This is a genomic window from Pseudoponticoccus marisrubri (assembly GCF_001482405.1).
GTDB lineage: Bacteria > Pseudomonadota > Alphaproteobacteria > Rhodobacterales > Rhodobacteraceae > Pseudoponticoccus > Pseudoponticoccus marisrubri.
Map to the genome: position 1 here is coordinate 166,911 of NZ_LPXO01000003.1, position 113,268 is coordinate 280,178.

Sequence of the window (113,268 nt, forward strand, 5' to 3'; positions counted from 1 at the left end):
GCTTGCCCGATTGCTCCGCATCGGGCGCGTAGGCGGCGCTCACCGACGCCTCGCGGGCCAGCGCGGGCAGCATGTCGGCAAAGCGCTCGGCCGTGGCCTGGGCCAGCCGCTCGGCCGCGGACCAGATCGCGTCGGGGTCGGGGGTCACGCCGCGCGTGTGCAGCATCTGGGCCAGCTCGGATTGCGAGGGGCCCGACAGCATCAGCGCGCGATAGGCCGGGTCCAGCGTGGTGTCCGCGACCAGCCGCTGCAACCCGTCCAGCCAGTCGCCATCGGGCGCGGCGTCCTTCGTGATCATCTCGAACAGGCTGTCGCGGGCCAGTTCGCGCGAGGCATCCCAGCGGTTGAACGGATCGGTGTCATGGGCCAGCAGGAAGGCGCGCTCGGCGCGGCTGGTCTCACGCTCCAGCACGATCGGCGCCGAGAAGCCGCGGTTGAGCGAGGGCACGGGCCGCGCGCCCAGCCCGGTGAACTCGAAGCGCTGCTCGGCCTCGGTCACCTCCAGCACGCGGGTCGGCACGACCTCGTCGCCATTGGGGCCCAGAAGCCCCACGGCCAGCGGGATCACCTGCGGCGCCTTGTCGGGCTGGCCGGGGGTGGGCGGCGTGTGCTGGCGCACGGTCAGGCTGTAGGTGCCATCTGTCCAGTCCTCGTCCACCTGCACGCGCGGGGTGCCGGCCTGGCTGTACCACCGCTTGAACTGCGACAGGTCGCGGCCGGTCGCCTCTTCGAAGACGCGCAGCCAGTCCTCGATCGTGGCAGCATCGCCGTCATGGCGGTCGAAATAGAGGTCCAGCGCCTTGGCATAGGCCTCGGCCCCGACCAGGGTGCGCAGCATGCCGATCACCTCGGCGCCTTTCTCGTAGACCGTCGCGGTGTAGAAATTGTTGATTTCCTGAAAGCTCTCGGGCCGCACCGGGTGGGCCAGCGGGCCCTGGTCCTCGGGGAACTGGCGGGCGCGCAGCATGATGACGTCGTCGATCCGCTTCACCGGGGCCGAGCGCATGTCGGCGGTGAATTGCTGGTCGCGGAACACCGTCAGGCCCTCTTTCAGGCAGAGCTGGAACCAGTCGCGGCAGGTGATCCGGTTGCCGGTCCAGTTGTGGAAATACTCATGCGCGATGATCGCCTCGATCCGTTCGAAATTGCCGTCGGTCGAGGTCTCGGGACTGGCCAGCACGCAGGAGGAGTTGAAGATGTTCAGCCCCTTGTTCTCCATCGCGCCCATGTTGAAATCATCGACCGCAACGATGTTGAACACGTCCAGATCGTATTCGCGGCCGTATTCCTCTTCGTCCCAGCGCATGGATTTCTTCAGCGCCTCCATGCCGAAGGCGCATTTGCCCTCGTCGCCCGGCCGGACCCAGATGTTCAGGTCCACGTCCTTGCCGGAGCGGGTGCGGAACCGGTCGGGATGCGCCACGAGATCGCCGGCCACCAGCGCGAACAGGTAGGCGGGCTTTCGCCAAGGGTCGTGCCACTCGGCAAAGCCCGCGCCGCGGTCGCCCGGGTTGCCATTGGACAGCAGCACCGGCAGGTCGCTCTCGATCCGCACGGTGAAGATCGCCATCACGTCGGGCCGGTCGGGGTAATAGGTGATCTTGCGGAAGCCCTCGGCCTCGCATTGCGTGCAATACATGCCGTTCGACATGTAGAGCCCCTCCAGCGCGGTATTGGCCTCGGGCGCGATCTCGACCTCGGCTTCCCACAGGAAGGGGCCGTCGGGCACGGCGCAGGTCAGCCCCTTGTCGGTGATCTCGGGCGTGACCTCGGTGCCGTCGATCGCGGCGCGGATCAGGCGCAGCTCTTCGCCATGCAGGAAGAAATCCTGTTTCGGCGCGCCGGGATTGGGCGCGAAATGGATGCGCGCCAGCACCCGCGTGGCCGTGGGCGACAGGCGGAAGGTCAGATGCACGTCCGCGATCTGCCAGCCGAAGGGCGTGTAATCCTTCAGGTAGACCGTTTCCGCGGCTGCCTGTGGGGCGGCGTCTTTCATCTGGAACCTCGCATGTGTTGATGGAACCCGGGGGCGCCCTAAAGTGTTATTCAGTCAAACGTAGTGCCGCAATGGCGGTACCGGAACAATTGCGAAAGGAAATTGCATGTCGGCTCCCGACACTGACACACCGACCCAAGAAGCCCGCCACCGCCCGGCGCTGGCCGGAATCAAGCTCTCGCTGGCCTTCGTGGCGGTCCTGTTCCTGGGCTGGATCGGCTGGACTTTCCTGACCACCGACGGCCCCGAGGGTGCCGAGGTGCAGGTCGAGCCGGGGGTCGGCACCGAGCCGGCCGACTGAGCCAAAGCACACCAGGTGAGACGCAAGGGCGGGCAGGATCATGTCCGCCCGTTTTGCATGCGACAGGTGGATGATGCCCAAGACCCGCCGCAAGGCCGACCTGCCGGTCAAGACCTGCGCCACCTGCGGGCGCCCGTTCACCTGGCGCAAGAAATGGGCCAAGGTCTGGGACGAGGTGCGCTACTGTTCCGAGCGCTGCCGGCGCGAACGCAAACCGGCCGGGCAGAGCGCCTAAACGCCCTGACGTTGCATCATCACTCGGCCGCTTTCAGCGGCAGCACCATCTGCGGATCGGTGTCGTCGTCTTCCCAGATGATCTCGGGCGCCTTGAGTTGCCGTGCCGCGCGGGTCAGCGCCCAGTCGCGGGCAACCCGGCTGCCGCGGCCCAGCGACATCTTGGCCAACAGCCGCGCGATCCACAGCACGTAGGTGGTGAACCAGACCCGGATCGCCAGCATCGAGGGCGTGAAGACCAACGTCAGCACCGTCGCGATGCCCAGCCCGAACACCACCGCCGTGGCAAGGTTCTTCCACCACAGTGCCGTGGGGCTGTCGACCGAGTAGCCGCCGCCGAAGAAATCGAGGCTGAGCCCGAACATCATCGGCGCAAGCCCGGCCATGGTGGTGATCGTGGTCAGCAGCACCGGGCGGATGCGGTCCTCGGCGGTGCGCACGATGGCCTCGATCCGCGGCATGTAGCGTGCGTAATCCTGGTAGGTGTCGATCAGCACGATATTGTTGTTCACCACGATCCCCGCCAGCGCGACGATCCCCGTGCCGGTCATGATGATGCTGAAATACTGGTCCATGACCAGCATCCCGATCAGAACCCCGGTGGTGGACAGCACCACCGCCAGCAGCACCAGCGCGGCGTTGTAGAACGAGTTGAACTGCGCCAGCAGGATGATGAACATCAGCCCCAGCGCCGCGCCGAAGGCCGAGGACAGGAAGGCCTGGCTCTCGGCCTGGTCCTCCTGATCGCCGGTCCATTCCCATTCGATCCCCGCCGGCAGGGGCTGGGTCTCCAGCCACTCGGTCAGATGGGCGATGCGTTCATTCGCGGTGATCGGTATGGTGACCAGCCGGCCATCGGCATGGGCCTCGCCCAGCAACGTGCTGTCGACCGCATCGGCCAACTGCACCACCTCGAACTCCGCCCCGTCCTTGCCGGTGAAGCGCTGGCCGCCCTGCGGCGGCACGCCATCTTCCAGCCGCCGCACGGTGCCGACCTCGGCGCCGGTGGCATCGCGCAGCTTGAACAGGTTGGTGCCCACATCCGCCTTGACGTCGAAATAGCGCTTCTGGTCGATCCGCTCGATCTGGGCCAGCTGCGGCACTGGGGTGCGGGTGATGAAGTTCGACATGGGCACCAGACCGCCCTCGGTGCGCAGTTTCAGGCTGTCCAGCGTGGACAGCACGCGGTCGTCCTCGGGCAGGCGCACGCGGATGTCGATCTCCTCGTCCGAGCTGTCGACCCGCATCGTGTCCAGCAGGATGCCACGGGTGACAAGCTGGACCATTGCGCCGATCACCGCCACGTCCGCGCCGTAGCGCCCGGCCTCCTCGACATCCACGTCGATCTGCCAGTCGATGCCGGGCAGGGGGCGCGTGTCCTCGATCAGGGTCAGCCCGGGGGTGGCCTCGTATTGCTGCCGCGCCACCGCCGTGGCGGCCAGCAGCTGGTCCCAGTCATCGCCCTTCAGGCGCAGATGCACGGGCTTGCCGCTGGAAGGCCCGCGCGCCTGGGCCAGGATCTCGACCTCGGTACCGGGGATCTGCTCCAGCCGGGCGGTCAGCGTGTCGATGATGTAATCGCCGTCCAGTTCCTCCAGCGGCACGTCTGTTTCGCGCGCATAGGCGGGGCGGTCCTCCCAGGGAATCGTCTCCAGCTGGACCTGTCCGATCGTGTCCTTGGGCGCCTGCGCGCCGCCGGTATTGTTGTTCAGCCCGCCCTCGCCGGCAAAGGCGAAGGCGTTGAGGATGCCGGGAAAGCCCAGCACCAGCTCCTCGGCCCGCTCGACCAGCGCATCCTTCTCGGCCAGGCTCAGGTTGCCGCGGGCGCGGATGTAGACGATGGCCTGTTCCGGCTCGCTCTCGACGAAGAACTCGACGCCGTTGTTGTTCTCGCCGAAATAGGTGAAGACGTTGATGACGAAGAAGATCACCGCGCCCACCGCGACCAGCGGCATGATCGGGTTGCCGGCGATCAGCTTGATGACCCAGCCGAAGGGGGTGCGCCGGCCACGCGTGCGGACCTTGCGCGGCGCGCGCCGGAGCGCCGCGGCATCCATCACCACCGACGAGATCACGGCAAAGAGCATGAAGACCACCACGCCCGGCAGCCGCCCGGCCCAGCCCGGCGCCACGGCGGGGAACAGGTAGTCGGGGTTCAGCACCATCATCGCGCCGATGAACAGCCCCAGAAGCGCCACCGGCACCAGCGCCGCGCGCAGCACCCACGGCAGCGCCTCGCGCAGCGCGTTGCCGGCGCGGCCCACATTGCGCGAGAAGCGCCCCGAGACGCCGCCCATCACCGGCAGGTAGACCAGCGCCACGACAAGGCTGGCCGACAGCACGAAGATCAGCGTCACCGGCAACATGCCCATGAACTCGCCCGCCACGCCGGGCCAGAACAGCATCGGCAGGAAGGCGCAGAGCGTCGTCGCGGTGGATGACACGACCGGCCAGAACATGCGATGCGCCGCCTCGACATAGGCATGCATCGGGCCGGTGCCCTCGGCGATGCGCTTGTCGGCATATTCCACGACCACGATCGCGCCGTCGACCAGCATGCCCACGGCCAGGATCAGGCCGAACATCACGATGTTCGAGATCGACACCCCCATCAGCCCCAGCAGGATGAAGCACAGCAGGAACGAGGTCGGGATGGCAAAACCCACCAGCAGGGCGGGGCGCAACCCGAGGCTGGCCAGCACGACGATCATCACCAGCGCGATGGCGGTCAGCACTGAACCTTCGAGCTGGCTGACCATGCTGGCGACCTGCCGGCTCTGGTCATTCGAGGTGCCCACGTCCAGCACCGCGCGCAGCTCCTCGGGCCAGGTCTCCCGCGCCTCGTCCAGCGCCACCTGCACCTGCTCGACCGTGTCGATGATGTTGAAGCCCTTGCGCTTGACCACCTGCAGCGCGACCGTGCGCTCGCCGTTGAAGCGTGCCGTGCCCTCGCGGTCCTCGAAGGTCAGGTGGATGCTGGCCAGATCGCCCAGCGTGACCACGCGCTCGCCATTCACCTTGACGGGCAGGTCGAACACGTCGCGGGCATCGTCGAAGCTGGACGGGATCTTGACGGCAAAGGCGCCCTGTTCGGTCTCGATCTCGCCGGCCGCGATCAGCTGGTTGTTGTTCTGGACCACGTTGATCAGCTCGCCGGCCGTGACGTTGTAGCTTTCCAGCCGCAGCGGGTCGATCACGACCTCCAGCATCTCGTTGCGATTGCCCGCGATGCCGGCTTCCAGCACCGAATCCAGCCCTTCCAGCCGGTCCTGCAGGTCCTTGGCGACGCGGTTCAGCGTACGCTCGGGCACCGGGCCCGACAGGTTCACGATCAGGATCGGGAATTCCGAAAAGTTGATCTCGTTGATGGAATACTTGTCGGCGCCCTCGGGAAACTCGGCCTCGGCATTGTTCATCCCGTCGCGCACATCGGCGATGATCTGCGACTTGTCCCAGCCGAACTCGAACTCCAGCGCCAGCCCGGCATAGCCCTCGGCCGCGGTGCCGGTCATGGTCTTGAGCCCGTCCAGGTCGGACAGCTCGGTCTCCATCGGCTTGATCAGCAGCGTCTCGGCATCGGCGGCCGAGATGCCGGGGAAATTGACCGACACGAACAGCGCCGGGATCTCGATATCCGGCTCGCCCTCCTTGGGCAGCGAGACATAGGCATAGGCGCCCACCACGAGGCTGAGCACGATGAAGGCCAGCACCATGCGGGCGCGTTCGGCGGCCCAGTCGATGATCCCGGTCATCGCACGATCTCCTCGAAGCTGGGCTGCACCGGCACGCCGTCGGTGACGTATTCCTGCCCCACGGTGATGATCTCGGCCGTGCTGGGCAGACCGGTGACCCAGACGCCCTCGCGCGTGTCGCGCACCAGCGTCACGGGGCGGAAGGCGGCGGTGCCTTCCTTGGTGATGGTGCGCACGCCCAATGCGCCCTCGTCGTTCAGTGTCAGGGTGGACTGCGCCAGCAGATGCGCCTCGGCACCCTCGGCCTCGATGGCGATTTCGGCGGTCTGCCCGTCGCGGATCGACAGGTCGGCATTGGGCACGGTGATCTCGACCAGGAAGGTGCGGGTCACCGGGTCGGCGCTGCGCGACACGAAGGTCACTTCGCCCACCACCTCGCGGCCCACCAGCCGCGCCCCGGCCCGCGCGCCCAGCTGCACCCGGGCCACGTCCTGCTCGGGCACGTAGCCCACGATCTTCACGGGGTCGAGCTGCATGACCGTGGCGCAGGCGCTGCCCGGCTGCAGCAGCGCGCCCAGCTCGGCCGTGTCGGTCTCCAGCAGCCCGCCGAAGGGGGCGAACATCTGCAGCCGCTCGATCTCCTTGCGGGCGCTGGCCACCCCGGCCTCCGAGGACTGGATCGCGGCGCGCGCGTTCTCCTCGCCCGAGCGGGCGGATTCGACGCCGGCCAGCGCGGTCTCCATCTGCGCCTCGGCCGAGAGCACCCCGGCGCGGGCGCTTTCCAGCTGGCTGCGGGCCGAGATCACCGCGGCGCGCGCGCCCTCGACCCGGCTCGAGGCGCTTTCCACCGCGGCGCGGGCGTTCTGGATCTGGCTGCGCGCCGATTGCACGCCGGCCAGCGCCGATTGCTGCTCGCTGCGCGCCGATTCGATGCCCGCCTGCGCGTTCTGGATCTGCGTCTCGGCGGTGCGCACTCCGGCCTGCGCGGTCTGCACCTGGCTGCGCGCGGCCTGCAGCCCGGCGGCGGCGTTCTCGATCTGGGTGCGCGCGGTCTGCACCCCGGCGCGGGCCGATTGCAGCTGGCTTTCAGCCGAGGCGATGCCGGTCGTGGCGTTGCGGATCTGGCTTTGCGCCGACTGGATGCCGGCGAGCGCATTGCTGATCTCGCTCTGCGCCGACTGCACCCCGGCGCGGGCATTGCGGATCTGGGTCTGCGCCGCCTGTACCCCGGCCTGTGCGTTGCGGATCTGGCTCTGGGCGCTGGTCACCCCGGCGCGGGCATTGCTGATCTCGCTCTCGGCCGAGCGCACGGCGGCGGTGGCCGACTGCACCTGCCCGCGCGCGGTCTCGACCCCGGCGCGGGCACCTTCCAGCCGGCCCTTCGCGGCCTCGATGCCGGATTCGGCGGCGCGGATCTGCGCCGTGGCGCTCTGCACGCCGGCCTTGGCGGTCTCGAAGGCGGCCTCGGCCGCGGCCAGCCGGGTCTGCGCGGCAAAGCCGTCCCGCGCCAGCTCGCGCGCGGCACGCAGGTTGATCTCGGCCTCGCGGACCCGCGATTCGGCCTCGGCCAGCCGGGCCTCGGCCTCGGGCAGGCGGGCCTCGGCCTCCAGCACCCCCGCCTCGGCCGAGGGCACCTGCGCCTCGGCCTCGCGCAGCCGCGCCTCGGCGGCGGGGACCTGGGCGCGCGCCTCCAGCAGGCGCGCCTCGGCCTCGGGCACGCGGGCGCTGGACTCTTCCAGCCTCGCCTCGGCTTCGGGGATGCGCGACAGGGCCTCTTCCAGCCGCGCCTCGGCTTCGGGCACGCGGGCGCGGGCCTCTTCCAGCCGCGCCTCGGCCTCGGGCACGCGGGCCTCGGCCTCTTCCAGCCTTGCCTCGGCCTCGGGTATGCGCGAGCGTGCCTCCTCCAGCCTTGCCTCGGCCTCGGGCACCTTGGCCTGCGCCTCCAGCAGCCGCGACTGCACCTCGGGCAGGCGGGCCTCGGCCTCCTTCAGCCGCGCCTCGGCCTCGGGGACCTTGGCGCGCGCCTCGGTCAGGCGGGCCTCGACCTCGGGGACGCGCGCCTCGGCCTCCTTCAGGCGGGCGGCCGCGGCGGGGATGCCGGCCTCGGCCTCGGCCAGCCGCGCCTCGGCCTCGGGGATGCGGGTCAGCGCCTCGGCATAGCTTGCCTCGGCGGCCGGCACCCCGGCCTCGGCCTCGGCCAGCGCGGCCTCGGCGGCGGGCACCTGCGCCTGCGCCTCGGCGATGCGCGCCTCCTCGGCGGGGATCTGCGCCTCGGCCTCGGCCAGCCGGGCGGCGGCCTCGGGCAGGCGCGAGCGGGATTCGGCCAGCCGGGCCAAGGCCTCCTGCAGGCTGACCTCGCGCGTGCCGGGGTCGATCTCGCACAGAAGATCGCCCGCCTCGACCAGCGCGCCCTTGCGCAGCGGCTCCGAGATCACCTTGCCGTCGGTCTCGGCGCGGACCTCGACCTCGCGCATGGGCGCCGTCTCGCCGCGCAGCACCACGGCGCTGTCGACCACCTGCGCCTCGGAGCGCATCGCCATGACGCGCACCGCGCCGGTCTCCTCGGCATCGGGATCGGGCACGGCGGCCTGTGCCGCGCCGGGCAGGGGGGCCGTCTCCTCGGTGCGCTCGGCGGCCTCGGGGGCCATCGCGCCGTCCGAGACCTCGGCATCGCCGAACAGCGCGGCGGGCGACACGGCGCGGGCGAAGTCCAGCATCCGGTCCCGCTCCATCACGAGCATGTAGAGGGTGAACGCCACGAGAAGGGCCGTCACGATGGAAAGAATGCGCATGCGCTCGCGTCCGATCTGTCTGTGGAGCGCCGGGGCGCCTGTTCAAAGGATATTCCGGCCGGGGTCGGCGGCAATGCCGTTTTGCGGGGTCCCGCAAGGCCTGAACCATTTGGTTCAGTTGTTAGGGCGCGACCCTTGACGCTTCAAGTGTCGCGGCGTCACATCGGGGCGGTTTCCGACCCGATTTCGCGGATTTGATGCAGGTGGCGCACATTTCGGCAGGAAAACCGCATCCGCCCGCCCACTTGGCACCGCCCGGCGGGCAGGCTAAGAGGGGCCGGACAAGCGACGCGCGACAGGGGGCCAGGGTGAGCAATCCCGACAGTTTCATCGAAGAGGTGACCGAAGAGGTCCGCCGCGACCGGCTTTACGCGCTGATGCGCCGCTACGGCTGGATCGCCGTGCTGGTCGTGCTGCTGATCGTCGGCGGCACCGCCTTCCGCGAGTACCGCAAGGCCTCGGAGATGGCGCAGGCGCAGGCCTTCGGGGATTCCATCCTTGCCGCGCTGGATGCGCCAACGGCCGAGGCGCGCATCGACGCGCTGCGCGCGGTCGCGCCCGAGGGGCCGGGCAGTGCCGCGGTGCTGCAGATGCTGATCGCCGCCGAGGAAGGCAGCGCGGGCGAGGACGGCGAGGCGGTCGAACGGCTGCAGGCCGTGGCCAATGACACCGAGGTGCCGGGGATCTACCGGCAGGTGGCCAGCTACAAGGCGCTGACCCGCGGCGCGGACATCCTGTCCGAGGACGAGCGTCGTGCCGGGCTCGAGGCGCTGGCCGTCCCGGGCCAGCCGCTGCGGCTTCTGGCCGAGGAACAGCTGGCGCTGATGGAGATCGAGGCGGGCGACACCGAGGCGGCAGTGATCCGCCTGCAGGCGCTGGCCGAGGATGCCGAGGCCACCACGGGCTTGCGCCGGCGCGCAAGGCAGTTGATTGTGGCACTGGGCGGCGAGCCGGCCGACGGCTGACACGCGCCGCCGTGCAAGACCGGCGGCAAGGCACGTAAAGAGGGCAGACACATGCTGCGCAACGCAACAGTCCTGGCAACGCTCGCGGCGCTCACGCTGGCGGGATGCAGCACGCGCCAGCCGGTGCTGCCCGGTGAACGGCTGAACGTCCGCGACGTGCTCCAGACCCGGGGCGGCGGCGAGGATGCGGTCGAGACGCAGAACACGTCGCGCCCCGCCGCGCTGGCGCCGCAGGTCTCCAATGCCGAGTGGACGCAGAGCCCCGTCTCGCCCTTCGTGCGGGTCGATCACGCCGCCCTGTCGGGCGCCCCGCAGCCGCTCTGGAGCGCGCCGATCGGCGCCGGCGACAGCAAGCGCAAGCGGCTGAACACCGACCCGGTGGTGGCCGGCGGGCGCATCTACACGATGGATGCAGATCACGTGGTGCGTGCCACCGCCCGCAACGGCGAGCCGGTCTGGACCCGGTCGCTGGTGCCGTTGCGCGACGAGGCGCGGCAGGCGCAGGGCGGCGGGCTGGCCCATGGCGAGGGGCGTCTCTACGCCGCCTCGGGCTTCGGCACGCTGACCGCGCTGGATCCGGCCACCGGCGCCGAGATCTGGACCCAGAAGCTGGGCAACACCGCCACCGGGGCGCCCTCGGTGCGCGACGGGGTGGTCTACGTGGTCTCGGGCGACCGCACCGCCTGGGCGATCGAGGCCGATACCGGCCGCGTGCGCTGGCAGATCGAGGGCGCGGCCGACACCAACAACGTGGCCGGCGGCCCGGCCCCCGCCATCGGCGAGGATCACGTTTTCTTCTCCTTCGGCACCGCCACGGTGCAGGCCGCCTTCCGGCAGGGCGGGCTGAAGACCTGGAACGCGGACATCCTCGGCCGCCGCAACGGCTTTGCCCTGTCGGTGGTAGACGACCTGACCGGCGATCCGCTGATCGCGGGCGACACGCTCTATGTCGGCAACCATTCGGGCCGCGTGGTGGCCTTCGCTTCTTATGACGGCGAGCGGAAATGGACCGCGCGCGAGGGCGCGCTGGGGCCGCTCTGGCCCACCGGGGACTCGGTCTATTTCGTCTCGGACCGCAACCAGCTGATCCGGCTGGATGCCGCCACCGGCGCGCGGATCTGGGCGGTGGACCTGCCGGGCTACGAGCCCTCGCGCCGCCCGCATCGCCGCCGCGACGCCGCCTATGCCAATCTCGGCCCCGTGCTGGCCGGCGGCCGGCTGATCGTGGCCAGCTCGGACGGGCAGATCCGCAGCTTCTCGCCCGAGGACGGGTCGCTGCTGGGATCGGTCGCGATCGAGGGTGGTGCCACGACCCGGCCCGTGGTGGCCGGCGGCACGCTCTACGTCGTCTCGACCCGCGGCGTGCTGCACGCCTATCGCTGAGGCCGGCGCGCCCCGGTCCGGGGTTTCGCCGGGCCGGGAAATGCGCTAAAGGCCCGCTCTGATCCGCGGAGCCAGAACACATGTCCTTTTCCCTCGCCATCGTCGGCCGCCCCAATGTGGGCAAGTCGACCCTGTTCAACCGTCTCGTGGGCCGCCGCCTGGCGCTGGTCGACGACCAGCCGGGCGTGACCCGCGACCTGCGCGAGGGCGAGGCGCGGCTGGGGGACCTGCGCTTTACCGTCGTGGACACCGCCGGGCTGGAGAACGAGACCGACGAGTCGTTGCCCGCCCGCATGCGCCGCCTGACCGAGCGCGCGGTGGACGAGGCCGATATCTGCCTGTTCATGATCGATGCGCGCGCCGGCATCCTGCCCGATGACCGCGTCTTTGCCGAGATCCTGCGCAAGCGCGCCGGCCACGTGATCCTGGCCGCCAACAAGGCCGAGGGATCGGCCGCCGATGCCGGGGTCTACGAGGCCTACGAGCTGGGGCTGGGCGAGCCCCTGCGCCTGTCGGCCGAGCATGGCGAGGGGCTGAACGAGCTCTATTCGGCGCTGCTACCCCTGTCGGAGGGGTTCGAGGCGCGCGCCGCCGCCGAGGCGCCCGAGACCTCCGTGGCACTGACCGAGGCCGAGCAGGAAGGCGCCGTCGCGCCCTCCGTGCCGCAGCCCACCCGCGACAAGCCGCTGCAGATCGCCGTGGTGGGCCGGCCCAATGCCGGCAAGTCGACGCTGGTCAACGCGATCCTGGGCGAGGACCGGCTGCTGACCGGCCCCGAGGCGGGCATCACCCGCGACGCGATCTCGGTCCAGATGGACTGGGAGGGCGTGCCGGTGCGCGTCTTCGACACGGCCGGCATGCGCAAGCGCGCCAAGGTGCAGGGCAAGCTGGAGAAGCTGTCGGTCTCGGACGGGATCCGCGCGGTGAAATTCGCCGAGGTGGTGATCCTGCTGCTGGATGCCGCGATCCCCTTCGAGGTGCAGGATCTCAAGATCGCCGACCTGGCCGAGCGCGAGGGCCGCGCCGTGGTCGTGGCGGTGAACAAGTGGGATATCGAGGATGAGAAGCAGGACAAGCTGCGCTGGCTGCGCGAGCAGTTCGAGCTGGTCCTGCCGCAGCTGCGCGGCGCGCCGCTCGTGACGATCTCGGCCCGCACGGGCAAGGGGCTCGACCGGTTGCAGAAGGCGGTGATGCAGGCGCATGACGTCTGGAACCGGCGCGTGACCACCGGCCAGCTGAACCGCTGGCTCGAGGGCATGATCGAGCGCCACCCGCCGCCCGCCCCGCAGGGCCGCCGCATCAAGCTGCGCTACATGACCCAGGCCAAGACGCGGCCGCCGGGCTTCGTGGTGATGTGCTCGCATCCCGACAAGCTGCCGGAAAGCTATGCGCGCTATCTGGTCAACGGGCTGCGCGAGGACTTCGACATGCCCGGCACCCCGATCCGGCTGACCATGCGCGGGCAGGGTGACCGCAACCCCTACAAGGGGCGCAAGAAGAAGAACGCGGGCGCGCTGAAGAAACATCTCGGCAAGAGCTGAGCGGGCGTCTGTCTTGCGGAGCGCGGCCCTGCGGGGCCGCGCGCAGATCTCTCGTCCGCGGCCCTTCGGCCGCCTCCTCGGAGCCGGTGGCGCCGTGACGCTCTTGCCGGTGCGGCATGCGGCTGGAGAGGCGGGACGCCGGCCCCGTGGCAGGCGTCACTCGGTATCGGTGCCGCGCAGACCGAGAATGGCGAGGATGCCCAGCAGGGCCAGCCCTTCGACCGCGGCGTTGAACGGTGCGGCATTGGCCACGATCACCGCGACCAGCGCCCAGATCACCGTGATCCCGTATTCCGGCGCCCGGTGCAGCCGGTACTGCACCGTGACCGCGATGGCCACGGCCAAGAGCAGCGCGACCAGCGCCGCCGGCGTGGCCGGCAGCACGCCGTAGCCGCCCAGCAGCAGCCCAACCGCCACGCACGAAGCCGCGGTCAGCCAGCCGGCATAGATCGCCACCGGCGCCTGCTGCAGCCAGCGGTCGGTATCGCCCACGCGGAACAGGCTGACCAGCGCAGCGCCCAGCATGATCCAGATCAGCACCGTCGCCGCCACGGGCGAGACCTGCGCCACCGGCAGCCACACCGCGCCCACGGCAAGGCTGAGGAAGAGCGGCGGGCGCATCGGCGCCCAGTCCACATCATCCATCCGGCGCAGCAGGCCGAAGCCGGTGCCCAGGATCAGCCAGGCATAGATCAGCCCCCAGATCGCGAAGGCATAGCCCGCCGGCTGCACCGGCGGGTTCTCCTGCGGCACCGGAAACTGGTCCGGTGCGAACCCGTTGAAGCCCGGCGCCAGCCAGGGCGAGCCGGCAAAGGCCAGCGCGGCGACAAGGCAGAGGAAGGCCCAGGCCCGGCTCATGCCAGCGCGCCTTGCGCCGTCAGCGTCGTCCGGCCGCCGAGATAGGGGTGCAGCACCGCCGGCAGCGTGACCGAGCCATCCGCCTGCTGGCCGTTCTCCAGCACCGCGATCAGCGCGCGCCCCACGGCTAGCCCCGAGCCGTTCAGCGTGTGCACGAAATCGGGCTTGCCGCCGCCCGCGGGCCGGTAGCGCGCGTTCATCCGCCGGGCCTGGAAATCGCCGCAGACCGAGACCGAGGAGATCTCGCGATAGGTGTCCTGCCCGGGCAGCCAGACCTCGATGTCATGCGTCTTGCGCGCGCCGAACCCCATGTCGCCGGTGCACAGCACCACCGTGCGATACGGCAGTTCCAGGGCCTCGAGGATGCCCTCGGCGCAGCGCGTCATGCGGTCATGCTCGGCCAGCGAGGCCTCAGGATGCGTGACCGAGACCATCTCGACCTTCTCGAACTGGTGCTGGCGCAGCATCCCGGCCGTGTCCTTGCCCGCGCTGCCCGCCTCGGAGCGGAAGCACTGGGTATGGGCCACGTAGCGCCGGGGCAGATAGCCCTCCTCGACGATCAGCCCGTTCACGATATTGGTCAGCGTCACCTCGGCCGTGGGCACCAGCCACCAGCCATTGGTGGTGCGATAGCTGTCCTCGCCGAACTTGGGCAGCTGCCCGGTGCCGTACATCATCTCCTCGCGCACCAGCACGGGGGTCCAGGTCTCGACCAGCCCGTTCTCTTCGACATGGGTGTCGATCATGAACTGGGCCAGCGCCCGGTGCAGCCGCGCCACCGCGCCCGAGAGCACCACGAAGCGCGACCCCGACAGCTTGGCGGCCAGCTCGAAATCCATCCCCGCGGCGACGCCGGGCAGGTCGTAATGCTCGCGCGGCGCGAAATCGAGCGCGCGCGGGCTGCCCCAGCGGCGCAGCTCGACATTGTCGGCCTCGTCCGCGCCCTCGGGCACGTCCTCCAGCGGCAGGTTGGGCAGCTCCATCAGCGCGTCGGCCAGCTCGGTATCCAGCGCCTTGGCGCGGTCCTGCATCGCGGCCACCTCGGCCTTCTTCTCGCCCACCAGCGCGCGCAGCCGTTCGAACTCGGCCTCGTTGCCGGCGGCCTTGGCGGCGCCCACCTCGCGGGCGGCCTTTTTCTGCTCGGCCTGCGCGGTCTCGGCGGTCTGGATCGCGGCGCGCCGCTCGGCATCGATGGACAGGATCCGCGACGAGGCATCCGTGATCCCGCGGCGGGCCAGCGCGGCGTCGAAGGCGGCCGGGTTTTCGCGGATGGCGCGGATGTCATGCATCGTCTTGGTCCTTCTGGGTCGTCGAGTCGGTCGGGTTATGCCCGATCTGGCCCAGAGAGGGTAGGGGCTTAGCGCGCCGCCGCGATCCGCGCCCGCACCCAGGGGTCGAGCGGTACGGCCAGCGCCTCGTCCTCGCGGATCGCCACGATCACCGCGACCACGCGCGCCGCGCCGTCCGTGCCGGTGACCACCGGCCCGCCCGACTGGCCCTTCTCGACCCGGCAGGCGATGCGCCAGAGCCCGGTCTCGGTCCGGCCCGAGCAATAGGGCGTCACGCTCAGCCGGTGCGGGCGCGAGCGGCGATAGCCCATGAGCGTGAGCGGCCCGGCCACGCTGCCGCTGCCCACGCGCATCGGCGGGGTGGAGAGCGCATCGCTCAGCGTGACCAGCGCGATGTCGTGGCGCAGATCGAAGCGCCCCTCGGTGAAGGCCTCGGGATGCACGTCGACCCCGTCCACGCGCGAGGCGCCGCCATGGCCCGCCCCGTCCCAGGCGGCGACAAAGACCATGTCGCCCACCGGTTTCAGATAGCCGTCCTGCGGCGCCACCACGCAATGCGCCGCCGTCAGCACCAGCTGCGGCGCGACCAGCGTCGCGGTGCAGCTCTCCAGCGTGCGGAACCCCGCGATGTTGAACTTGCCCACCGCCTCCTGCGCGCCCGCCATGCCGCCCAGCATCGCCAGTGCCAAAGCCAGTCCCCGCATCCGCCTGCTCCTGCCTCTCATGAAACCCAACCTAGAGCGCCGCCGCGGTGCGAGCCACCACCGGATGCGCAGAGAACGGGCCTCATTCCGGGTTGTCCGGATCCATGCCGCTGGAGCGCTGCCACGCGCGCCAGCGGGTGTAGAATTCCGCTGGGTCGAGAACTTCCTCCGTCCAATGTGATGGGCGGGTGCAGTTTGCGGGCAGTGTTACGGTCCCGTCGCCGAACATCTCCGGCACATGTCCTTCGAAATCTGGTAGACTGGTAAAATCGACGGACCTCACTCGGGCACCTCGGAGAGTAGCCCGAGTGAGGTCCGTCGAAACGTCGAACTGCGCCCCGAAGAGGCTCGCCCCCTGCAACTGCGCCCCCCGGAGATCCGCCCCCTGCAACTGCGCCCCCACGAGGACCGCCCCCTGCAACTGTGCCTCTACAAGGACCGCCCCCTGCAACTGTGCCTCTACGAGGACCGCCCCCTGCAACTGTGCCCGCATGAGGCGCGCCCCCTGCAACTGTGCCTCTACAAGGACCGCCCCCTGCAACTGTGCCTCTAAGAGGACCGCCCCCTGCAACTGCGCCCCGAAGAGGCTCGCCCCCTGCAACTGCGCCTCCCCGAGGGTCGCCCCGTCGAAATTGGCGTTCGAAAGCACGAGCCCTTGCAGATTGGCGCCTTGAAGGTCGACAGTGCCGGGTTCGAGGGTCACGCTTTTGATCTTCGGCAAGCGGCCAAGCGTCTGAACCGCCGCCTGCATGTCGGTGCGGACTGGCTCTAGTCGTTGAGCCCACATCTTGATCACCTTTACATCATTGGTGTCCGGCACAGGCTTCGGCGGAAACTGGCGGCTCAACTCGCGGACATAGACGCTCAGCAGGCGGGCGACGCGGGTGGCTTCCTTCGGGTTTTCCTCGACCAGCCCTTCCAGCCGGTCGATGGCGGCGATGCGGCGGATGATGTCGTCTTCCCAGATGTTTTCGTACGTCTTCCGGTTCTTCCGACTGTCACCCCTGGCCGTTTTCGTCACCTGCCGCATCGCGTGCAGGTCGGCCGCGGCCTCCGAGATCTTGGTGTTGAACAGCGACTCGCGTGCCAGCCTCAGCCGTGTCAGCGTGATGGGCAGGGCGATCACCGCGCCCAGCACCGTTGTCAGCGCCGCGATCTGGGCAAGGCGTATGCGGAAGGTCCAGACGCCATCCGAGGCGCTGCCGGTCACGCCGCTCAGCCAGCGCGATACGGGTGAGGGGTCCGGGGTGGGCATCGCTTGCCACAGCACATCGAAGATCAGACCCACCAGCCCGAAGAACAGCACCAGCATGATCCCGGACCAGAGCAGGCCGCCGATTAGCAGGACCGCTGAGGGCATCCCGGGCAGGCCCATGCTGCGGCGCAGCTTGTCCAGCCCCTCCGGCGGTTGACCGCGAGCGGTCCGGACCCCGGCCAGCAACAAAACGACCGCCCCCGCCAGCGCGGCCAGCACCATCAGGAAGGCCGCGCCGTTCCACAGCATCTCGCTCATGCCTCACTCCCTCGTGACCTTGCGCCACCCTAGGCGGGGGGCCGGGCAAGGGCAACGCGGGGGGCGTGGCGCGGCGTGCGCCGCGCCCGTGGCAGCCCGGTCCCGGCGGTTTTGTCCAATCCGGCGGAATCACCGTCCGAAACGTACGAAACGGGCAGGGCTGCGGCGGGTCGGCGCCTTGCATCCCGGCACGTCTCCACATAGGTTCCGCGCGACCATGTGCGGGGGTGCCCCGCGTCAGCCAAAGGAGCATCCCATGGAAGGCAATGCCATTGCCCAGTTCATTCCGCTGATCCTGATCTTCGTGATCATGTATTTCCTGCTGATACGACCCCAGCAGAAGAAGCTGAAGGATCACCAGAAAATGGTCGAGGGCATCCGCCGCGGCGACCAGGTGGTGACCCAGGGCGGCCTGATCGGCAAGGTGTCGAAGGTCAAGGAAGGCTCTGAAATCGAAGTGGAAATCGCCGAGGGCGTCAAGGTGCGCGTGGTCCGCTCGACCATCGCGCAGGTGCTGTCCAAGACCGAACCCGCCGAGGGCTGAGAGGCGACATGCTGCAGATCGAGAGCTGGAAGCGCGTACTGATCTGGGCGACCGTCGCCCTCGGTCTGCTGCTCGCCATGCCCAACGCGTTCTACTCGCGGGTGGAGACGCACAACGACGCCGTCAAGGCCATCGACCTTGGCGCCGACACCACGGAAAACCGTGACGCCGCAAGCACTTGGCCGGGTTTCCTGCCCTCGGGGCTGGTGAATCTCGGGCTCGACCTGCGCGGCGGCGCGCACCTGCTGGCCGAGGTGCAGGTCCAGGATGTCTATGCCGCGCGGATCGACGCGCTCTGGCCCGACGTGCGCGACGTGCTGCGTGACGCCCGCGCCGAGGTGGGCACGATCCGCCTGCAACCCTCGGCACCGGGCGAGCTGCGCGTGCGCATCTCGGAGCCCGAGGGCATGGACCGCGCGCTGGAGCTGGTGCGCGGGCTGGCGCGGCCCGTCGTCTCGCTGACCGGGGCAGGCGCCACCGACCTTGCCGTCAGCGGCGAGGAGGACGAGGTGGTCGTCACCCTGTCGGAGGCCGAGAAGACCGCCACCGACGAGCGGACCATCCAGCAAAGCCTTGAAATCATTCGCCGCCGGATCGACGAGGTCGGCACGCGCGAGCCCACGATCCAGCGCCAGGGCTTTGACAGGATCCTGATCCAGGTGCCGGGCATCGGCTCGGCGCAGGAGCTCAAGGACATCATCGGCACGACCGCGCAGCTGACCTTCCAGCCCGTGGTGGGCCGCTCCACCGATCCCGGCACCAGCCCGGGCGTCGGCAACGAACTGCTGCCCTCGCTGGACGAGGAGGGCGTGTTCTACACGCTCGAACAGGCGCCCGTCGTCACCGGCGAGGAGCTGGTCGATGCGCAGCCCGCCTTCGACCAGAACGGCCAGCCGGCGGTGAATTTCCGCTTCAACCCGGCCGGTGCGCGCAAGTTCGGAGATTACACGGCCGAGAATATCGGCTCGCCCTTCGCCATCGTGCTGGATGACGAGGTGATCAGCGCCCCGGTGATCCAGAGCCACATTCCCGGCGGCTCGGGCATCATCACCGGCAATTTCACCATCGAGGAATCCACCAACCTCGCCATCCTGCTGCGCGCCGGCGCCCTGCCGGCCGAGCTCGAATTCCTCGAAGAGCGCACCATCGGCCCCGAGCTGGGGCAGGACAGCATCGACGCGGGCAAGATCGCCACGATCGTGGCCTTCGTCGCGGTACTGGTCTTCATGGGGCTCAGCTATGGCCTGTTCGGCCTGTTCGCCAATATCGCGCTGATCCTGAACATCGCTCTGATCTTCGGCCTGCTCAGCCTGATCGGGGCGACGCTGACCCTGCCGGGCATCGCGGGCATCGTTCTGACCGTGGGCATGGCGGTGGACGCCAACGTGCTGGTCTTCGAGCGGATCCGCGAAGAGCTGCGCACCGCGCGCGGCCCGGCGCGCGCCATCGAGCTGGGCTACGAGAAGGCCCTGTCGGCCATTGTCGACGCCAACATCACCACCTTCATCACCGCCGTGATCCTCTACCTGATGGGGTCGGGCCCGGTGCGGGGCTTTGCGGTCACGCTGGGCTTCGGCATCCTGACCTCGGTCTTCACGGCGATCTTCGTCACGCGGCTGCTGATCGTGATGTGGTTCGAACGCCGCCGCCCCAAGACGCTGGAGGTGTGAGATGCGCCTGAGACTTGTACCGCAGGATACCAACTGGGACTTCTTCTCGCGGCCGCTGCTGTGGCTGGGCATTTCCGGCGTGCTCATGGTGGTCGCGCTGGTCAGCTTCTTCCTGCAGGGGCTGAACTACGGCATCGACTTCCGCGGCGGCACCACGATCCGCACCGAAAGCGCCGAGAGCGTGGATGTGGGCGCCTATCGCGACGCGCTGGCGGCGCTGGAGTTGGGCGACGTGGTGATCTCGGAAGTGTTTGACCCGAACTTCCGCGACGACCAGAACGTCGCCATGGTGCGCATCCAGGCGCAGGAGGGCGAAGAGGCCGTCTCCTCCGAGGTGATCGAGCAGGCGCGTGGCGCGTTGCAGCAGGTGTCGCCCGACATCAAGTTCGTCTCGGTGGAAAGCGTCGGGCCCAAGGTCTCGGGCGAGCTGATCCGCACCGCCTTCATTGCCGTGGCGCTCGCCATCGGGGCGGTGCTGGTCTATATCTGGCTGCGTTTCGAATGGCAGTTCGCGCTGGGGGCGGTGGCCGCGCTGGTGCATGACATCGTGCTGACCATCGGCATCTTCTCCGAGGCGCAGATCCGCTTTGACCTGGCCATCATCGCGGCCCTTCTGACCATCGTGGGCTATTCGCTGAACGACACGGTGGTGGTCTTCGACCGGGTGCGCGAGAACCTGATCAAGTACAAATCGAAGGACCTCAAGGAGGTGCTCAACATCTCGATCAACGAGACGCTGAGCCGGACCTTCATGACCTCGGTCACCACGCTGCTGGCGCTGATCGCGCTCTTCGTGCTGGGCGGCGACGTGATCCGCGGCTTCGTCTTCGCGATGATCTGGGGCGTGATCGTGGGCACCTATTCGTCGATCTTCGTGGCCTCGATCGTGCTGCTGCGCCTTGGCGTCAAGCGTGACTGGTCCAAGCCCACGGACACCACGGGCAACCAGTTCGGCGACGTGGATGCCTGACCTTGTCGGCCCGGCCCCGGAGGGGCTGGGCTGGCTGATCCTCGCGGCTTTTGCCGGCGGGCTGGTGCGCGGCTTTTCCGGCTTCGGCACCGCGCTGATCTTCCTGCCGGTGGCCGGGCAGATCCTGCCGCCCTTCCAGGCGATCCTCGTGCTGACCTTCATGGATGCGCTGGGGCCGCTGCCGAACCTGCGCCCGGCCTGGACCGTGGCGGCGCGCGACGACCTGAAACGGCTCTGCCTCGGCACGGTGCTGCTTCTGCCGGTCGGGTTGGCGCTTCTGGCGCTGGCCCCGCCCGGCGCCTTCCGCATCCTTGTCAGCGTCCTGGCTTTCGCCATGCTGGCGGCCCTGGCCGGCGGGCTGCGCTATCGCGGCACGGTGACGCGGGCCATGGTCACCGGGATCGGCGCCGCGGCGGGGGTCCTGGGCGGGATCGCGGGGCTGCCCGGCCCGGCGGTGATCCTGTTCTACATGGCCCGCCCGCTGCCGGCCGCCACGATCCGCGCCACGATCCTGCTCTTCCTGTTCGGCTTCGACCTGCTGCTGATGGGCTGGATGGGCGTGATGGGCCATATGGACGCGTCGATGGCGCTGCTGGGCCTTGGCCTTGGCGTGCCCTGCCTGCTGGGCAACAGGCTGGGCGCGCATCTCTTCGATCCCGCACGCGAGCGCGCCTATCGCGGCGTGGCCTATGGTCTCATCGCGCTGTCGGCCTTGTCGGGCCTGCCGGTTTGGGGCTAGGTATCGCGCATGCGACTGAACGAGATCACCTATACCGATGCTGTCCCGGTCGAGGGCTATGGCCCCGGCTTCTTCCGCGTCGGCGGCACTGTGCATGACGGGCCGCTGCTGCTCTGGGACAAGGGCCGTTCCGACTGGGGCGGGCTGCAGGATCACGCCACGCTGCTCAGCATGGCGGGCCATGTCGACGTGCTCTTCGTGGGCACGGGGGCCGAGATTGCGCATCTGCCCGCCGATCTGCGTACCGCGCTGGAAGAGGCGGGGCTGGGCGTCGAGACCATGAACTCGCCCGCGGCCTGCCGCACCTACAACGTGCTGCTTAGCGAGGGCCGGCGCGTGGCGCTGGCCGCGCTGCCGGTCTGAGGCGGGCGGCGGTGGATCGCGTGGCCGGGACCGGGCGCAGGGGGCGCCTGACAGGGCGCTTGCCCCGCGCGGGCCGGGGCTAGGGCGGCCGGCATGGACCTTGTGGCCAGCGACCTCACCGTAGCGCGCGGCGGCGTGCCGGTGCTGGAGGGGGTGGGCTTCACCCTGTCCCCCGGCCGGGCACTGGTGCTGCGCGGGCCGAACGGCTCGGGCAAGACGACGCTCTTGCGCACCGTGGCCGGGCTGCAGCCCCCTGTCGCGGGCGAGATCATCGGCGCGGGCGAGCGCATCGCCTATGCCGCCCATGCCGACGGGCTGAAGGCGATGCTGAGCGTGGTCGAGAACCTGTCCTTCTGGGCCGCGGTCTTTGGAACGCAAGGCATCGATGACGCCCTGTCGGCCTTCAACCTCGAAGAATTGGCCGGGCGCGCCGCGGGCACGCTGTCGGCGGGGCAGAAGCGGCGTCTGGGATTGGCACGGCTGATGGTGACGGGCCGACCGGTCTGGGTTCTGGACGAGCCCACCGTCTCGCTGGACGCGGCCTCTGTCGCGCTTTTTGCCGAGGCGGTGCGCGCGCATCTGGGGCAGGGCGGCGCGGCGCTGATGGCCACCCATATCGACCTGGGCCTGGCCGAGGCCGAAATCCTCGACGTGACGGGATTCCGCGCGAAGCCGCGCGCCCGCGCCGAAGACGAGGCCTTCCTGTGAGGGCGCTGCTGCTGCGCGATCTGGTGCTGGCCGTGCGCGCCGGCGGGGGCTTCGGGCTGGGCCTGGCCTTCTTCCTGATCGTGACCGTTCTGGTGCCCTTCGGCGTAGGCCCCGAGACGGGGCTTCTGACGCGGATCGCACCGGGCATCCTGTGGATCGGCGCGCTGCTGGCCTGCCTGCTGTCGCTGGACCGGATCCTCGCGCTGGACTGGGAGGATGGCTCGCTCGACCTTCTGGCCACCGCGCCGCTGCCGCTCGAGGCCATCGTCAGCGTCAAGGCACTGGCCCACTGGATCACCACCGGCCTGCCGCTGGTGCTGGCCGCGCCGGTGCTGGGCGTGCTGCTCAGCCTGCCGGGGCCGGGCTACCTCTGGGTCTTCGTCAGCCTCGCGCTCGGCACGCCGGCCCTGTCGGTGATCGGCACCTTCGGCGCGGCGCTGACCGTGGGGCTCAAGCGCGGCGGGCTGCTGATGTCGCTGCTGGTCCTGCCGCTCTACGTGCCGACGCTGATCTTCGGGGCCGAGGTCGCCCGGCGCGGCACCGAGGGGCTGTCCGTGCAGAGCCCGCTGCTGATGCTGGCGGGGATCAGTTTCGGCGTGATCGCGGCGTTGCCGTTCGCCTCGGCCGCGGTGCTGCGGGTCAACCTGCGCTAGGCTGCGGCGATCTTGCACGGCACGCAGATTTGAGGTGTAACCGGGCGCAAAGCACGGTATCGGAAACACATGTCGATCTGGGAATACGCCAATCCGGTCAAGTTCATCCGCACCGCGGATCGCGTGCTGCCCTGGCTGTCCGGGGCCGCGGTGATCTGCCTTGTCACCGGGCTGATCTGGGGCTTCTTCTTCACGCCGGACGATTTCCGGCAGGGCTCCACCGTCAAGATCATCTACCTGCATGTGCCGGCCGCGCTGATGGCGATCAATGCCTGGCTGATGATGCTGGTCGCCTCGCTGATCTGGATCGTGCGGCGCCACCATGTCAGTGCGCTGGCCGCCCGGGCTGCGGCGCCCATCGGCGCCACGATGACCGTGATCGCGCTGGCCACCGGCGCCATCTGGGGCCAGCCCATGTGGGGCACCTGGTGGGCCTGGGATCCGCGGCTGACCTCCTTCCTGATCCTGTTTCTGTTCTACCTGGGCTACATGGCCCTGTGGGAGGCGATCGAGAATGACGACACCGCCGCCGACCTGACCGCGATCCTCTGCCTTGTCGGTTCGGTCTTCGCGATCCTGTCGCGCTACGCGGTGAATTTCTGGAACCAGGGGCTGCACCAGGGCGCCTCGGTCATGCGGGCCGGCGCGTTGGCCGGCGATACCGAGGAACGGGTGAGCAATGTCTTCGCCATCCCGTTGTTCGTGTCGATCGCGGGGTTCGTGCTGCTTTTCGTGGCGCTGGTCTTTTTGCGCACCCAGACCGAGATACGCGCCCGCCGGGCCCGGGCCCTGCTGGCACGGGAGCGGGTGGCATGATGCCGGATCTTGGGAAATACGCCTTTGCCGTGCTCAGCTCCTACGCGGTGTCGCTGGGGCTGATCCTAGCACTGGTGGGGCTGAGCATCCGTCGCGCGCGCAAGGTCCGCGCCGAGCTGCGCCAGATCGAGGAGCGTCAGACCCGTGGCTAGGATCTCTCCGCTGATGGTATTGCCGCCGCTCATCTTCGCGGCCTTCGGCGTCATGGCCTATATGGGGCTGGGCCGCGAGGGCGCGGACGAGCTGGAATCCAAGTTCGAGGGCAAGCCGGCCCCCGCCATGACCGAGACCGCGCTGCCCGGCTATGACCCGATCACCCGGGCCGAGCTGGCCGCGGGCGAGGTGACCATCGTCAATTTCTGGGCCAGCTGGTGCCCGCCCTGCCGGGCCGAGCATCCCCGCCTGCTGGAAATGCGCGACGAGGGGCTGCGCGTGCTGGGCGTGAACTTCAAGGACAAGGAGGGGCAGGCCCGCCGCTACCTGGCCGATGACGGCAACCCGTTCCTGGCCGTGGCCTTCGACCCGGCCGGGCGCACCGCCATCGACTGGGGCGTGACCGGTCCGCCCGAGACCTTTATCCTGGATGGTGACGGCACGGTGCTGTTCAAGTTCGTGGGCCCGCTGGTGGGCTCGGATTACGAGCAGCGCTTCGTGCCCCGGCTGGAGGCGGCGCTGGCCGCCGAGGCGGCCGACGGGGAGTGATTTCCTGCGCGCCACTGCGCCCCCCGATACGGGACTCACGTTTTCGTGTATACTGGCCCGATCCGCCCGCCGATTTCGCGGGGCACGGACCGGGAGAGATACCATGAAACCGATTATCAATGCCTGTCTTGGACTGGCGGCCTTGGCCGCCCCTGCGCTGGCCGAACCCAGCCTCGAGCGCGGCCGCTACCTTGTCGAAGGGCCGGCCGGTTGCGGCAATTGCCATACGCCGATGGGCCCGGAGGGGCCGGTCATGGCGCAGAACCTCGCCGGTCGGTTCGTCGAGGAAAATCCGGCCTTTCGGGCCATCGCGCCCAATATCACGCCAGCGGCGCGCGTGGCGGATTGGAGCGATGCCGAACTGGCCCGCGCGATCCGCGAGGGGCTGCGCCCCGACGGCTCGCTGATCGGCCCGCCCATGCCCTACGCGATGTATCGTGGCCTGTCCGATGATGACGTGATGAGCATGGTGATGTACCTGCGGAGTGTGCCCGCGGTCGAGAACGACCCTGGCACGAGCCAGTACAACATTTCACTGCCGCCCGCCTATGGCCCGCCGATCGAGCATGTCGTCCATCCCGAACCGGGCGTGACCGAGACCTACGGCGCCTATCTGGCCGGGCCGGTCGCGCATTGCATGGAATGCCACACGCCCATGGGCCCCAAGGGCCCGATGCTGGAGACGCAGCTGGGCGCCGGCGGCTTCGAATTTCACGGGCCGTGGGGCACGTCGACCGCGCCGAACCTGACCAGCCACGCGGACGGGCTGGCCGGCTATTCGGATGCCGAGCTGGCCGCGATGATCACGAAAGGGGTGCGGCCGGACGGATCACGCATGTTGCCGCCGATGCCCTATGGCTATCTCGCCCGGATGACCGAGGACGATCTGGCGGCGCTGATCCTGTACCTGCGCAGCCTGCCACCCCTGCCGGATCCGGGCTGAGGTTTCAGAGTTCGCAGATCTGCGCGTGGGGCGTGGTCCGGCAATCGGCCGCGGTCTCGCCATTGCTGGCATAGGCGCCGACGACGGCGAGCAGCAGCAGGATGCCGGCCTGGATCAGGGTCAAAGTCTTCATGGTCCGCCTCTGGTTTTCTTGTTGATTGATAGCTGTGCCTGTAGCCCGGATTTTTAAACCATGTTCATGGGAATTTCATTGTGCATTCCCGCAGGCTGCATCCCGCCTGCGCAGCTTTGCGCAACCTGCTCGGCAAATTGGCAAAATTCTGCCGCTGGCGCGGGGAATAACGCGGGAGGCGCATCACATCGCAGCGAGGGGGAGTGGCGCAGGGAAAGCATGGCGGGCCGGGCCTTGGTCACGGGGAAGATGATCCCCGTCTAGCCTGCCGCCCGCGCCCGCGCAGGTCCGGAATACCGGACATCGCATGGCATCGGCGCAAAGAAAAACCGCCGGGGGCAGGGCCCCCGGCGGTCGTGTCAGTCTGGCGCCTGAAGGTGGATCAGGCGGCTTGTGCGAGGTTGCGCAGCACGTAATGCAGCACGCCGCCATGCTCGATATATTCCACCTCGATGGCGGTATCGATCCGGCATTTCAGCGTGATCTCCTTGGTGCTGCCATCGGCATAGGTGATCGTGCAGGGCGTGTCCTGGCCCGGCTTGACGTCGTCCAGCCCGGCAATGTCCACGCTCTCCTCGCCGGTCAGGCCCAGCGACTTGCGGGTGTCGCCGCCGGTGAACTCGAACGGGATCACGCCCATGCCCACGAGGTTGGAGCGGTGGATCCGCTCGAAGCTCTCGGCGATGACCGCCTTGACGCCCAGCAGCGCCGTACCCTTGGCTGCCCAGTCACGGCTGGAGCCCGCGCCGTACTGCTCGCCGCCGAAGATCACCAGCGGGGTGCCCTGCTCCTGGTAGGCCATGGCCGCGTCGTAGATCGAGGTCTGCTCACCGTCCGGGCCCTTGGTATAGCCGCCCTCGACGCCGTCCAGCATCTCGTTCTTGATGCGGATATTGGCGAAGGTGCCACGCATCATGACCTCGTGGTTGCCCCGGCGCGACCCGTAGGAGTTGAACTCGCGCTGCGGCACCTGGCGCTCGATCAGGTACTGCCCCGCCGGCGTGGTGTCCTTGAAGGAGCCGGCCGGAGAGATGTGGTCGGTGGTGATCATGTCGCCCAGCAGGGCCAGCACGCGCGCACCGGTGATGTTGCTGATCGAGCCCTTCTCCTGGCCCATGCCCTGGAAATAGGGCGGGTTCTGGATGTAGGTCGAGGTCGCCGGCCAGTCATAGGTTTCCTGCTGGGGAACCTCGACGCCCTGCCACTTCTCGTCGCCCTTGAACACGTCGGCATACTTGGACTGGAACGCCTCGCGCGTGACGGTGCGCTCGACCAGCTCGGCCACTTCCTGCTGGGTCGGCCAGATATCCTTGAGATAAACGTCGTTGCCGTTCTTGTCCTGGCCCAGCGGGTCGCGGGTGATGTCGACATTCATGTCGCCCACCAGCGCATAGGCCACGACCAGCGGCGGGGAGGCAAGGTAGTTGGCGCGCACGTCGGGGCTGATCCGGCCCTCGAAGTTGCGGTTGCCCGACAGGACCGAGGTGCCGATCAGGTCGTTGTCATTGATGCATTTCGAGATTTCCGGCGCCAGAGGGCCGGAATTGCCGATGCAGGTGGTGCAGCCATAGCCCACGAGGTTGAAGCCCACCGCGTCCAGATCGTCCTGCAGCTCGGCCGCCTCGAGATAGGCGGAGACGACCTGGCTGCCCGGGGCGAGCGAGGTCTTGACCCAGGGCTTGCGCGTCAGGCCCAGCTCGCGCGCCTTGCGCGCCACGAGACCCGCGCCGATCATGACGTAGGGGTTCGAGGTGTTGGTGCAGGAGGTGATCGAGGCGATCACGATCGAGCCGTCATGCAGCTGGTAGCCATGCTCGTCGGTCTTGACGAAGCCGCGCTTGTGACGGCCCTCGTCGCCGGGGATGTCCACCGGCTCGGGCGCGCCGCCTTCACCTTCCCAGCGCACCTCGGCGGCCGGGGTCACGTCCTGGCCCTCGCGCACGCCCTTGACGTATTCGCCGAAGGCCGCGGCCGCCTTGTCCAGCGCGATGTAGTCCTGCGGACGCTTGGGGCCCGAGATGGCGGGCACGATGGTGCCCATGTCGAGCTCGAGCGTGTCGGTATAGACCGGATCGTAATCCGCCCCGCGCCACATGCCGTTTTCCTTGGCATAGGCCTCGACCAGCGCGATGCGGTCCTCGTCGCGGCCGGTGTTGCGCAGGTAGCGCAGCGTCTCGTCGTCGATCGGGAAGAAGCCGCAGGTGGCGCCGTATTCGGGGGCCATGTTGGCGATGGTCGCCCGGTCGGCCAGCGGCAGCGAGTCCAGCCCGTCGCCGTAGAATTCCACGAACTTACCGACCACGCCCTTGGCGCGCAGCATCTCGACGACCTTCAGCACGAGGTCGGTGCCGGTGGTGCCCTCGACCATGGCGCCGGTCAGCTTGAAGCCGATCACCTCGGGGATCAGCATCGAGATCGGCTGGCCCAGCATGGCGGCCTCGGCCTCGATGCCGCCGACACCCCAGCCCAGCACGGCCGCGCCGTTGACCATGGTGGTGTGGCTGTCGGTGCCGACCAGCGTGTCGGGGTAGGCCACGGTCTCGCCCGACTGGTCGGTATCGGTCCAGACGGTCTGGGACAGGTATTCCAGGTTCACCTGGTGGCAGATGCCGGTGCCCGGCGGCACCACGCGGAAGTTGTTGAACGCGGTCTGGCCCCATTTCAGGAACGTGTAGCGCTCCATGTTGCGCTCATACTCGCGGTCCACGTTCATCTGGAAGGCGCGCGGGTTGCCGAACTCGTCGATCATGACCGAGTGGTCGATGACCAGGTCGACCGGGTTCAGCGGGTTGATCTTCTGCGCGTCGCCGCCCAGGGCCTTGATGCCGTCGCGCATCGCGGCCAGGTCGACCACGGCCGGAACGCCGGTGAAGTCCTGCATCAGCACGCGGGCCGGGCGGTAGGCCAGCTCGCGGTTCGCCTTGCCGCCATTGGCGGCCCATTCGGCAAAGGCCTTGATGTCGTCGGTGGTGACGGTCTTGCCGTCCTCGAAGCGCAGCATGTTCTCGAGCACGACCTTCAGCGCGGCGGGCAGTTTCGAGAAATCGCCGAGCCCGGCCGCCTCGGCGGCGGGGATCGAGTAATAGGCGACACTCTGGCCGCCGGCCTCAAGCGTCTTGCGCGTCTTGGCGCTGTCATGGCCTACGGTAATGGGCATGGTTACCTCCGATGGGGTGACGACGTGAATTGGGAGCTTGGCCGTGTCATGCCCGATGCGCCGGATCCGATCAAGGGGGGTGCGGCGTTTTTGTATACCATTGCACACATTAATTTCGCCGCGCGGCCCCGGGACACGCCGCACGGGCCGTGAAGACGTGTCACATTGTCTCGCAAATCATTGATTGGCGTCCGCGCCGGTGCTTGGGTAGACCGGCACCACCTTGTCGGAGACCATCCCCATGCGCAGGCTCATTCTCTGGACCGCGGCCATCTGGACCACGCTGGGCAGCGCGCTTGCCGCGCAGGACAACCCGGTGGTGGTCGAGCTCTTCACCTCGCAGGGCTGTTCCAGCTGCCCGCCGGCCGATGCGTTGCTGGCCGATCTGGCCGAGCGCGAGGATGTCATCACGCTGGCGCTGCATGTCGACTACTGGGATTACATCGGCTGGAAGGACCCGTTCGCCCGGCCGGAATTCACCCGGCGCCAGCGCGGCTATGCGCGCTCGGGCGGGTGGCGGCGGATCTACACGCCGCAGATGGTGATCAATGGCAGCGACGACGTGGTCGGCTCTCGCCCGATGAAGGTGGCCAAGCTGATCCAGGACCATTCCGGGCGCCCCGCCGAGGTGCGGCTGGAGATCCTGCGCACGGGCGGCGCGCTCGAGGTGCGGGCCGAGGCGCTCTCGGCCCTGCGGCCCTGCGACATCCACATCGTGCGCTACGATCCCGCGCAGCAGACCCGGATCCGCAAGGGCGAGAATGCCGGCCGCACGCTGACCTATACCAGCATCGTCGAGGACTGGGCGCTGGTCGACCGCTGGGACGGCACCGGCACCTACGAAGGGCGCTTTCCGCTGGATGGCGACGCACCGGTCGTGGTGATCGTGCAGGAGCCGCGCTTCGGTCACATCGTGGCGGCGGCCCGCTTGCGCTGACGCTTTTTCTGGCGCTTGGGTTTCCAGCGCCGATGCGTCCACATCCATTGGCCGGGATCGGCCTCGATGCGCGCCTCGAGCCGCAGCGTCGCCTCGCGCATCATCTCGACCGGGTCGCCATGGGCGATCGGCTCTTCCAGCACCACGTCGAACCCGTAGCGGTCGGCGCGCCGGATCCCGAAATAGGGGATCAACAGCGCCCCCGTCTTCAGCGCGATATCGGCGGGAGAGGTCACGGTGGGCGCCGGTTGGCCGAGGAAGTCGATCGGCACGCCCGAACTGTCGAACACGTCGAAGAGCATGGCCAGCACGCCGCCACCGCGCACGTGACGCAGCAGTGCCTTCAGCCCGCCGGGCCCCTGCACGAAGACCGGCTCGCCCACGTCGCGGTAGTTCTGCACGTAGCGCGCGTTGGAATAGGGGTTGGACATGGCGCGCAGCAGCCCGCCCACCTCGTAGCCGCGCGCGACGAGCGCACATCGCGCACAGACCGGGCTGCCGTAATGGCCCGAGAGCAGCACGACCGGGCGCCCCTCGGCGCGCGCGGCTTCGAAAGCGGCCAGGCCGGGCCCGCCGACCGGGTAGGCGGCGCCGCGGGCCAGCATCTCCTGCGGGTCGTAGTTCTCGATCAGCGCGCGGGCGAGGTTGTCGATGGCGGCCTCGGCGATGCGGCGCTTCTCGTCATCCGGGGTGCCGGGCCAGACATGGTCCAGATTACCCGCGACCCGGGCGTGATATCCCAGCGCCGGGGCAAAGACCCGCCGGAAGAGCCAGCTGGTCAGCCGCAGCCGCGTGCGCACCGGCAGAAGGCGCATGGTGGCCACGAAACCGCGCAGGCCGAGATCGGCCAGCCAGTCGCGCCAGCCCCCATGCGGCCGGTCGGTATCCGACGATTTGCGGTCCGTGGACATCCCGGCCCCCTTGCTTGCACTCGCTTCGTTCTAGGCAGGCGGCCGGGGTGTCGCAAGGGCTGCGGGCCGGGGGCAAGGCCCTTCGAAGGGCCTTGGAAACGCGATTTGCAAATCGCGTGGAAAGCGGCTTGCAAGCCGCTTGGATCAAGCCGCTTCGAAGCGGCTTGCCCCCGCGCTCACTCCGCCTCGTCGGGAGAGACCAGCTCGATCTCGCCCATGGCCACCAGGTCGCGGATCGCGGCGACCACGGCGCCCATCGCCTTATCGCCCGGTTTCGTCTTGACGCTGCCCTTGCCCTCGGCCTCTTCACGGATGCTGTCGGCCATGCGCCGCGACATGTTGGACAGAAGGAACTGCGCGGCCTTCCGGTCTTCGTCGCTCTGCGCGGCGGCGACGGCGGTGGCCAGCGTGTCCACGGGCACGTCTCGGGTGATCTTGGGCACGTCGATCGCGTTCAGCCGTTCGGGGATATTGGCGAAGGTGAAGATCGCGCGCCGGACCGCCTCGGCGAAATCCGCATCCTCGGCCTCGAGATTCTGCAACAGCTCCTCGCGCACGGCGGTGTTGGAATAGTTGAGAATCGCGCCCAGCCGTTCATCGGGGCCCGCCTTGAAGGCCTTGGGCGGCTCGGCATCGATCTGCGCGGCCAGGCTCAGCCCGATCCGGTCCACCGCGTCGGGGGTCACGCCGGTGGTCATGGACACCGCGTAGGAGATCCGCCGCGCCTTGTCGCCGGGCAGCCGGGCGAGCACCTGCGCGGCCTTGGTCACGTCGATCTTGGACATCATCACCGCCGCCACCTCGATGCTTTCGGAGAGCACCAGCTCTTGCAGCCGCTCGGGGGGCTGGGCGTTGATGCGTGTCCAGGGATCGCCGGTCTGGCGCACCCCGGCCTCCTTGCGCAGCCTCAGGGCCGTGCGGGCCGAAATCCGCCCGTCCAGCGCCGAGAGCGCGCCGGCCATGTCGCCCGGAAAGGAGAGCCCGACCGAGTCGAGCTCGTCGGTGAATTCCTGCACCACGCGGTTCAGCGTCTCGCGATCGACATAGCGCATGTTGCCCAGAAGCAGCGTCAGCTCGGCCTGCTGTTCCTCGGGCAGGGCCGAGAGCGGCACATCCGAGCCCTCGTTCAGAAGGAATTGCACGATGATCGCCGCCTTCGCCTTGCGCGACAGGGGCGGTCTGGGGGTCTGGGCCGTGGTGCCGGAGGGGGCGGCGAGGGCGGGCAGCTCGGACATGGGGCAACGCTCCGATGGGGTCGAGGCCCAGCCCTAGCGCGTCGAGGTTTCCGGCCCGTTAAGCCTGATCGGGAAATCGGCCGGGCGTGTCCGGAAATGCAAACGGGCGGCCCCGAGGAGCCGCCCGCGCACCGTGCCGACCGAGGGAAGGTCAGCCGGTGACCACTATGCAGTCATTCTTGTCCGGATCGTATTGAGTGCCTTCGGCGCAGGTCATGACCTGCTGATGTCCCGAACACTGCGCAATGGCGAGAACCGGAGACACCGCCAGAGCGGTCGCCGCCAGAAGCAACTTGATCGTCATGTTGGTGTGCCCTCCGAGTTGAACACCTGACATACTAGCACGCGGGTGGCCGTCGTCCAAATATTTCGCGACATCGCCTGTCGTCATTCGACATGTTGCGCGGATACTGCGCCGGGCACGGCCGTCCGTGGCAAGCCCTGCAGGGATCAGTAGCTGTAGGTCGTGCCGGTGGTGATCGCCTCGACCAGCGCGATCTCGGCCCAGCTGCCCTTGCCGCCGCGGGCGACGATCTCGTCATATTGCCGCTTGGCGCCGACAAAGTCGCCCACGGTCACCAGGCCCTGGCCCATGTAGCTGCGCGCCAGCAGGTTGTCGGGATTGGCGGCCAGCGCGGTTTCGTACCAGCCCATCGCGGCCTGCATGTCGCCGGCCTTGCGGGCGAGGAAGCCGCGATAGGTCAGCACCGCATCGGCGGTCTGGTCGGCGAAGGAAGACAGTACGACCCGCGCCGCGGCCGCATCACCGGCATGGGCGTATTCGCGCAGCGCCTCGATGCGCTCGCCCTCGTCGATCAGCGAGCTGGAGCTCTGGACGCAGGAGTCGGTGCCGCTGTCATAGACGAAGCCGTCTTCGCATTTCGGGGTCGAGGGGGCGCTGGTGGTGTCGCTGCCCGCCGCGAAGGCCGCGCCGGGCAGGAGAAGGGTCAGAAACAGGAACTTGCGCATGGGACACTCCGTGGGTTTGCATCTGACCGGTGAGCTAACGTTGCGGCAGGCGCCCGCCCATCACGTGTGCGTGACACCGCCCCGTTCAGGCCTCGCCGAAGACCCGCGCAAAGATCGTGTCCACATGCTTGGTGTGATAGCCCAGATCGAATTTCTCCTCGATCTGCTCGGGCGTCAGCGCGGCGGTCACCTCCGCATCGGCCAGCAGTTCGGTCTTGAAATCCTTGCCCTCTTCCCAGACCTTCATCGCGTTGCGCTGCACGAGGCGATAGGCATCCTCGCGGCTGACCCCGGCCTGGGTCAGCGCCAGCAGCACGCGCTGCGACATGACCAGCCCGCGGAACTTGTGCATGTTGGCCAGCATGGTCTCGGGATAGACCACGAGCTTGTCCACCACGCCGGTCAGACGCGCCAGCGCGAAATCCAGCGTCACGGTGGCGTCGGGGCCGATATTGCGCTCGACCGAGCTGTGGCTGATGTCACGCTCATGCCAGAGCGCCACGTTCTCCAGCGCCGGGATCACCATGCCGCGCACCAGCCGCGCCAGCCCGGTCAGGTTCTCGGTCAGCACCGGGTTGCGCTTGTGCGGCATGGCCGAGCTGCCCTTCTGCCCCTTGGAGAAGAACTCCTCGGCCTCCAGCACCTCGGTGCGCTGCATGTGACGGATCTCGGTGGCGATGTTCTCGACCGACGAGGCGATCACCCCCAGCGTGGCGAAGAAGGCGGCGTGGCGGTCGCGCGGGATCACCTGCGTGCTGATCGGCTCGGGCACGAGGCCCAGCTTGTCGCAGACATGTTCCTCGACCGAGGGGTCGATATTGGCGAAGGTGCCCACCGCGCCCGAGATGGCGCCGGTGGCGATCTCGGCCCGGGCATCGCGCATGCGGCTGAGGTTGCGGTCCATCTCGGCGTAGAAACGCGCGAAGGTCAGGCCCATGGTCGTGGGCTCGGCATGGATGCCGTGGCTGCGCCCGATGCGGACCGTGTCCTTGTGCTCGTAGGCGCGGCGCTTGAGCGCGGCCAGCAGCCCCTCGAGATCGGCGATCAGGATGTCGGCGGCGCGCACCAGCTGGACGTTGAAGGTCGTGTCCAGCACGTCCGAGCTGGTCATGCCCTGGTGCACGAAGCGCGCCTCGTCATTGCCGATGATCTCGGCAAGATGCGTCAGGAAGGCGATCACGTCATGCTTGGTCACGGCCTCGATCTCGTCGATGCGGGCCACGTCGAACTCGACATCGCGGGCCGTCCAGACGGCCTCGGCGTTCTCTTTCGGGATCACCCCCAGCGCAGCCTGCGCGTCGCAGGCATGGGCCTCGATCTCGTACCAGATGCGGAACTTGGTCTCGGGCGACCAGATGGCGACCATGTCGGGGCGGGAATAACGCGGGATCATCTGAAGTCCTTCCTATGCAGCGGCGCCGGTCGCGCCCCTCATAGAAAGGCCGGGCGGCATGTACAATCCATGCCGGTGTCGCAGAGGAAAACCGTTGGCCCGGGGACGCGCGCCGCCTAGGGTGGGGGGCGTTGCCCGTCACCCGATCGGAGGCCCCCATGCACGCGCGTCTGTCCCTGCCTGTCCTGCTGGCCCTGGCCGGCGCGCTGCCCGCCGCGGCCCAGCCCGAACGGGAATGGTCCTATGACCGCCATCTGGCGCAGGATATCTTCGAGACTGAGCTGGTGCTGAGCTACGGCGTGCCCGAGACCGACGCGGTGCAGGCCCGCGCCACCTGTGCCATCGGCGCGCAGGCGCCCTATGTCGCGCTGCGGCTGGCGATCGCCCCGGGACCGCGGGCCGAGGGTGCGGGCGTGCAGGTCACCATCCGGAATGCGCGCGGTGACAGCTATCTCTACCAGGCCGGGATCACGGGCGTCGGGGCCGAGGTCGGAATCACCGGCGTGGACCTGCCGCTGGCCACCGATGACCCGATCCTGGCGGAATTCACCGAGGCCGGGCCGCTCAGCTATGCCATCCCGGGCGCGGCCCCGGTGACGCTGCCGCTGGCCGGCATCGGCGACAAGGCGGCGCGGCTGGTCGAGGACTGCCGCGACATTGCCACGCTGACCCCCGATCCCCCCGCGCTGGACCCCGCCACCGCCGCCAGTGCGGCACTCTGCGACGTGGTGCAGAGCCTGCGTTCGGGCACCGGGGGCGCGCCGCAGCCGGTTCGCTTCACCAATGTCAGCGACGGCTACCGCGTGCTGCTCTGGGTGGATTTCGAGGGCAATCTCACCGAGTATGCCGCGCTTCAGGCTGGCCTGAGTTATGACGTGAACAGCTTTGTCGATCATGTCTGGCAGGTCACTGACGGGCCGGGCAATTGCGTGCAGGTCGTCACCTTGCAGCCAGGTGACAGCGCCGTCTCGCTCTCGGCGCCGCAACGGGTCTTCGAGCCGGAATGAGCGGGGCACGCCTTGACCTTGCGCCGCGTGAGCTGGCCGATTTCCTCGGGCAGTGGGCGCTGTCGCGCGAGATCCGCCATGATGACGGCAGCGCGGCGCGGTTCGACGGCTTGGCCGAATGGCGGCCCGAGGGGGACGGGGCGCTCTATGTCGAGCAGGGCACGCTGGAGATGCCGGGGCAGGGGCGCTTTGCCGCCGAGCGGCGCTATCGCTGGGCTGCCGACCTCGCGGTGTTCTTCGAGGATGGCCGCTATTTCCACCAGGTGCCGGCGCGGGGCGGCACGGACACGCATTGGTGCGACCCCGACCGCTACGAGGTGTCCTATGATTTCGCGGACTGGCCGCGCTGGCAGGCGCGGTGGCGGGTGCGTGGCCCGCGCAAGGGCTATGTCATGGTCTCGTCCTACCGGCCGGCGGCGCTATCTGGATGACGGGTGCTTCCGTCGCGGAACGGTATACGGTGGTATTCTGCTAACGTGTTGAAAGTGCGACATCTTTCAGCTTTACACCGGGCCCGCCGCGGGGCAGGTATGACAGCGACCAAGGGGAGTGCCCGATGCCGCCGATCCAGGACCACCCGCTGCGCTTCAAGCTGGCCAACGAGCTGCATGCGCGCCCGTTCCCGTCGCTGACCACGCCCTGCCGGGCGGTGTACCTGGCGATCAAGCAGCCGCATGACGCAGCCTCGCGCGACCGGAGCAAGGACCTCGCGCATCTGATCGACCTGCTGGACCGGCACGGGGCGCAGCATCCGCGGCCCGGCGCCACGCATTACTCGGGCGAGATCGGCCAGCATGTTCTGAAATGGGAACAGCATACCGAGTTCGTCACCTACACGGTGTTCCTGGGCGGGCTGGGCGAGCGGCCCTTCGACCCGTCGGATTTCGACGTCTTTCCGGATGACTGGCTGGCCGAGGCGCCGGGCGTGCGGGTGACCTCGGCGATGATCCGCGTGGTGCCGCGCGGCGAGGACGCGGAGATCGAGAAGACGGTCGAGAAATGGCTGGTGCCCGAAAGCCTTGCGGTCAGTGAGGTGATAGATGGCGACGCGGTGGTGGCGGGCGATTTTCGCATCGACCCGGCCGGGCACCAGCGCTTCTGCGTCTTTGCCCGCGACGGGGTGGGCGAGCGGCGCGTCGGCCGCATCGTGCAGCGGCTCTGCGAGATCGAGACCTACAAGGCCATGTCCATGCTGGGCTTTACCCGCGTGCGCGAGATCGGCCCGCGCATGGGCGAGATCGACACCGAGCTGACCGGGCTGATGCAGGCCATGACCGAGCTGGGCGGACGCGAGGAGGACACGCTGACCGCGCTGCTGGCGGTCTCGGCCGAGCTGGAGAGCCTGTCGGCGCGCACCGCCTTCCGCCTCGGCGCCACGGGCGCCTACGAGGCGATCGTCAGCCAGCGTATCTCGGTCCTGCGCGAGGAGCGGTTCCTCGGCCGGCAGACCTTCAGCGAGTTCATGATGCGGCGCTACGATCCGGCCATGCGCACGGTCAAGAGCGCCGAGGCGCGGCTGGAGAGCATGACCCGCCGCGCCACGCGCGCCGCCGACCTGCTGCGCACCCGGGTCGAGGTGGGGCGTTCGGCGCAGAACCAGCAATTGCTGGAAAGCATGAACCAGCGCGCCGAGTTGCAGCTGCGCCTGCAGAAGACGGTCGAGGGGCTGTCGGTGGTGGCGATCAGCTATTACGCGGTGTCGCTGGCGGGCTACCTGCTCTACCCGCTGGGCCAGGCGGTGGGGCTGTCCAAGGAGATGCTGACCGCGCTTGTCACCGTGCCGGTGGTCTTCGCGGTCTGGAAGATCGTCCGCCGGATCCGCGAGGAGATGGACAAGAGCGGCCCGGAGCTCTGAGCCCCGGCGGGCTGTCCCTGTCGGCGCAGGGCTGCGCCTGCGCAGGTCGGTTCGCGTTCAGGCCACGCAGGCCGTCAGGGGGCAGGCCCCCCGACACCCCCCGCGCGTGGTGCGCGATGCGCGCGAGATCACTCGGCGGGCTGAAGGGCCGCGGTGGTGCGGCGGCCCAGCACGGCCTGCAGCGCCAGCGCCCCGGCGGCCATGGCGATCAGCGCCAGCAGGGCAGCCAGCGACAGGCTGGCCACGCCGGACAGGCCCGCGCCCACCGTGCAGCCGCCGGCCAGCACCCCGCCCGTGCCCATCAGCACCGCACCCGCCATGTAGCGGCCGGTCTCGCGCGGCGCGGTGAAGCTCTGCCAGGCCAGGCGCCCTCCGGCCGCCGCCGACAGGAAGCTGCCGGCCAGCACACCGCCGATCAGCCCCACGCCGAACCCGGCGGGGATCGCGCTGGAGGCGAGGGTCCAGAAGAGCGTGTCGCTCCACGGCAGGGTGAAGGACAGGCTTTGCAGGGCGATGGGGTCGAAATCGTCGTAGAGGATCCAGCCCGTGCCGACCCAGCCCAAGGGCACCAGCGCGCCCAGCAGGGCCGCGCCCAGCAGCGTGATCGGGCGGGCGCCCGAGCGCGCGGCCACGGCCAGCGCGGCGATGGCAAGGAGCGCGGTCCAGGCCGCGGCGCCGCCGGGCAGGGCGGCGAGGCTGCTCATCTCGCCCAGCGGCAGCGTGGGGCCGGACAGGACGCTGCGCAGCGGCACCAGCACGCCCTTCATCGTGGCATGGGCGGTCACCGCGAAGACCAGCAGCACCATGAGGGCCCGCAGGTTGCCGGTGGCCGAGAGCACCGTCAGGCGCGAGACACAGCCCCGCGTCAGCACCATGCCCGCGCCGAAGAGCAGCCCGCCGATCACGATCGCCAGCACCGGCAGGTCGGGCGCATGCAGGCGATGGGTGTCGAACGCGATCCAGCCCGCGGCGATGGCGGACTGCGTGCCCAGCAGCGCCACGGCCAGCGCGGTCAGCCAGACACCGCCGGCGGCGCGCCGGTCCGCCCCGACCAGCGCGCGACGCAGGCAGAAGCCGGTCCGTTCGGCCAGCGCGCCGAAGAGCAGGCCGAGCAGCAGGGCGAAAAAGACCGCCGCCTGCGGGGCGGTGAGGGAGTCGAAGCCGAGGGAAGCGTACATGGCAATCTCCGCGCGCGTGGGATCCCGGGGATCTGGCGCAGGATCCCGGTGCTGGCAAGGGGTCGCTGGCGACCGGGGCGCCAGGCCGGGGGAACGCTGTTCTGCCGCAACCCGGCGGGACGAAACGCGGGTTCCCTTTGGCCGCGGTCAGGGCAAACGCAAGCGGGGGGCGCCGCAGCGCCCCCCGCAGGGTCGTCCCTTTCTGGTGCGCGGGCTCAGCGGCCGCGGATCCGCGGATCCAGCGCGTCGCGCAGCCCGTCGCCCAGGTAGTTGACCGACAGCACGGTGAGCGAGATCGCGATCCCGGGCAGCATGACGCGTTCGGGGAAGCGCTCCATCCGCTGCACCGCGTCGGCCAGCATCTTGCCCCAGGTCGGGAAATCCGACGGGAAGCCCACGCCGAGGAAGCTCAGCGCCGACTCGGTGATGATCGCGGTGGCCAGCCCCAGCGCGGCCGAGACCATGATGGGCGAGAGCACGTTGGGCAGCAGGTGGCGGCGGATGATCTTGCCGTCCTGCGTCCCGATCGAGCGCGCGGCGAGCACGAATTCCCGCTCCTTGATGGCCAGCACGTCGCCGCGCACGATGCGCGCCGTGGGCATCCACGAGGTGATGGCGATCACCGTCACGATCAGGATGAACATGCCGCCCTCGGGCCCGAAATTGGCGCGCAACGGTTGTCGGAACAGCGTCACCGCGACCAACAGCAAGGGCAGGATGGGCAGCGACAGGAACAGGTCGGTCATCCGCATCAGCGGGCCGTCCAGCCGCTTGAAATAACCGGCCGCCACGCCGATCGCCGTGCCGATCACGAGGCTGAGCACCATGGCCGCCCAGCCCACCGCCATCGAGGCGCGCCCGCCGGCCAACATCTGGGCGAGGTTGTCGCGGCCCAGCTGGTCCGAGCCCAGAGGCTTGGCCCAGCTGACCTTGGCATCGCCGTCCCAGAGCGCGGTGTAGATGGGGCGCATGTCCTTGTTGCGGATGTCGAGCTTCTGCGGGTCGACCGTCCAGATATAGGGGCCGATCAGCACCGCCAGCGTGATGAAGGCCAGGAAGCCCAGCCCGAACATCGCGCCCTTGTGCTTGGTGAACTGGTCCCAGACGTCGCGCCCGCGCGAGCGCGGCGGCTTGGACGGCTCGGTGTCCTGAAGCGCCTCGATGGCGGCGGGACCGGCCGTGCCGGCGACGATGGCATCGTCCTGCGGGCTGTCAGTCATAGCGGATCCTGGGGTCGAGAACGCCGTAGAGGATGTCGGCGATCAGGTTGAAGAGCACGATGAGCACCGCGAAGATGAAGGTCAGCGTCATCACCATGGGCAGGTCGTTGGCAAAGAGCGCGGTCAGCAGCAGCTGGCCGATCCCGTTCACCTTGAACACGTTCTCGGTGATGATGGCGCCGCCGAAGATGGCCGGCACCCCCAGCGCGATCACGGTGACCACCGGGATCATCGAGTTGCGCAGCACGTGGATGTTGACCACCACGGCCTCGGACAGGCCCTTGGCGCGGGCGGTGCGGACATAGTCCTGGCCCAGGTTGTCGAGCATCGAGGCGCGCATGTAGCGGCTCAGCTGGGCGGTGATCTGCAGCGCCAGCACCATGACCGGCATGATCATCTGCTGCAGCTGGATCTTGAAGCTGGCCCAGTCGTTCACGACATGGGTCGTGTCGTAGATCGAGGGGAACCAGCCCAGCTGGACCGAGAAGATCACGATCAGCAAAGGCCCGGTGAAGAAGGGCGGGATCGAAAAGCCGATCATCGTCACGAAGGTGCCGGCCTGGTCGAAGACCGAGTACTGGCGATAGGCGGAATAGATGCCGATGGGCAGGGCGATCAGGATGGCGACCACATAGGCCACGCCGACGACCCAGAGGGTCTGCGGAATGCGCTGGACGACGATGTCCATGACCGGCGAGCGGGTCTGCCACGAGATGACGCGCAGCTTGCCCTCTGAGAAGGAGGTGCCGAAGAGGTGGTCGAACAGCACCTGCGGTTCGATCCAGAAGACCTGGACCAGCCATTTCCAGTACTGGACGAGGGGCGGCTGACCGAGGCCGAGCGCCTCGCGCATCTTCTGCTTGACCTCGGCCGGAACCGTCAGCGGCACCTGCGCCATCGGGTCGCCGGGCGCCAGTTGCAGCAGCATGAAGACCACGAAGCTGATGAACAGAAGGGTCGGGATCGACAGGATGAGCCGTCGCGTGGCGTAGGTGAGCATCGAGGGTCCCGGGATCTGGGGTGGTATGGGGCAGGGCGGGTGAGGGCACCCACCCTGCGCATGGGTGTCGCGGGGCCGGTGTAACGGGGCGCTGGCGCCCCGTTACGTCCTCCGCGCGCTGGCGTGGATCACTCCTCGATCCGGTACCAGTCGGCCACGTTCCACAGCTCGCTGTCCCAGACGTTCAGGTCGACGCCGCCCAGCGTGTTGGAATGCGCCGAGAGACGGCCGCGATGCACCAGCGGGATCATCATGCCGCGCTCGAAGGCCATGCGCGACAGTTCCTTGCCGATGCGCGAGCGCTCTTCCATGTCGGCCGTGGCCGACAGTTCACGGTGCAGCGCGTCGTATTCCTCGTCGCAGAAGCGCGAGATGTTCTCGCCCTGCCACTGCGTCTCGGGGCGCGGGTTCTTGTCGCACAGCCCGTTGCCCAGGTAGGCCTGCGGGTCGGTGCCGTTGAAGGTGTTGGCGTACATCTCGACATCGGCATAGAACTTCTGGAACGTGTCCGGGCTGCCCGGGTCGCCACCGAAGAAGACCGAGGAGTCGACATTGCGCAGCTCGACCTCGAAGCCGATCGATTCCCACCATTCCTTGATCAGCGCCTGGAAGTCCTGGCGCACGGCGTTGGTCGAGGTCTGGTAGACGATCGACAGCGGCACGCCGTCCTTCTCGCGGATTCCGTCGCCATCGGTGTCGACGATGCCCGCATCGTCCAGCATCTGCGCGGCGCCTTCGAGATCCTGCACGTCACAGCCCTCGACCTCGATGGCGAAGGCGGCAGGCGCCGGCACCCAGGAGCAGGACACGCGACCGGCCTGGCCATAGCCGATCTCGACCAGAAGCGGCCGGTCGATCGCCATCGACATGGCCTTGTAGACCGCCGGATCGCCGAGGAACGGGTGCGGGCGCACGACCGACCGCTCGTCCGGGCCGAGTTCGGGGCTGGGATTGGTGTTGTTGAGCATGATGCGCTCGAGCAGCGGACCGAAGCCGGCCACCGGCACGCCCATGCCGCCCTCTTCCATCTCGGCGATGACGTCGGGGGCCAGCTGCAGGTTCCAGGCATAGTCGAACTCGCCCGTCTCCATCACCGCGCGGCCCGCGGCCGCCGCGTCACCGCCGCCCTTGAAGGTCACGGTGGCAAAGGCCGGCTTGTCGGGATGGCGGAAATTCTCGTTCGCGGCCATGGTGATCACGTCGTTCGGCTTGAACTCGGTGACGGTGAACGGGCCGGTGCCGATCGGGTTGAAGTTCTCCTCGGTGCAGGTCGAGGCATTGGCGCCGAGGCAGTTCTCGAACTGCGCCTTCTGCAGGATCGGGCTCTCGCCGCCCACGAAGGGACCGTAAGGGTTGGGCGTGGGGCCGTCGAAGGTGACGACGATGGTGCGCTCGTCAGGCGTCTCGACCGAGGTCACGCCCTCGAACTTGGTCACCTGCGCGCAGCCGCCCTCGGGATGGGTGCAGTATTCATAGGTGAACTTGACGTCCTCGGAGGTCAGCGGCGTGCCGTCGGACCACAGGATGCCCTCGGACAGGGTCCAGGTGATCTGGGTCAGCTCCTCGTTGACGCCGCCATTGTTGACGGTGGGCACCTCGTCCACCAGCCAGGGCACCAGCTCGCCCGAGGAATTGTAGCGCGCCAGCGGCTCGATGATCATCGAGGCGGATTCGACGTCCTTGGTGCCGCCGGACAGGAAGGGGTTCAGGATCGAGGGCGCCTGCCAGTAGATGATCTTGACGTCGCCATCCGAGCCGCGCTCGGCAAAGGCGGCGGGCGCCAGGGCGACGGATGCGGCGGCCCCCAGCAGCAGGGTCTTGAGTTTCATGTCATACTCCATGTTGGGCGGGCGGGCTTCGGCGGCCCGCGCCTTCGTGGTTGTGGTGGGAAGAGTCATGCACTGCCCGTACCACCATGCAACCGCTGGACCGGACAACCGTCAAAAAACACCTCCGCACGGCTCCATCGAAACGAGTTGCTGCGCAAAATGCAAGCATTGCCTAAAGGAAGGGCCCGGCGAGGCTTTACACCGCGCATCCTGCCGCCCTAGCCTTGCAGCCCAGACCGCAGGGGAGACCACAGCATGCTCGACGCCACCGATCCCGCACCCGTCGCCCGGATCGACCAGCTCAGGGTCGAGTTCCAGACCAAGGACGGCACCGTCGTGGGCGTCGAGGACGTGTCCTTCCAGATCGGCGCGGGCGAGACCGTCTGCGTGGTGGGCGAATCGGGATCGGGCAAATCGGTCTCGTCGCTGTCGCTGATGCGGCTGGTCGAGTTCGGCGGCGGCGAGATTGCCGGCGGCCGGCTGATCTTCGAGCGCAAGGAAGGCGACCAGGTCGACCTCGCGCAGACCGACCAGAACCTGATGCGCACCATCCGCGGCAACGAGATCGGCATGATCTTCCAGGAGCCGATGACCGCGCTCAACCCGGTCTTCACCGTGGGCCGGCAGCTGACCGAGGGGCTGCGCGTGCATCGCGGCATGTCGAAATCCGAGGCCGAGGCGCGGGCGCTGGAGCTGCTCAAGGAGGTGCGCATCCCCGAGCCGGAGCGGCGTCTGAAACAGTACCCGCACGAGCTGTCGGGCGGCATGCGCCAGCGCGTCGTGATCGCCATGGCGCTGGCCTGCAAGCCGCGCATGCTGATCGCGGACGAGCCGACCACAGCGCTGGACGTGACCATCCAGGCCGAGATCCTGGCCCTGATCGACCGTCTCAAGCGCGAGACCGGCACCGCGGTGATGTTCATCACCCATGACATGGCCGTGGTGGCGCAGATGGCCGACCGGGTCGTGGTCATGTTCCGCGGCAACAAGGTCGAGGAGGGCACGGTCGAGGAGATCTTCGAGAACCCGCAGCACCCCTATACCCAGGCGCTCTTGGCCGCGGTGCCCAAGCTGGGCGAGATGACCGGCAAGGACCTGCCCGAGCCGATGCGGCTGGTCGGCCGGCCCGACCAGAAGGTCGAGCCGATCCCCGGCACCAACGAGACGCTGCTGACGGTCGAGAACCTGACCACGCGATTCGAGGTCAAGGGCGGCTTCTTCCGCCGCACCGTCGCCAATGTGCACGCGGTCGAGGACGTCTCCTTCACCCTCAACAAGAGCCAGACGCTGAGCCTCGTGGGGGAATCGGGCTGCGGCAAGTCCACCGCGGGCCGCTCGATCCTGCGCCTGGTCGAGCCACTTTCCGGCCGGATCGAGCTGGACGGCGTCGACGTGATGAAGCTCACCCCCGCGCAGCTGCGCGACGAGCGGCGCGAGATGCAGATGATCTTCCAGGATCCCTTCGCCTCGCTCAACCCGCAATTGCAGCTGGCCGACCAGGTGGCCGAGCCGATCCACAACTACAAGGTCGAGACCGGCAGCGCCGTGATGGACCGGGTCGCCAATCTCTTCGACCGGGTGGAGCTGCCGCGCAGTTTCATGCGCCGCTACCCGCACGAGCTCTCGGGCGGTCAACGCCAGCGCATCGCCATCGCCCGCGCGCTCGCGCTCAACCCCAAGTTGATCGTGGCGGACGAGGCGGTCAGCGCGCTCGATGTCAGCGTGCAGGCGCAGGTGCTCAACCTGATGATGGAGCTGCAGGCCGAGCTGGGGCTGGGCTACCTCTTCATCAGCCATGACATGGCCGTGGTCGAACGGGTCAGCCACCGGGTCGGCGTGATGTATCTGGGGCGCATCGTCGAGATCGGCCCGCGCCGCTCGGTCTTCGAGGATCCACGCCACCCCTACACGCGCGCCCTCATGAAGGCGGTGCCGATCGCCGATCCGCATCGCCGCAAGACCGAGAAGGATCTCAACTTCAAGCCGATCCCCTCGCCGATCCACCCGATCGACTACACGGCCGAGCCCTCGCGCTACGAGGAGGTCGCGCCCGAGCATTTCGTGCTCACCACCGATAGCGGGTACTGAGGCGGGCCGTGGGGCAGGGCGCGCAGGCGGCACATCGCCCTGCGCCGCCGCGCGCCCTCTGCCTTGTCCTTCTGCTGGTCGCGACCCTGGCGGCCTGCGCCCGGCCGGTGCCGCTGCCGCCGCGCGCGCCCGACACGCTGCGCGTGGCCAGCCACAACGTGCATTTCATCCGCGCCACACGGGCCGAGGGGCCGTGGTCGCGCGCCGACTGGGAGGCACGCAAGCACGCGCTCGACGCCGTCTTCAAGGAGGCCGATGCCGATCTCGTCGCCTTCCAGGAGATGGTCAGCATCGGCCCGGACGAGAATCGCGACCTGAACCTCGCGCGCGACTGGCTCATGGCGCGCAATCCGGGCTACGGGCTGGCCGCGACCGGCGACTGGCGCCGCTTCCCGACGCGCCAGCCGATCTTCTACCGCACCGACCGGCTGGCGCTGCGCGACCAGGGCTGGTTCTTCTTCGACCCGCCCGAGATCGTCGACCGGGACAAGGCCCGCCCGGGATTCTGGATCTACTACGCCGCCTGGGCCGATTTCGCCGATCGCGACGGGACGGTCTTCCGGGTCTACAACGTGCATTTCCATTTCCGCGACGCCGCCAAGCGCCGGGCCGCCGCGCGCCGCCTGGCCGCGCATCTGGCCCCCGTGCTGCAGGCGGGGCGGCCCGTGCTGGTGCTGGGCGACATGAACGCGGCCGCGGCCTGGCGCACGGTGGCGCTGCTGCGCGCGGCGGGGCTGACCCTGTCCGAGCCCCGGGGCGCCACCTTCCACTTCAATCGCGGCCTCGACATCCTGCCCGCGATCGACCGCATGGGCCGGGCGGGCGGCATCGTGCTATCGGGCGGCCCCTGGACGCTGCGCGGCCGGCGCGCGGGGGACTGGCCCTCGGACCATTACCCGGTGGTTGCGGATATCGCCCTGCCATGAGACCCATGCCCATCCGCAATGGAATGAACAGGTGACCGATGGCCGAGCTGCTCTCTCCCCGTGCCCTGCTGGACCGGCTGGTCGGCTTTCCCACCGTCAGCCGCGACAGCAACTTGCCGCTGATCGATTGGGTGCAGGATTATCTCGACGGGCACGGCGTCGAGGTGCACCGCCATGTCAAGCCGGACGAGCCCGGCAAGGCCGCGCTCTTCGCCCATGCCGGGCCGCGCGCGCCCGGCGGCGTGGTGCTCTCCGGCCATAGCGACGTCGTGCCGGTGGACGGGCAGGACTGGTCCACCGACCCGTTCACCGTGACCGAGCGCGACGGCCGCCTCTACGGGCGCGGCACCACCGACATGAAAGGGTTCGACGCGCTGGCCATCTGGGCGCTGGTCGAGGCGCAGCGCCGTGGGGTGTCGCGCCCGCTGCAACTGGCGCTCTCCTATGACGAGGAGATCGGCTGCGCCGGCGCGCCGCCCCTGATCGAGGCCATGGCGGGCCTGCCCCGGGCCAGCGACGTGATCGTGGGCGAGCCCACGATGATGCGCGCGGTCTCCGGCCACAAGGGCGGGGTGAACTGGTGGGTGCATGTGCATGGCTACGAGGTGCATTCCTCGCTGCTCCATACCGGGGTCAGCGCCATCATGTGGGCGGCCAAGCTGGTCGACTGGGCCAATGCCCTCAATGACGAGCTGCAGGCTGCCCCGCCGCGCGGCATGGCCGGGCAGTTCGACCCGCCTTACACAAATGCGCATGTGGGCATGATCCGCGGCGGCACCGCGCATAACATCGCGGCCAGGGATTGCGAGCTGGGCTTCGGCTTCCGCGTGGTCCCGGGCGAGACGCTGGACCAGTGGCGCACGCTCTTCCGCCAGAAGACCGAGGAGTTGACCCGCCAGATGCAGAAGATCCGCCCAGAGGCCTGGATCGAGGTGACCGAGAAATTCGCCCTGCCGCCCTTCGCCCCCGAAGAGGAGAACAGCGCCGAGGCGCTGGTCCGCCGGCTGACCGGCGACAACAGCGACAATTTCGTCAGCTACGGCACCGAGGCCAGCCATTTCCAGGCCGCCGGCTACAAGACCGTGGTCTGCGGCCCGGGATCGATCGAGGTGGCCCACCAGCCCGATGAATACATCACCTGCGCGCAATTCGCCGAGGGCGAGGCCTTCATGCGCCGCCTGCTCGACGATCTCGCCTGAGCTTGCCGCAGACCGCCCGCCATCCCCAAGCCCACCACATCCCCGGATCAGATGTCCGGGGACCCGAAGGATCCCTCGAAACCAACACCCCACCACAACCGCCACACGCACCACATCCGGCGTAAGGCGCCACGTCCTCTTTCATCTTTCCAGAAATACTCGAAAATCCGACGCCTCCCACGCACCCGCCGCCGGGCCGCACCACCTCCCGCACCACACATCCCTTGACGGCGCGGTCGCGAATATGCGGCCATGGCCTATCGGGCCATCTGCCCGCCAGCGAGGGGACGCCCATGCCGATCCGCAACCGTATCGCCGAGTGGCAAGAGGAACTGACCGCCTGGCGCCATGACCTGCACCGTCATCCCGAGCTGCGCTGGGAAGAGACACGCACGGCCTCCCTCGTCGCCGAACGGCTGCGCGGCTTCGGCTGCGACGACGTGCAGGAGGGGATCGCCAGGACCGGCGTCGTGGCGGTGCTCAAGGGGCGCGGGCCGGGGCCGGTGCTGGGCTTTCGCGCCGACATGGACGCGCTGCCCATCACCGAGGCGACCGGGGTGGCCCATGCCTCGACCCGCCGGGGGCGGATGCATGCCTGCGGCCATGACGGGCATACCACGATGCTGCTGGCCGCGATGCGCTACCTGGCCGAGACGCGCGGCTTCGACGGCACGGTGGTGGCGCTGTTCCAGCCAGCCGAGGAAGGCGGCGGCGGCGCGCGGGCCATGGTCGAGGCCGGCGTGTTCGACCGCTACGGGGTCGAGGCGGTCTATGGCATGCACAACCTGCCGGGCCTGCCCGCCGGGCAGTTCGCCATCAGGCCGGGCACGATGATGGCGGCGGCGGATTTCTTCCGCCTGACCCTGCGCGGTGCGGGCGGCCACGCGGCCATGCCGCACCAGGCGGCAGATACCAACCTTGCCGCCGCCTCGCTGGTGGTGGCGTTGCAATCCATCGCGTCGCGCAGCATCGACGCGCAGCAGCCCGTCGTGGTCTCGGTCACCTCGATGCGCTCGGACAGCGACACCTACAACGTGCTGCCCGACAAGGTCGAGCTGAAGGGCACGGTGCGCTACATGGCGCCCGGGCTCGGTGCGCGGATCCATGCCCGGATGGAGGAGATCGCCGAGGGCGTGGCCCGGACCCATGGCGTCACCGCGCGGCTGCGCTACAAATCGGGCGTCGCGCCCACCGTCAACACCGCGCCCGAGGCCGAGGCCGCGGCGCGGGCCGCCGAGACGGTCAGTGACGCGGTCTCGCGCGAGGCCGTGCCGCTGATGGCGGGCGAGGATTTCTCGGACATGCTTGCGGTCCGGCCGGGGGCCTTTATGTTCCTCGGCAACGGGGACAGCGCCGAGCTGCACAACCCCGCCTATGATTTCAATGACGCGATCCTGCCCATCGGCGCCAGCTGGTTCGCCGCGCTGGCCGAAGGGGCCGGGCGCCCCGGTTGAGATCGCGTCGCAACAAGGAGAGACACATGCCCGTCAAGAATCGCTTTGCCGAGCTGCAGGACGAGATCACGGCCTGGCGCCGCGACATCCACGAGAACCCCGAGATCCTGTTCGAGACGCACCGCACCTCGGCGCTGGTGGCCGAGAAGCTGCGCGCATTCGGCTGCGACGAGGTGGTCGAGGGGATCGGCCGCACCGGCGTGGTGGGCGTCATCAAGGGGCGCGAGACCGGCTCGGGCAAGGTGGTCGGCCTGCGCGCCGACATGGATGCGCTGCCGATCAACGAGGCGACCGGGCTGGACTATGCCTCCAAGACGCCCGGCGCGATGCATGCCTGCGGCCATGACGGCCACACCGCCATGCTGCTGGGCGCGGCGAAATACCTGTCCGAGACGCGCAATTTCGACGGCACCGTGGTGGTGATCTTCCAGCCCGCCGAAGAGGGCGGCGGCGGCGGCAAGGTCATGTGCGATGACGGCATGATGGAGCGCTGGGGCATCCATGAGGTCTATGGCATGCACAATTGGCCGGGCCTGCCGGTGGGCAGCTTCGCGATCCGGCCCGGCGCCTTCTTTGCCGCCACGGACGAGCTGCAGATCACCATCAAGGGCAAGGGCGGCCACGCCGCCAAGCCGCAGGAGACGGTCGACCCGACGCTCTGCGCGGCGCAGATCGTCACCGCGCTGCAAACCATCGTCAGCCGCAATGCCGACCCGGTCAGCCAGATCGTGGTCTCGGTCACCTCCTTCGAGACCTCCAGCCACGCCTTCAACGTGATCCCGGCCCATGTGACGCTGCGCGGCACGGTGCGCACGCTGGCACCCGAGAACCGCGACCTGGCCGAGGAGCGCGTCACCGCCCTGTGCGAGAACATCGCCCGCGGCTTCGGCGCCTCGGCCGAGGTGGTCTACAAGCGCAACTACCCGGTCATGGTCAACCACGAGGACCAGACCGATTTCGCCGCCGACGTGGCGCGCTCGGTCGCGGGCGAATGTGCCGATGCGCCGCTGGTCATGGGGGGCGAGGATTTCGCCTACATGCTGGAAGAGCGCCCCGGCGCCTATATCCTGGTGGGCAATGGCGACACGGCGCGCGTCCATCACCCCGAGTACAATTTCAACGACGAGGCCATCCCGGCGGGCTGTTCCTGGTGGGCGGGCATCGCCGAGCAGCGCATGCCGCTGGGCTGACCGGCGGCGTGCGGGCAGGGGGTATTCCCTGCCCGCGGGCGCGCGCGTCGCTCAGCCCGCGCGGTTCGGGTCGCGCTTGCGCCGGCCCTTGCTCTGGGCGCCCTTGACCATGCGGGCAAAGCCCTTCTGCCGGGCGCGCGCCTCGGCCACGGTCTCGCTGTTGTAGAGATCCTCGCGCCGCAGCTTCTCCCAGCGGCGCAGCCGCTCGGGGTCGAGCGTGCCTTGGGCGATCGCCCCCTGCACGGCACAGCCCGGCTCTTCGGCATGGCGGCAATCCGAGAAGCGGCAGCGCGCGGCCAGTTCCGAGATATCCTCGAACACCTCGTCGATGCCCTCCTGCATCTCGGTCAGCTGCAGCTCGCGCATGCCCGGCGTGTCGATCAGCCAGCCGCCCGCGCGGGTCGGCACGAGGCTGCGGAAGGTCGTGGTGTGCCGCCCCTTGGCGTCATCGGCGCGGATGCCCTGCGTGGCCGCCGCCGCATCGCCGCTGAGCGCGTTGCGCAGCGTGGTCTTGCCCACGCCCGAGGAGCCCACCAGCGCCAGGGTCTGCCCGTCGCGGCACCACGGGTGCAGGCGGGCCACCTCTTCCGGGTCGGTGGCGTCCAGCGTCAGCGCGGTGACCAGCGGCGACAGGCGCGCAGCCTGCCGGCGAAAGCCCTCGGCCGTGTCGCTCTGGTCGGCCTTGGTCAGCACCACCAGCGGCAGGCAGTCCGCGGCCAGCGCCATGGCAAGGTAGCGCTCCAGCCGCGAGGGGTTGAAATCGGCGTTGCAGCTGGTGACGATGCCGAGCGTGTCCACGTTGGCGGCGATGCGCTGCACCCGGGCCTCGCGCCCCGCGGCGCGGCGGGCGAGCTCGGTCCGTGCGGCCAGCCGCGTGAGGGCGCGCCCGTCTTCGCACAGCACCCAGTCGCCCACCGCATAGGCGCCGGCGGGCTCGGTCGGGATGAGCGTGATCGCGCCGTCCGGGCCAAGCGCGCGCAGCCGGTCGCGCTGCACCTCGGTCAGGCGGGCAGGGGTGAGGGAGGCCGCGCCGGGATCCACCTGGCGGGCAAAGTGATCCGACCATCCCAGGTCGGAAAGCGTGGATTTGGTCAATGATCTGGTCCCGTAGTCATCACGATGGGGCCCGCTGCGGGGCGCAGCGGGGACGTGAGGCGCGGGCCGGTGCCGTCAGCTCAGAGCGGCGCGGCCCGAAGGCGGGTGACAAGCTCCATGATCATCCTCCGCAATCCGGGAAACTGGCCGCAGGATATGCCGGCAGGCGACCCTCCGCAAGCCCGCTGGCCTTCCGCCGGCCAAGTTGCTAAGGGCAGGCGGATCGCAGAACGGGCCGGGACGGGACATGCAGCGCGTCAACATCATGTGCATCAAGTGGGGCACCGCCTTCGGCCCCGAATATGTCAACCGGCTCTATTCCGGGGTGCGCCGGCACATGACCCGCCCGCTGCGCTTCATGTGCATGACCGACCGGGCCGAGGGGCTGCATCCCGAGATCGAGGTGCTGGACCTGCCGGTGGAACCCTTTGCCGAGCCGATGAACGCCGCGCTTGCGGTGGCCAACCGGCAGGGCGCGATGCGCAAGACCTCGCTCTTCCGCCCCGGGCTGGTGCCCGACCTGGAGGGGCCGGTGCTGGGCTTCGACCTGGACGTGGTGATCACGGGATCGCTGGATGCGATCCACGACCTGGCCCCCGGCACCGTCGCCATGCGCCATGACTGGACCGAGAAGCGCAAGGGCCGGCCCACCGGACATGGCTCGGTCTTCCGGTTCGACCCGGCGCAGCACGGCTTTCTGTATGACGATCTGGCCGCGAACCCCTATGCCGAGGTCGAGGCGGCGCGCGGCTCGGAGCAGCGCTATACCTCGCACAAGGCGCTGGAGCGCGGGGTTTTCACCTATATCCCGGGCGATTGGGTCGTGTCGTTCAAGTATGACTGCAACTCATTTCCGCTGAACTACCTGCGCGCGCCGCGCCTGCCCGACGATGCCCGCGTGGTCTGTTTCCACGGCCATCCCAAGATGGACGAGGCGATCGACGGCTATGCCGGCTCGGTCATCCGCCGCTCGCGGCCCTGCGACTGGCTGCGCGAGCATTGGATCGAGCGGGCGCGGGACGATCTTGGCGGCGACTGGGCCTGACCGGGGGCGTCGGATCCGTGGCGCGGGCGGGAGCGAGGGGCCGGCCCCTCGCGCTCCTCGGGATATTTTCGGACCAAAGAGGGGGCAGGCGCGTTCTGGGGCGATGATGCCCTGGGCGTGCCGAATTCCGCCGAGCCTGCGGGCCGGCCCGCTCTTGCCCCCGGAGGCCGGGTCACGGTAAGAGCGTTTGCGAACGAATAACAGGAAGGGCAGAGCCATGGCACGTCGCGTTGTGGTCACGGGGTTGGGACTTGTCACGCCGCTGGCCTGCGGGGTCGAGGAAACGTGGTCGCGGCTGCTGGACGGGCAGTCGGGCGCCGGCACGATCTCCAAGTTCGATGCCAGCCACCTGGCCACGACCTATGCCTGCGAGGTCCCCTATGGCGACGGGACGGACGGGACGTTCAACGCCGATCTCTACATGGACAAGAAGGAACAGCGGAAGGTCGACGAGTTCATCCGCTTCGGCATAGCCGCGGCCGAGCAGGCCGTGTCGGATGCCGGCTGGAAGCCCGAGTCGGAGGAGGACCGGCTGCGCACCGGTGTCATGGTCGGCTCCGGCATCGGCGGGCTGAACGCCATCGCCGAGACGGCCTACCTGATCCGCGACAAGGGCGCGCGGCGCGTGTCGCCCTTCTTCATCCCCGGCGCGCTGATCAACCTGATCTCGGGCAACATCTCGATCAAGTACGGCTTCAAGGGGCCGAACCACGCGGTGGTCACGGCCTGTTCGACCGGGGCGCATGCGATCGGTGACGCGGCGCGGCTGATCAAGTATGGCGATGCCGAGGTGATGATCGCCGGCGGTGCCGAGGCGGCCATCTCGGAGATCGGGATTGCCGGGTTCAACGCCTGCAAGGCGCTGTCGACCAAGCGCGGCGATGCGCCCGAGACCGCGAGCCGCCCCTATGATGCCGATCGCGACGGGTTCGTGATGGGCGAAGGCGCGGGCGTCGTGGTGCTGGAGGAATACGAACACGCAAGGGCGCGTGGCGCGAAGATCTATGCCGAGGTCTGCGGCTACGGCCTGTCGGGGGATGCCTATCACATCACCGCACCTTCCGAGGATGGCGAGGGCGGCGAGCGTTCGATGCGCGCGGCGCTGCGCGATGCCGGGCTGGAGCCGGCGGCGCTGGACTACATCAACGCGCATGGCACCTCGACCATGGCCGACGTGATCGAGCTGGGCGCGGTGGAGCGGATGCTGGGCGATGCGGCCGGCACGGTCACCATGTCCTCGACCAAATCCTCGACCGGGCACCTTCTGGGCGCGGCCGGCGCGATCGAGGCGATCTTCTCGATCCTCGCGATCCGCGACCAGGTGGCGCCGCCGACGATCAACCTCGACACCCCGGCGGTCGAGACCGCGATCGACCTGGCGCCCAATGCCAAGCGCGAACGCGCGATCTCCTATGCCCTGTCCAACTCCTTCGGGTTCGGCGGCACCAATGCCAGCGTGATCTTCGGGAAAACGGAGTAAGCTTTCATGTGGCGCAACATCGCCTCGAACGCGCTGACCTTCCTGGTCGTCGCGGTCTTTCTCTTGGGCGGCGTGCTGATCTGGGCGCAGAGCGAATACAGCGCCGAGGGGCCCTTGCCCCAGCCGATCTGCCTTGACGTGCCGCGCGGCACGAACATGGGTCGCGTGTCCGAGAACCTGGCCGAGCGCGGCGCGATCAAGAGCGCCGTGCTGTTCCGGCTGGGCGCGGATTACACCGACCGGACGCAGCAGCTGAAGGCGGGCAGCTATCTCGTGCCCGAGGGCGCCTCGATGTCCGAGATCACCGATATCGTGACCCGCGGCGGCGCCTCGACCTGCGGTACCGAGGTGGTCTATCGCATCGGCATCACTCGCGCGACCGTGCAGGTGCGCGAGATCGACCCCGCCACCGGCCGCTACGAGGAGCAGGCGAGCTTCGATCCGGCCGAGGGCGCGCCCGACATCTATGCCGAGGTGCGCGCTGCCGGCGACACCCGCTACCGCGTCGCGCTGGCCGAGGGCGTGACCAGCTGGCAGGTGATCGAGGAGCTCAAGCAGGTCGACATCCTCGAGGGCGAGGTGGACGTGCCCGAAGAGGGCTCGCTCGCGCCCGACAGCTACGAGATCACGCCGGGCGACACGCGCGCCGCGCTGATCACCCGCATGCAGGACGCGCAGGAGCTGCGCCTCGCGCGGGCCTGGGCCGAGCGGGCCGATGACCTGCCGCTGGAGACGCCGCAGGAGGCGCTGATCCTGGCCTCGATCATCGAGAAGGAGACCGGCGGCCCCGAGGAGCGCCCGCAGGTGGCCAGCGTCTTCGTCAACCGCCTGAACCGCGGCATGCGCCTGCAGACCGACCCCACGGTGATCTACGGCATCACGCAAGGAGAGGGGCCGCTGGGCCGCGGCCTGCGCCAGTCCGAGCTGCGCGCGCGGACCGAGTACAACACCTACGTGATCGACGGCCTGCCGCCCACGCCCATCGCCAACCCGGGCCGGGCGAGCATCGAGGCGGCGCTGAACCCGGCGGACACGGATTACATCTATTTCGTGGCGCGCACGCTTGATCCGTCGGACGGGCACAACTTTGCCACCACTTTGGATGAGCACAACCGCAACGTGGCCGCCTACCGCGCGCTGGAGCGGGCCCGCGACAACTGAGGCCCCTTTGGGCCGGCCCATCGCGGGCCGGCTTTTTCCGGGCCGCCCGTCCGACCACGTGACCCCGGGACATGAAAAAAGGTGCGCCGCCATTGGGCGGGGCACCTTGTCATCATCGTCGCGCGTGTCGTGACGGGCCACTAAAGGCCGGCCCGGATCCCGGTCTACCGGGCGGAGGGCCCGATCATCATGACCATCTGGCGGCCTTCCATCTTGGGCATGTTCTCGACCTTGCCGATTTCCTTGACGTCCTCGGCAATGCGCTGAAGCAGGTTGCGCCCCAGATCCTGGTGCGCCATCTCGCGGCCGCGGAAGCGCAGCGTCACCTTCACCTTGTCGCCGTTCTCGAGAAAGCGGAAGACGTTGCGCATTTTGACGTCATAGTCATGCGTGTCCGTGCCGGGACGGAACTTCACTTCCTTGACCTCGATGGTCTTCTGCTTCTTGCGGGCCTCGGATTCGCGCTTTTGCTGTTCGTACTTGAACTTGCCGTAATCCATGATCTTGCAGACCGGCGGATTGGCGTTCGGCGAAATCTCGACGAGGTCCAGTCCGGCCTGTTCGGCCAGCTCCATCGCGCGGGACGGGGGAACGACCCCGACATTCTCGCCCTCGGCTCCGATCAGGCGGATTTCGGGGGCGCGGATGCGGTCGTTGACTCGGGGGCCTGTGTCGCGCGTCGGGGGCGCGTTGTGCGGTCGGCGGGCTATTGGAGGACTCCTTTTCCAATGCGGATCAGGTCGGCAGGGTAAACACGCCGCAGACCTGTTTCAAGCGACAAATCGCCGGTGTTTTGCCGCGCTGCGGCGCTTTGGTCTTGCAGTGACCGGGTCAGAAGGTCACATCTCGGGCAGTGCGCGCGCGAACGGGTGTCGGGCGTTGGTGTTTTAACGGAGGGACTCTGACATGAGAAACCTGATCCTGGCGATCGTGGCGGCTGTCGTCGCCGTGGGCGGCTACCTTTGGTATTCCGGCCAGACGGCCGAGGATGCGGCCGAGCAGGCCGCGGTGACGGCGGACGAGGCGGCGGATGCGGCGCAGGAAGCGGCCGAGGATGCGGCGGAAAGCGCCTCTGACGCGGTGGACGCGACGGCCGATGCCGTGGCCGACGCGGTCGAGGCCGCCGACGAGGCGGTGAACGAGGCGGCCGAGAACGTGGCCGATGCCGTGGACGCGGCGACCGAAAGCGCCGAGGCGGCCGTTGATGCGGCTTCCGATGCGCTGGACGCGGCGGCGGCCGACGTGGCCGATGCGGCCGAGGCCGCGACCGATGCCGTGGACGCGACCGCCGATGCGGCCGCCGATGCCGCGGCGGACGCGGTCGAGGCTGCCAGCGCCGCGGCCGATGACGCCGCCGAAGCGGCGGATGCCGCTGTCGATGCCACCGTCGCCGGCGCTGCCGATCTGGCCGAGGACGCGCAGGAGCAGGCCGACGCGGCCGCCGCCGCGGCCGATGCGGCGGTCGAAGATGCCGTCGAGGCGGCCTCGGATCTTGCCGATGCCGGCGCCGATGCAGCCGCCGATGCGGTGACCGACGTGGCCGAAACCGCGCAGGATCTCGCCGATGCGGCCTCCGACGTGGCCGATGACGCGGTCGAGGCCACGGCCGAGGCGGCGGATGAGGCTGCCGAGGCGACCGAGCAGGCCGCGGACGCCACGGCAGAGGCCGCGGATGACGCGGTCGAGACGGCGACCGATACGGCCGAGGCCACCGCCGAGGCGGCGGACGAGGCGGTAGATACGGCGGCCGAAACCACCGAAGAGGCGGCCGAAGCCAATGCCGAGGCAGCGGATGAGGCGGTCGAGACAGCGACCGACACGGCCGAGGCGACCGTAGAAGCGGCGGAGGACGCGGTCGACAGCGCGGCAGAGACCACCGAGGAAGCGGCTGAAGCTACGGCAGAGGCGGCGGACGAAGCGGTCGACACCGCAGCCGAAACCACCGAGGAAGCGGCTGAGGCGACTGCGGAAGCGGCGGACGAGGCGGTCGACACCGCGGCAGAGACCACCGAGGAAGCGGCCGAGGCGACTGCGGAAGCGGCGGACGAGGCGGTCGACACCGCGGCCGAGACCACCGAAGACGCGGCCGAGGCGACCGAGGAAGCCGCGGAGAGCGCGGCCGATGCCACGGCGGATGCGGCCGAGACAGCGGCGGAGGCCACCGGCGAGGCGGCCACCGATATCGAGGAGCTGCTGACCGTCGAGGGTTTCGATTACGACCAAGTGGCCGAGTATATCGAGAACTCCGAGCTCAACCAGATCGCCAAAGCGGCCGCGCAATCGCTGCTGCAGCAGGTGCAGGACGACCCCGAGGCGCTGCAATCCACGCTGGAAAACCTGCGCGAGCAACTGGGTCTCTGACCCCGTTCGCCAGACGCAGCATCATGATGCCACGCCGGATCCCCGGCGTGGCGTTTTTTTTTGCACGATGACGGTGCCGCATGAAAAAGCCCCCGATCCGGGCCGCGGATCGGAGGCTCTGTCGACGAATGGTTCGCGGCTCAGTCCAGGAAGGCCTTCTCGACCACGTAATGCTTGGGATCGGAATTCGCGCCCTCCTCGAGCCCGTATTCCTCGAGCATCGCCTTCAGTTCGAGGTTGAAGGCCAGGTTGCCGCAGATCATCGCGCGGTCGGTCTCGGGCGAGAGCGGTGCGACGCCGAGATCCGCAAAGACCTCGCCCGAACGCATCAGGTCGGTGATCCGGCCCATCTTGGGGCTCTCCTCGCGCGTGGTCGTGGGGTAGTAGCGGATCTTGTCGGCAAACCCTTCGCCCATGAGCTCGGCCAGCATCTCGTCCTGCCGGATCTCCTCGATCAGCTGGGCGCCATAGGCCAGCTCGCCGACCTCGCGGCAGGTATGGGTGATGATGACCTCGTCGTAATCCTCGAAGGTCTGCGGCTCGCGCAGGAGGCTGGCAAAGGGGGCGAACCCGGTGCCGGTGGCAAAGAGCCACAACCGCTTGCCGGGCAGCAGCGCGTCATGCACCAGCGTGCCAACGGGCTTGGGGCGCAGGATGATCTGGTCGCCGGGCCGGATATGTTGCAGCTTCGAGGTGAGCGGGCCGTCCTGCACCTTGATCGAGTAGAATTCCAGCTCGTCATCCCAGGCCGGCGAGGCGATGGAATAGGCGCGCAGCAGCGGCTTCTGCTTGCCCGTCTTGGGGTCCGGGTCGCCCATCAGCCCGATCATGACGAACTCGCCAGAACGGAAGCGCAGGCTGGCCGGCCGCGTGCAGCGGAACGAGAACAGCCGGTCGGTCCAATGGGTCACCTGGGTGACGGTCTGGGCGTCGGGCACGGCCAGCTTGCGGGGGGCGCGGGCCTCGGTGGCGGTGGCGTCGGTCACGGGCGTCATCTCTGTCATGGTATCCTCTGCCGATGCGTCTAAACCGGCATCCCTTATCTAGCTTTGATCTGCATCAGGTGAAAGGCGACGCGGGCGCGCAGGCGCGCGCCGCCGCCCTTCGGGCGGCGCAAGGCGCTTGCAAGCGCCTTGAACGCGGGCGGCAGCCCGCGTCGAAGCGCCTTTGCAAGGCGCTTGGCCGCCCGGGATCAGGCGGTGCCGCGCAGGCGGGCCTGGTAGTCATGCGCGCGCCAATCGGCGCGGAAGACCCATTGATCCTCGGGCTGGCGGCTGGCCAGCGCCGCGTCGATCTCGACCTCGTCGAACCCGGCACGCCGCGCCATCGCGTATTGGTCGGCGATGACATGGCCGCGGGCACGCAGCCGGCCGCGATAGCCGCGCAGCCGCAGCAGTCGCGCCAGGGTGAAGCCGCGCCCGTCGGCGAAGCTGGGGAAGTCGATGCGGATCATCTCGACCGCCTCGTCCGGGGCCAGCGTGGCGGGGTCGGTATCCGAGGGCAGGTCCAGCGCCCGCGCGCCGTCGAAGCCCCCTGTCCAGTCGTCGGCGGCAAAGCCGGTATCGGTCACGATGACGCTCATGCGCGCTCTCCTTGTCTGACGGCGCGGCCCTCCACGAAATGGATGCCGCATTCTTCCTTGTCCTCGCCGCGCCAGCGCCCGGCGCGGGGATCTTCGCCCTCGGCCACGCGCGAGGTGCAGGGCTGGCAGCCGATCGAGGGGTAGCCGCGCGCCACCAGCGGGTGCCGGGGCAGGCGGTTCTCTTCCATGTAATGGCGCACGTCCTGAGGCCCCCAATGGGCCAGCGGGTTGACCTTGATCCGGCCCGTGGACTCCTCCAGCTCGAAGAAATCCAGCGTCGCCCGGCTGGCGCTCTGGTAGCGCTTGCGCCCGGTGATCCAGCCGTCGAAGCCCTGCAGGGCCCGTTCCAGCGGCACCGTCTTGCGCAGCGCGCAGCAGGCATCCTTGTCCGACAGGCGCAGCGCGCCATAGGGATCGCGCGCCTCGAGATCCCGCGCCTCGGTGCGGATGATCCGCACGTCGTCCAGCCGCAGCCGCTCGGCCACCTCCTGCTGGTAAGCCAGCGTCTCGGTAAAGAGCAGCCGCGTGTCGATGAAGATCACCGGCGTCGCCCGGTCGACCATCGCGACCAGATGCAGCAGCGCCACGGATTCGGCCCCGAAGGAGGAAACCATGGCGATGCGCCCGGCCTCGGGGTCGCGCAGCGCCCCCTCCAGCACGGCCGTGGCGCCGTGATGGCGGTAACGCGCGTTGAGCGTGGCCACGCGGGCCCGCAGCGCCGCCCGGTCCGGTTCGGCCGGGGCGGGCCCGGTGGCCTTGGTGGTCAGGGCAGGGGGCATGGCTCAGGCCGCCCGCGCGTTCTTGCCATCCGCCGCGCCGTAGAGTGCCTCCTTGAAGGGCGCCATGCCGAGCCGCCGGTAGCTTTCCAAGAAGCTTTCCTCGGGCGAGCTGCGATGCGCGAGATAGGCCTCGACCAGCCGCTCGATCGCGGGGATGATCTCCTCGGCCGAGAAGCCCGGCCCGGTGCGGTCGCCCAGGCTGGCCGTCTCGGTATGATCGCCGCCCAGCGTGATCTGGTAGTTCTCGACGCCGGCGCGGTCGAGCCCGAGAATGCCGATATGGCCCACATGGTGATGGCCGCAGGCATTGATGCAGCCCGAGATCTTGATCTTGAGTTCACCGATCTCGTGCTCGAGCTTCAGCTCGTCGAAACGCGTGGCGATCTGTTGCGCGATGGGGATCGAGCGGGCGGTGGCCAGCGCGCAGTAATCCATGCCCGGGCAGGCGATGATGTCCGAGATCAGCCCGATATTGGCGGTGGCCAGCCCGTTTGGCTTCAGGATCGCGTGGATCTCGGGCAGATCGGCCTTGCGGATATGCGGCAGGATCACGTTCTGCTCGTGGCTGATGCGCAGCTCGTCATGGCCGAAGCGCTCGGCGATATCGGCCAGCACACGCATCTGTGCGGCGGTGGCATCGCCCGGAGTCGCGCCATGCGCCTTGAGCGAGACCTGCACGATGGCATGGCCGGGCGCGCGATGCGCCGACAGGTTGGTATCGGCCCAGGAACGGAAGACCGGGTCGGCCGCGTAAGCGCGATCGAAGGCCTCGGTCGGTGCCTCCGTCAGGGCGGGCGGGGCAAAGGCTGCGCGGATCTCGTCGAACAGTGCGAGGTCGGTGCCGTCGAAAGCGGCGCGCGTCTCGGCAAAGCGGGCCTCCACCAGGCGGCGGATCTCGTCGATGCCATGCTCGTGCACGGTGATCTTGATGCGCGACTTGTACTTGTTGTCGCGCCGCCCCAGCAGGTTCCAGACCGAGACCACGGCCTCGACATAAGGCAGCAGGTCGGCCTGCGGCACGAACGCGGCGATCACCTTGCCGATCATGGGCGTGCGGCCAAGCCCGCCGCCCACCAGCACCTGGTAGCCGATCTCGCCGTCGCGCGTCACGATGCGCAGCGCAAGGTCATGTGCGGCGGTCACGGCGCGGTCGTTCGGAGCGCCGGTCACGGCGATCTTGAACTTGCGCGGCAGGAACTGGAACTCGGGATGGTCGGTCGACGATTGCCGCAGCAGCTCGGCCACGGGGCGCGGATCGGCGATCTCGTCCGCGGCGGCCCCGGCGAAGTGATCGGCGGTCACGTTGCGGATCGTGTTGCCCGAGGTCTGGATCGCGTGCATGCCCACCTCGGCCAGCGCATCCAGCATGTCGGGCACGTCACGCAGGGCGGGCCAGTTGAACTGGATGTTCTGGCGCGTGGTGAAATGGCCATAGCCCTTGTCCCAGCGCTCGGCCAGGTAGGCCAGCTGCCGCATCTGGGCGCTGTTCAGCGTGCCATAGGGGATGGCGACGCGCAGCATGTAGGCATGCAGCTGCAGGTAGAGGCCGTTCATAAGGCGCAGCGGCTTGAACTCGTCCTCGGTCAGGCTGCCGTCGATGCGGCGCTCGACCTGGGCGCGGAACTGGCGGTTGCGTTCGGCCACGAAGGCGGCGTCGAAATCGGTGTAGCGATACATGCGGGTCTGTCCTTCCAAATTCCATGCATGGAATTTGCAAATCTTGTCCTCAAAAGATTTGCGCGCTCCGGCTCAGAGGTCGGCCTGTTTGCCATGGGCGTAGTTCGAGGGGCCGGTGCGGCGGAACTCCTCGCGGAAATGCACCGGCTCGGGCCCGTCCGGCCCGGCATCCATGTCGGCCAGGTAGACCCCCACGACCTCGTCCTGCCGGCGCGAGGCCTCGACCAGCCGCAGCTGGGCATGCGCCTCGTCGGTCAGGATCTCGGCCTCCGACAGCTTGCGGCTCCACGCGTCGCGCGCGGTCAGGTAGACCACGTCGCCCTCCAAGAGCGCATTGGCGGTAACGACTTTCGGGGTGAAACGCCGGGGCATCACGAGACCTCCTGTTGGCGGACGGAAAGGGGCGCGCTCTGGCGCGGGGCTAGGCCGAGGATCATCAGGGTGGGACCGTCCGGCGCCGCCTCGGCCAGGTCCGAGGAGAGTGCGGAGAGCGTGGTCACCAGCGTGCTCTGCCCGGGCCGGCTGGCCTGCGAGATCACCGTGACGGGCGTGTCGGGCGCGGCGCCATGCATCAGCAGGCGGCCCTGCAGGAAATGTGCGGCGCGGCGGCCCATGTAGATCGCGGCGACCTCGCCGGGCCGGGCCAGGCTGCGCCAGTCGTGATCGGCGAAACCTTGCGTGTCATGCCCGGTGATCAGCCGCGTGGCCGCGTTGCGGCCGCGCCGGGTGAAGGACTGGCCCATCCCGGCCAGCGCCGCCGAGGCCGCGGTGATGCCGGGCACGATCTCGTAGGCGATCCCGGCCGCCTCGACGGCCTCGATCTCCTCGTCGAGCCGTCCGAACACCGTCGGGTCGCCGCCCTTGAGCCGCACCACATGGGCGCCCTGGGCCCCGTGTTCGACCATGGCCGCATGGATGTCGGCCTGCGCCGTCGACGGGCCGAAGCCCTCCTTGCCGACGTCGATCAGCAGCGCCTCGCGGCGCGCAAGTTCCAGGATCTCGGGCGTGACCAGCCGGTCATGGATCACCACGTCCGCCTCGTCCAGCGCCTTGCGCGCCTTTAGCGTCAGCAGTTCCGGATCGCCGGGCCCCGCGCCGACAAAGCTCACCCGGCCCGGCGATGTCTCCTGCGCCAGGTGGCGGGCCAGCAGCGCGTCCAGCGTGCGCTCGACCTCGGCCTCGCCGTCGGCCATGGCGCGCGGGCCGGCCGAGAAATAATAGTCGCGCCAGAAGGCACGGCGCGGGCGCCCGAAGGGCAGGGCCTCGGCCACCCGGCGGAACGCCTTGCCGATCCGCGCCAGCCGGCCCAGGTCGCGCGGCAGCCGCTCCTCGAGATCGGCCTTGATGGCGCGCGCCAGCACCGGCGCCGCACCCTCGGTGCCGATCGCCACGGTGACCGGGTCGCGGTCCACGATGGCCGGCGTGATGAACTGGCTGTCGGCGAGATTGTCCACGATATTGACCGGCACGCCCGCGGTCCGGGCCAGCCGGGAGACCTGCGCATCCAGCGCTTCGTCCTCGTCGGCGGCATAGGCCAGCGCGGCGCCCAGCAGGTCGCAGGCGCCCGGCGGACGCTCGGCCAGCACCAGCCGCCCCTGGGCAGCCCAGTCGCGGATCTCGGGTGCCGGATCGGGCGCAAAGACCGTGATGCGCGCCTCGGTCTTCAACAGCAGGCGCAGCTTGGCCAGCGCGGCCTCGCCACCGCCGGACAGGACGACGGCACGGTCCTGGAGGTTCACGAAGATCGGGAAATGCTGCATGGGCGGGGCGCTCCGGCTGGGTGTCAGTCCGCCAAGACATAGGAAATTTTCCCACCCCGGGGCTAGGTCCTTGCGGAAATAAGGAACACTGTTCTAATCTGCCGCAATGGATGGGGCGATGTTCCGATCTCCCGCAAAATTTGGAACGGCTGATGAAGATCGACGCGACCGACCGGAAAATCCTTGGTGAATTGCAGCGCGACGCGTCGCAATCGCTCGACGAGATCGCCCGCGCCGTGGGCTCCTCCAAGACGCCGGTGTGGAACCGCATCCGCAAGCTGCGCGAGGCCGGGGTGATCGGCGCGCAGACCGTGGTGCTGGATGCCGAGGCGCTGGGGTTCGAGGCCTGCTTCTTCGTGCTGATCCGCACCTCCGAGCACGAGGCCGAGTGGCAGCGCCGGTTCCTTGCCGCGCTGCAGGCCCGACCCGAGGTGCAGGAGGCGCACCGCCTGGCCGGCGATATCGACTACATCCTCAAGGTTCGCGTGCGCAACGCCCGCGCCTATGACGCCTTCTACCAGGCGCTGATCTCCGAGGTGAAGGTGCACAATGTCACCGCGCTGCTCTCGATGGAAGAGATCAAGGCCACCACCGCGCTGCCGCTCTAGCCTGCCCCGGCACCGCGGGCGTGAAAGGTGAAGCCCAGCAGGTTCATCAGCAGCTGCGCCGCCAGGATCGCAGTCGATCCGGTGGGATCGTAATCCGGCGCCACCTCGACAAGGTCGATGCCCACCACCTCGTGCGACTGCACGAGCGCCTGCAGCAGCTCCAGCACCTCGTAGTAAAGGAACCCGCCATGGGACGGCGTGCCCGTGCCCGGCGCGATCGAGGGGCAGAAGGCATCGATGTCGATGGTGATGTAGACCGGCGCGCCTGCCGGCACGCGGTCCGCCACCGCCGGCACGCCCAGCCGGCGCACCTGCCGCACCGACAGGATGTCCGAGCCGCGCGCCCGCGCATCCGCATAGCCCTCCCGCGCGGTCGAGCTGACATTGCGGATGCCCAGCTGCGTCATCCCGCTGACCCAGGGTTTCTCGGCGGCCCGCCGCATCGGGTTGCCATGGCCGCGCGTCACCCCGTGACGCTCGTCCACGAAATCGAGATGCGCATCGATCTGCACCAGGTGGAAGGGCGCGCGCCCCTCGAAGGCCTCGATGCAGGGGATGTTGACCGAGTGATCGCCTCCGATCACCACCGGCAGCGCCCCCGCCGCCAGCGCCGCCGCAACGCCCGCGCGGATATTGGCATGGCTGCGCAAAGTGTCGGTATGCACGACATCGGCATCGCCCATGTCCACCAGCCGCACCCCCTCGAGGTAGGTGACATCGTCCTCGTGGTCATAGGCGCCGGCATGGCCGAAGCTGAACAGGGTCGAGGCCTCGCGCACCCCGCGCGGCCCGAACCGCGCCCCGGCCCGCCATTGCGTGCCCGCGTCGAACGGTGCGCCCAGGATCGCCGCATCCGCCTGCAGCGCGGCCCAGTCCGGCTGGTAGGGCGCCCGCGCAAAGGTACAGATCCCCGTGAAGGGCAGATCCAGCCGCCCGCCCTCGTAGCCATGTCCCGCCATGCCGTTCTCCTGTCACCGCGTCCTGCGCGATCCTGCTTCCTCCGCCCGCCCGCGGGCAAGCCCCCGATCTTTCATCTTTCCACAAATACTCAGACCCGGCCCGCCACGGGACACAGCATTTGGGGCTTTCACCCCGCCGCGCCCCATGCGATAGGGACGTGCCAACCGTCCCCCTCCAAAGGAGCCGCCCCATGGAGATTCGCGAGGCACTCACTTTCGACGATGTCCTGCTCGTGCCCGCCGCGTCCAGTGTCCTGCCCAGCACCGCGGATACGCGCACGCGGGTCACCCGGGCCATCGCGCTGAACATCCCGCTGCTGTCCTCGGCCATGGACACGGTCACCGAAAGCCGCATGGCGATCACCATGGCACAGGCCGGCGGCATGGGGGTGATCCACAAGAACCTCGACACCGAGGACCAGGCCCGCGAGGTGCGCCGCGTCAAGCGCTTCGAAAGCGGTATCGTCTACAACCCCGTCACCCTGACCCCGGAGCAGACGCTGGCCGATGCCAAGGCGCTGACCCAGCGCTACGGCTTCACCGGCTTCCCGGTGGTGGATGAGGGCCACCGCGTCGTGGGCATCGTCACCAATCGCGACATGCGCTTCGCCGAGCGGGACGACACGCCGGTGCGGGTGATGATGACCTCCGAGAACCTCGCCATCCTGACCGAGCCGGCCGACCGCGAGGAGGCGATCAGCCTGATGAAGGCGCGCCGGATCGAGAAGCTGCTGGTCACCGACCGGACAGGCAAGCTGACCGGGCTGCTGACGCTCAAGGATACCGAGAAGGCGGTGCTGAACCCCACCGCCTGCAAGGACCATCTCGGCCGGCTGCGCGTGGCCGCGGCCACCAGCGTGGGCGACAGCGGCTTTGCCCGCAGCGAGGCGCTGGTCGATGCGCAGGTCGACGTGATCGTGGTCGATACCGCGCATGGCCATTCGCAGGGCGTGCTGGACGCGGTGCGCCGGATCAAGCAGCTCTCGAACGAGGTGCAGGTCATCGCCGGCAACGTGGCCACGGCCGAGGCGACACGCGCGCTGATCGATGCCGGCGCAGACGCGGTCAAGGTGGGGATCGGGCCGGGCTCGATCTGCACCACGCGCATGGTGGCCGGCGTCGGCATGCCGCAGTTGACCGCGGTGATGGATTGCGCCGCCGCCGCCGGTGACGTGCCGGTCATCGCCGATGGCGGGATCAAGTTCTCGGGCGATTTCGCCAAGGCCATCGCCGCCGGCGCCTCCTGCGCCATGGTGGGCAGCATGATCGCGGGCACCGATGAAAGCCCGGGCGAGGTGATCCTCTACCAGGGCCGCTCCTTCAAATCCTATCGCGGCATGGGCAGCCTCGGCGCCATGGCCCGCGGCTCGGCCGACCGCTACTTCCAGAAGGATGCCGCCAGCGACAAGCTGGTCCCCGAGGGGATCGAGGGCCAGGTCCCCTACAAGGGCCCCGCGGGCGTGGTCATCCACCAGCTGGTAGGCGGCCTGCGCGCCGCGATGGGCTATACCGGCTGCGCCACGGTCGAGGAGATGCGCAACAACTGCCGCTTCGTGAAGATCACCGGCGCAGGCCTCAAGGAAAGCCACGTCCACGACGTCCAGATCACCCGCGAGAGCCCGAACTACCGGATCGGATAGCACTCTATTTTTTCCAGGGATTTCTGGGTGCCTGTGAAATGACTCGCCTCGGCACCACGCCAAGACCGACCCATGAGTTGGATAGAACGAACCGAGAATTCGACAGTGTCCGGCGTCAGCGGTCCTGTGACATCCGAGTTGACTTTGTAACGGAGGGTTCCGGCTCATCGAAGCCACCAAGGCGTGGAGATGAGACAGAAAAACGGACCATCGAAGCTTACGAATGAGGCGATGGTAAAGGACATTCGCCGGCGCCCACGGAAGCACCATTCGTCCGAGAAGAAGGATCGCATCGCGCTTGAGGGGCTGAGTGGCGAAGACAGCCTTACCAAGCCCTGTCGGCGCGACGGGATCGAGAAGTGCCTCCATTGCGCTTGGTCCAAGGAGCTCCTCGAGGCCGGCAAGAAGCGGCTTGCCGGTGATACGTTCCGCCTGGCGACCGGCCCTGAGGTGAAAGGACTGCGTCATGAGGCAACAGCGCTGAAGGAAGCCGTGGCCGATCTCACCCTGGAGAAGCGCCTTCTTAAAAAAAGCATGCTCGGGGATGGGGGAGACGAGGAATGTGGTATCCGGCGTCAGAAAAGCTCTAGTTCACCCGGTAGGTAGAGCGGTCTCGCCTGCCGACGAAGCGTACAATCGACATGATCGGCGTGCCCCGCGCGACCTTCGACCGGCGGTGTGATCGCCATTTGTTTCTCGGAGACGCGCCATTGATGGTGTGGATGGCCCCGCCAGCGGCATCGCGCTGTGCCAAAGTCGGTCTGTGAAGCACGCACCTGAAGGGAGCCATCCATGGACCAACCTACCACCGTCGGCCTCGACCTGGCCAAAAATGTCTACCAGATTCGCGGATTGGACGCGGAGGACGCGATTCTCTGCCGCCGTCAATTGCGTCGGTCGCAGGTTCTGGTGTTCGTTAGGCAGCTTAGCCCTTGCCTTGTGGGTATGGAAGCCTGCACCGGCGCCATCACCGGGCGCGGGATCTGGCAGGCCTTGGCCATGAAGACCGACTTGTGCCGCCCGCTTGTGTGAAGCATTGCGTGAAGCGGGGTAAGACCGATGCCGCCGATGCCGAAGCCATCTACGAAGCGGTGACATGGCCGAGTTCAGGGTGGTCCGCGCCAACGGAATGAACGATCCGGGGGGGGGCGTTCAAAGGTACAGAACGCGCTTCGTACCGGTGACGTCGGCGGAGCGGCAGGCCGCCCTGCTCGACCACAAGGCACGGGACTTCCTCATCCGGCAGCGGACGCAGATCGTAGACACGATCCGCGCGCATTCAGGCGAGTTCGGGGTCGTCGTGGCGAAGGGCATCCACAACTTCGATCGCCGTCTCGAGGCCGCCTGCGACATGCCCGATGCAGCGCGCCCGGCACTGGAGATGCTGTCCGATCAACTGCGCGATACGCAGGCTCTGATCGAAGAGGTCACCGCACGGACCGGCGAAATGCAGAGCGAAGACGCGCTGGCACGCCGACTGGCAACGGAGCCTGAGGTGGGCACGATCTCCTCCGGCGCGTTTGCCGTCACTCCCCCGATGTGGCCGCTTTCCGCAGCGCGCGTGACTACGCGGCATGGTTCGTACCGACGCCGACAGCCTATTCCAGTGGCGGAAAAGAGGGGTTCGGGCGGATCTCCGAGGCGGGCAATCGATCTCTGCGAAGGTTGCTCTGCCTCGGCGCAATGGCCCGGATCAGCGCGCGGCGGGGACGTCGAGATGTTGCATCAGGCCAGGCGCTGGACTGACTCGACCAGATGCTTGTCCGCAAGCCCGTGAAGGTGGTCGCAATCTCGCTGGCCACGAACGATCCGGGCACTGATCGCCCGGGGCAGCAGCGACCGAACCGCCCCGGCCCAAACCGCAGGAGACCAGCCGCGCCGGTCCTGGACCGGTAGGCCCGAAGCTGGTGAGGCGCAGCGTGAGGTGATGGCACAGAGACGGCACCATGCGGAATAATGGGACACCCAGTTCGGACCGGAGCGCCTCCGAGCGCGCGCCATTGATCGGGACCCGACCGCCGGCTGACTTCATCAGGGCGCGCAGCTAAATGGTCGCTGCATCTCGGACGCCGTATACATGGCCGCGACCGACCATATGCCAAATCACACAAAGCTCTTGCCAAGGGGCCATCCACACACGGTCCGAGCGACAATGGCAACGCGGTTCAGATTGACCTGCTGATCAATAACGCGGGGATCGTGGTGGGTAGGCCCTTCCTCGAACATGGACACGCCGATATTGATCGAACCATTGCGATCAACACGGGAGCGCTAATGCATCTGACCCGCGCTGTACTGCCCGGCATGGTAGCGCATGGCCGGGGACACGTAGTCAATATTGCCTCGGCAACGGCGCTCGTTTCAAATCCGAACATGAGCGTCTACGCCGCCAGCAAGTGGGCGGTCATGGGCTGGTCGGATTCACTCCGACAAGAGTTGGAGCGGTCAGTCACCGGCGTCCGCGTCACAACCGTGCTGCCATATTACATCCACACCGGCATGTTCGACGGGTTGCGCTCGCGCGTCATTCCGATCCTCCAGCCCGAAGATGTCGCGCGCCGCATCCTTCGGGCGTTGAAGCGCGACGCGGTCTTCCTCCACATGCCGGGCATCGTGCGTCTTCTGCCGCTCTTGAGGGGCCTTTTGTCGACACGGGCGCTCGATTTCGTCCTCAACCGCATCTTCGGCGTGGCCAGCAGCATGGACACGTTCAAAGGGCGCGACGGCGCTGCGCAGGATCTGCGCGAACCCGGCGGCGGGCGGTCTTGAGGCGCCTCACACAAAAACGGTGTGGGTCGCCCTCGTATCGTCTTCGTTGGATCTCTCGGGGCGCAGATCGCCCGCGCATGATTGGACGCGTGCGTTCCGCAACATGTGCCCCAGATCACACTGCTGGAAAGCGCCCGCGCTTGGTCAACAGGCGCGAGGGCTGGGCGATCGTCCTCGCGCCAGTCTAATGAAGCAATGTCACCTGTGATGCGCTTTCGGCTACTGTCGGGAGGGAAAGGCGCTGGTCGGTACCTAGGCTCCGCTTTGCCCAACCGGCAGCCGGTTTCGTACCAGTTCCACGAACCATTCGACGCCCGGGACGAGCGCCGCGTCGTTGAAATCGTATTCGGGGCTGTGGAGCGGCGCGCTATCTCCGTTTCCGATGTTGAAGAACGCGCCCGGTGCGACCTTTAGAGCCTGGGCGAAATCCTCGGACGCGCCCATGCGCGGTGCATCGCCATCCACGTGCTCGGCGCCGAACACGGTCGCGGCGGCGTTCAAGCCGTGCTCGGTGGCGGCGGGGTCGTTGACCAGGGGCACGAATACGCGCTCATACTGGATCTCGACCTCGCAGCCATGCGCGGCGGCCAGGCCCTGGGCAACCTGGCGCAGGGCTGCCTCGAGCTGATGGCTGACATCGTCATTGAAGTGGCGGCAGTCGCCCTCGATGCGCGCCTCGCTCGCGATGGCGTTCTTGATGTTGTCGCCCTCGATTCCCGTGACCGAGACCACGGCGAGCTCTGCCGGGTCGATCCTGCGCGAGACGATCGTCTGCAATTCGCCGACAATCGCGCAGGCGCAAACGATCGCGTCCCGGCAATCCTGAGGGCGTGAAGCGTGGCCACCTCGGCCACGCACGACGATGCTGAACCCGTCCTCGGCCCCCATGAAAGCGCCCGGTCGCGTCTCGAACGACCCCACTGGCAGGCCCGGCTTGTTGTGCAGGCCATAGATCTCATCGAAGGCCAGCCGGGATCCCAGCCCGTCCCGGATCATGGCCTTCATGCCCTGTCCCCATTCCTCGGCGGGCTGGAAGACCAGCCGCACGGTCCCGTCGAACCCGCCCTCGCTGGCCAGGACCGCGGCGGTCCCCAGCAGGATCGTGGTGTGGCCATCATGGCCGCAGGCATGCATCAGCCCGGGCCTGGACGAGGCATAGGGCAGGTTCGTCGTCTCCTGCATCCGCAGACAGTCCATGTCCGCGCGCAGGGCGAGCGTGCGTCCGCCATCGCCCTTGCGCAGCGTTGCGACAATGCCGGTCCCGCCGATGCCGGTCTCGATCTCGTCGATACCGAAGGCGCGCAGACGCTCGACGACGAACCGGGCGGTCTCCTGTTCCTCGAAGCCGAATTCCGGGTGTCGATGCAGGTGGCGGCGCCAGTCGCGCATCGAAGCGGCCAACTCGGTCGGGGTCACGGTGTTGCCTTTCCTGTCTCTACCGCTGTCATTCGTAGACAGCTTCGTTGGATAGCGCAAAGGGCCAGAGCGCGCCTTGCGTGGGTCACGAGAGCCGCGTTCGAGGCGCGAGAGCGCAGGTTGCCCCGGTCAAGCAGGCAGCCATTCGTGCCGTGGCCGCCCGCACCGTCGCAGAGAACCGCGCCGGCGACCGAGGCTGTTTCACGGACACAGGTGTGGCCCGTGTGCGTGACGCGGGGCGCCGGGGCAGCCGTCATCCGGAGATCTCGATCCCGATCTTGCCGAGGTGGGATTTGTCGAGGAAGGCCTCCTGCGCGGCGCGCAACTCGCCAAGCGGGTGACGCTCGGCCAGGACGGGGCGGATCTCGCCGGCCTCGATATAGCCCACCAGGTCGGTGAAGACCCGCGGGTCCTGCCGGGTGCTTCCGATCAGCGCCAGGTCCTTGAGGTAGAGCGTCCGCAGGTCGAGCTCGACGATCGGGCCGGCGATGGCGCCCGAGGTCACGTAGCGGCCTTTCGGCACCAGCGCGTCCAGCAATGCGGGCCAGCGTGGCCCGCCGACGAGGTCCAGCACCACGTCGAAGGCATCCTCACGCAGCGGCGCGTTCCGGTCCAGCGTGACATCGGCGCCAAGCGCCTGCAGCGCCTCCATCTTGGCGGGGCTGGTGAGCGCGGTGACATGCGCGCCGCGACGTTTGGCCAGCTGCACCGCGGCCGAACCGACGCCGCCCGAGGCCCCGGTGATCAGCACGCGTTCGGCGCCTAGAGCCGCGCGCTGGATCATGCCCTCGGCGGTCGAGAAGGCGCAGGGGAAGGACGCAAGCTCGATATCCGACAGCGGGCTGTCCACCGTCACGGCGTTCACGGATTCGACGGTGGTGTACTCCGCGAAGGCCCCGTCGCGTTCGGAGCCGAAGGTCACCAGCGCATCCGCATCCGCGCCCTCAGGGCAATACATCGGCCGCACGAGGACGCGCTCGCCGATGCGTGCAGCGTCAACGCCCGCACCGACGGCCACGATCCGGCCGCAGCAATCGGCGCCCTGGATGCGCGGAAAGCTCAACGCTCCGGACCACGCGCCGTCGGCATCCGATGCGCCACCATATCCTTCCGTGGCGGCCGAGTTCGTGTCGCCCCGCACGGACTTGGAATACCAGCCGGTGCGGGTGTTCACGTCGGTATTGTTCACCGAGGAGGCGCCGACGCGGATCAGCACCTCGCCGGCACCGGGCTGCGGCACCGGCACATCCTCGCGCCATTCCAGCTTGTCGAGACCGCCATGCCCGGTGAGCAGGACGGCGTTCATGGTTGCGGGCAGGGTCATCTTGGCAGGCTCCAGTGTAGAATGATCGCTCTACTTGCGTAGGTAGAGGGATCGCTCTACATCGTCAAGCATGACGGAGATGATGCGCAGGATATCCGCCGGTCTGGAACAGGCCTTTGCCGCCCGGGGCTTTGCCGAGCCCTCGGTCGAGGATTTGCGCGACGCTGCCGGCGTCAGCCTGCGCACGCTCTACAAGTACACACCCTCGCGGGCCGACATGGTGCTGGCGGCGCTGGAGAACCGACACCAGCGCTACCTCTCGCATGTCTTCGACCGGCTGCCTGAGAACCCGGACGAGGCGACGGAGGCCGTTCTGGCCCGGGTCGGCACCTGGATGGCGACCGAGACCTCGCATGGCTGCCTGTTCCATGCCGCCGTGGCCGCCGATCCGAACAGCGCGCCCCTGCGCGCCCTTCTGGAACGCCACAAGGCCGAGGTCGCGTCCCGGGCGGCCGCGGCGACGGGGCTTGGTGCGGCCGAGACCGAATTGCTGGTGATCATCGAGGGCCTGACCCAGGCCTGGCCCCTGCGCGGCGATGCCGCGATCGAGGCCGCCAAGCGCCTGGCACAGGCGCTGCGGGCCGCGCTTGGGTAGCTGTCGCTGCAGATGAACGGGGCTTGTCAGGATCGATCGTCCCGACCTGCGCCGCAAGGACGTCACGCACAGCGCTACGCCACGATCTCTTTCAGCCAATCCAGAAAGACGGCCAGCCGCCGCAACCCCGAGGCGCGCGTGAGGTAGAGCGCGGTCATCTCGAGCGGCTCGGCGGTGACCTCGCCGGGGAAGAGCTCGACCAGCCGGCCCGCTTTCAGATCCTCGGCGACCATGAAGTCGGAGAAGCGCGCGATGCCGCAACCGGCGACCACCAGCCGCCGGACCGCCTCGCCGTTCGAGGCCTCGACCGCGGCGGGAACCTCGACGGGGCGGTCCATGCCGCGGAACTCCAGCCGGTTGATATGGGCAGGCGCCGAGAAGCGGACCTGTGCCAGCCGCGCGAGATCACCGGGCACCTCCGGCCATCCCTGCGCGTCGAGATAATGCGGGGCCGCGACAAGCTTCCATGGTGTCCGACCCAAAGGCCGTTTCAGCAGGTCACTGTCGTCCAACGGTCCAAAGCGAATGGCGACATCAGCATGGGCGCCGATCAGGTCGACCACGTCATCGGTCATGTCGAATCGCAGGCGGATCTCGGGATAGCGGGCGCGGAACGCGGGCAGGCGCGGCGCGATGGCGTGCAGCATGAAGGGCACCGGCGCGTTGACCCGCAAGGGGCCGCGCGGGGTGCGCCCGCTGGTGCCCAGCTCGGCAAGCGCCTCGGCCCGGGCGAGGATGTCGCGCGCGGTGTCCAGGAAATCGCGCCCCTCGGGCGTCATCTCGATCATCCGCGTCGTGCGGCGCAGAAGCGTCACGCCCAGCTGCTGTTCCAGCCGGCTCACAGTCCGGCTGAGGGTCGAGGGCGCGACCCCCAAGCGCCGGGACGCCTCGGCAAAGCCGTTATCCTCGACGATCGCGACAAAGGCCGCGAGGTCCCGGGTCTGAGGCAATTCGTGCATCTTGCGCAACGGCCCTTTCCACAATCTTCCATTCACGCAAAGGCTATGGCCTGCCATCTCTCCGGTCGAGACGAAAATTCCGATCCGGAGACCAGACCCATGCCCCTTGCCCTCTGGGCGCTGACCATCAGCGCCTTTGCCGTCGGGACGACCGAGTTCGTCATCGTCGGCCTCATCCCCACCATCGCCGCAGATCTCGGCGTCTCGCTGCCCTCTGCCGGGCTGCTTGTCAGCCTCTACGCGCTTGGCGTCACCATCGGCGCGCCGGTCCTGACCGCGCTGGCCGGCAAGCTGCCGCGCAAGACGCTGCTGCTTGCGCTGCTGACCCTGTTCATCGCCGGCAATGCCTTTGCCGCGGTCGCCCCGGGCTATGGCAGCCTGATCGCGGCGCGCTTCATCACCGGGCTTGCCCACGGGGTCTTCTTCGCCATCGCCTCGACCATCGCGACCGATCTGGTCGAGCGCGAGAAGGAGAGTTCGGCCATCGCGACGGTCTTCCTTGGCCTGACGGTCGCGCTTGTCACCGGGGTGCCCTTCGGCACCTGGATCGGCCAGACCTTCGGCTGGCAGTCGACCTTCCTTGGGGTTGTCGTCGTCGGCCTGATCGGCCTGATCGCAAGCGCCGTGCTGGTGCCCAGCACTCTGCGCCGCGGCGCGCCCCCGTCGCTGACGGCGCAGATGCAGGTCCTGACCTCGCCGCGGCTGCTGCTGGTCTACCTGATCACGGCGGTGGGCTATGGCGGCAACTTCATCGCCTTCACCTATCTCGCACCGATGCTGACGGATGTGACGGGCCTGTCAGCGGGTGCTGTCAGCCTCGTGATCCTGCTCTACGGCGCCTCGGTGGCGGCGGGCAACATCCTTGGCGGCAAGCTGGCCGACCGGATCGGCCCGGTGCCCGCGCTGACGCTTATCTTCGCGGGGCTCGCGGCCTCTCTCGCAGCCCTTGGTGTCGCGCTCGCCTCGCCGGTCGCAGCGATCGCCGTCGTGGCGGTCTGGGGTGGCTTTGCCTTCGCCAACGTGCCGCCGCTGCAGAGCTACACCGTCGCCATCGCACGCGAGGTCGCGCCCGGCGCGGTCGACGTGGCCTCGGGCCTCAATATCGGTGCGTTCAACCTCGGCATCGCTTTGGGCGCTTGGGCCGGTGGCCTCGTGGTCGATGGCATCGGCCTTGCCGCAACGCCCTTCATCGGCGCCGTGGTCGTCCTCGCCGGCATCGCGCTGGTCCGGCTGTCCGGCGGCCTGGCCAGGCGCAGTCCCCCGGTCGCCGCCGAGTGACCGCATCCGCTTCCTCGAACCGAACATGAAAGGAGACGCCTGATGACTCAGTTCATCCGCATCCCGCGCCGCGCGGCGTGGAACGATCCCGCCCGGACCGCCGTTCCGACCACCCAAATCGAAAAGGACACCCCGCAATGACGATCAAACCCATCGGCCCCGCCGCCATCCCGAATCTCGGCCTCGGCACGTTCAAGATGCCCGAAGGCGAGACGCGCGACATCGTCGCCGCCGCGCTTGCCGAGGGCTACCGGCATATCGACACCGCGCAGGCCTATGGCAACGAGGAAGAGGTCGGCGCCGGGATTCGCGCCGCGGACGTGCCCCGGGACCAGGTCTTCGTGACCACCAAGATCCTGCCCGAGCATTTCGCCGCCGGTGATTTCCGCGCCGCCGCAGAGCGCTCGCTGGCCGCGCTCGACACGGATTACATCGACCTGCTGCTGCTGCACTGGCCCTCGCGCACGATCCCGCTGTCCGAGACGCTGCCCGTGCTCGACGCGCTCATCGCCGAGGGCAAGGTGCGCTTCGGTGGCGTGTCGAACTTCACGATTGCGCAACTGAAAGAGAGCGAGAGCACCCTTGAAGCGCCGCTGGCCGCCAACCAGATCGAGCTTCACCCGTTCCTGGACCAGTCCAAGCTGCTCGCGCATATGGGCGCGCGCAACATCCCGTTCGAAGCCTATTCGCCGCTCGCCCAGGGCGCGGTGATGGACAACGAGACCCTGAAGGAGATCGCACACGCGCACGGCACCACGCCGGCCGCCATCTCGGTGGCCTGGCTGCTCGCCAAACCGCTTGGCGTCGCCATCCCCAAGACTGCCAAGACCTCGCGGCTGGCCGGCAACCTTGCCGCCGCCGAGATCAGCCTCACGGATGACGAGATCGCGCGCATCGACGCCCTCGCGCGCCCGGACGGGCGCATCGTCTCGCCCGACGGGCTGGCCCCCGACTGGGACTGACACACACGCCTGAAGACAAGGAGACACAGACATGTCGAAGATCCTCATTCTCTCCACCGCCCATGCCGCCCTCGGCGAGACGGGCAACAAGACCGGCGTCTGGCTCGAGGAGCTGGCCGCCCCCTATTACGCGCTGAAGGATGCCGGTCACGACATCACTGTTGCGACAATCGGTGGCGCGCCCATCCCCGTGGACCCGAACTCGGAACCGCAGGGCGACGGCGCCGATGCCCGTTTCAAGAAGGACGCGGCCGCCATGGCGCTGCTCGAGGCGCCCGCATCGCTCGCCGACCAAGACCCAGGCGATTTCGACGCGGTCTTCATCCCCGGTGGCCATGGCGCAGTCTGGGACCTCGCCTCTTCCGACGAGGTCGCGCAGTTCCTGTCGGCCGCCTGGGAGCAGGGCAAGGTGCTCGCCTCGGTCTGCCACGGCCCGGCCGCCTTCGTCGGCGTCGAGGTGGGTGGGGAACCGCTCGTGAAGGGACGCAAGGTCTCGGCCTTCACCGACAGCGAAGAGAAGGGCACCGGCCTCGACACCGTCGTCCCCTTCCTCCTGGAGACCCGCCTGCGCGCGCTTGGCGCCGACTTCCAACCGGGCCCCGACATGGAACCGAAAGCCGTCCAGGACGGCCGCCTCATCACCGGCCAGAACCCGATGTCCTCCGACAAGGTGGCCGAGTTGCTGATCGCTCAACTCGCCTGAGCCGCGCGCAGTGCCAGCCCGGCGGGGACCCCGCGGGGCTGGCGTGATCGGGCTGCATGACATGGTGTAAAGGCGTGTTGGATCTTGCAGACCTGCAGCGGTCCAACATGGGTCATCCGGCATAAAAGCTGGCACATTTTTTGATTAATAGCGAAACGTTTTCGTGGCACTCAGCGACGTTGCGAGAGCCGGTAACCCTGCCGCCAGCCATCCCCAGAAAAATGCGACGAGTTGTCAAGCGATGTGGCCATCTCGGCGATTGGCAACTGCGTCGGAATGTCGTTTCGAAGCTGCCGCCAACTTCTAAAAGCAGAAGGCGATACAACCGGAAGAAACTTGCAACCGAAACCGGGTTCTAAACGCGACGTTGTGGACGCCTTCGACGAGCCGTGCCGGCCCGGGCGGCATGGCCCGGGCCCGTGACGCTCAGTCGTAGCCCTGCATCAGCTCCTGCATCAGGCCGCGTTCCTCTTCGGTCAGGTCGGTCAGCGGGGTGCGGACGGGGCCGGTGTCGAAGCCGCGCAGGTTGACGCCGGCCTTGATGGCCGAGACGGCATAGCCGGTTCCGCGGTCGCGGATGCGGGCGAAGGGGTAGTAGAAATCGCGCAGCATCTGTTCGCAGGTGGCATCGTCGCCCGCCACGAAGGCCGCGTGGAATTTCAGCGCGGTTTTCGGCACGAAGTTGAACACGGCCGAGGAATAGGTGTCGACGCCCGCGCCGCGGAAGGCCTGGGCAAAGAGCTCATGCGTGGGCATGCCGCCGATATAGGCCAGCCGGTCGCCGTTCTGCACGGTGATGCGCTTGACCGTGTCGATATCGCCGGTGCCGTCCTTGAAGCCGATCAGGTTGGGGCAATCCTCGGCCAGCCGGCTCAGCGTCTCGGCGGTGACCACGGACTGGCCGCGATTGTAGACGATCACCCCCATGCGGGTGGACTGGCAGACGCGGCGGATATGCGCCTCGATCCCGGCCTGCGGCGCGCCGATCAGGTAATGCGGCAAAAGCAGGATGCCGTCGCCGCCCGCAGCCTCGATCCCCTGTGCCATGTCGATGGCCATGCGGGTGCCGTAGCCGCAGCCGGCGATGATCGGATCGTTCGGCTGGGCGGACTTGGCGGTGCGCACCACGGCGACCACCTCGTCCGGGGTGAGCGAGAACAGCTCGCCCGTGCCGCCGGCCACGATCAGCCCCGCCACCGGGGTCTGCGAGAGCCATTCCAGATGCGCCGAGAAGGCGGCCGCGTTGAAGCGGTCTTCGGCGTCGAAGGGCGTGACGGGAAAGGAGAGCAGGCCGGAGCGGATGATCTCGCGCAGGTCGGTGGGGGCGATCATGGGGGTGCCTCGTATCGGTCGGTCAGGATTCGTGGATCGGCTCGACGGTGAAGCCACCGCCTTGGTAGACGGCGTTCGGGTCGTCGCGGCCGGGTTTCTCCTGCGTTCGGTCCAGCTCGGCGCGGAAGCTCTCGGCATTGTCCTGCGGCTGCCAGCCCAGCCAGTCGACCTGGCCGTTGTCCCAGAAACTGCTGCTGTTGGCCGAGGCGCCGTAGATCACCGGGCAGCCCAGCCGCGGCACGTCGAAGACCCGCTCGATCAGGCGCACGAAATCGTCCTGCGACAGCCAGGTCGACAGCATGCGATGGTTCTTGGGGGCCGGAAAGCACGAGCCGATCCGCACGATCGCGGTCTCCTGTCCGAACTTGTCGTGATAGGCGCTGGCGATCGCCTCGCCAAAGACCTTGGACACGCCATACAGCCCGTCGGGCCGCGGCGGCACGGTGTTGTCGATGCGCTGGTCCTGCCTGTAGAAGCCGATCGCGTGGTTCGACGAGGCGAAGACGATGCGCGGGTGGCCGTGCTTGCGCGCTGCCTCGTAGAGGTTGAAGACCCCGTCGATATTGGCGTTGCGGATCACGTCCCATGTGCCCTCGACGCTCTTGCCGCCGAAATGCACGATGCCGTCGCAGCCCGCGACGATGTTCTCGACCGCTTCCTTGTCGCCCAGGTCGCAGGGCATGATCTCTTCGTTGGGGCCGGGGGCGCCCATGTCGCCCTGGTCCGACAGGCGGATCGTGTCGGCCATGTGGGCCAGCCGCGTGCGCATGACGCTGCCAAGGCCGCCGGCGGCGCCGGTGATGAGTAGACGCTTCATGAAATCGCTCCCAGTCGTGTGGTGGTGTCGGGAAAGGCCCGGTGGGCGAGGAAGTCCAGCAGCCGGCCCCGCGTGCCCGGGGCCTCGCCGTGATGGGCCAGTTCTGTCGCGTGGATCTCCAGCGCGCCCTGCGGGCCATAGGCGGCGCGCAGACGCTCCAGCGCCGGGCGGACCGCCTCGGGCGGGCAGAGCCGGTCCCCCAGGTTGACGCCCACGTAGTGCGGGCGTGGCGCGACCAACGCGGCCACGTCGCCGATCTCGGCCTGTTGCAGCAGGCCCGGCACGGTCAGGTAGAGCCCGTGGCGGTCATGCGCACCGTTGGCGATCATCGGACCCATGTCGGCGAGGATCGAGTGATGCGCCGCGGCGGCGAGGCGCTTGTCCAGCGCGGCCAGCCAGAAGGCCAGCGCGCCGCCCATGGAGACGCCGAACGCGGCGATGCGGGCAGCGTCGACCCTCGGATGCGCGGCCAGCCAGGACAGGGCCTGCTGCTGCTCGGCCAGCATCCGGCCGAAGAGCGGGCGGCCCTGCCAGAGCCCGGCCTTGGCCAGCGCGTCCAGCGGGCCCTCGGCCCGGCGGCTGCCGAAGCCCGGCATGTCGATGCACAGCACCGCCACGCCGCTCGCGGCCAGATCGGGGCCGATCGGCCCATCGGTCCAGCGCGCGCCGGCCATCATCTCGCGCCGGCCGAGGTCGAACTCGCCGCCATGCGCATGGCAGTAGAGCAGTGCCGGAAAGCCCCCGGGCGGCGGCGGGGTTTCGAGCCACAGCAGGCTGGCGGGCAGGGGGCCCAGCATCAGCTCCTGCACCGTGCCGGCCTCGACCCGGCGCTCGGCGCGCAGCGCGGCGGTCGGGGCCGGGCCTGGGACGGGCAGGGCCAGCCCCTTGCGCAGGCGGGTGGCGAGATCCATCAGCAATACCCCGTCGAGCCGTCGGGCCGGATGGGCAGCTTGCGCTCCCAATGCACGTAGCGGTCAGTCTGCAGGTAGTCCTCGTCGATCTCGACGCCCCAGCCGGGGCGGTCGGGGCGCAGCTGCAGGTGGCCGTCCACCGGCAGGTAGGGATCCTTGACATAGCGCGTGCCGCCATCGTCGGGCTGCATCCCGTCGCCGTTATAGGCCGCGCCATGCGGCAGGCGGTATTCAAGGATCTTGAAATTGGGGCAGGCGGCGGCGAAATGCAGGTTCACGGCGGTGGCCAGCGGCCCCATGGGGTTGTGCGGCGCCACGGGGACGTAGAACGCCTCGGCCAGCGCGGCGATCTTGCGCATCTCCAGCAGCCCGCCCACGACGCAGATGTCGGGCTGCACGATATCGGCGCCGCCGGCCTGCAGCAGGCGCAGGAACTCGAAGCGGGAATAGAGGCTCTCGCCCGTCGCCAGCGGCACCGAGAGCTGGGCTTTCAGCGCGCCCCAGGCCTCGATATTCTCGGGGCGCATAGGTTCCTCGTAGAACAGCGGATGGTGCGGGGCCAGCACGTTGCCCAGCTGCGCCGCCTGCCACGGCTCGAACAGCTTGGCATGCGCGTCATAGGCGAACTCGAACTCCGGGCAGATCGCGTGCAGCACCTCGACCCAGTCGCCCGTGGCCTTCAGCACGCGGCCCCAGGGCTCGGCATGGATGTCGGCGCGGAAGGGCGACAGTTTGAAGGCGGTGAAGCCATGGGCCTCGTGCTGGACCTTGCAGAAATCGCGCACCTCTTCCGGCTCGGGCGCGGAATAGACGCCCAGGTAGACCCGCACCCGGTCGCGCACGGAGCCGCCCAGCAGCTGGTAGACCGGCACGTCCAGCGCCTTGGCCGAGATGTCCCACAGCGCGTGGTCGATCGCCGAGATCGCCGCCAGCCCCAGCGCGCCGGGCGGAAAGCGCTGCAATTGCAGAAGCTTCAGCAGGATGCGCTCGATCCGGCGGGGATCCTCGTCAGCGATCTGGCCAAACAGATAATCGAGCAGCGGCGGCAGGGCGCGGTCGGGGCCGTGATTGTAGCACTCGCCCCAGCCGGTGATCCCGGCATCGGTGTCCAGCGCCACGATCACCCGCGGGCGGTCGCGGTCGCGGGTCATGTAGCTGCGCAGGCCGGTCAATCTCATCGGTGAAAATCCATCTGTCGTCTGCCCGTCGGGCGATAGGAGGCTCAGCCGCCGAAGCGCCATTGCGGCACGCCCTGCGCGCCGGTGCCGGTGATCGCGAACAGCCCGCCCGCCTGCGGCTGCGCCGCCAGGTCGGCGCCCGCGCCGATCGAGGTCAGGTACAGCGTCTTGAGGTCGGGGCCGCCGAACATCGGCTTGGAAGGGCGCTCGACCGGCACGTCGATGGTCATGTCCAGCTTGCCGTCGGGCGTGATGCGGTAGACCTGCCCGCCCGAGACGCCGGCCATCCAGTAGCACCCATCGGCATCCACCGTGCCGCCATCGGGGCGGCCCTTGACCGACCGGGTGTCGAAAAAGACCCGCTCGCCATGCGGGGTGCCGGTGTCGAGGTCGTAATCGGCGGCCCAGACCGTGCGCACCGCGGCGTTGGAATCCGAGTAGTACATGATCGTGCCGTCGGGCGAGAAGGCCTGCCCGTTGGTGGTGTAGATCCCGTCCTTCCACGGCGTGACGTTGAAATCTGTGTCCAGCCGGTAGAAGCGGCCCATCGGCTCGGGCTCCCCCCCATCCTTCATCGTGCCGGCCCAGAAGCGGCCGCGCGCATCGGTTGTGCCGTCGTTGAAGCGGTTCTCGGGCAGGTGCGCCTCGGGGTCTGACAACGGCTCACGCCTGCCGCTGTCCCAATCGTAGAGCCAAAAGCCCGACTTGCAGGCCAGCACCATGCCGCCGGTCTCGCGCAGGGCAAGGCATCCGACAGGCTCGCCGAATTCCTGTGAGGTGTTCTCTCCACTGGCGGGGTCGAAGCGGTGAAGCAGCCCGGCCGGGATGTCCAGCCACCACAATACGCCCGCGCGCTCGTCCCAGATGGCGCCTTCGCCGACCTGGCTGTGACTGTCCACAACGCATTGAATTTCGAGTGCCATGACATGTGTCTCCCGACCGGTGTGCATTCTGCCTCCCGCCTATGGGAGGGGCTGCACGCGGTCAAGTCATCATACGAATTTACGTACCTGTCATATTAATAGATTGACAGCTTGGCAACAGCAATGTCACGACTATGGGCACGGCCCCCGGAGGAGGGGGGACGCAACAGGGAGGAACACCATGTCATTCATGACGCGGATCATGCGTCCGGTCTCGGCGATGGCGGTCTGTGTGGCGCTTGCGCCCCTCGGCGCCTGGGCCTACGAGCAGGCGCCGATGCTGGACGACGCGGTCGCCGCGGGCGAGCTGCCCCCGGTGGACGAACGCCTGCCGGCCCAACCGGAAGTCATCACACCACTGGAAAGCGTGGGCAATTACGGCGGCACGATCCGCCGGGTGCTGGGCGGCTCGAACGACCACAACTCGATCCTGCGCTTCGTGGGGCCGCAGGGGCTGACGCGCTGGAAGCCGGATTTCTCGGGCGTGGTGCCCAACGTGGCCGAAAGCTGGACCACCAGCGAGGACGGCTCGGAATTCACCTTCAAGCTGCGCGAGGGGATGAAGTGGTCGGACGGCACGCCCTTCACCGCCGATGACATCATGTTCTTCGTCGAGGACCTGCTGCACAACGAGGAGTTCTATCCCAACGCGCCCGCGCGCTTCGTTGTCGACGGCGAGCCGATGACCGCCGAGAAGGTCGACGATCACACCGTGACGCTGAAATTCGCCGCGCCCTACGGCACCTTCCTGACCGAGCTGGCCACGCCCTTGGCACAGGAGCCGGTGCTCTGGGCCAAGCATTTCTGCCAGCAATACCACCCCAAGTACAACGAGAACGTGCAGGAGCTGGTGGACGCGACCGAGGCGGTCGAGGACTGGCCCAGCCTGTTCCGGCTGAACTGCGGCGAGGTCGAGGCACCCAACCGCTGGGGCAATCCCGACCGCCCGACGCTGGATCCGTGGGTCGTCACCGAGGATGCCTATACCGCCGGCGCAACGCAGGTGGTGATGGAGCGCAACCCCTATTTCTGGCAGGTCGACACCGAGGGCAACCAGCTGCCCTATGTCGACACGCTGGAGATGAGCGTGGCGCAGGACAACCAGACGCTGGTGCTCGAGGCGATCGCGGGCAATATCGACATGCAGCGCCGCCGGATCTCGAACCTCGCCAACAAGCCGGTCTTTGCCGAGAACGCCGAGAAGGCGAATATCGAGATCCTCGACATGATCAACTCGAACTCGAACAAGATGGCGATCCATTTCAACCACACGCACAAGGACCCGGTCATGCGTGAGGTGATCCGCAACAAGGACGTGCGCGTGGCGCTCAGCCTTGGCATCGACCGCGAGGAGATCATCGACATCGTCTATCTCGGCCAGGGCGAGCCGTGGCAGATCGGTCCGCGCCCGACCCATCCGCTCTACAACGAGCAGCTGGGCCGCCAGCACACCGAGTACGATCCCGACCGCGCCAACGAGTTGCTGGACGCTGCCGGGCTGAGCGAGCGCGACGACGAGGGCTATCGCCTTCTGCCCGACGGGCGCCGCTTCACCTTCAACGTCCAGTATACCGGCATCGAGGAGCCGGACTGGGGTGACGCGCTGGAAATCATCCGCGAGCAGTGGGAAGAGATCGGCGTCGAGCTGACCTCGAGCTCGGTCGAGCGGTCGATCTACTACAGCCGCGGCGAGGCCAACGAGCATGACTTCATGGTCTGGGGCGCACCCGGCGGGCTGGACCCGACGCTGAGCCCGCGCGACGTGCTGGCGGTGCATCCGCAGGCCAGCTGGTTCGCCATTCCCTGGACGCGCTGGTACCTGTCCGGCGGCGAGCAGGGCGAGGAGCCGACCGAGAGCATGAAGCAGCGGCTGGCGCTCTACGAGGACTTCAAGAAGGAGGCCGACCAGGACAAGGCGCTGGATATCTTCCGCCAGATCCACCAGATCGCCGCGGAGGAGTTCGAGATCATCGGCGTGACGCTGGCCCCGAACCTGGTGGGCGTGGTCAAGACCAACCTGCGCAACGTGCCGCGCGCGATGCCGTCCTCGTGGATGTATCCCGACCCGGCGCCGACCCTGCCGCAGACCTACTACTGGGAAGAGTGATCCCGGTTGTGCGGGGCGGCCTGTCCGCCCCGCGCCCGAACGCCGCGCCGCATGGCCCGGCGCAGGGGGACCCGGGTCGGCGCGCCGACCGGTCCCGCCCCTTCGACACACAGGGCTCAATCACATGATCTGGCGGTTCATCCTCAAGCGCATCCTCTGGATGGTGCCATTCCTCTTCGCGGTCTCGGTGGTGGCCTTCCTGCTGATCCAGGCCCCGCCCGGAGACTACCTGACCACCTACATCGCCAAGCTGGGCGAATCCAACGAGGTGCTGGATCAGGCCTCGGTCGAGAACCTGCGCGCGCGCTTCGGGCTCGATCAGCCGCTCTACGTCCAGTATTTCAAATGGGTGGGCAACCTCGTGCAGGGCGATTTCGGCATGTCCTTCGAATGGCGCCAGCCGGTCTCGGACCTTGTCTGGGGGCGCATGGCGCTGACGCTGATGCTGTCCTTCGCCACGCTGCTCTTCACCTGGGCGGTGGCCTTCCCGATCGGCGTCTACTCGGCCGTGCGCAAGTACTCGGTCGGCGACTACATCGCCACCACGATCGGCTTCATCGGGTTGGCCACGCCGAATTTCCTGCTGGCGCTGATCCTGATGTATGTGGGCGTGGTGCATTTCGGCAGCGACGTGGGCGGGCTCTTCTCGAACGAATATGCCAACGCGCCCTGGTCCTGGGGCAAATTCGTCGACCTGATGCAGCACCTGTGGCTGCCGGTGGTGGTGCTGGGCACCTCGGCCACGGCCAGCCTGATCCGCATCATGCGCGCCAACCTGCTGGACGAGTTGAACAAGCCCTATGTCGACACCGCCCGCGCCAAGGGCCTGTCCGAGTTCTGGCTGATCATGAAATACCCCGTCCGGGTGGCGCTGAACCCGTTCATCTCGACCATCGGCTGGGTGCTGCCCAACCTCGTCTCGGGCGCCGTGGTCACCGCCATCGTGCTGTCTCTGCCCACCGCCGGCCCGCTGATGCTGCAGGCGCTGCTGTCCCAGGACATGTACCTCGCCGGCGCCTTCGTGCTGCTGCTGTCCTCGCTGACCGTGATCGGCATGCTGATTTCCGACATCCTTCTCGTGCTGCTCGATCCGAGGGTCCGCTATGAGTAAAGCCACCGAGACCGACGCGCTGGACGACCCGCAGTCGCGCGAGTTGCCGGCGGATGCGCATTACCATGACGCGCCCGCGCTGGAGGCCGACGAGCGGCCCGACCGCGTCGCCATCGCCTCGCAATGGCAGCTGATCTGGTGGAGCTTCCGGCGCCACAAGCTGGCCATGGTGGGGCTCTGGGTGATCGGGCTGCTGTATTTCGTGGCGCTCTTCGCCGAGTTCATCGCGCCCAACGATCCCACCCAGCAGAACCGCCGCGCGGTCTATCACCCGCCGCAGATGGTGCGCTTTCTCGACATCCGCGAGGATGGCTGGTCGATCCGCCCCTTCGTCTACGAGATGGACCGCCAGCGCGATCCCGAGACGCTGGCCATCTCCTACGTGCCCTCGGGCGACAAGATTTACCTGCGGCTGTTCGGGCGCGGCGAGGAGTACAAGTTCTGGGGCCTGTGGGAGACCGACATCCACCTGCTGGCCACGGTCAAGCCGCGTGACAATTTCTTCATCTTCGGCGCCGACCGGCTGGGCCGGGACATGTTCAGCCGGGTGATGTACGGCACGCGGATCTCGATGTCGATCGGGCTGGTGGGCGTGGCGATCAGCCTGGTGCTGGGGATCACGCTGGGTGGGCTGTCGGGCTATTACGGGGGCCGCGTCGACGCGGTGATCCAGCGCCTGATCGAGTTCGTGCTGTCGCTGCCCACGATCCCGATCTGGCTGGCGCTGGCCGCGGCGCTGCCGCCCTCCTGGCCGATCTACCAGCAGTATTTCGTCATCACCCTGATCGTGTCGCTGGTCGGCTGGACCGAGCTGGGCCGGGTGGTGCGCGGGCGCTTCCTGGCGATGAAGAACGAGGATTTCGTGATCGCCGCCCGGCTCGACGGGGCCAGCGAACGGCGGATCATCTTCCGCCACATGCTGCCCTCGCTGACCAGCCACATCATCGCCTCGCTGACGCTGGCGATCCCGCTGATGATCCTGGCCGAGACCTCGCTGTCCTTCCTCGGGCTGGGCCTGCAGCCGCCGGCGATTTCCTGGGGGGTGCTGCTGAAGGAGGCGCAGAACATCCTGACCATCAGCCAGGCGCCGTGGCTGTTCATCCCCGGCGCCTTCGTGGTGGTGGCGGTGCTGGCCTTCAACTTCCTCGGAGACGGCATGCGCGACGCGGCCGATCCCTATGAGCACTGAGCGCGGACGGGCCGGGCGCCCGCAGACAGGAGAGCGCAGATGACCGACCATCCCATCCTGACCGTCGACCGGCTCAATGTGGGGTTCGCCTCGCGGCAGGGCGTCATGGACGTGCTGCACGGCGTCTCGTTCGAGCTGCATCGCGGCCGCACCACCTGCATCGTGGGCGAAAGCGGCTCGGGCAAATCGGTGACTGCGCGGACCATCCTGAACATGGTCCCGCGTCCCGGCATCATCAATGGCGGGCGCATCCTGTTCGACCCCGAGGGCACTGGCCGGCCCACCGTGCTGACCGATCTCGACCCGCGCGGCCGCGAGATCCGCGCCATCCGCGGCGGGCGCATCGGCATGATCTTCCAAGAGCCCATGTCCTCGCTCAGCCCGGTGCACACGATCGGCAACCAGATCGTCGAAGCGGTGCGCCTGCACCGCGACTGCTCCAAGGCCGAGGCGCGCGAGATCGCCCGCGACATGCTGGAACAGGTCGAGATCCCGCAGCCCGAGAAGGCGCTCGACAAATACGCTTTCGAGTATTCCGGCGGCATGCGGCAACGCGCGATGATCGCCATGGCGCTGTCCTGCCACCCGGATGTGCTGATCGCCGACGAGCCGACCACCGCGCTGGACGTGACCACGCAGGCCGAGATCCTCGACCTGATGCGCAAGCTGCAGGACGAGCTGCACATGGCGATCATGTTCATCACCCATGACATGGGCGTGGTGGCCGAGATCGCCGACCAGGTCGTGGTGATGGAGAAGGGCCACGTGGTCGAGCAGGGCGGGGTCGAGCAGATCTTCACCGCCCCCCGGCACCGCTATACCCGCAAGCTTCTGGGCGCGGTCAAACGGCTGGAAGAGCCCGCGACCGAGAAACGCCGCCCGGCCAAGGCGGCGGGCCCGGTGCTGAAGGTACAGGATCTCGCGCTGCATTTCGAGAAGCGCGAGGGCTTCCTGCAGCGCGTCACCGACACGGTGCGCGCGGTGGACGGCGTCTCCTTCACCCTGCACGAGGGCGAGGCGCTTGGCATCGTCGGCGAAAGCGGCTCGGGCAAGACCACCGTGGGGCGCTGCATCGCACGGGTCTACGACCCGCAGGGCGGCGTGATGGACTATCGCGGGCAGGACCTTATGGCGGCCGAGGGCGCGCGGCTGCGCGAGAGCCGCCGCGAGGTGCGGATGATCTTCCAGGACCCGTTCGCCTCGCTCAACCCGCGCATGACCGTCAAGCAGCTGATCGCCGAGCCGCTGATCGTGAACGGGCTGGCCAGCGGGCAGGCGCTCGAGGACCGGGTGGCGAAGCTGCTGACCGATGTGGGGCTCGATCCCGGCATGATGGAGCGCTACCCGCATGCCTTCTCGGGCGGGCAGCGCCAGCGCATCGTGGTGGCGCGCGCCATCGCGCTCGACCCCAAGGTGGTGATCGCGGACGAGCCGACCTCGGCGCTGGATGTCTCGATCCGCACGCAGGTGCTGGACCTTCTGCTCAAGCTGCAGGCCGATCTGGGGCTCAGCTTCATCTTCATCAGCCATGACATGGCGGTGATCCGCTATTTCTGCGACCGGGTAGCGGTGATGTTCCGCGGCCGGATCGTCGAGATCGGCGAGACAGAGCAGATCATCACCGACCCGCAGCACCCCTATACCAGGGCGCTGCTCTCCTCGGTGCCGATCGCCGATCCGACCCTGCGCGGCACGCGGACCCGCCACCGCTACCACCCGGAGACGGCATGAGGATCACCGGCGTCACCACCTACCTGATGCAGGCGGGCGCGCGGCCCGACCTGATGCGCGCCAAGGGGGCGGACGCGGATTTCCGCGGCTCGCGCAACTGGCTGTTCCTCGAGATCGAGACCGATGCGGGCGTGACGGGGGTGGGCGAATGCTCCGGCTGGCCCCGCGTGGTCGAGACCGCGGTGCAGGACCTGTCGCATGTGCTGATCGGGCAGGATCCGGCGCGGATCGACCGGCTCTGGGCGCAGTGCTACCGCGCGATCATGGGGCACGGGCTGACCGGCACGGTGGGCTCGGGCGCGCTGTCGGGGATCGAAATGGCGCTGTGGGACATCAAGGGCAAGGTGCTGGGCCAGCCGGTCTGGCAGCTGCTGGGCGGCGCGATCCGCGACCGCATCCCCTGCTACGGCCATGCCCATACCGAGGACGAGGCGCGCTGGCTGCAGGGGCTGGGCTATACCGCGCTCAAGACGCCCTTCACCGGGATCGTCGATCTCGACCGGGTGGCGCGGCTGCGCGACGCGGTGGGGCCCGAGTTGGACATCGCCGTCGATGCGCACGGGCCCTCCTGGATGACACCATCGGACGCGATCCTGGTGGGGCGCGAGCTGGAGGCGTTCGACCTGCTGTTCTACGAGGACCCGGTATCGCCCGAGAATCTCGACATGCTGGCGCGGGTGCGCGACGCGGTCGCCGTGCCGCTGGCCGCGGGCGAGCGGGTGGGCACGCTGCATGGCTGCCGGCCCCATATCGAGCGCGACCTGGTCGACGTGATCCAGCCCGATACCGGCCGCGCCGGCGGGATCACTCAGATGCGCAAGATCGCCGCCATGGCCGAGGCGCATGGCATCATGCTGGCGCCGCATTCGGGCTCGCTGGGGCCGGTGGCGGAGTTTGCCGCGCTGCACGTGATGGCCACCGTGCCGAACGCACTGCTGCTGGAGCGGATCGAGGATGACTGGCCGGGCCGCTACGAGGTGGTGACGCCGGTGCTCAAGATCGAGGGGGGCGCGCTGGCCCTGCCCATGGCGCCCGGGCTGGGCGTCGAACTGGTGCACGAGGCGATCGCCCGTTTTCCCGCGATCCGCAACGTGGCCAGCGGGCCGCCCGATGACGGCAAGGCCTACGTGCCGGGCACGGCGGAGGAGGCGGTGCATGTCCAGACCCGCCGGTCCCGGGCGCGGAGCCTGCGGCCATGAGCGGGCTGGCGGAAGGGATGCGGGAGGCGATGCAGGTGGCCGAGGGCTTCGCCGATCCGGACGCGGCGGCGGATTTCTGGGCGGTCGGGTCTGTCGATGCCGAGACCTGCAACCTGGTCTATCCCGGCGCCGATGGGGTGGACCGCGCGGCCCGTCTCTACCGGCGCGCCAAATTTCGTGAACGAAATTTGCAAATTCCGTCCACGGAATTTGTCCCGGCGGAGGGGGCGCTGCTGTTGTTCATCCATGGCGGCGGCTGGACCGGTGGCTCCATCGCGTTGAACGAAAGGGCGTGCCGGGCCCTGGCGGTGCAAAGCGGCGCGACGGTGATCAGCCTGTCCTACCGGCTTGCGCCGGCGCACCCGTTTCCCGCGGCGCTCGAGGACATACGCGCCGGGCTGCACTGGCTCCTGCGGGGGGGCGCCGGCGTCGCGGCCGGGCGGATCGCGCTCGCCGGCGCCTCGGCGGGGGGCAACCTGGCGCTGGCCACGGCCCTGTCTGCGCCGGAGGTGCCACTCGCCGCGCTGCTGCTGTTCTACCCGGTCACGGATGACGATTTCGACAGCGACAGCTACCGGCGCCATGCCGAGGGGTTCGGGCTGACGCGTGCGCGGATGCAGGCGCTCTTTGCGGCCTATGATCCCGGCGGGCGGCACCGACAGGATCCGCGCGTCGTGCCGCTGCGGGGCGACCTGTCGCGCCTGCCGCCCGTGGGCCTTTTCGCGGCCGAGCGCGACGTGCTCGCCGATGACAGTCGCAAGCTGGCCGCGGCGCTGGCCGCTGCCGGCGTGCCACATCACCTGCACGTGGAGCCGGGTGTGACCCACGGCTTCATCAATCGCGGCCGGCTGATTCCGGCGGCCGATGCCTGCCTGTCCCGCGCCGCGCGCTGGCTGGCGCAGACCCTTCAGACAGAGAGCGTTTCATGAAGATCGAGACCATCACCGCCACGCGCTTCACCCATAGCACCAACACGGTGCGCGACAGCGACGGCCACGGCCATCCCGGCCCCGAAAGCCAGACCACCAGCGCGCTTCTGACCATCACCTGCGAAGATGGCAGCGCCGGTCACGTGATCTGCCGCCCCGACGAGGTGCGCGAGGCGCTGCTGGAGCGCTATGTGCGGCCCAACCTGGTCGGGCAGGATCCGCTCTGCACCGAGGCGCTCTGGTACAAGGTCTACAAGTGGCAGCGGCTGTCGGGCGGGCAGCTGTCGGATCGCACGCTCAACGCCGTGGATCTCGCGCTCTGGGATCTCAAGGGCAAGCTCTGCGGCCAGCCGGTCTGGAAACTGCTGGGCGGCGCGCGGCCGAAGATCCTGGCCTATGGCTCGACCATGTGCGGCGACGATCTGGAAGACGGGCTGGCCACGCCCGCGGATTACGCCCGTTTCGCCGAATGGATGGTCAGGACCCGCGGCTACAAGGCGGTCAAGCTGCATGGCTGGATGCCGCCCATGCCCGGCGCGCCCGACCCGAAGAAGGATTACGCCGCCTGCGCCGCGGTGCGCGAAGCGGTCGGCCCCGACGTGCCGCTGATGCTGGACCCGCATCATTTCTATTCACGCACCGACACGCTCTGGCTGGCGCGCAAGCTGGCCACGCTGGACTTCCGCTGGATGGAGGAGCCGATGGAAGAGGCCTCCATGTCCTCCTACATCTGGCTGCGGCAGCGCTCGGACCTGCCGATCCTCGGGCCCGAGACCATGACCGGCAAGCACTGGACGCGCGCCGAATGGGTCAGACACGATGCCTGCGACATCGTGCGGGCGGGTGTGGCCGACATGGGCGGGATCACCCCCGCGATGAAGGCCGCGAACATGGCCGAGAGCTTTCACATGTCCTGCGAAATGCACGGCACCGGGGCGGGCAACCTCGCCGTGGCGCTGGCGATCCACAACACGAGCTTCTACGAGCGCGGGCTGCTGCACCCGTTCATCGATTATGACACGCCCAAGGCGTACCAGAACCGGATCGACGACGAGATGGATGCCGAGGGCTACGTGCATGGCCGCGACACGCCGGGGCTGGGGCAGGACCTGAACCTCGACTATATCGCCGCGCATGCGGTCTAGGGGCGCGCCACGCCGCGCCTGCCTTTCCCTTGTCGCGCCTCGCGCGACGCAACACCGGAGCCTCCATGACCGATCTGCGCATCGCCGATTGCCGCATCACGCCCATCGCCTTCTATGACCCGCCGTTGCTGAACAATGGCGGCTGCCACCAGCCCTTTGCCCTGCGCTCGGTCATCGAGGTGGAGACCGAGGACGGGGTGATCGGGCTGGGCGAGAGCTATGGCACGCGCAGCCTGATCGACGCGGTGGCGGCGCTGGCCCCCGATCTGCGCGGCATGGCAGTGACCGATCTCAACGGGCTCTGGGCGCGCGCGCGGACCCGGGTGCAGGGCGGCATGCCGGGTTACACGGGTGACGAGCGGCTGCTGCCGCGCGTGGTCTCGGCGGTCGAGGTCGCCATGTGGGACGCGCTCGGCAAGGCGACGGGGCAGCGCGTGGTCGATCTGCTGGGCGGGCAGGTGCGCGAGACGGTGCCCTTCTCGGCCTACCTCTTCTACAAGTTCGCCGGCCATGCCGGGCAGCCGGCGGATGACTGGGGCGAGGTGCTGAGCCCCGAGCGGCTGGTCGACGAGGCGCGGCGTTTCATCGAGACCCACGGCTTTCGCGCGATCAAGCTCAAGGCCGGGATCCTGCCGCCCGAGGAGGAGGTCGCCGGGCTGGAGGCGCTGCGCGCGGCCTTCCCCGAGGCGCCCCTGCGCATCGACCCCAATGGCGGCTGGCACGTGCACACCGCGCTGGACCTGCTGCCGCGGCTGGAGGGGCTGGTCGAGTATCTCGAGGATCCCACCGTGGGCATCGATGGCAACGCCGTGATCCAGGCCCGCACGGACGTGCCGCTGGCCACCAACATGTATGTCGTGGCGCAGTCCCACCTGCCGCCCAACATGGCGCAGGATGCCTTTCGCGTAATCCTGTCGGATCACCATTACTGGGGCGGGCTGAAGGCCAGCCGCGACCTGGCCGAGATCTGCCGGATCTGGGGGCTGGGCCTGTCGATGCATTCGAACTCGCATCTGGGCATCAGCCTTGCGGCAATGACGCATCTTGCAGCCGCCACGCCGAACCTGACCTATGATTGCGACACGCATTATCCTTGGCAGGTGGACGAGGTGGTCGAGGGCGGGCGCTTCGAATTCCGCGATGGCAGCCTCTCCGTGCCCGAGGGGCCGGGGCTGGGCGTGACGCTGGACCGCGACGCGCTGGCGCGGCTGCACCAGAACTACCTCGACTGCGGCTATACCCATCGCGACGACGAGAGCGAGATGCAGAAACATCAACCCGGCTGGCGCTTCCAGCGCCCGCGCTACTGAGAGGGGGACCCGAGGTGCAGGAAGTCATCGACCGGCCGCGGGTGATCCGCGTGCACCCGCAGGACAATGTGGCCATCGTGGTCAATGATGGCGGGTTGCGGGCGGGGGCGCGCATCCCGGACGGCCCGGTCCTGCCGGGCGCGGTGCCACAGGGCCACAAGCTGGCGCTGGTCGACCTTGCCGCGGGCGACCCGATCCGGCGCTACGGCGTGGTCATCGCACATGCAGCCCGCGACCTGCCCGCCGGCGCCTGGGTGAACGAGCACAACACCGTGCTGCCCGCGGCACCGGCGCTGGACGACCTGCCGCTGGCCACGGTCCGCGCGCCTCAAGCGCTGCCTGTCAGCGCCACGTTTCAGGGCTACCGCAATCCCGACGGCTCGGTCGGGACGCGCAACCTGCTGGCGGTGACGACCACGGTGCAATGCGTGGCGGGCGTGGTCGAGCACGCGGTGCGGCGCATCCGCGACGCGCTGCTGCCGCGCTATCCCAATGTCGACGGGGTGGTGGCGCTGGACCATGTCTATGGATGCGGCGTGGCGATCGACGCGCCCGACGCCGCCATCCCGATCCGCACGCTGGCCAATATCGCGCGCAACCCCAATTTCGGCGGCCGCGCTCTGGTGGTCAGCCTGGGCTGCGAAAAGCTGCAGCCCGCGCGGCTGGACCTGCCCGAGGCGGCACTGGTCACGCTGCAGGAGCAGGACGGGTTCGGCCCCATGCTCGACGCGATCCTGTCGGCGGCCGAGACGCAGCTAGAGGCGCTGAACGCACGGCGGCGCGAGACCTGCCCGGTCTCGGAGCTGGTGGTGGGGCTGCAATGCGGCGGCTCGGACGCGTTCTCGGGCGTGACGGCGAACCCGGCGCTGGGGCTGGCCGCCGACCGGATCGTGCGCGCCGGTGGCACGGTGCTGTTTTCCGAGAATACCGAGGTGCGCGACGGCATCGCCCAGCTGACCGCCCGGGCGGCGACCCCCGAGATCGCGCGCGAGATCATCCGCGAGCTGGATAGGTATGACGCCTATCTCGCCCGCGGCGGGGTGGACCGCTCGGCCAACACCACGCCGGGCAACAAGGCGGGCGGGCTGTCCAACATCGTCGAGAAGGCCATGGGCAGCATCGTCAAATCGGGCTCGGCCCCGATCGCGGGCGTGGTGCCGCTCGGGGCGCGGGCCGAGGGGCGGGGCCTGCTCTATGCCGCGACGCCCGCCAGCGACTTCATCTGCGGCACGCTGCAACTGGCGGCCGGCGCCACGGTGCATGTCTTCACCACCGGGCGCGGCACGCCCTACAGCCTCGAGGCGCTGCCCACGATCAAGGTCGCCACGCGCAGCGACCTTGCCCGGCGATGGCACGACCTGATGGACATCAATGCGGGAACGGTGGCGACGGGCGAGACATCGCTGGCGGAGATGGGCCGGCAGGTCTTCGATCACATCCTTGCCGTGGCCAGCGGCGCGCCCACATGGGGCGAGCGGCACCGGCTGCACAATGCGCTCGCGCTTTTCAATCCCGCCCCGGTCACCTAAGGCCGGGCGCGGCGGACAAGACCAAGAAGAAGGAGATCCGTGGTGGAGCCGACAAAGGTGAAGAGCGGCACGCTGGTGAACACCACCAGTGCGGCCCTGCGCAAACGCATCACCGACGGAGAATTCCCCGTGGGGGCGCGATTGCCCTCCGAGGTGCGGCTCTGCGAGGAATACGGAGTCAGCCGCACCGTGGTGCGCGAGGCCATCGCGGCGCTGCGCTCGGACGGGCTGGTGGAGCCGCGGCAGGGCTCGGGCGTCTTCGTGACCGCGCCCGAACCCGACGCGGCAGGGCTGCCCTTCACGGATGTGGATTACGACAAGATCTCATCGGTCATCGAGATGCTGGAGCTGCGCGCCGCGGTCGAGACGGAATGCGCGGCGCTGGCCGCGGTGCGCCGCTCGCCGGCCCAGGCCGAGCGGATCTCGGAATGCGCGCGCGACATCACCACCCGGGCGCGGGACGGCCAGTCCACGGCCGAGGCCGATCTGGACATGCACCTGGCCATTGCCGATGCCACCAACAATCCGCGCTTCCGCCAGTTCCTGACGATGCTGGGCGCCGGGGCGATCCCGCGCGCGGCGCTGCGCGCGCCGTCGCGGGCGCGCGTCTCGGACAGCTATATCCAGCTCATCGACGAGGAACACCGCCGCATCGTCGAGGCGATCATCGACCGGCAACCGGAAGAGGCCCGCGCCGCCATGCGCACCCATCTCGAAGGTGCGCAGAACCGCTATCGTGCGCTGTTGCGGCATGATGGCGAGGCATGACATGAGGGGGCGGCCACAGCAGGAGACCGCCCGCCCATGACCCCCGCCGCCCGCGTGCAGGCCGCCATCGAGATCGTCGAGACCATCCGCGCGGGCCAGCCGGCCGAGAAGGCGCTGACCAACTGGGCGCGCGGGGCGCGCTATGCCGGCTCCAAGGACCGCGCCGCGGTGCGCGACCACGTGTTCGACGTGGTGCGACGCTGGCGCAGCTCCGCCGCCCTGGGGGGCGGCGAGGGCGGGCGCGCCCGGCTGCTGGGCCTGCTGCGCGGGCAGGGGGTCGATCCCGACGGGCTCTTCACCGGCGCGTCGCACGCCCCGGCGCCGTTGACGCGCGAGGAACGCGCTGCCGGCAGCGCGCCGACCGGCGCCGAGGGCTGGGATCTGCCCGACTGGCTGGCCGACCGTTTCCGCGACAGCCTTGGCTCTGCCGCCGAAGAGACCGCGCTGGCGCTGCGCCACCGCGCCGATGTCTTTCTCAGGGTCAACCTGCTTCGCTCCGATCCTGCCAGCGCCCGCGCGCGGCTGAAGGAGGAGGGGATCACGACCGAGCCGCACCCGCTCTCCCCCACGGCCCTGCGCGTCACCAAGGGCGCCCGGGCCGTGGCCCGCAGCACGGCCTTTGCCGAGGGGCTGGTGGAGTTGCAGGACGTGGCCAGCCAGGCCGTCACCGATCTCTTGCCGCTGCGCCCGGGGCTGCGCGTGCTCGATTACTGCGCCGGCGGCGGGGGCAAGGCGCTGGCCATGGCCGCGCGCATGGGGGGCGGGCCGGTCGCGGTGCATGACGCCGATCCCGCCCGCATGTCCGACCTGCCGGCGCGCGCGGCACGCGCCGGGGCTCGGCTGAGCCCGGTGGCACGGCCCGAGCCGCCCTACGACCTGGTGCTCTGCGACGTGCCCTGTTCCGGCAGCGGCGCCTGGCGGCGCGCGCCCGAGGGCAAGTGGCGGCTGGACCCCGACGGGCTGGCCGGGCTGCTGCGAGTGCAGGCCGAGATCCTCGACACCTGCGCCGCCCTCGTGGGGCCCGGCGGCCGGCTGGCCTATGCCACCTGTTCCGTCCTGTCCCAGGAGAACGCGCAGCAGATCGACGGCTTCCGCAGCCGCCGCGCGGGGTGGCATGTCGAGGACCAACGCCAGTTCCTGCCCTCCGACGGCGGCGACGGGTTCTTCATCACTGTCTTGAAACGTGCGGACTAGGCGGTAGGATGCAACCTGAAGGTGATATTGGCATGGGTTAACCTGCAATTAAGGGGAAACCGGTGAAATACGGCCTGGCGACTCGCTAGCACACGGGGTTCGATTTGGTTTCTTCAGCGCATGGTGACCCCAGACGATGGCCGCGGCTGTCCCAGATGAGCGGGGCCTCGCTCCTGCTGGTGCTTGCCGTGGTCACGCTGATCGCCTCGCTGGTGGTTGAGGGGCATTCCATGCGCGTCGGCCTGCTGGCCGCAACCGGGGCCTTCGGCACCATGGCCGTGGGCTGGGCGCTTTATGAGATGGTGAGCCGCGGGCGCATCGCGCGCCGCACGGCGTTGCTGGGCGATCTCGTCGAGGATGACCCGGCGCTGTGCTTTCTCAGCGATGCCGACGGCGTGCTGCATTACGTCAATTGCGCCGCCCGGGCCCGCTTCTCGCCCGCGCCCAACGCCACGCTGGCCGACGTACTGCGCGACGTCTTTGCCAGCTCCGAGGGCGTGCTCTACCGGCTTTACACCAAGGCGCAGCTGCAAGGTTCGGCGCTGGAGGACATCACCAGCCATGCCGAAGGCTTCCGCGTCTTCGTGCGCGCCTTTTCGCCGGGGCTGGTCTTCTGGCGGCTCGAGCCCGAGACCCAGCGCCCCGGTGCGCGGCCCCGGGGCGACGTGCCGATCATCTCGCTGGGGCGGCATGGTGCGGTTCTATTTATGAACGCCGCCGCGCGCGAGTTGGTGGGCCAGCGCGCCAAGCGGCTGGAGGATGTCATCGCCGACCCGCCGCTGCGTTCGGGCGGGGTGCACCTGATGAACACGGCGCAAGGCACGCGGCGCGTGCTGGTCCAGACCGCCAATTCCGGCGCCGGGCGGGTCGAGGTCACCCTGTCGCCGATCGCCGACGAGACCGGCGGCAAGCTGTCGGTGGGCAGTTTCGACGAGCTGCCGGTGCCCTTGCTCAAGGTCGCGCCCGACGGCACGATCCTGCGCGCCAACCCCGAGGCGCGGCGCATGCTGGCGTTGGACCGCGGCGCCGGCGGCAACCTGGCCGAGTACATGGAGGGGCTGGGGCGCGCGCTCTCGGACTGGTTGCAGGAGGCCGCCAGCGGGCGCGGCCCGCACCGGTCGGAATTCCTGCGCCTGACCCGCGCCGACCAAGAGGTCTTCGTCCAGGTCACGCTGACCCGCATTGTCGAGGATGGCACGACCGCGCTCGTCGCCGTGCTGAACGACGCGACCGAGCTCAAGACGCTCGAGGCGCAGTTCGTGCAAAGCCAGAAGATGCAGGCGATCGGACAGCTGGCCGGCGGTGTCGCGCATGATTTCAACAACCTGCTGACTGCGATCTCGGGCCATTGCGACCTGCTGCTGCTGCGCCACGACCAGGGCGACCCGGACTACGGGGATCTCGTGCAGATCAATCAGAACGCGAACCGTGCCGCCGCGCTGGTCGGGCAGCTGCTGGCTTTCTCGCGCAAGCAGACCATGCAGCCCGAGGTGATGGACCTGCGCGATACGCTCTCGGACCTGACCCACCTGCTGAACCGGCTCGTGGGCGAGAAGGTGCGGCTGACGCTGCGCCATGACCCGGTCCTGCCACCGGTCCGCGGCGATCGCCGGCAGCTGGAGCAGGTGATGATGAACCTCGTGGTCAATGCGCGCGACGCCATGCCCGAGGGCGGCGAGATCGTGGTCGAGACCGAGCGCCGCGTCCTGCGCGAGGCGATGAAGCGCGACCGCGCCGTCGTCACGCCGGGCACCTATGTGGCGGTGCGGGTCAGCGACGAGGGCGTGGGCATCCCCTCGGACAAGCTGCAGAAAGTGTTCGAACCCTTCTTCACCACCAAGCGCACGGGCGAGGGTACGGGGCTGGGGCTGTCCACCGTCTACGGCATCGTCAAGCAGACCGGCGGCTTCATCTTCGTCGACAGCGTGGTCGGGCAGGGCACCTGTTTCACGCTGCTCTTCCCCGCGCATGAAGCCGCGGCAGAACTGGCCGCGCCCGAGGACCCTCCGCCCGCCGAAGAGCACCTGCCGCCCAGCGGCTCCGGCGTGGTGCTGCTGGTCGAGGACGAGGCGCCGGTGCGCGCCTTTGCCGCCCGCGCCCTGCGTCTGCGCGGCTACACGGTGATCGAGGCCGAGACGGCCGAGGACGCGCTGGACACGCTGGAGGATGACAAGCTGTCTGTCGATGTCTTCGTCACCGACGTGGTCATGCCCGGCATGGACGGGCCGACCTGGGTGCGCAAGGCGCGCGAGAAGCGGCCCGATACGCGGGTGGTCTTCGTCTCGGGCTATGCCGAGGACGCGTTCGGCGAGGGGTCCGAGACGATCCCGAACTCGGTCTTCCTGCCCAAGCCCTTCTCGCTGTCCGACCTGACCGAGACCGTGAACCGGCAATTGTCCTGACGCACTCGGCCCTTGCTGGCCGGTCTTCGCGTAGGGCGGCGCCTATTGCGCGCGCGCCCAGACCTCGAAATCCGCGGCGCATTTGCGGCGCAGCTTGGCCTCGGTCTCGGGCGACAGTTGCAGGTCACGCCCTGGCGAGACATTCTCGCGCGGCAGATCCAGTGTCAGCCCCAGCCGGTCCTCGAGAAACCCGATCAGGGCGGCCTGGTTCTCGTATTTGAACAGGTGGGTGACGGCGACGCCGTTGGGCCGCGGCTCGACGAATTTCGCCTGGCTGCCGACATTGGCATGGGGCGGACGTTCGCCGCGCGCATAGTCCAGGCAGAACGCGTCGAAATCCATGCCGCGGGTCGAGACCGGCTTGCCTTCGAGAAAACCGCGCTGGCGATAGCGATACCACGAGCCCAACCAACTGATCGGTTCGCGGATCACGGCCAGAAGCTCCATCTCGCCGCCGACCTTCTCGAACATCGGGCGGAAGAATCGGTTGTAGCGGTAGACGGGCGCGTGCTTGAGCTCGGGCGGGTCCGAGACGACCATCGAGGCGGCCGGGGCCAGCGCCCGCGCATAGGCCGATGTGCCGGTCTTCGGCACGGCCAGCATGACCAGCCTCTGCTTCCAGAATACCAGCATTTCATCCCCTTGAGGCCCGTCTCAACCTTCCTTTAACCATCCTGCGCCAAGCTGGGAAAGGAAAGATTTGACTTGAAATGTTCGCGGTTTGATCCCATACCTGAGGAGAACAAGAGGCGAACAAAAGCAGCGATTGCCGCGGCTCCGGCCGTGTGGAATAAGGACCGAAACGATGGCAACGGCAGATCTCCTGACGATGAGCAACAAGCGCGACGACAACAAGCAGAAGGCGCTGGACAGCGCGCTGGCGCAGATCGAACGCCAGTTCGGCAAGGGCTCGATCATGAAGCTCGGCGGCGAGAACGCGTTCAAGGATGTCGAGGCGACCTCGACCGGCTCGCTGGGTCTGGACATCGCGCTGGGGATCGGCGGCCTGCCCAAGGGCCGGATCATCGAGATCTACGGGCCGGAGAGCTCGGGCAAGACGACGCTGACCCTGCACGTGGTGGCCGAGGAGCAGAAGAAGGGCGGCGTCTGCGCCTTTGTCGATGCCGAACATGCGCTTGACCCGCAATACGCCAAGAAGCTGGGCGTGGACCTGGACGAGCTGCTGATCAGCCAGCCCGATACCGGGGAACAGGCGCTCGAGATCACCGACACGCTGGTGCGCTCGGGCGCGGTGAACCTCGTCGTGGTCGACTCGGTCGCGGCGCTGACGCCGAAAAGCGAGCTCGAGGGCGACATGGGCGATTCGAGTGTCGGCGTGCAGGCCCGCCTGATGAGCCAGGCCATGCGCAAGCTGACCGGTTCGATCAGCCGCAGCAACTGCATGGTGATCTTCATCAACCAGATCCGCATGAAGATCGGCGTCATGTTCGGCTCGCCCGAGACGACGACGGGCGGCAACGCGCTGAAATTCTACTCCTCCGTGCGGCTCGACATCCGCCGCATCGGCGCGATCAAGGACCGCGACGAGGTGGTGGGCAACGCGACCCGCGTGAAGGTGGTCAAGAACAAGGTGGCGCCGCCGTTCAAGCAGGTCGAGTTCGACATCATGTATGGCGAGGGCATCTCGAAGATGGGCGAGCTGCTGGACCTGGGCGTGAAGGCCGGCGTCGTGGACAAGGCCGGGTCCTGGTTCAGCTATGGCGACGAGCGGATCGGGCAGGGGCGCGAGAACGCCAAGACCTACCTGCGCGAGAACAGCCGCGTCGCGCTGGAGATCGAGGACAAGATCCGCGCCGCCCACGGGCTCGATTTCCACATGGCCGAGGATGACCCGGACGTGGTCGAGGACGACTGAGCCGTCCACACCGGCGGTCTCAGGACAGGGCGCTCCCGGCCGGGGGCGCCTTTTTCGTGTCGGGCGTGCCGCGCGGCCCGGACGGGCCGGCGCAGCTTATGGACACCCGGTGCGGGCGCAGATACATCTCGACGCCGACGCTCAGCCCGCAAAGAGGCCCGACACATGGCAAGCCTGAACGACATCCGGTCGACCTTCCTGAACTATTTCGAAAGACAGGGGCACGAGATCGTGTCCTCGAGCCCGCTCGTCCCGCGCAACGACCCGACGCTGATGTTCGTCAACTCGGGTATGGTGCAGTTCAAGAACCTGTTCACCGGGGTCGAGCGCCGCGACTACGTGCGCGCCACCACCGCGCAGAAATGCGTGCGCGCTGGCGGCAAGCACAATGACCTCGACAATGTGGGCTATACCGCGCGGCACCATACCTTCTTTGAAATGCTGGGGAATTTCAGCTTCGGCGATTATTTCAAGTCGGACGCGATTCCCTTTGCCTGGGAACTTGTGACCCGCGAATTCGGCATCGACCCCAAGCGGCTCTACACCACGGTCTATCACACCGATGACGAGGCCTTCGAGATCTGGAAGAAGGTGGGCGTCCCCGAGGACCGGATCATCCGCATCGCGACCAGCGACAATTTCTGGCAGATGGGCCCGACCGGCCCCTGCGGCCCCTGCACCGAAATCTTCTACGATCACGGCCCCGAGGTCTGGGGTGGCCCACCGGGCAGCCCCGAGGAGGATGGCGACCGGTTCATCGAGATCTGGAACGTGGTCTTCATGCAGAACGAGCAGTTCGAGGACGGCTCGATGAAGGCGCTCGACATGCAGAGCATCGACACAGGCATGGGGCTGGAGCGGATCGGCGCGCTGCTGCAGGGCAAGCACGACAATTACGACACCGACCTGATGCGCAGCCTGATCGAGGCCTCGGCCAATGCGACCAGCGTGGATCCCGACGGGCCGGGCAAGATGCATCACCGGGTGATCGCCGACCACCTGCGCTCGACCTCTTTCCTGATCGCCGACGGCGTGATGCCCTCGAATGACGGGCGCGGCTACGTGCTGCGCCGGATCATGCGGCGGGCCATGCGCCACGCACATCTGCTGGGCGCGGCCGATCCGCTGATGCACCGGCTGGTGCCCAGCCTCGTGCGCCAGATGGGCACGGCCTATCCCGAGTTGAACCGCGCGCAGGCGCTGATCGAGGAGACGCTGCAGAGCGAGGAGACCCGGTTCAAGCAGACGCTGGAGCGGGGGCTGCGGCTGCTTGATGACGAGCTGGGCGGCCTGCCCGAGGGCGCGGCGCTGCCGGGCCAGACGGCGTTCAAGCTCTATGACACCTACGGCTTCCCGCTGGACCTGACGCAGGATGCGCTGCGCGAGAAGGGGCGCGGCGTCGATGTCGAAGGGTTCGACGCGGCCATGGCCGAGCAGAAGGCGCGTGCCCGCGCGGCCTGGTCCGGCTCGGGCGAGGCGGCGGATGGCGCGGTCTGGTTCGACATCGCCGAGGCGCATGGCGCGACGGATTTCCTGGGCTACGACACCGAGACGGCCGAGGGGCAGATCCTGGCGCTGGTGCGCGACGGGGCGCAGGTTGATGCGCTGTCGTCTGGCGAGACCGGCTGGGTCGTGCTCAACCAGACGCCGTTTTATGCCGAGGCGGGCGGCCAGGTGGGCGACACCGGCTGGCTGCGCCGGTTGGAGAACGAGGATGAGGGCGCGACGGTCCGCGACACCCAGAAGATGGGTGGCGGGCGCGTCACGGCGCATCATGTGACCGTCGATCGCGGCAATCTGTCGGTGGGCGACGCGCTGGGGCTCGAGGTCGATCACGCGCGGCGCGGCGCGATCCGGGCCAACCACTCGGCCACGCACCTGCTGCACGAGGCGCTGCGCCAGGCGCTTGGCGATCACGTGGCGCAGCGCGGCTCGCTCAACGCGCCGGACCGTCTGCGCTTCGATTTCAGCCATTCCAAGGCCTTGAGCGCCGAAGAGATTGCAAAGGTCGAACAGGAGGTCAACGCCTTCATCCGCCAGAACAGCGCGGTGACGACCCGGATCATGACGCCGGATGATGCCCGTGCGATCGGCGCGCAGGCGTTGTTCGGCGAGAAATACGGTGAAGAGGTGCGCGTCGTCTCGATGGGCGTACAGCACGGGTCGGGCAAGGGCGCCGATGGCCAGACCTGGTCAATCGAGCTGTGTGGTGGGACCCATGTGGCGCAGACCGGCGATATCGGCACCTTCGCGCTGACCTCCGAGACCGCCTCCAGCGCCGGCGTTCGTCGGATCGAGGCGGTGACCGGGCAGGCGGCGCTGGATCTGTTGCGCAGTCGGGATGCCGCGCTTGGCCGGATCGAGGCGCTGCTCAAGGCCGGCGGCGATGGCGCGGTGGACCGCGTGGCCGCGCTTCTGGACGAGCGGCGCAAGATGGAGAGCGAGATCTCCAGCCTGCGGCGCGAACTGGCCATGGCCGGTGGCGGCGGGCAGGTCGCGGGCGGCGAGACACGCGAGATCGGCGGCGTGCGTTTCCTGGCGCAGGTGCTCTCGGGCGTGACGGGCAAGGATCTGCCGCCGCTGATCGACGAACACAAGGCGCGGCTGGGCTCGGGCGCGGTGCTGCTGATCGCCGATACCGGCGGCAAGGCGGCCGTGGCGGCCGGCGTGACCGAGGATGTGGTCGGCACCGTGTCTGCCGTGGACTTGGTCAAGGCCGCCGTGGCCGAGCTGGGCGGCAAGGGCGGCGGCGGCCGGCCCGACATGGCCCAGGGCGGCGGCAAGGATGCCAGCAATGCCGAGGCCGCGATCAAGGCGGCGGAAGCCGTGATGGGAGGATAAGATGCCGGCACTCTGGATTGCACATGTGAGCGTCACCGACGCCGAGGCCTACGGGAAATATGCCGAGCTGGCCGGACCGGCCATCGCCGCGCATGGCGGCCATTTCATCGCACGGGGCGGCCGCTTCGTGCAGCTCGAGGGCAAGGAGCGGCCGCGCAATGTCGTGGCGCGCTTCCCCTCGGTCGAGGCCGCGGTGGAGTGTTACAATTCCGACGCTTACCAGGCGGCGTTGAACCATGCCCGCGGCGCATCCGAGCGCGAGCTCATGGTGGTCGAAATCGACGAGTGATGCGCAGCCTGGCCGAGCTGCGGCAGAGCTTTGCCGGCCCGGGGCGCGTGACATGGATCGGGCTGCGGCCGGCGCGCAAGCAGCCGCCGGTCGCGGTCGAGAGCGCCGTGGTGGACGAGGACGGGCTGCAGGGCGATCACGGGCGGCCGGGCAAGCGCGCCGTCACGCTGATCCAGGCCGAGCACCTGCCGGTGGTCGCGTCGCTCTGCGGGCGCGAGATCGTGACGCCGGAAATGCTGCGCCGCAACATCGTCGTGGCGGGGCTGAACCTTTCGGCGCTGCGCGACACGCGGGTGCAGATCGGCGGCGTCATCCTGCACATCACCGGGCCCTGCGCGCCCTGTTCGCGCATGGAAGACGTGCTGGGCCCCGGCGGCTACACGGCGCTGCGCGGGCATGGCGGCTGGTGCGCGGGTGTCGAACGCCCCGGAGAGGTCGCGATCGGGGCCGAGGTCCGCCCGCTCTTCTGATCCGATAGGCGTCTTTTTGCCCGCCTTTTCCACGGGCTGGGCAAGCTATCGCCAGTGCCGATTTGCGCGCTTTGAGGGGGTCGGTGATTCGTGTCAGATTGGCACATCCGTTTCCCGCGGGGCGATGAATTTTTCGTCTCAGGGAAGTGTTTCCGGATCAGAAAAATTACCCCCCTGCCAGAATTGCCGGACCGTGGCAAATTTATGGCAGTCTCGGCATAGAATCCACGGTTTGCGGGGAAAAACGGGGGGTTCCGCGATTTTTGCCCGAACAAGTCCGGAATTCCTGTCGCGCCCTGCGGATCTTCTTGGCTACAGTTTGAACACCTTCAATTTCTTGGGAGAAAGATCATGAAAAAGGTTCTTGCAGGCGTGTTCCTCGCTGCCACGGCGCTGGCCGCTCCGGCCATGGCTTGGGAAAGCCAGGTCGTCGCGTGCTACGACAAGGTCTACGTGCCGCCGAAGTACAAGACCCACAAGAAGCTGGTCATGGCGGCCCACTACGAGTGGGAGCACAAGCATGGCCAGATGGTCAAAGTGTACTACCCGGCCGTGTACAAGGAGTACCGCCACAAGGAGCACGAGGGCTACTACGTCGCCCGCAAGGCACCTTGCAAGCACTAACCTCCTGATCTCGGAGAGAAAACGGAAGGCGCGGGGACTGCCACCCCGCGCCTTCTTCTTTGCGCCTGCAGCATGGTGCGGCGCTCAGGGCAGAGCGTGGTCGAAGACGATTCCGCCCTGAAGAATGCCGTCGATCCAGGCGCAGCGGTCGGCGCGCTGCTCCAGATGCGCCCAGGCATTCAGCGCGAAACGGTCGGGCGCGAGCATCAGCAGCATCGCGTTGATCGCGTCGCGCTTGACCGGTTGCGCAAGGTCCATGCGCGCGGCGATGGGCGCGCGGTCCTCGGGCGACAGCGCGTCGATCTGGAAGGCATAGGCGAGGTATTCGCTGGTCGCGACACAGTGTCGGAACGGGCAGGGCGTGCCGTCATAGAGCGCGTGGGTCATCTCGTGCAGCACGATGCTGTCGAACATCCGCTCTGCGGGCACATGGGCAAAGATCCCGTCGGGCCGGCGGGTGGTCGCGATGGCCGCGGGCGACAGCACCTCGATCCGGTCCGTCCCGCAATGGAACAGGCCAAGGCAGACCGGGTCCAGCCGGTCGAGGATGGTGATGCTGAGCCCGGTGTCGAGGCTGTGGCCGCAGGCGGCAAAGGTCTCGATCGCCGCACCCGCCGCGCGGCAGGTGCGCCCCGCAAGGCCGACATCCTGCGTGGTCACGCGGATGTCGATGCCGGGGCAGAGCGTCTCGGACGCGGTGCCGGGCAGGGCCCAGAGCAGCGCGGCGAGCGCCGGGGCGGCCCCGCCCGTCGATTTGCGTCGCGCGCTGCCCCCCCGGCCCATCGCCCGCTCAGCCGCCGCGCGACGCGCGCTTGCGCTCGTGCGGGTCGAGATGGCGCTTGCGCAGCCGGATCGCGCCGGGCGTGACCTCGACCAGCTCGTCATCGTTGATATAGGCGATCGCCTCTTCAAGGCTGAGCGTCATGGGCGTGGTCAGGCGCACCGCCTCGTCCGATCCCGAGGCGCGCACATTGGTCAGCTTCTTGCCCTTGAGCGGGTTCACCTCGAGATCGTTCTCGCGCGAATGTTCGCCGATGATCATGCCCTGGTAGACCGGGGCCTGCGCGCCGATCATCATCTTGCCGCGCTCTTCGAGGTTCCACAGCGCGTAGGCCACGGCCTCGCCCGACTCCATCGAGATCAGCACGCCCGCCCGCCGGCCAGGGATGTCGCCCTTGTGCGGGGTCCAGCCGTGGAAGACCCGGTTGAGCACGCCGGTGCCGCGCGTGTCGGTCAGGAACTCGCCGTGATAGCCGATCAGCCCGCGCGAGGGGACATGCGCGATGATCCTCGTCTTGCCGCTGCCGGCGGGGCGCATCTCGACCAGCTCGCCCTTGCGCGGGCCGGTCAGCTTCTCGATCACCGCGCCGGTATACTCATCATCCACGTCGATCGTGGCTTCCTCGACCGGCTCCAGCTGGACGCCGTCTTCTTCCTTCATGATGACCTGCGGGCGCGAGATCGACAGTTCGAACCCCTCGCGGCGCATGTTCTCGATCAGCACGCCCATCTGCAATTCGCCGCGCCCCGAGACCTCGAAGGCCTCGCCGCCGGGCGTGTCCTTGATGCGGATCGCGACGTTGGTTTCGGCCTCCTTGTAGAGCCGGTCACGGATCACGCGGGACTGCACCTTCTTGCCGTCGCGCCCCGCCAGCGGACTGTCATTGATGCCGAAGGTGACGGTGATGGTCGGCGGGTCGATGGGCTGCGCCTCGAGCGGCTCCTCGACGGCCAGCGCACAGACCGTGTCGGCCACGGTGGTCTTGGTCATGCCCGCGATCGAGACGATGTCGCCGGCCTCGGCCTCCTCGATGTCCTGCTGCTGCAAGCCGCGGAAGGCCTGGATCTTGGTCACGCGGAACTGCTCGATCTTCTGGCCGATGCGGCTGATCGACTGCACGGTCTGGCCGACCTTCAGCTTGCCGGATTCCACGCGCCCCGTCAGCATGCGCCCCACGAAGGGGTCGGCGCCGAGCGTGACGGCCAGCATGCGGAAATCATCGTCGCGCTTCTTCACCTGCTTGGGCTCGGGCACGTGGTTGATGATCAGGTTGAAGAGCGCGTCGAGGTTCTTGCGCGGCCCGTCCAGCTCGGCATCGCACCAGCCCGAGCGGCCCGAGGCGTAGAGATGCGGGAAATCCAGCTGGTCCTCGTCGGCATCGAGGTTGGAGAACAGGTCGAACACCTCGTCCAGCGCGCGGTCGGGCTCGGCATCGGGCTTGTCGACCTTGTTGAGCACCACGATCGGCCGCAGCCCCAGCGCCAGCGCCTTGGAGGTCACGAACTTGGTCTGCGGCATCGGGCCCTCTGCGGCATCCACCAGCAGCACCACGCCGTCCACCATGGACAGGATGCGTTCCACCTCGGCGCCGAAATCGGCGTGGCCGGGCGTGTCGACGATGTTGATGCGGGTGCCCTTCCACTCGACGCTGGTCGCCTTGGCGAGGATCGTGATGCCGCGTTCGCGTTCGAGATCGTTGCTGTCCATCGCCCGCTCGGCGACGGCCTGGTTGGCGCGAAAGGCGCCGGATTGCTTCAGCAACTCGTCCACCAGCGTCGTCTTGCCGTGGTCAACATGGGCGATGATCGCGACATTGCGCAATTCCATTGGGGTCTTCCTTCGATGCGGAGTTGCCGGCGCACTAGCCGTCTCTGCCGCAAAAGGCCAGACCTAAAGGCGTTCGGGACCTGTGTTGTCATGGCGCAACGCAAGGGCCGCGATCGGTGCCGTGGCGGAACCGGCGGCCCGGCGCCGAGCCCCGGGGGCCTGTGCGCAAGCTTTGGCCGAGCACGAGGCGATCACGTTTAACTGACTGACGACAAAGGGTTTGGCCTCTGGAACGTGGCGGCGGTTTGCATAGTTGGGGGGATGTCAGCGCGATGCAAACGACATCGCGGAACGCCTAGGAAAGGACAGAACAATGAAACGCAGCATGATCGCCCTGATCGCCGCATTCGGCACCACCGGTGTCGCCGCAACTGCCGGCACGCTCGAGATGCCCGCCACCGACCCCGCCCCGGTCGCGCCGGCCCCGGTCGCCACCGTGACCCCCACCAGCGACTGGACCGGCGTCTATGGCGGTCTCAGCTTCGGCAATCTCGAAGTGACCGCCCCGGCGCAGCGCGAGGACGAGCGCAGCTTTGGCGGCTTCGTCGGCTATGACTACGACTTCGGTGACTTCGTGGTCGGCGGCGAGTACGAATTCCAGGATGGCGGCGACCTGACCGTGCAGGGCGTCGATGTCGAGAACGTGCAGCGCCTCAAGCTGCGCGGCGGTTATGACTTCGGCGAGACGCTGGTCTATGCCACCGCCGGCGCGGCGCGCGTCGACACCTCGATCGGTGACAGCACCGGCCCGTTCGGCGGCGTGGGCGTCGAGTACCGCGTGACCGACCGCTTCAGCGTCGGTGGCGAGGCGCTGACCCACAGCTTTGATGACGTGGGCGGCACCGGTGTCGATGTCGATGCCAACACGTTCAACCTGCGCGGCACGCTGCGCTTCTGAACCTCACCCCCGTTTGCGTGAGGAGACGCCCGGTCGGATCGGCCGGGCGTTTTTCAATGCATGGTGCTGTCCGAGAAGAGGTTGATCACCAGGATCCCGGCCAGGATCAGCCCGATCCCCAGAAGCGCCGGCAGATCCAGCCTCTGCAGGAAGACCACGCGCCCGATCAGCGCGATGAAGACGATCCCCAGCCCCGACCAGATCGCATAGGCGATGCCCACCGGGAAATGCCGCAGCGCGATCGCCAGCAGGTAGAAGGCCGCGGCATAGGCCACCACGACCAATACCGACGGACCCAGTCGGGTGAATTGCTGGCTGGCCTGCAGCGCCGTGGTGCCAACGGTTTCGGCCAGAACGGCCAGCGCGAGAATGAGATAGGGCATCGGTGTCCTCGTCGGCAGGCAGGTGCGGCCTGCTTACCGCGCGCCGGGCACGGGCGCCAGCCATTCGGATTGCCGGGGCGCGCAACAGAAAGTGCTGTGCATTTTAGCGGGCCTTAAGAGAGTATAAGCGCTCCGTTCGTAGGGTGACGACGTTTCCAACCCTGCGGAGGTCCCATGAAACGCCCGATTCTCCTTGCCGTGCTGGCCTGTCTCGCCGCGCCCGCGGCCCATGCGATGGAGCTGCGCGCGGCGGCGCAATCCTATCTCGACAGCGCGATCCGCCCCTGGATGCAGGAGCCCGTCCTGATCGAGGCCATCCAGGCCCAGAATGCCGTCACCTCGGGCTATGACCAGGCGCGCGTCGACAGTCTCGACCAAGCCTGGCGGGCCGAGGTCGGCATGGCCAGCACCCCCACGATCGACGCGGTGTTGATGAACGCGGCCTCGGATTTCCTGCGCGCGCAGGTCGCTGCCGCCGGCGGCACCGTGACCGAGGTCTTCGTCATGGATGCGCAGGGCCTGAACGTTGCCGCCTCGGGCGTGACCTCCGATTACTGGCAGGGGGACGAGGCCAAGTTCAGCGAGACCTATCCCAAGGGCAGTGATGCCATCCATGTGAGCGAGGTGGAGTTCGACGAATCCAGCCAGAGCTACCAGGCGCAGATCTCCGTCTCGATCACCGACCCGGCCACGGGGGACGTGATCGGCGCCATGACCGTGGGCATCGATGCCGAGGCGCTGATGTAGGCCCGCCCGGTTTCGACAGGCAAGACACCGGTCCAAGGACAAGCAGACGAGGCAGACAATGTCGGACATGATCGAGATGGCGCGCTGGCGCAAGGTACTGGATTCCGTCTTCCTGCGATGCGCGGCGGTCATGGCGGTCACCACGATCGTGGTGGCCGCGGTGATGAGCCTGCAATCCTCGCGGCTGGTGAACCGCGTGGTGATGGACAATGTCGTGCAACAGGCCGCCGCGGCCACGCGTGCCGAGGCGCAGGCGCTGTTCAACCCGGTCCGCTTTAACGTGGCCGACAAGATCGAGGAAACGCTCGCCAATGCGCTGGAGGATGCCGGCGCTGCCGGCCGGGCCGGCCTTGTCGTGGGCGCCGACGGTGCGATCCTCGCGGCCACCGGTGACGACGTGCTGCGCTCGGTCCTGCTCGATCTCGCCCGCGACGCGCTGGCCGAGGGCACGGCCCAGGCCACGCCCGACGGCATGCTGCGCGTCGAACCGGTCCGGCAGGGCGCCGACGGCCCGGTCCTCGGCATGCTGGCCCTCGGCTGGTCGGCCGATGCCGCGCTGGCCGAGGTGGCCGCCGCCAAGCTCTCGATCCTCGCCTGGGCCTTCGGCATCTTTGCCCTGATGATGGGGCTGACAATCTGGGCGCTGCGCCGCTTTCTCGGAACGCCGCTGCAGCGTCTCGGCAGCGCGGTGCGCCGCGTCAGTGAAGGCGATTACGACAGCGAGATCTGCGTCTCGCGCCGCGCGGACGAGATTGGCGCCATCGGATCGGATCTCGAACGGCTCGTCGCCACCCTGCAGACGGCCCGCGCTGCCGAAACCGCCCGCGCGCAGGAGATGGAGGCGCAGGTCACGGTGGTCGACCTGCTGGGCAAGGCGCTCGACGTGCTGGCCGAGGGCGTGCTGACCGGCGATATCGACCAGCCCTTCCCGGCCGAGTACGAGACGCTGCGCAGCAATTACAACCGCGCGGTGACCGCCCTGCGACAGGCGATCGGCGAGGTGCGCGGCAATGCCGACAACATCCGCAACTCGGCCGAAGAGATCGCCCGCGCCTCCGACGACCTGTCCCGCCGGACCGAGACGCAGGCTGCCACGCTGGAGCAATCCGCCGCCGCGCTCGAGGAACTGCTCAACAGCGTGAACGCCTCGGCCACCAATGCCGACAGCGCCGACCAGGCCGTGCGCAATGCCCGCGAGATCGCGGCCCGCAACGGCGAGATCATGAAATCGGCGATCAACGCCATGGGCGAGATCGAGAAATCCTCGGACCAGATCGGCGAGATCATCACCGTGATCGACGATATCGCCTTCCAGACCAACCTCCTGGCCCTGAACGCCGGAGTAGAGGCCGCCCGCGCCGGTGAGTCCGGCAAGGGCTTTGCCGTGGTCGCCTCCGAGGTCCGCGGCCTGGCCCAGCGCAGCGCCGAGGCCGCACAGCAGATCAAGGACCTGATCACCGGCTCCGCCGACCAGATCCAGAAGGGCGTACGGCTGGTGGAGCGGGCCGGCGTCGCACTGGACGAGGTGGTCGACCAGGTCGCCGACATCTCGGGCATGGTCACGGATATCGCCAAGGGTGCCGGCGAGCAGGCGCAGGGGCTGAACGAGATCAACGTCGGTATTGCCAATCTCGATCGTGTCACGCAGCAGAACGCGGCCATGGTCGAGCAATCCACCGCCTCGGCCCATATGCTGCGCACCGATGCCACCCACCTGGGCGATCTCGTGAACGGCTTCCGGACCGAACGCGCACCCGAGGCCGGCTCACGTCACGCGGGCCGGGCCGCATGAGCTCCGCAGCGGTTCAGCCCAGCATCCGCATGCCGCGGTCCAGCCCGTCCAGCGTCATCGGCACCATCCGTTCCTCGAAGATCTCGCGGATCATGTGGATGGATTGCGTATATTGCCAATGCCGCTCGGGCACGGGGTTGATCCAGAGATGATCGGCCCATTGCGCCCGTGCACGTTGCAGCCAGACCTGCCCGGCCTCGGCGTTCCAGTGCTCGTTCGCCCCGCCGGGATAGGCGATCTCGTAGGGCGACATGGAGGCATCGCCCACGAAGATGCACTTGTAGTCCGCCCCATAGGTGTTCAGCACCTCCCAGGTGGGGGTCTGCGCATCCCAGCGGCGGCGATTGTCCCGCCACACGCCCTCGTACAGGCAGTTGTGGAAATAGTAGTGCTCGAGATGCTTAAACTCGGCGCGCGCGGCCGAGAACAGCTCTTCGACGATCTTGATGTAGGGGTCCATCGACCCGCCTGCATCAAGAAACAGCAGCACCTTCACCGCATTGTGCCGCTCGGGGCGGGTCTGCACGTCAAGATAGCCATGCTCGGCCGTCGCGCGGATCGTACCGTCCAGATCCAGCTCTTCCTCGGCGCCCTGGCGCACCCAGCGCCGCAACCGCTTGAGCGCGACTTTGATGTTGCGTGTGCCCAGCTCGACCGAGTCGTCGAGATTGCGGAATTCGCGCTTGTCCCAGACCTTGACCGCCCGCTGGTGACGGCTCTCGTCCTGACCGATACGCACCCCCTCGGGATTGTAGCCATAGGCGCCGAAGGGCGAGGTTCCGGCGGTGCCGATCCACTTGTTGCCGCCCTGGTGGCGCCCCTGTTGTTCCTTGAAACGCTCCTTGAGCGTGTCCATCAGCTTGTCAAAGCCGCCCATCGCCTCGATCTGCGCCTTCTCTTCGGGCGTCAGGTGTTTCTCGGCCTGCTTTCGCAGCCAGTCCGCCGGCAGGTCGAGCGCCTCGAGCACTGCCTCGGGCGGCAGCGCCTCGAGCCCCTTGAAACTGGCTGCGAAGGCCTGGTCATACCGGTCGAGATGGCGTTCATCCTTCACCATCGCGGCGCGGCCAAGAAAGTAGAAGGCCTCGACGTCATAGGTCGCAAGCCCGGCCTGCAACCCGTCCAGGAAGACAAGGTACTCGCGCAGGGTGACGGGCACGCCAGCCTGACGCAGGTTTTCGAAGAAAGGCACGAACATGGCCCATCTCTAGGGCATGCAGCGGGCCGGGAAAAGATGGCTCGGCAGAACCCAGTCCGATCTTCGCGTTTCAGCCCGGATGCCGGCGCGCGACATCGCGGGATGCGCCGGCATCGGACGAGGCCGCGCGAACGCGGCCAGGTCCGGTCAGGCGATGAGCTTTTCAACCGCGATCGTGACAATCAGCCCCAGCAGCGCGAAGGCGATGGCGTAGATCACCGCATATTGCGCGATGTCCAGCCGGTTGCCCTTGCGGCCCTTGGCCGTCCTGGCCCCGATGATGGCCCCGAGAATGGCCATAACGATGACGATCATAGCGCCCCTCTGCGACGTGCCGGGTTGAGCGAACCGATCTCGCGCAGCTTGGCGCGCACGGCCCAGTCGGAGCCGAACCCGTACCGTGCCCAGCCAAGGCTGTCCACCCGCACCTTGCGGCCCTCGGTGATGCGGCCGGCCAGTTCCAGCGCCTCGGCCCGCAGCATCATCAGCGTGGCCAGCAGGGCGGCGTTCTCGTGCCGCGCGGCGGTGTCCAGATGAGGGGTCAGCAAGTAGAGCGCATCCTCGGGCCGGCCCGAGCTGATCGCGTAGGCAGCCAGCTGCGAGGCGACATAGGCGCGGTGCAGGGCGGTGTCGGGGCGCGATCCGAAATAGCGCTGCGCCAGAACGAAATGATCCTGCGCGGCCTGCGGGTCGACCGATTGCAGCAGCCGGCCCATGGCGTAATGCGAGAAGGCCCGCCGGTGATCGCGCCAGCCCATGGCGCTGGCCACCTTCAGCGCTTCGGTCGCGGCATCGCGGCGCTGCGCGGGGTTCGCCCCGGGGCCCAGCGCGGTCTGCACCGCGTCGATCCAGACCCGCGGCGTCTTGCTCAGCCGCTGCGGCTGGCCGGACTGGCCGGCCGGGTTGATCCGCGCGAGGATCGCGGGCAGACGGTCGGCCACCTGGGCGCGGTTCATGCCGGTGCGCAGGCTGGGATCGTAGTAGATCCGCAGGATGAGCATGTCGTACCCGGTCAGCACCGTGTGCACGTTGTCGTCGTTGAAGACGCTGTCGGGCAGGCGGTAGAGGTCGTTCAGCGGGCCAAGCGCCTGGGCCAGTTCCTCGTGCAGGCAGTCGCGCACCTCTTGCGGGCTGGCATCGTTGGGCAGGAAGATGGCCAGCCGCTCGCGCGAGCGCAGCTGCGACCAGCTGGTCTTGCGCGACCGGCGCGAGGATTTGTACTCGGACAGAGACGAGACGTTGGGCACCACGAAACAGGCGGCCTGCGGCAGCGCGTTGCGGATCTCGGCGCGGGTCACGGCCTGGATGGTGATGTTGGCGCCGGCCTCGGCGGTCAGGCGGATGTCGATCCCGGCCTCGGTGCGCAGCCGGTGCACGAGGCGTTTGAGATCGGGGCCGAGCGAGGCGGGCGGCGCACCGGTGACGCGCAGCGAGATTGGCCCCTCGAACCGGGTCAGGATCGGCAGCGGTCGGCCCGATTCGAGGCTGAAGGCGAGGTCGAGGAAATCGCGCGCGATGTCGGAATTGGCGGCCACGGGCTGTTGCGGGCGCGGCACCGAGAAGGATTTCATCGGCGGCAGCGAGCTGGCGCTGTCGACCACGGCGGCGGCGCGCGTCGCGGTATCGCTGTGCGACACCGGCATGCAGGCGCCGAGCATCAGGTAAAGCGGGAGGAGGAAACGACGGGTCTGGCGCATCACGGTCTCTGGTACTTGATGAACGGGGTGACGACGCCGATCCGGTCATAGAGCCGGCGGGCATTGTCGTTGAACGTCTGAGTCAACCAGTAGACAGTGGCGGCCCCGTGCGCGTCGGCGGCGGCGTAGACCCCCTCGATCAGCGCCCGGCCCACACCGCGGCCGCGCATCTCGGGCCGGGCGTAGAGATCCTGCAGGTAGCAGACCTCTTCGATCTTCCACGCGTGACGATGGAAGAGGTAATGCGTCAGCCCCACGACATCGTCGTCGACCTCGGCCACCAGCGCGCTGAAATCGCGCGGATCCTCGCCCAGAAGACGGGCGAAGGTGGTGTCGAAGACCTCCGGCGCGACACGGGTCTCGTAGAAGGCCAGGTAGGCCGTCCAGAGCTCTTGCCAGACCTCTCGGTCTTCGGCGCGCAGGGCGCGCACGGTCGGTGCCGTATCGTGGGACAATGTGAAGCCTGCCTGCTTATGGTTTCTCAGATGTACAAGACATCCGATGTTTTTCTGTCCTCTCTGCGAACACTATAGGGCAAAAGCGCGGTTTCTGCCCAGCGTTGCACATCCCTGTGGACAAAATTTTCCCATGTTCGGGAGGCGCGATAGGAAACTGTATGTTTCCAGTGTTTTGACGGGTGCAGCGCTGCAACAGATCCTGTGCGCAACCCGGTGCAGTCTTTCGGGACCGTGGTTAACAATGGCCGCAATTTGGCAACCTGAGCTTGTGGCGCTGACGTGCGGACACGTGCACGTCAGGCAAGCCAGGCCAGCGACAGCAGCGACAGGGTGCTGGTCCAGATGATCACCGGGGCGATCACGTCGGTGCGCACCCCGTAGAGCATGGCCAGCGCGAAGGCCATC

At 68.4% G+C, this 113,268-nt stretch carries 102 protein-coding genes and 1 pseudogene (2 of these 103 running past the window's edge); 59 read left to right on the forward strand and 44 right to left on the reverse strand.

The annotated features are described in order from the left end of the window. Positions 1-1,996: the 5' portion of an aminopeptidase N gene (pepN, locus tag AVJ23_RS06855; RefSeq protein ID WP_058861422.1), read on the reverse strand. Its footprint begins 566 nt before the window's first position; the window shows 1,996 of its 2,562 coding nt (coding positions 1-1,996); it begins with the start codon at positions 1,994-1,996; its stop codon lies off the left edge, out of view. 106 nt (positions 1,997-2,102) lie between these two features. Between pepN and AVJ23_RS06860 the strand changes: the two genes are divergently transcribed. Then, positions 2,103-2,297 carry a hypothetical protein gene (locus AVJ23_RS06860; protein WP_058861423.1) on the forward strand — a complete coding sequence of 65 codons (195 nt, stop codon included), beginning with the start codon at positions 2,103-2,105 and terminating at the stop codon, positions 2,295-2,297. A gap of 73 nt (positions 2,298-2,370) precedes the next feature. Next, positions 2,371-2,532 carry a DUF2256 domain-containing protein gene (locus AVJ23_RS22185; protein WP_084794378.1) on the forward strand — a complete coding sequence of 54 codons (162 nt, stop codon included), beginning with the start codon at positions 2,371-2,373 and terminating at the stop codon, positions 2,530-2,532. Positions 2,533-2,551: 19 nt separating this feature from the next. Here the strand turns inward: AVJ23_RS22185 and AVJ23_RS06865 are convergent, their stop codons facing one another. Together AVJ23_RS06865 and AVJ23_RS23300 are read right to left on the reverse strand one after the other, a co-directional pair. Continuing rightward, positions 2,552-6,283, reverse strand: coding sequence for an efflux RND transporter permease subunit (locus tag AVJ23_RS06865; RefSeq protein ID WP_058861424.1), 3,732 nt, complete (start codon positions 6,281-6,283; stop codon positions 2,552-2,554). Next, positions 6,280-9,015 carry an efflux RND transporter periplasmic adaptor subunit gene (locus tag AVJ23_RS23300; RefSeq protein ID WP_058861425.1) on the reverse strand — a complete coding sequence of 912 codons (2,736 nt, stop codon included), beginning with the start codon at positions 9,013-9,015 and terminating at the stop codon, positions 6,280-6,282. The genes AVJ23_RS06865 and AVJ23_RS23300 overlap by 4 nt, the downstream gene beginning before the upstream one ends. A gap of 308 nt (positions 9,016-9,323) precedes the next feature. On the opposite strand from AVJ23_RS23300, the gene AVJ23_RS06875 reads away from it, so the two are divergent. The 3 genes from AVJ23_RS06875 (at position 9,324) to der (ending at position 12,904) form a co-directional block, all read left to right on the forward strand. Beyond that, positions 9,324-9,980, forward strand: coding sequence for a hypothetical protein (locus tag AVJ23_RS06875; protein WP_058861426.1), 657 nt, complete (start codon positions 9,324-9,326; stop codon positions 9,978-9,980). Between the two features lie 51 nt (positions 9,981-10,031). Next, positions 10,032-11,363 (forward strand): outer membrane protein assembly factor BamB family protein, encoded by a 1,332-nt coding sequence (locus AVJ23_RS06880; protein ID WP_058861427.1) that lies wholly within the window; start codon positions 10,032-10,034, stop codon positions 11,361-11,363. 80 nt (positions 11,364-11,443) lie between these two features. Continuing rightward, positions 11,444-12,904 carry a ribosome biogenesis GTPase Der gene (der, locus tag AVJ23_RS06885; protein WP_058861428.1) on the forward strand — a complete coding sequence of 487 codons (1,461 nt, stop codon included), beginning with the start codon at positions 11,444-11,446 and terminating at the stop codon, positions 12,902-12,904. A gap of 156 nt (positions 12,905-13,060) precedes the next feature. Here der and AVJ23_RS06890 read toward each other — a convergent pair whose 3' ends face one another. The 4 genes from AVJ23_RS06890 to AVJ23_RS23170 form a co-directional block, all read right to left on the reverse strand. Then, positions 13,061-13,762: a TspO-related membrane protein gene (locus AVJ23_RS06890; RefSeq protein WP_058861429.1), complete on the reverse strand. Its 702-nt coding sequence runs from the start codon at positions 13,760-13,762 to the stop codon at positions 13,061-13,063. Then, positions 13,759-15,051: a serine--tRNA ligase gene (gene serS / locus AVJ23_RS06895; protein ID WP_058861430.1), complete on the reverse strand. Its 1,293-nt coding sequence runs from the start codon at positions 15,049-15,051 to the stop codon at positions 13,759-13,761. The genes AVJ23_RS06890 and serS overlap by 4 nt, the downstream gene beginning before the upstream one ends. A 68-nt stretch (positions 15,052-15,119) precedes the next feature. Next, positions 15,120-15,755, reverse strand: coding sequence for a trypsin-like serine peptidase (locus AVJ23_RS06900; protein ID WP_157772636.1), 636 nt, complete (start codon positions 15,753-15,755; stop codon positions 15,120-15,122). An 82-nt stretch (positions 15,756-15,837) separates the two neighbouring features. Then, positions 15,838-17,268: a pentapeptide repeat-containing protein gene (locus AVJ23_RS23170; RefSeq protein ID WP_058861432.1), complete on the reverse strand. Its 1,431-nt coding sequence runs from the start codon at positions 17,266-17,268 to the stop codon at positions 15,838-15,840. A 256-nt stretch (positions 17,269-17,524) separates the two neighbouring features. Between AVJ23_RS23170 and yajC the strand changes: the two genes are divergently transcribed. From yajC to AVJ23_RS06960, 11 genes are all read left to right on the forward strand, one after another. Further along, a complete protein-coding gene (gene yajC, locus AVJ23_RS06910; protein WP_058861433.1) occupies positions 17,525-17,812 on the forward strand; it encodes a preprotein translocase subunit YajC in 288 nt (95 codons plus the stop codon). Between the two features lie 8 nt (positions 17,813-17,820). After that, a complete protein-coding gene (gene secD / locus AVJ23_RS06915) occupies positions 17,821-19,482 on the forward strand; it encodes a protein translocase subunit SecD (RefSeq protein WP_058861434.1) in 1,662 nt (553 codons plus the stop codon). Position 19,483: 1 nt separating this feature from the next. Next, entirely contained in the window at positions 19,484-20,452 is a 969-nt protein-coding gene (gene secF, locus AVJ23_RS06920) for a protein translocase subunit SecF (protein ID WP_058861435.1), read from the forward strand. Continuing rightward, positions 20,445-21,191 (forward strand): TSUP family transporter, encoded by a 747-nt coding sequence (locus AVJ23_RS06925; protein ID WP_058861436.1) that lies wholly within the window; start codon positions 20,445-20,447, stop codon positions 21,189-21,191. Before secF ends, AVJ23_RS06925 begins: the two co-directional genes overlap by 8 nt. Positions 21,192-21,200: 9 nt before the next feature. Next, positions 21,201-21,554, forward strand: a complete 354-nt coding sequence (locus AVJ23_RS06930; RefSeq protein WP_058861437.1) for an Mth938-like domain-containing protein — start codon at positions 21,201-21,203, stop codon at positions 21,552-21,554. Between the two features lie 93 nt (positions 21,555-21,647). Then, positions 21,648-22,262, forward strand: coding sequence for a heme ABC exporter ATP-binding protein CcmA (ccmA, locus tag AVJ23_RS06935; RefSeq protein WP_058861438.1), 615 nt, complete (start codon positions 21,648-21,650; stop codon positions 22,260-22,262). Continuing rightward, a complete protein-coding gene (gene ccmB, locus AVJ23_RS06940; RefSeq protein ID WP_058861439.1) occupies positions 22,259-22,915 on the forward strand; it encodes a heme exporter protein CcmB in 657 nt (218 codons plus the stop codon). Before ccmA ends, ccmB begins: the two co-directional genes overlap by 4 nt. 69 nt (positions 22,916-22,984) lie before the next feature. Next, positions 22,985-23,731 (forward strand): heme ABC transporter permease, encoded by a 747-nt coding sequence (locus tag AVJ23_RS06945; protein ID WP_058861440.1) that lies wholly within the window; start codon positions 22,985-22,987, stop codon positions 23,729-23,731. Continuing rightward, the gene (gene ccmD / locus AVJ23_RS06950; protein WP_205626836.1) at positions 23,728-23,883 is read left to right on the forward strand and encodes a heme exporter protein CcmD; all 156 of its coding nucleotides are present in this window, start codon (positions 23,728-23,730) and stop codon (positions 23,881-23,883) included. The genes AVJ23_RS06945 and ccmD overlap by 4 nt, the downstream gene beginning before the upstream one ends. Beyond that, the gene (locus AVJ23_RS06955; RefSeq protein ID WP_084794348.1) at positions 23,876-24,433 is read left to right on the forward strand and encodes a DsbE family thiol:disulfide interchange protein; all 558 of its coding nucleotides are present in this window, start codon (positions 23,876-23,878) and stop codon (positions 24,431-24,433) included. The genes ccmD and AVJ23_RS06955 overlap by 8 nt, the downstream gene beginning before the upstream one ends. A gap of 103 nt (positions 24,434-24,536) precedes the next feature. Further along, positions 24,537-25,376, forward strand: a complete 840-nt coding sequence (locus AVJ23_RS06960) for a c-type cytochrome (RefSeq protein ID WP_058861442.1) — start codon at positions 24,537-24,539, stop codon at positions 25,374-25,376. Between the two features lie 4 nt (positions 25,377-25,380). On the opposite strand, the gene AVJ23_RS23475 is transcribed toward AVJ23_RS06960, so the two are convergent. Together AVJ23_RS23475 and acnA are read right to left on the reverse strand one after the other, a co-directional pair. Beyond that, positions 25,381-25,509, reverse strand: a complete 129-nt coding sequence (locus AVJ23_RS23475; RefSeq protein WP_276203207.1) for a hypothetical protein — start codon at positions 25,507-25,509, stop codon at positions 25,381-25,383. A 382-nt stretch (positions 25,510-25,891) separates the two neighbouring features. Beyond that, on the reverse strand, positions 25,892-28,666 hold the full coding sequence (acnA, locus tag AVJ23_RS06965) for an aconitate hydratase AcnA (protein ID WP_058861443.1): 2,775 nt from the start codon (positions 28,664-28,666) through the stop codon (positions 25,892-25,894). 241 nt (positions 28,667-28,907) lie between these two features. Here acnA and AVJ23_RS06970 point away from each other — a divergent pair, with 241 nt between their 5' ends. Then, positions 28,908-29,603, forward strand: a complete 696-nt coding sequence (locus tag AVJ23_RS06970; protein WP_058861629.1) for a DUF1223 domain-containing protein — start codon at positions 28,908-28,910, stop codon at positions 29,601-29,603. On the opposite strand, the gene AVJ23_RS06975 is transcribed toward AVJ23_RS06970, so the two are convergent. The 5 genes from AVJ23_RS06975 to purB form a co-directional block, all read right to left on the reverse strand. Beyond that, complete coding sequence (locus tag AVJ23_RS06975; protein ID WP_058861444.1) at positions 29,573-30,514, reverse strand: lysophospholipid acyltransferase family protein; 942 nt, start codon at positions 30,512-30,514, stop codon at positions 29,573-29,575. The genes AVJ23_RS06970 and AVJ23_RS06975 overlap by 31 nt on opposite strands. Before the next feature lie 176 nt (positions 30,515-30,690). Beyond that, positions 30,691-31,749, reverse strand: coding sequence for a flagellar motor switch protein FliG (locus tag AVJ23_RS06980; RefSeq protein ID WP_058861445.1), 1,059 nt, complete (start codon positions 31,747-31,749; stop codon positions 30,691-30,693). Positions 31,750-31,900: 151 nt separating this feature from the next. After that, the gene (locus AVJ23_RS22595; protein WP_099045479.1) at positions 31,901-32,053 is read right to left on the reverse strand and encodes an adenylosuccinate lyase; all 153 of its coding nucleotides are present in this window, start codon (positions 32,051-32,053) and stop codon (positions 31,901-31,903) included. Between the two features lie 146 nt (positions 32,054-32,199). Beyond that, positions 32,200-32,718 carry a tetratricopeptide repeat protein gene (locus AVJ23_RS06985; RefSeq protein WP_058861446.1) on the reverse strand — a complete coding sequence of 173 codons (519 nt, stop codon included), beginning with the start codon at positions 32,716-32,718 and terminating at the stop codon, positions 32,200-32,202. A gap of 85 nt (positions 32,719-32,803) precedes the next feature. Further along, a complete protein-coding gene (gene purB, locus AVJ23_RS06990; protein ID WP_058861447.1) occupies positions 32,804-34,111 on the reverse strand; it encodes an adenylosuccinate lyase in 1,308 nt (435 codons plus the stop codon). Between the two features lie 158 nt (positions 34,112-34,269). Here purB and AVJ23_RS06995 point away from each other — a divergent pair, with 158 nt between their 5' ends. The 3 genes from AVJ23_RS06995 to AVJ23_RS07005 all read left to right on the forward strand — a co-directional run bounded on the left by AVJ23_RS06995 (position 34,270) and on the right by AVJ23_RS07005 (position 36,973). Then, positions 34,270-35,118: a VHL beta domain-containing protein gene (locus AVJ23_RS06995; RefSeq protein WP_058861448.1), complete on the forward strand. Its 849-nt coding sequence runs from the start codon at positions 34,270-34,272 to the stop codon at positions 35,116-35,118. After that, entirely contained in the window at positions 35,115-35,549 is a 435-nt protein-coding gene (locus AVJ23_RS07000; protein ID WP_058861449.1) for a DUF6314 family protein, read from the forward strand. The genes AVJ23_RS06995 and AVJ23_RS07000 overlap by 4 nt, the downstream gene beginning before the upstream one ends. A 125-nt stretch (positions 35,550-35,674) precedes the next feature. Further along, positions 35,675-36,973 (forward strand): DUF3422 family protein, encoded by a 1,299-nt coding sequence (locus tag AVJ23_RS07005; protein ID WP_058861450.1) that lies wholly within the window; start codon positions 35,675-35,677, stop codon positions 36,971-36,973. A 128-nt stretch (positions 36,974-37,101) separates the two neighbouring features. Here AVJ23_RS07005 and AVJ23_RS07010 read toward each other — a convergent pair whose 3' ends face one another. The 4 genes from AVJ23_RS07010 to AVJ23_RS07025 all read right to left on the reverse strand — a co-directional run bounded on the left by AVJ23_RS07010 (position 37,102) and on the right by AVJ23_RS07025 (position 42,200). Beyond that, positions 37,102-38,151 (reverse strand): YeeE/YedE family protein, encoded by a 1,050-nt coding sequence (locus AVJ23_RS07010; RefSeq protein ID WP_058861451.1) that lies wholly within the window; start codon positions 38,149-38,151, stop codon positions 37,102-37,104. Between the two features lie 215 nt (positions 38,152-38,366). Further along, positions 38,367-39,371 carry an ABC transporter permease gene (locus AVJ23_RS07015; protein WP_058861452.1) on the reverse strand — a complete coding sequence of 335 codons (1,005 nt, stop codon included), beginning with the start codon at positions 39,369-39,371 and terminating at the stop codon, positions 38,367-38,369. Continuing rightward, positions 39,364-40,371, reverse strand: a complete 1,008-nt coding sequence (locus AVJ23_RS07020) for an ABC transporter permease (RefSeq protein WP_058861453.1) — start codon at positions 40,369-40,371, stop codon at positions 39,364-39,366. Before AVJ23_RS07020 ends, AVJ23_RS07015 begins: the two co-directional genes overlap by 8 nt. A gap of 128 nt (positions 40,372-40,499) precedes the next feature. Beyond that, positions 40,500-42,200, reverse strand: coding sequence for a peptide ABC transporter substrate-binding protein (locus AVJ23_RS07025; RefSeq protein WP_058861454.1), 1,701 nt, complete (start codon positions 42,198-42,200; stop codon positions 40,500-40,502). A 255-nt stretch (positions 42,201-42,455) separates the two neighbouring features. Here AVJ23_RS07025 and AVJ23_RS07030 point away from each other — a divergent pair, with 255 nt between their 5' ends. The 5 genes from AVJ23_RS07030 to AVJ23_RS07050 all read left to right on the forward strand — a co-directional run bounded on the left by AVJ23_RS07030 (position 42,456) and on the right by AVJ23_RS07050 (position 49,057). Beyond that, complete coding sequence (locus tag AVJ23_RS07030) at positions 42,456-44,288, forward strand: ABC transporter ATP-binding protein (RefSeq protein ID WP_058861455.1); 1,833 nt, start codon at positions 42,456-42,458, stop codon at positions 44,286-44,288. A gap of 8 nt (positions 44,289-44,296) precedes the next feature. Beyond that, positions 44,297-45,214 carry an endonuclease/exonuclease/phosphatase family protein gene (locus AVJ23_RS07035; protein ID WP_058861456.1) on the forward strand — a complete coding sequence of 306 codons (918 nt, stop codon included), beginning with the start codon at positions 44,297-44,299 and terminating at the stop codon, positions 45,212-45,214. 38 nt (positions 45,215-45,252) lie between these two features. Beyond that, entirely contained in the window at positions 45,253-46,413 is a 1,161-nt protein-coding gene (gene argE, locus AVJ23_RS07040; protein WP_058861457.1) for an acetylornithine deacetylase, read from the forward strand. Between the two features lie 293 nt (positions 46,414-46,706). Next, a complete protein-coding gene (locus AVJ23_RS07045; protein ID WP_058861458.1) occupies positions 46,707-47,867 on the forward strand; it encodes a M20 aminoacylase family protein in 1,161 nt (386 codons plus the stop codon). Positions 47,868-47,893: 26 nt separating this feature from the next. Next, positions 47,894-49,057: a M20 aminoacylase family protein gene (locus AVJ23_RS07050; protein WP_058861459.1), complete on the forward strand. Its 1,164-nt coding sequence runs from the start codon at positions 47,894-47,896 to the stop codon at positions 49,055-49,057. Positions 49,058-49,108: 51 nt separating this feature from the next. On the opposite strand, the gene rsgA is transcribed toward AVJ23_RS07050, so the two are convergent. Continuing rightward, positions 49,109-50,152 carry a ribosome small subunit-dependent GTPase A gene (gene rsgA / locus AVJ23_RS07055; RefSeq protein ID WP_058861460.1) on the reverse strand — a complete coding sequence of 348 codons (1,044 nt, stop codon included), beginning with the start codon at positions 50,150-50,152 and terminating at the stop codon, positions 49,109-49,111. Positions 50,153-50,399: 247 nt separating this feature from the next. Here rsgA and AVJ23_RS07060 point away from each other — a divergent pair, with 247 nt between their 5' ends. From AVJ23_RS07060 to mltG, 3 genes are all read left to right on the forward strand, one after another. After that, on the forward strand, positions 50,400-51,197 hold the full coding sequence (locus AVJ23_RS07060; RefSeq protein WP_058861461.1) for a hypothetical protein: 798 nt from the start codon (positions 50,400-50,402) through the stop codon (positions 51,195-51,197). Between the two features lie 217 nt (positions 51,198-51,414). Further along, positions 51,415-52,677 carry a beta-ketoacyl-ACP synthase II gene (gene fabF, locus AVJ23_RS07065; RefSeq protein WP_058861462.1) on the forward strand — a complete coding sequence of 421 codons (1,263 nt, stop codon included), beginning with the start codon at positions 51,415-51,417 and terminating at the stop codon, positions 52,675-52,677. 6 nt (positions 52,678-52,683) lie between these two features. Continuing rightward, a complete protein-coding gene (gene mltG / locus AVJ23_RS07070) occupies positions 52,684-53,838 on the forward strand; it encodes an endolytic transglycosylase MltG (RefSeq protein ID WP_058861463.1) in 1,155 nt (384 codons plus the stop codon). Positions 53,839-54,002: 164 nt separating this feature from the next. Here mltG and infC read toward each other — a convergent pair whose 3' ends face one another. Further along, positions 54,003-54,548: a translation initiation factor IF-3 gene (gene infC / locus AVJ23_RS07075; RefSeq protein WP_058861464.1), complete on the reverse strand. Its 546-nt coding sequence runs from the start codon at positions 54,546-54,548 to the stop codon at positions 54,003-54,005. Between the two features lie 196 nt (positions 54,549-54,744). Between infC and AVJ23_RS22780 the strand changes: the two genes are divergently transcribed. Beyond that, the gene (locus AVJ23_RS22780) at positions 54,745-56,199 is read left to right on the forward strand and encodes a hypothetical protein (protein WP_058861465.1); all 1,455 of its coding nucleotides are present in this window, start codon (positions 54,745-54,747) and stop codon (positions 56,197-56,199) included. 140 nt (positions 56,200-56,339) lie between these two features. Here the strand turns inward: AVJ23_RS22780 and AVJ23_RS07085 are convergent, their stop codons facing one another. From AVJ23_RS07085 to cysG, 6 genes are all read right to left on the reverse strand, one after another. Beyond that, entirely contained in the window at positions 56,340-57,203 is an 864-nt protein-coding gene (locus AVJ23_RS07085) for a ferredoxin--NADP reductase (RefSeq protein WP_058861466.1), read from the reverse strand. 188 nt (positions 57,204-57,391) lie between these two features. Beyond that, positions 57,392-57,781: a DUF934 domain-containing protein gene (locus AVJ23_RS07090; RefSeq protein ID WP_058861467.1), complete on the reverse strand. Its 390-nt coding sequence runs from the start codon at positions 57,779-57,781 to the stop codon at positions 57,392-57,394. Beyond that, entirely contained in the window at positions 57,778-58,560 is a 783-nt protein-coding gene (locus AVJ23_RS07095) for a phosphoadenylyl-sulfate reductase (RefSeq protein WP_058861468.1), read from the reverse strand. Before AVJ23_RS07095 ends, AVJ23_RS07090 begins: the two co-directional genes overlap by 4 nt. A gap of 3 nt (positions 58,561-58,563) precedes the next feature. Continuing rightward, positions 58,564-60,237: a nitrite/sulfite reductase gene (locus AVJ23_RS07100; protein ID WP_058861469.1), complete on the reverse strand. Its 1,674-nt coding sequence runs from the start codon at positions 60,235-60,237 to the stop codon at positions 58,564-58,566. Positions 60,238-60,309: 72 nt separating this feature from the next. Next, on the reverse strand, positions 60,310-60,609 hold the full coding sequence (locus AVJ23_RS07105; protein WP_058861470.1) for a DUF2849 domain-containing protein: 300 nt from the start codon (positions 60,607-60,609) through the stop codon (positions 60,310-60,312). Continuing rightward, entirely contained in the window at positions 60,609-61,997 is a 1,389-nt protein-coding gene (gene cysG / locus AVJ23_RS07110; RefSeq protein ID WP_058861471.1) for a siroheme synthase CysG, read from the reverse strand. Before cysG ends, AVJ23_RS07105 begins: the two co-directional genes overlap by 1 nt. A gap of 152 nt (positions 61,998-62,149) precedes the next feature. Here cysG and AVJ23_RS07115 point away from each other — a divergent pair, with 152 nt between their 5' ends. Beyond that, positions 62,150-62,605 (forward strand): Lrp/AsnC family transcriptional regulator, encoded by a 456-nt coding sequence (locus AVJ23_RS07115; protein ID WP_058861630.1) that lies wholly within the window; start codon positions 62,150-62,152, stop codon positions 62,603-62,605. On the opposite strand, the gene speB is transcribed toward AVJ23_RS07115, so the two are convergent. Beyond that, on the reverse strand, positions 62,602-63,564 hold the full coding sequence (speB, locus tag AVJ23_RS07120) for an agmatinase (RefSeq protein WP_058861472.1): 963 nt from the start codon (positions 63,562-63,564) through the stop codon (positions 62,602-62,604). The genes AVJ23_RS07115 and speB overlap by 4 nt on opposite strands. A 191-nt stretch (positions 63,565-63,755) precedes the next feature. On the opposite strand from speB, the gene guaB reads away from it, so the two are divergent. The 5 genes and pseudogenes from guaB (at position 63,756) to AVJ23_RS22205 (ending at position 67,973) form a co-directional block, all read left to right on the forward strand. Then, positions 63,756-65,204 (forward strand): IMP dehydrogenase, encoded by a 1,449-nt coding sequence (gene guaB / locus AVJ23_RS07125; RefSeq protein WP_058861473.1) that lies wholly within the window; start codon positions 63,756-63,758, stop codon positions 65,202-65,204. Between the two features lie 189 nt (positions 65,205-65,393). Further along, positions 65,394-65,893, forward strand: a pseudogene (locus tag AVJ23_RS07130) (IS3 family transposase); the annotation flags it as partial. A gap of 103 nt (positions 65,894-65,996) precedes the next feature. Continuing rightward, positions 65,997-66,236 (forward strand): hypothetical protein, encoded by a 240-nt coding sequence (locus tag AVJ23_RS23635; RefSeq protein WP_437176747.1) that lies wholly within the window; start codon positions 65,997-65,999, stop codon positions 66,234-66,236. Positions 66,237-66,300: 64 nt separating this feature from the next. Next, on the forward strand, positions 66,301-66,981 hold the full coding sequence (locus AVJ23_RS22200; protein ID WP_437176748.1) for a hypothetical protein: 681 nt from the start codon (positions 66,301-66,303) through the stop codon (positions 66,979-66,981). A gap of 401 nt (positions 66,982-67,382) precedes the next feature. Then, positions 67,383-67,973 (forward strand): SDR family NAD(P)-dependent oxidoreductase, encoded by a 591-nt coding sequence (locus AVJ23_RS22205; RefSeq protein ID WP_276203210.1) that lies wholly within the window; start codon positions 67,383-67,385, stop codon positions 67,971-67,973. Positions 67,974-68,225: 252 nt separating this feature from the next. On the opposite strand, the gene AVJ23_RS07150 is transcribed toward AVJ23_RS22205, so the two are convergent. Beyond that, entirely contained in the window at positions 68,226-69,389 is a 1,164-nt protein-coding gene (locus AVJ23_RS07150; RefSeq protein WP_205626838.1) for a M20 aminoacylase family protein, read from the reverse strand. A 253-nt stretch (positions 69,390-69,642) separates the two neighbouring features. After that, positions 69,643-70,713, reverse strand: coding sequence for an alcohol dehydrogenase family protein (locus tag AVJ23_RS07155; RefSeq protein ID WP_058861476.1), 1,071 nt, complete (start codon positions 70,711-70,713; stop codon positions 69,643-69,645). A 70-nt stretch (positions 70,714-70,783) separates the two neighbouring features. Here AVJ23_RS07155 and AVJ23_RS07160 point away from each other — a divergent pair, with 70 nt between their 5' ends. Beyond that, entirely contained in the window at positions 70,784-71,308 is a 525-nt protein-coding gene (locus tag AVJ23_RS07160; RefSeq protein WP_058861477.1) for a TetR/AcrR family transcriptional regulator, read from the forward strand. A 74-nt stretch (positions 71,309-71,382) separates the two neighbouring features. Here the strand turns inward: AVJ23_RS07160 and AVJ23_RS07165 are convergent, their stop codons facing one another. Then, positions 71,383-72,267 (reverse strand): LysR family transcriptional regulator, encoded by an 885-nt coding sequence (locus AVJ23_RS07165; RefSeq protein WP_058861478.1) that lies wholly within the window; start codon positions 72,265-72,267, stop codon positions 71,383-71,385. A 99-nt stretch (positions 72,268-72,366) separates the two neighbouring features. Here AVJ23_RS07165 and AVJ23_RS07170 point away from each other — a divergent pair, with 99 nt between their 5' ends. The 3 genes from AVJ23_RS07170 (at position 72,367) to AVJ23_RS07180 (ending at position 75,210) form a co-directional block, all read left to right on the forward strand. Next, positions 72,367-73,545: an MFS transporter gene (locus AVJ23_RS07170; protein ID WP_058861479.1), complete on the forward strand. Its 1,179-nt coding sequence runs from the start codon at positions 72,367-72,369 to the stop codon at positions 73,543-73,545. Positions 73,546-73,682: 137 nt separating this feature from the next. Next, positions 73,683-74,507 carry an aldo/keto reductase gene (locus tag AVJ23_RS07175; RefSeq protein ID WP_058861480.1) on the forward strand — a complete coding sequence of 275 codons (825 nt, stop codon included), beginning with the start codon at positions 73,683-73,685 and terminating at the stop codon, positions 74,505-74,507. A 31-nt stretch (positions 74,508-74,538) separates the two neighbouring features. Beyond that, positions 74,539-75,210 (forward strand): type 1 glutamine amidotransferase domain-containing protein, encoded by a 672-nt coding sequence (locus AVJ23_RS07180; protein ID WP_058861481.1) that lies wholly within the window; start codon positions 74,539-74,541, stop codon positions 75,208-75,210. 426 nt (positions 75,211-75,636) lie between these two features. On the opposite strand, the gene AVJ23_RS07185 is transcribed toward AVJ23_RS07180, so the two are convergent. From AVJ23_RS07185 to AVJ23_RS07205, 5 genes are read right to left on the reverse strand one after another with little or no spacing between them, the layout of a single operon-like run. Continuing rightward, positions 75,637-76,539: a 5-dehydro-4-deoxyglucarate dehydratase gene (locus AVJ23_RS07185; protein WP_205626842.1), complete on the reverse strand. Its 903-nt coding sequence runs from the start codon at positions 76,537-76,539 to the stop codon at positions 75,637-75,639. Positions 76,540-76,564: 25 nt separating this feature from the next. Next, entirely contained in the window at positions 76,565-77,359 is a 795-nt protein-coding gene (locus AVJ23_RS07190; RefSeq protein ID WP_058861483.1) for an NAD-dependent epimerase/dehydratase family protein, read from the reverse strand. Then, positions 77,356-78,270: an alpha/beta hydrolase family protein gene (locus AVJ23_RS07195; protein ID WP_058861484.1), complete on the reverse strand. Its 915-nt coding sequence runs from the start codon at positions 78,268-78,270 to the stop codon at positions 77,356-77,358. The genes AVJ23_RS07190 and AVJ23_RS07195 overlap by 4 nt, the downstream gene beginning before the upstream one ends. Beyond that, on the reverse strand, positions 78,270-79,448 hold the full coding sequence (locus AVJ23_RS07200) for a mandelate racemase/muconate lactonizing enzyme family protein (protein ID WP_058861485.1): 1,179 nt from the start codon (positions 79,446-79,448) through the stop codon (positions 78,270-78,272). Before AVJ23_RS07200 ends, AVJ23_RS07195 begins: the two co-directional genes overlap by 1 nt. Positions 79,449-79,492: 44 nt before the next feature. Then, positions 79,493-80,371 (reverse strand): SMP-30/gluconolactonase/LRE family protein, encoded by an 879-nt coding sequence (locus tag AVJ23_RS07205; protein WP_157772637.1) that lies wholly within the window; start codon positions 80,369-80,371, stop codon positions 79,493-79,495. Positions 80,372-80,552: 181 nt separating this feature from the next. Here AVJ23_RS07205 and AVJ23_RS07210 point away from each other — a divergent pair, with 181 nt between their 5' ends. The 12 genes from AVJ23_RS07210 to AVJ23_RS07265 all read left to right on the forward strand — a co-directional run bounded on the left by AVJ23_RS07210 (position 80,553) and on the right by AVJ23_RS07265 (position 96,985). Next, positions 80,553-82,478, forward strand: coding sequence for an ABC transporter substrate-binding protein (locus AVJ23_RS07210; RefSeq protein ID WP_058861487.1), 1,926 nt, complete (start codon positions 80,553-80,555; stop codon positions 82,476-82,478). A 124-nt stretch (positions 82,479-82,602) separates the two neighbouring features. Next, positions 82,603-83,589 (forward strand): ABC transporter permease, encoded by a 987-nt coding sequence (locus AVJ23_RS07215; RefSeq protein WP_058861488.1) that lies wholly within the window; start codon positions 82,603-82,605, stop codon positions 83,587-83,589. After that, positions 83,582-84,778 carry an ABC transporter permease gene (locus AVJ23_RS07220; RefSeq protein WP_084794356.1) on the forward strand — a complete coding sequence of 399 codons (1,197 nt, stop codon included), beginning with the start codon at positions 83,582-83,584 and terminating at the stop codon, positions 84,776-84,778. Before AVJ23_RS07215 ends, AVJ23_RS07220 begins: the two co-directional genes overlap by 8 nt. 39 nt (positions 84,779-84,817) lie before the next feature. Continuing rightward, positions 84,818-86,509 (forward strand): ABC transporter ATP-binding protein, encoded by a 1,692-nt coding sequence (locus AVJ23_RS07225; RefSeq protein ID WP_058861489.1) that lies wholly within the window; start codon positions 84,818-84,820, stop codon positions 86,507-86,509. Continuing rightward, the gene (locus AVJ23_RS07230) at positions 86,506-87,708 is read left to right on the forward strand and encodes a mandelate racemase/muconate lactonizing enzyme family protein (protein WP_058861490.1); all 1,203 of its coding nucleotides are present in this window, start codon (positions 86,506-86,508) and stop codon (positions 87,706-87,708) included. The genes AVJ23_RS07225 and AVJ23_RS07230 overlap by 4 nt, the downstream gene beginning before the upstream one ends. Beyond that, positions 87,705-88,637 (forward strand): alpha/beta hydrolase, encoded by a 933-nt coding sequence (locus AVJ23_RS07235; protein WP_058861491.1) that lies wholly within the window; start codon positions 87,705-87,707, stop codon positions 88,635-88,637. Before AVJ23_RS07230 ends, AVJ23_RS07235 begins: the two co-directional genes overlap by 4 nt. After that, positions 88,634-89,782 (forward strand): enolase C-terminal domain-like protein, encoded by a 1,149-nt coding sequence (locus tag AVJ23_RS07240; protein WP_058861492.1) that lies wholly within the window; start codon positions 88,634-88,636, stop codon positions 89,780-89,782. The genes AVJ23_RS07235 and AVJ23_RS07240 overlap by 4 nt, the downstream gene beginning before the upstream one ends. A gap of 65 nt (positions 89,783-89,847) precedes the next feature. Further along, on the forward strand, positions 89,848-91,092 hold the full coding sequence (locus AVJ23_RS07245; RefSeq protein ID WP_058861493.1) for an enolase C-terminal domain-like protein: 1,245 nt from the start codon (positions 89,848-89,850) through the stop codon (positions 91,090-91,092). A gap of 14 nt (positions 91,093-91,106) precedes the next feature. Next, a complete protein-coding gene (garD, locus tag AVJ23_RS07250) occupies positions 91,107-92,621 on the forward strand; it encodes a galactarate dehydratase (RefSeq protein ID WP_205626839.1) in 1,515 nt (504 codons plus the stop codon). Positions 92,622-92,663: 42 nt separating this feature from the next. Beyond that, entirely contained in the window at positions 92,664-93,389 is a 726-nt protein-coding gene (locus tag AVJ23_RS07255) for a FadR/GntR family transcriptional regulator (protein ID WP_205626840.1), read from the forward strand. Between the two features lie 36 nt (positions 93,390-93,425). Then, a complete protein-coding gene (locus AVJ23_RS07260; protein WP_058861495.1) occupies positions 93,426-94,583 on the forward strand; it encodes an RsmB/NOP family class I SAM-dependent RNA methyltransferase in 1,158 nt (385 codons plus the stop codon). 155 nt (positions 94,584-94,738) lie between these two features. Then, the gene (locus tag AVJ23_RS07265) at positions 94,739-96,985 is read left to right on the forward strand and encodes an ATP-binding response regulator (RefSeq protein WP_058861496.1); all 2,247 of its coding nucleotides are present in this window, start codon (positions 94,739-94,741) and stop codon (positions 96,983-96,985) included. Positions 96,986-97,027: 42 nt separating this feature from the next. Here the strand turns inward: AVJ23_RS07265 and AVJ23_RS07270 are convergent, their stop codons facing one another. Then, entirely contained in the window at positions 97,028-97,618 is a 591-nt protein-coding gene (locus AVJ23_RS07270) for a hypothetical protein (protein WP_058861497.1), read from the reverse strand. Positions 97,619-97,790: 172 nt separating this feature from the next. Here AVJ23_RS07270 and recA point away from each other — a divergent pair, with 172 nt between their 5' ends. The 5 genes from recA to AVJ23_RS07295 all read left to right on the forward strand — a co-directional run bounded on the left by recA (position 97,791) and on the right by AVJ23_RS07295 (position 103,085). After that, positions 97,791-98,861 (forward strand): recombinase RecA, encoded by a 1,071-nt coding sequence (recA, locus tag AVJ23_RS07275; protein ID WP_058861498.1) that lies wholly within the window; start codon positions 97,791-97,793, stop codon positions 98,859-98,861. A gap of 165 nt (positions 98,862-99,026) precedes the next feature. Next, positions 99,027-101,702: an alanine--tRNA ligase gene (alaS, locus tag AVJ23_RS07280; RefSeq protein ID WP_058861499.1), complete on the forward strand. Its 2,676-nt coding sequence runs from the start codon at positions 99,027-99,029 to the stop codon at positions 101,700-101,702. 1 nt (position 101,703) lies between these two features. Continuing rightward, complete coding sequence (locus AVJ23_RS07285) at positions 101,704-101,991, forward strand: DUF1330 domain-containing protein (RefSeq protein WP_058861500.1); 288 nt, start codon at positions 101,704-101,706, stop codon at positions 101,989-101,991. After that, positions 101,991-102,461 (forward strand): MOSC domain-containing protein, encoded by a 471-nt coding sequence (locus tag AVJ23_RS07290; protein WP_058861501.1) that lies wholly within the window; start codon positions 101,991-101,993, stop codon positions 102,459-102,461. Before AVJ23_RS07285 ends, AVJ23_RS07290 begins: the two co-directional genes overlap by 1 nt. Before the next feature lie 351 nt (positions 102,462-102,812). Continuing rightward, the gene (locus AVJ23_RS07295) at positions 102,813-103,085 is read left to right on the forward strand and encodes a hypothetical protein (RefSeq protein WP_058861502.1); all 273 of its coding nucleotides are present in this window, start codon (positions 102,813-102,815) and stop codon (positions 103,083-103,085) included. Positions 103,086-103,169: 84 nt separating this feature from the next. On the opposite strand, the gene AVJ23_RS07300 is transcribed toward AVJ23_RS07295, so the two are convergent. Both AVJ23_RS07300 and typA read right to left on the reverse strand, forming a co-directional pair. Then, a complete protein-coding gene (locus AVJ23_RS07300; RefSeq protein ID WP_058861503.1) occupies positions 103,170-103,868 on the reverse strand; it encodes a DUF6639 family protein in 699 nt (232 codons plus the stop codon). A gap of 7 nt (positions 103,869-103,875) precedes the next feature. Next, positions 103,876-105,693: a translational GTPase TypA gene (gene typA / locus AVJ23_RS07305; protein ID WP_058861504.1), complete on the reverse strand. Its 1,818-nt coding sequence runs from the start codon at positions 105,691-105,693 to the stop codon at positions 103,876-103,878. Between the two features lie 313 nt (positions 105,694-106,006). Here typA and AVJ23_RS07310 point away from each other — a divergent pair, with 313 nt between their 5' ends. Further along, entirely contained in the window at positions 106,007-106,591 is a 585-nt protein-coding gene (locus tag AVJ23_RS07310; RefSeq protein WP_058861505.1) for an outer membrane protein, read from the forward strand. A gap of 53 nt (positions 106,592-106,644) precedes the next feature. Here the strand turns inward: AVJ23_RS07310 and AVJ23_RS07315 are convergent, their stop codons facing one another. Beyond that, positions 106,645-106,974: an SMR family transporter gene (locus tag AVJ23_RS07315; protein WP_058861506.1), complete on the reverse strand. Its 330-nt coding sequence runs from the start codon at positions 106,972-106,974 to the stop codon at positions 106,645-106,647. A gap of 174 nt (positions 106,975-107,148) precedes the next feature. Between AVJ23_RS07315 and AVJ23_RS07320 the strand changes: the two genes are divergently transcribed. Both AVJ23_RS07320 and AVJ23_RS07325 read left to right on the forward strand, forming a co-directional pair. Beyond that, a complete protein-coding gene (locus AVJ23_RS07320) occupies positions 107,149-107,721 on the forward strand; it encodes a PDC sensor domain-containing protein (RefSeq protein ID WP_058861507.1) in 573 nt (190 codons plus the stop codon). A 58-nt stretch (positions 107,722-107,779) separates the two neighbouring features. Beyond that, positions 107,780-109,513: a methyl-accepting chemotaxis protein gene (locus tag AVJ23_RS07325; protein WP_058861508.1), complete on the forward strand. Its 1,734-nt coding sequence runs from the start codon at positions 107,780-107,782 to the stop codon at positions 109,511-109,513. Positions 109,514-109,526: 13 nt separating this feature from the next. Here the strand turns inward: AVJ23_RS07325 and AVJ23_RS07330 are convergent, their stop codons facing one another. The 5 genes from AVJ23_RS07330 to AVJ23_RS07350 all read right to left on the reverse strand — a co-directional run. Continuing rightward, complete coding sequence (locus tag AVJ23_RS07330; RefSeq protein WP_058861509.1) at positions 109,527-110,708, reverse strand: vWA domain-containing protein; 1,182 nt, start codon at positions 110,706-110,708, stop codon at positions 109,527-109,529. Positions 110,709-110,855: 147 nt separating this feature from the next. After that, positions 110,856-111,023, reverse strand: a complete 168-nt coding sequence (locus tag AVJ23_RS07335; protein WP_058861510.1) for a hypothetical protein — start codon at positions 111,021-111,023, stop codon at positions 110,856-110,858. Further along, positions 111,020-112,405, reverse strand: coding sequence for a DUF2927 domain-containing protein (locus tag AVJ23_RS07340; protein WP_058861511.1), 1,386 nt, complete (start codon positions 112,403-112,405; stop codon positions 111,020-111,022). The genes AVJ23_RS07335 and AVJ23_RS07340 overlap by 4 nt, the downstream gene beginning before the upstream one ends. After that, positions 112,405-112,860: a GNAT family N-acetyltransferase gene (locus AVJ23_RS07345; RefSeq protein WP_058861512.1), complete on the reverse strand. Its 456-nt coding sequence runs from the start codon at positions 112,858-112,860 to the stop codon at positions 112,405-112,407. Before AVJ23_RS07345 ends, AVJ23_RS07340 begins: the two co-directional genes overlap by 1 nt. Before the next feature lie 299 nt (positions 112,861-113,159). Continuing rightward, on the reverse strand, positions 113,160-113,268 hold the 3' end of the coding sequence (locus AVJ23_RS07350; protein WP_058861513.1) for an AEC family transporter. 794 nt of this gene lie beyond the right edge of the window; the window shows 109 of its 903 coding nt (coding positions 795-903); its start codon lies off the right edge, out of view — the gene reads right to left on this strand; it ends in the stop codon at positions 113,160-113,162.

Bases quoted from the DNA above. Each gene is read 5' to 3' on its own strand.
- AVJ23_RS07180 (WP_058861481.1), top strand. From the start codon at position 74,539: ATGTCGAAGATCCTCATTCTCTCCACCGCCCATGCCGCCCTCGGCGAG.
- ccmD (WP_205626836.1), top strand. From the start codon at position 23,728: ATGATGCCGGATCTTGGGAAATACGCCTTTGCCGTGCTCAGCTCCTAC.
- AVJ23_RS07095 (WP_058861468.1), bottom strand. From the start codon at position 58,560: ATGCCCCCTGCCCTGACCACCAAGGCCACCGGGCCCGCCCCGGCCGAA.
- AVJ23_RS07245 (WP_058861493.1), top strand. From the start codon at position 89,848: ATGACCGATCTGCGCATCGCCGATTGCCGCATCACGCCCATCGCCTTC.
- AVJ23_RS07265 (WP_058861496.1), top strand. From the start codon at position 94,739: ATGAGCGGGGCCTCGCTCCTGCTGGTGCTTGCCGTGGTCACGCTGATC.
- yajC (WP_058861433.1), top strand. From the start codon at position 17,525: ATGGAAGGCAATGCCATTGCCCAGTTCATTCCGCTGATCCTGATCTTC.
- AVJ23_RS06975 (WP_058861444.1), bottom strand. From the start codon at position 30,514: ATGTCCACGGACCGCAAATCGTCGGATACCGACCGGCCGCATGGGGGC.
- typA (WP_058861504.1), bottom strand. From the start codon at position 105,693: ATGGAATTGCGCAATGTCGCGATCATCGCCCATGTTGACCACGGCAAG.
- AVJ23_RS07300 (WP_058861503.1), bottom strand. From the start codon at position 103,868: ATGGGCCGGGGGGGCAGCGCGCGACGCAAATCGACGGGCGGGGCCGCC.
- AVJ23_RS06980 (WP_058861445.1), bottom strand. From the start codon at position 31,749: ATGTCCGAGCTGCCCGCCCTCGCCGCCCCCTCCGGCACCACGGCCCAG.
- cysG (WP_058861471.1), bottom strand. From the start codon at position 61,997: ATGCAGCATTTCCCGATCTTCGTGAACCTCCAGGACCGTGCCGTCGTC.
- AVJ23_RS07175 (WP_058861480.1), top strand. From the start codon at position 73,683: ATGACGATCAAACCCATCGGCCCCGCCGCCATCCCGAATCTCGGCCTC.
- AVJ23_RS07315 (WP_058861506.1), bottom strand. From the start codon at position 106,974: ATGCCCTATCTCATTCTCGCGCTGGCCGTTCTGGCCGAAACCGTTGGC.
- AVJ23_RS07230 (WP_058861490.1), top strand. From the start codon at position 86,506: ATGAGGATCACCGGCGTCACCACCTACCTGATGCAGGCGGGCGCGCGG.
- AVJ23_RS07085 (WP_058861466.1), bottom strand. From the start codon at position 57,203: ATGACAGAGATGACGCCCGTGACCGACGCCACCGCCACCGAGGCCCGC.
- AVJ23_RS07060 (WP_058861461.1), top strand. From the start codon at position 50,400: ATGCAGCGCGTCAACATCATGTGCATCAAGTGGGGCACCGCCTTCGGC.
- AVJ23_RS07000 (WP_058861449.1), top strand. From the start codon at position 35,115: ATGAGCGGGGCACGCCTTGACCTTGCGCCGCGTGAGCTGGCCGATTTC.
- AVJ23_RS23170 (WP_058861432.1), bottom strand. From the start codon at position 17,268: ATGAGCGAGATGCTGTGGAACGGCGCGGCCTTCCTGATGGTGCTGGCC.
- AVJ23_RS07210 (WP_058861487.1), top strand. From the start codon at position 80,553: ATGTCATTCATGACGCGGATCATGCGTCCGGTCTCGGCGATGGCGGTC.
- AVJ23_RS22595 (WP_099045479.1), bottom strand. From the start codon at position 32,053: ATGACGATCAAGTTGCTTCTGGCGGCGACCGCTCTGGCGGTGTCTCCG.
- AVJ23_RS06945 (WP_058861440.1), top strand. From the start codon at position 22,985: ATGTCGATCTGGGAATACGCCAATCCGGTCAAGTTCATCCGCACCGCG.
- AVJ23_RS22780 (WP_058861465.1), top strand. From the start codon at position 54,745: ATGAGAAACCTGATCCTGGCGATCGTGGCGGCTGTCGTCGCCGTGGGC.
- AVJ23_RS07195 (WP_058861484.1), bottom strand. From the start codon at position 78,270: ATGGATCTCGCCACCCGCCTGCGCAAGGGGCTGGCCCTGCCCGTCCCA.
- AVJ23_RS07325 (WP_058861508.1), top strand. From the start codon at position 107,780: ATGTCGGACATGATCGAGATGGCGCGCTGGCGCAAGGTACTGGATTCC.
- AVJ23_RS07170 (WP_058861479.1), top strand. From the start codon at position 72,367: ATGCCCCTTGCCCTCTGGGCGCTGACCATCAGCGCCTTTGCCGTCGGG.
- fabF (WP_058861462.1), top strand. From the start codon at position 51,415: ATGGCACGTCGCGTTGTGGTCACGGGGTTGGGACTTGTCACGCCGCTG.
- AVJ23_RS07340 (WP_058861511.1), bottom strand. From the start codon at position 112,405: ATGCGCCAGACCCGTCGTTTCCTCCTCCCGCTTTACCTGATGCTCGGC.
- AVJ23_RS07015 (WP_058861452.1), bottom strand. From the start codon at position 39,371: ATGACTGACAGCCCGCAGGACGATGCCATCGTCGCCGGCACGGCCGGT.
- AVJ23_RS07190 (WP_058861483.1), bottom strand. From the start codon at position 77,359: ATGAAGCGTCTACTCATCACCGGCGCCGCCGGCGGCCTTGGCAGCGTC.
- AVJ23_RS07290 (WP_058861501.1), top strand. From the start codon at position 101,991: ATGCGCAGCCTGGCCGAGCTGCGGCAGAGCTTTGCCGGCCCGGGGCGC.
- AVJ23_RS07050 (WP_058861459.1), top strand. From the start codon at position 47,894: ATGCCCGTCAAGAATCGCTTTGCCGAGCTGCAGGACGAGATCACGGCC.
- mltG (WP_058861463.1), top strand. From the start codon at position 52,684: ATGTGGCGCAACATCGCCTCGAACGCGCTGACCTTCCTGGTCGTCGCG.
- AVJ23_RS06860 (WP_058861423.1), top strand. From the start codon at position 2,103: ATGTCGGCTCCCGACACTGACACACCGACCCAAGAAGCCCGCCACCGC.
- secF (WP_058861435.1), top strand. From the start codon at position 19,484: ATGCGCCTGAGACTTGTACCGCAGGATACCAACTGGGACTTCTTCTCG.
- AVJ23_RS07235 (WP_058861491.1), top strand. From the start codon at position 87,705: ATGAGCGGGCTGGCGGAAGGGATGCGGGAGGCGATGCAGGTGGCCGAG.
- AVJ23_RS06930 (WP_058861437.1), top strand. From the start codon at position 21,201: ATGCGACTGAACGAGATCACCTATACCGATGCTGTCCCGGTCGAGGGC.
- serS (WP_058861430.1), bottom strand. From the start codon at position 15,051: ATGCATGACATCCGCGCCATCCGCGAAAACCCGGCCGCCTTCGACGCC.
- AVJ23_RS07005 (WP_058861450.1), top strand. From the start codon at position 35,675: ATGCCGCCGATCCAGGACCACCCGCTGCGCTTCAAGCTGGCCAACGAG.
- recA (WP_058861498.1), top strand. From the start codon at position 97,791: ATGGCAACGGCAGATCTCCTGACGATGAGCAACAAGCGCGACGACAAC.
- purB (WP_058861447.1), bottom strand. From the start codon at position 34,111: ATGATCCCGCGTTATTCCCGCCCCGACATGGTCGCCATCTGGTCGCCC.
- AVJ23_RS07020 (WP_058861453.1), bottom strand. From the start codon at position 40,371: ATGCTCACCTACGCCACGCGACGGCTCATCCTGTCGATCCCGACCCTT.
- AVJ23_RS07115 (WP_058861630.1), top strand. From the start codon at position 62,150: ATGAAGATCGACGCGACCGACCGGAAAATCCTTGGTGAATTGCAGCGC.
- AVJ23_RS07285 (WP_058861500.1), top strand. From the start codon at position 101,704: ATGCCGGCACTCTGGATTGCACATGTGAGCGTCACCGACGCCGAGGCC.
- AVJ23_RS07220 (WP_084794356.1), top strand. From the start codon at position 83,582: ATGAGTAAAGCCACCGAGACCGACGCGCTGGACGACCCGCAGTCGCGC.
- AVJ23_RS06880 (WP_058861427.1), top strand. From the start codon at position 10,032: ATGCTGCGCAACGCAACAGTCCTGGCAACGCTCGCGGCGCTCACGCTG.
- AVJ23_RS22185 (WP_084794378.1), top strand. From the start codon at position 2,371: ATGCCCAAGACCCGCCGCAAGGCCGACCTGCCGGTCAAGACCTGCGCC.
- AVJ23_RS06995 (WP_058861448.1), top strand. From the start codon at position 34,270: ATGCACGCGCGTCTGTCCCTGCCTGTCCTGCTGGCCCTGGCCGGCGCG.
- AVJ23_RS07165 (WP_058861478.1), bottom strand. From the start codon at position 72,267: ATGCACGAATTGCCTCAGACCCGGGACCTCGCGGCCTTTGTCGCGATC.
- AVJ23_RS07320 (WP_058861507.1), top strand. From the start codon at position 107,149: ATGAAACGCCCGATTCTCCTTGCCGTGCTGGCCTGTCTCGCCGCGCCC.
- AVJ23_RS07030 (WP_058861455.1), top strand. From the start codon at position 42,456: ATGCTCGACGCCACCGATCCCGCACCCGTCGCCCGGATCGACCAGCTC.
- AVJ23_RS07090 (WP_058861467.1), bottom strand. From the start codon at position 57,781: ATGAGCGTCATCGTGACCGATACCGGCTTTGCCGCCGACGACTGGACA.
- AVJ23_RS07205 (WP_157772637.1), bottom strand. From the start codon at position 80,371: ATGGCACTCGAAATTCAATGCGTTGTGGACAGTCACAGCCAGGTCGGC.
- AVJ23_RS07330 (WP_058861509.1), bottom strand. From the start codon at position 110,708: ATGTTCGTGCCTTTCTTCGAAAACCTGCGTCAGGCTGGCGTGCCCGTC.
- secD (WP_058861434.1), top strand. From the start codon at position 17,821: ATGCTGCAGATCGAGAGCTGGAAGCGCGTACTGATCTGGGCGACCGTC.
- AVJ23_RS06865 (WP_058861424.1), bottom strand. From the start codon at position 6,283: ATGACCGGGATCATCGACTGGGCCGCCGAACGCGCCCGCATGGTGCTG.
- AVJ23_RS07105 (WP_058861470.1), bottom strand. From the start codon at position 60,609: ATGCCCCGGCGTTTCACCCCGAAAGTCGTTACCGCCAATGCGCTCTTG.
- alaS (WP_058861499.1), top strand. From the start codon at position 99,027: ATGGCAAGCCTGAACGACATCCGGTCGACCTTCCTGAACTATTTCGAA.
- AVJ23_RS07295 (WP_058861502.1), top strand. From the start codon at position 102,813: ATGAAAAAGGTTCTTGCAGGCGTGTTCCTCGCTGCCACGGCGCTGGCC.
- der (WP_058861428.1), top strand. From the start codon at position 11,444: ATGTCCTTTTCCCTCGCCATCGTCGGCCGCCCCAATGTGGGCAAGTCG.
- AVJ23_RS06890 (WP_058861429.1), bottom strand. From the start codon at position 13,762: ATGAGCCGGGCCTGGGCCTTCCTCTGCCTTGTCGCCGCGCTGGCCTTT.
- AVJ23_RS06985 (WP_058861446.1), bottom strand. From the start codon at position 32,718: ATGCGCAAGTTCCTGTTTCTGACCCTTCTCCTGCCCGGCGCGGCCTTC.
- AVJ23_RS23635 (WP_437176747.1), top strand. From the start codon at position 65,997: ATGGACCAACCTACCACCGTCGGCCTCGACCTGGCCAAAAATGTCTAC.
- AVJ23_RS07225 (WP_058861489.1), top strand. From the start codon at position 84,818: ATGACCGACCATCCCATCCTGACCGTCGACCGGCTCAATGTGGGGTTC.
- AVJ23_RS23475 (WP_276203207.1), bottom strand. From the start codon at position 25,509: ATGAAGACTTTGACCCTGATCCAGGCCGGCATCCTGCTGCTGCTCGCC.
- speB (WP_058861472.1), bottom strand. From the start codon at position 63,564: ATGGCGGGACATGGCTACGAGGGCGGGCGGCTGGATCTGCCCTTCACG.
- AVJ23_RS07025 (WP_058861454.1), bottom strand. From the start codon at position 42,200: ATGAAACTCAAGACCCTGCTGCTGGGGGCCGCCGCATCCGTCGCCCTG.
- AVJ23_RS07200 (WP_058861485.1), bottom strand. From the start codon at position 79,448: ATGAGATTGACCGGCCTGCGCAGCTACATGACCCGCGACCGCGACCGC.
- AVJ23_RS07215 (WP_058861488.1), top strand. From the start codon at position 82,603: ATGATCTGGCGGTTCATCCTCAAGCGCATCCTCTGGATGGTGCCATTC.
- argE (WP_058861457.1), top strand. From the start codon at position 45,253: ATGGCCGAGCTGCTCTCTCCCCGTGCCCTGCTGGACCGGCTGGTCGGC.
- guaB (WP_058861473.1), top strand. From the start codon at position 63,756: ATGGAGATTCGCGAGGCACTCACTTTCGACGATGTCCTGCTCGTGCCC.
- AVJ23_RS07270 (WP_058861497.1), bottom strand. From the start codon at position 97,618: ATGCTGGTATTCTGGAAGCAGAGGCTGGTCATGCTGGCCGTGCCGAAG.
- AVJ23_RS07160 (WP_058861477.1), top strand. From the start codon at position 70,784: ATGACGGAGATGATGCGCAGGATATCCGCCGGTCTGGAACAGGCCTTT.
- AVJ23_RS22200 (WP_437176748.1), top strand. From the start codon at position 66,301: ATGGCCGAGTTCAGGGTGGTCCGCGCCAACGGAATGAACGATCCGGGG.
- AVJ23_RS07310 (WP_058861505.1), top strand. From the start codon at position 106,007: ATGAAACGCAGCATGATCGCCCTGATCGCCGCATTCGGCACCACCGGT.
- AVJ23_RS07155 (WP_058861476.1), bottom strand. From the start codon at position 70,713: ATGACCCTGCCCGCAACCATGAACGCCGTCCTGCTCACCGGGCATGGC.
- AVJ23_RS07260 (WP_058861495.1), top strand. From the start codon at position 93,426: ATGACCCCCGCCGCCCGCGTGCAGGCCGCCATCGAGATCGTCGAGACC.
- AVJ23_RS07010 (WP_058861451.1), bottom strand. From the start codon at position 38,151: ATGTACGCTTCCCTCGGCTTCGACTCCCTCACCGCCCCGCAGGCGGCG.
- ccmA (WP_058861438.1), top strand. From the start codon at position 21,648: ATGGACCTTGTGGCCAGCGACCTCACCGTAGCGCGCGGCGGCGTGCCG.
- AVJ23_RS07045 (WP_058861458.1), top strand. From the start codon at position 46,707: ATGCCGATCCGCAACCGTATCGCCGAGTGGCAAGAGGAACTGACCGCC.
- AVJ23_RS06960 (WP_058861442.1), top strand. From the start codon at position 24,537: ATGAAACCGATTATCAATGCCTGTCTTGGACTGGCGGCCTTGGCCGCC.
- AVJ23_RS06900 (WP_157772636.1), bottom strand. From the start codon at position 15,755: ATGCGGGGACTGGCTTTGGCACTGGCGATGCTGGGCGGCATGGCGGGC.
- AVJ23_RS23300 (WP_058861425.1), bottom strand. From the start codon at position 9,015: ATGCGCATTCTTTCCATCGTGACGGCCCTTCTCGTGGCGTTCACCCTC.
- AVJ23_RS07100 (WP_058861469.1), bottom strand. From the start codon at position 60,237: ATGTATCGCTACACCGATTTCGACGCCGCCTTCGTGGCCGAACGCAAC.
- AVJ23_RS06925 (WP_058861436.1), top strand. From the start codon at position 20,445: ATGCCTGACCTTGTCGGCCCGGCCCCGGAGGGGCTGGGCTGGCTGATC.
- AVJ23_RS07335 (WP_058861510.1), bottom strand. From the start codon at position 111,023: ATGATCGTCATCGTTATGGCCATTCTCGGGGCCATCATCGGGGCCAGG.
- AVJ23_RS07240 (WP_058861492.1), top strand. From the start codon at position 88,634: ATGAAGATCGAGACCATCACCGCCACGCGCTTCACCCATAGCACCAAC.
- acnA (WP_058861443.1), bottom strand. From the start codon at position 28,666: ATGCCCATTACCGTAGGCCATGACAGCGCCAAGACGCGCAAGACGCTT.
- AVJ23_RS06970 (WP_058861629.1), top strand. From the start codon at position 28,908: ATGCGCAGGCTCATTCTCTGGACCGCGGCCATCTGGACCACGCTGGGC.